This is a genomic window from Nocardia sp. NPDC055050 (assembly GCF_053608345.1).
In genome coordinates this window covers 1-115343 of the sequence record NZ_JBSGVG010000019.1, presented here as the reverse complement: position 1 = coordinate 115343, position 115343 = coordinate 1, and the positions used below count along the sequence as shown (strand labels likewise).

The window sequence follows — 115343 nt, the reverse complement described above, 5'->3', positions numbered from 1 at the left end:
TCGAGGCGTTCGAGCTCGTCCAGCCCACTGAGCAGGTTGAGCTGGAAAACTCCCGCGGCGCCCTCCTCTTCCGGATCGGAGTGGGTCACCCGGCCGTCGGGCGCGACCACGAAACCTTGCCCGACGGCGAGGTTCTTCTGTTCCAGCACATAGGTTTTGGCGTGTTTCAGGCCCTGGTAGGCGTCTTCGGCGTCGTCGGCCACACGGAGCAGCACGGTGCGCACCTCGTAGCCGTGATCGACTTCCTCATCGATGCGCCGCGAGGCCGCGTCTTTGGTCTGTCCGTACCAGCTACCCGCGGCCGAGATCGCGCGCGAGCAGTCGTCGACCGAGGTCGAGAGGATGTCGGCGTTGGCGCGGGCGGCTTCCCCGGCGCGGTGCAGGCCCTCGAGATTCCAGGTGTCGAGTTGGGGGATGGTCGGCCGCATCAGCGGGTACCGAGCTTTCCGATTTCGCCCGCGGTCTCGGCGTCTCTTGCCTGGATGTCGGCGGAGAACTTGTCGACGAGGTCGGCCAGCGTCGTGTACCGGGTCGCGATCGAGTCCATGGCCTGCGAAGCCGGGTCGGACAGCCCGCGTACGGCGGCGAGCACGTCATTGCCGTCGCCGGTCGCCTCGCTCGCGGCCGTCCAGCTCAGCGCGTCGACTTCGGCCGCCTCCCGACGCCAGGTCGTCGCCATCGTCGTCAACTGATCGGGCTCGACGCCCAGGGTCCCGCTCACGATGTCCCCTCCTTCGCTGCCGAGAGGACTGCGCGCCCGTGCGGGCCGGTCCCTTCGTGAAGGTTGGACGGGGCTCGCGAAGCGAAGGTTCCATCATGTGATGTGAGTCACACGGATGCGGGTTCGTCTCTCGCCGCATCGGTTCGGCTGCGCACGCACTCGCGGCAGGTGCCGAAGATCTCGAGTGTGTGGCTCACCTCGGTGAAGCCGTGTTCGCTCGCGATGGTCTCGGCCCATGCCTCGACCGTCGGGCCCTCGACCTCGACGGTGCGCCCGCACTGGCGGCACACCAGGTGGTGATGGTGGCCGCTCGAGCACTGGCGGTAGACAGATTCGCCGGTGTCGGTGCGCAGCACGTCGACCATGCCCGCGTCGGCCAGGGACTGCAGAGTCCGGTAGACGGTGGTCAGGCCGATGCCCTCGCCGCGTTTGCGCAGCTCGTCGTGCAATTCCTGCGCCGAGCGGAACTCGTCGATATTGTCGAGCAGGGCCGAGATGGCACTGCGCTGGCGGGTGCTGCGGACCCCGACCTGCTTCGCGGAGGTGTTGTCTGCCAACGGATTACCCTTCCTCGGCATGGGCGACGGCATCGACCACGATATGCGCCAGATGGTCGTCGACGAGTTCGTAGAGCACCTCGCGGCCCGAGCGTTCGCCGTGCACCACGCCCGCCGATTTGAGAATGCGCAGATGCTGGCTGACCAGCGGCTGGGTGACGCCGAGCGCGTCGACCAGCTCGTGCACGCAGCGCGGCGACTCACGCAACTGCAGCACGATGGCGATGCGTACCGGCGCGGCCAGTGCCCGCAGCAGCTCGCCCGCGTCCTCCAGGACCGTGCGCGACGGCACGGCGGCGGGGGCGGGGGAGTGGTACGGGTTGTGCGGGTGCGCGGGCGCGGCCTCGGTGGTCATCAACCAACTCCTTAATGGAAACAGATTCCATTTTGATATGCATAATTGCGCATGTCAAATGACGCGCCGCGCGGACACCTCGGCTGCTGCAAACCCACTGGACGCGTCCCGATACGCTGGACCCACTTACGTACGGTAGGCCGCATCGAACACCGGTACGGCATGCCGAACAATTCCGACTCGCAGTGGATGGAGAAATCTCGCGTGGCACCCAAGTCGAAGGTGGACACCGTTGCCAACCTCGCCAAGCGCCGGGGTCTGGTCTACCCGTGCGGTGAGATCTACGGAGGCACCAAGTCGGCGTGGGACTACGGTCCGCTCGGCGTCGAGCTGAAGGACAACATCAAGCGGCAGTGGTGGCGGACCATGGTCACCAGCCGCGACGATGTCGTCGGTCTCGACTCCTCGGTGATCCTGCCGCGCCAGGTCTGGGAGGCCTCGGGCCACGTGGCCACCTTCTCCGATCCGCTGGTCGAGTCGCTGCACACGCACAAGCGTTACCGCGCCGACCATCTCATCGAGGCCTACGAGGCCAAGCACGGCCACCCGCCCGCCAACGGCCTGGCCGACATCAACGATCCCGACACCGGCCAGCCCGGCAAGTGGACCGAACCGCGTAACTTCTCCGGCCTGCTCAAGACCTTCCTCGGCCCGGTCGACGACGAAGAGGGCATGCACTATCTGCGTCCCGAGACGGCGCAGGGCATCTTCGTCAACTTCAAGAACGTCCAGGAGACCGCGCGCAAGAAGCCGCCGTTCGGCATCGCCCAGATCGGCAAGAGCTTCCGCAACGAGATCACGCCGGGCAACTTCATCTTCCGCACGCGTGAGTTCGAGCAGATGGAGATGGAGTTCTTCGTCAAGCCGGGCGAGGACGTGGAGTGGCACAAGTACTGGATCGACACCCGCCTGTCCTGGTACACCGACCTCGGCATCGACCCGGAGAACCTGCGCCTGTTCGAGCACCCCAAGGAAAAGCTGTCGCACTACTCGGCCGGCACCACCGACATCGAGTACCGCTTCCGCTTCCAGGGCAGCGAATGGGGCGAGCTCGAGGGCATCGCCAACCGCACCGACTACGACCTCAAGACGCACTCGGAGCACTCGAACGTCGACCTGAGCTACCGCGATCAGGCCAGCGGTGAGCGCTACACGCCGTACGTCATCGAGCCGGCCGCCGGTCTGACCCGTTCGCTGATGGCCTTCCTGGTCGACGCCTACACCGTCGACCAGGTGCCCACCGCGAAGGGCACGACCGAAGAGCGGATCAGCCTGCGTCTGGATCCTCGCCTCGCGCCGGTCAAGGCCGCGGTGCTGCCGCTCTCGCGCAACGCCGACCTGACCCCGAAGGCCAAGGACCTCGCCGCCCAGCTGCGCCGCAACTGGAACGTCGACTTCGACGACGCGGGTGCCATCGGCCGTCGTTACCGTCGTCAGGACGAGATCGGTACCCCGTTCTGCATCACGGTCGACTTCGACACCATCGACGACCACGCGGTGACGATCCGCGAGCGCGACTCGATGGCCCAGGAGCGCATCGCCCTGGACAAGGTCGAGTCCTACCTGGCAGCACGACTGATCGGCGCCTGATCCGTCAGGTCGACGGAGCCCGCACCGCTAGCTCGGTGCGGGCTCTTTCACGTCCGCGCACTGGGCGGTTGATCACACTGCGTAGCTGACGGTTTGCGTTGGGTGGGCGCTTGCCTCACGATCTTCGTTGTGCTGTGGGAACCGGAAGACGTGGTGCGGGCGCTCGACCCGTCGGAACAACGATTCGTGCGGCACGCGACCTTCACCGGACGGTCGGTCACGGTGCTCGGGGAACTGGACGCGGCCGGGCTCGGCGCGGCCTTCGCGGCATTGCAGCGGCGGTTTCCGATTCTGGTGTGCCGGATCGTCGAGGATGCCGACGAGAACGGAATCCTGTTGCGTCCGGGGGATATCGAGGCCGTCGGCGCGTGGGTGAGTTTCGGCGATCCCGACGAGGTGCGGATTCCGGCCGAGTCCATGGATCCCGGGGCCCAATTGGCCTATCTGGATGTGGTTCTCGCCGAAGAGGATCGGGCTCGGGTCACGTTGTTCGTGCACCACAGCGTGGCCGACGCGGGGCATTGTGTCGAACTGTTCGCGCGGCTGTGGGGCTTCTACACCGACTATGTGGAGACCGGGAAGATCGCGGACACGGCAACGGTGGTCGCCGAGTCGGAGACCGCGGCCGGTGCGACGCGGGAGTATCCGGCGTCGCTCGAGGTGCTGCTGGCGCAGCGGGGGATCCGGCGTGGACGGCGGTCGGGACTCGAGACGGTAGCGCGTCCGCTCGTCGTCACAGATTCGGTGAGTGGGATCGAGCGGGCGGAGGCCGCACCGGCCACGTTGGCCCGGCCCGCGCGGATTCAGCTGGATACCGTCGCGACCGCACGAGTGCTCGAGCTCGCTCGCGCGCATGCGGTGAGCGTCAACGGGTTGGTCACCGCCGCGGTGTTGCGGGCATACGGCGATCTCTCGGGCGCGGACCACGTCTCGTGTATGTATCCGGTCGACCTGCGCAGGCGCCTCGACCCTGCGGTCGCCGCGGAAGCCGGCACCAACCTGTCCGGCCTGGCCGCGTTCGCCACCGATGCCGCCGACACCGCGGACCTCGTCGTGCTCGCTCGCCGGATCGGCACCAGCCTGCACAACGACCTGGCCGACGGGGTGATCGAACAGTCCGTTCTGCACTTCCCCGACTTCTTCGGTCCCGATCGAATCCACTCCACCGCAGGGCACATCGCGCTCACCAACACCGGGACGGTGCCCCCGTTCCGCGCCCCCGCCGGGCTGATTCTCGACGACTACGAGATCGTCTACCTCTCCGCACACCCCCGCCCGTCGACGGGGGCGTCCGCGGCGGTCACCTTCCTCGTCTACACCTATCTCGGTCGACTGACCATCGGCCGACTGGGCGGCGGCCCACTCGCCGCCCACCTGCTGGATGCCGTCGCCGCGGAATTGTCCTGGTCATCCGCGGATCAGGAAGCCGCGACCGCCTGAATCCGACAGCACGGCCCGGCTCCGCAGAGCGGCACCCCGCCGCAAGTGGCGCAGTCGACGGGAATTCCGCCGGCCACGACCGCTGGAGGCTGGGCGCACGGATCTCGCCTGCGGATCGCACGGGCCGGCCGCGCCTCAGCGCGGTGCGAGAGGCTCCTGCAGCTCGGTGACCCAGCCATCGGGATCGGGCGTCCACTCCAGGGTGACTTCGCGGACGGGCGCGCCGGTGCGGTGCCCGTTGTCCTCCACCCAGCGACCGAGCGCCTGCCACGCCGCGCCGATCCCGCTCACGTTCCCGCGATGGACGGTGGTCGCGGCGCGTTCGAGCGCGGGCAGATCGACGATCGAGAAGTCCGGTGCCGCAGCGGGATCCACATTCACCGGCACACACGCGTGCACGCCGACCGTCCCGTCGTCACGCGCGTCGTAGTAGGCGATCGCGGGACCGGCGATCGTGATCCCGGCCGCGGCCAGCCGGTCGGACAGTTCGCTGAACAGCGGCCCGATCACCGGGCTGATCGCCTGGGGTTCGAATCCCGAAGCCCAGCTGGACGATTCGGCCACTCTGGCTGCGGGCACCGACTTGATCACCACATCCTGATCGGGCATGACGCCCTCCTTTTCGATGATTCGGAGTCTCGCTTCGACTTCGGTCAACCGCGAACGGTCGGCCGCGATCCGCTGTTCCAACTCGGCTCGGCGCAAGGTGAGCATGCCGCGCAGTTCTGCCGCGTCGGGCCCCGGCTCGAGCATTCTGCCCACCTGTTCCAGCGTGAACCCGAGCTCCTTCAATGCGATGAGCCGATTGAGCCGGGCCAGCTGCGCCGCCGTATAGAAGCGGTACCCGGTGGCCGCGTCGACTCTGGCGGGCGCCAACAAACCCACCGCGTCGTAGTGGCGCAGCATGCGCACCGACACCTGACCGTGCCTGGCGAAATCTCCGATACTGAACATGACGCCTTCCGGTGTACGGCCTCACACGGTGAGAGAGTCAAGGGCGAACCGGTCGACCTCGCCGCGCCGCGATCAGGTGCGTCCGGCACTGCGCCCGGCGCGGTCGACCCTCGCGCTGGCCGGGATCAGAATCTGCCGCCCCGGCTGACTCGACGCGATCCCGACGAGCCGCCGTACGAGCCCGGACGGTAGCCGCCGCCTCCGCCATAGCCGCCGCCTCCGCGCCGCGAACCGCCACTCATCGCGCCCCGCAGCAGCTCGTTGAGCAGGATTCCGCCCAGCACCGCGCCGGTCTGTGAGCCGCCGCCCGACATCGGCTGACGCGTCTCCCACGCCTGCACGCTGGCCTGCGCCTGCTGCATGGCCCGGCCGCCGAGGTCGGCGGCGGTCTGTGCGCTGACGAGTGCGCGTTCGGGGTCAGTGCCCGCGAGTCCGTGTGCCTCGGCGAGGTGACGTTGCGCTTCGGAGAGCCGGGTGCGGGCCTCCGCATCGACGCCGCCACGCCGGGTGGTGATGAACGACGACGCCGCATCGATGCGGGCGGATGCGTCGGTGAGGGTGCGATCGAGCCGGCGTCGCAGATCCTCCACGGCCAGTTTGCGATCCGAGGCCGCCGCGATCGCGCGGTCCAGTTCGGCATCAGCGGTGACCGCGGTGTGGAAGGTACCGAGGGGATCGCTGTCGGCGTTCGGGGCATTCAGGGCCGCGGTGGCGGACGAGACCGCGGCGGCCAGGTCGGCGCCGCCGAACTCGGTGAGGCTCGTGGCCGAGCTCAGGTCGGCGCGCAGTTCGTCGAGGGCGGCCGCAAGACCGTCGCGTGCTTGCTGGATATTCGTCGCGGCCTGGTCTACGGCATCGAGCAGCGTCCTTGCCTGTCCGATCGCGCCTTCGGCCGCTCGGATCGCCGCGACCGCACCACCCTGCTGCCCGACGGGCTGGGTGAGAGCGGTTCGAGCGGAGTCGATGTTGTTCTCGGCGAAGGTGATTCGCTCCTGCGCCATCCGCACGTTGTCGTGGATCGGCGCGATGACCGAGGGTGGATAGGTCGAACCCAAGCGGGTGAGTTCGGCTTCGGAGCCCGGCATGCGCGCGGTCAGCTCGACGATGTCGCGGGTGAGCGTGTCCAGCCGAGCGGGCGCGTCGATGAGCAGATCGCGCATGGCGTCGAAATCGGCGACCTGCGAGTCGAGTTCGCGATCGGCCGTGCCCGCCGTGGCGATCAGCTCGATGAGCATGGCGCGCTGCTGGTCCGGCGTCTCCGGAATCGCGTCGTCGAGTTGCTGACGAATCGTGAACGCCTTCGCGGTGGCGGCGCGGGCGGCATCGAGCGCGGAGCGGAACGGCGTCACCGCGGTGTCACCGAATTCGCTGGTGGCCAAGGTCAATTCCTCGGCGCTGGTCCGCACGGCATCGTCGATCTCGACCAGTCGCTCGCGGGAGAGCGTGTGCAAGGTCGGCAGCGACAATCGCGCCAGCGCCGCGGAATCGGTCGGATCCACCCCGCGCGCGGTGGTCAGCTCGGCACGATCCCGGTCACCTCGACGCTTGCGCGAGAACAACATCAAACCGCCGGCCACCACGATCACAGCCAGCCCGATGAGGATCAGCACACCCCACGGCACCCCGCCGCCCCGCATCGCCGAACCGATTCCCTCGGCGGTGTCGACCGCGGCCTGTGCCCACTTCTGGTCGCGCAGATCGGGTTCCACCGAGCCCGCGAGCAGCGAGTCCAGTTCGGAGTCGCTCACACTCTCGGGAAGGGTGCCGTCGAGCCAGTAGCCGCGGTCGTCGACGGCCACCGCCAGCAGCAGATCATGATCGCTGAAACCGGAGAGGTCGGAAGTGCGGGCAGCCCAGTCGCGGGGCGCCATCGACCCGAAGGTGCGCACATAGTTCACCCACAGCTTCACCTGGTGATCGCGGTAGAGGGCGTCGACCGCGTCGAGCACGCGTGCTTCGTCGCCCGCACTGAGCACATTCGCGGTATCGACCACCTGCGGACCCATGCGCGCGGGCGGTTCGCCGACCGCGCTGGGCGCGCACAGCAGACTCAACACGGCGAACACCGCGCAGAGTGCGGAAACCGATCGTGGGGCCGAACTCGACAGCGGCATGTGTCGAATCTAACGGTCGACACCGACACCGGCACGACAGCGCGGCGCGTGGCTTCTACGATCGGGTGCATGGTCACAGTCGCTCGCCAGTACACAGGTCACGTCACCGCGGGCGGGGACGCCCAGCAGCGCGACGTCCCCGGCGCCCGCATCGTGAAGATGTCCGTCGGCCCGATGGACAACAACACCTACCTGATCCAGAGCGCCACCACCGGCGCCGCCGTGCTGATCGACGCCGCCAACGATGCCGAGCGCATCATCGAACTGACCGCGCTCGAGACACCCGGCCAGATCGAACAGCTCGTCACCACCCACCGCCACCCCGATCACTGGCAGGCCCTGACCGAGGTCACCAAGTCCCTCGACGTCCCCACCGCCGCCCACACCCTCGACGCCGACCACCTCCCGGTCCGCCCCGACCGCCTGCTCGAAGACGGCGACACCATCGAAGTGGGCGACCTCGTCCTCCACGTCATCCACCTGCGCGGCCACACCCCCGGCTCGGTCGCCCTCGCCCTCACCGACAACGCGGGCCACACCCACCTCTTCACCGGGGACTCCCTTTTCCCAGGTGGAGTGGGGAAAACGCACAGCCCCGCCGACTTCGACACCCTCCTCACCGACGTCACCACCAAACTCTTCGACCGCTACCCCGACGACACCGTCGTCTACCCGGGTCACGGCGACGACACCACCCTCGGCGCCGACCGCGCGAATCTGCCCGAATGGCGGGCGCGGGGTTGGTGATCTCCGGTCCGGTCAGCGCAGCGTGAAGGCTGGGGCGGTGAGGGTGAGCCCCAGGTCGGCGGTGTAGGCGAAGACCGCGAAGAACACCAGTGCCGCACCGGCCAGGGCGAGGTCCTTGTTGAAGTGGACCATCTCGTGTTGCTTGGTCTCGGCGTCGGTCTCCTTCCAGAAGGCATGCATCAGGAAGGCCGTCGGCACCAGGAACGCCACCAGGACAAGCGATCCGAGATCGCCCCAGGCGCCGAGCAGCACGCTCGTTCCCGCGACGAGCATGGCGGCACCCGAGGCGTACACCGCGAACAACGGCGACGGCACCCCACGGCTCGCGGCGTAGCGCGCGGTGTCCTTCGCGCCGCTCAGATGGCCGATAGCCGCGCCGATGAACAACGCGGAGAACAGGATTCGTCCGATCAGGACCATGACGCTCATGACTTCCACCTGATCATCGTGAGACCGGTCGCGTCCAAGACCGATCTCTGCGGGCCCGATACCGAGCGGGTATCGTCGCAGCTCATGGACCTCCGTCTGCTGCGATACTTCACGGCGGTGGCCGAGGAACTCCACTTCGGTCGCGCCGCCGCCCGGCTGTACATGACCCAGCCGCCCCTGAGCAGGGCGATCAAACAGCTCGAAGACGACCTCGGCTACGAACTCCTGCGTCGTTCACCGACGGGCGTGACTCTCACGCCTGCCGGGTCTGCCCTCTACGACGAGGCCCTCGAGCTGCTGGCCCAGGCCGATCGGGTGCGCACCAGGGTCGCGGTCGCAGCCGGGGCGTCCGCCGTCACGATCGGCACCTTCGCCGAAGCGGCAGGGAGCCGACTGGCCGCGGCGTACCGGGCCGCGCATCCCGACGTCCAGGTGCACATCAGAGAAGGCGACTTCGCCGACCCGACGGCCGGGTTGCGCGCCGGACGCGTCGACATCGCCCTCACCCGCACGCCCTTCGACGAAACCGGCATCACCACACAGGTTTTGCGCACCGACCCGGTGGGTGTCGTCCTTCGCGTCGACGATCCCCTGGCCGATCGCGCGAGTCTGCACCTGCGCGAACTGGCCGATCGACAGTGGTTCCAGCTGCCCGCCGACACCGATCCGATCTGGCGGAGTTACTGGTCGCACCCGACCGATCCGGACACCGGCCCGGTGGTGCGCACCGTCCACGAATGTCAGCAAACCGTCCTGTGGAACGGCACCGTCGGCCTCACGCCACTGGGCCACCCGGTCCCGGAGGGTCTCGTGGTGGTCCCGCTCGCCGACAAGCCGCCGAGCAGCCTCGTGCTGGCCTGGACCAGCGCGGCACACAGCCCGCTGATCCGCTCGTTCGTCGACATCGCCGCGACGATCCCCTGGGAGTCCGCGGGATCGGCGGTCGGCCGTTCACCGGAACGGAATCCGGTGGTGACCGCTGACCCCGCGGGGCGTCGGAGCGACCTGGCAGACTGACGAAGGTGAAATCGGGTTTCTCGCGAACGGTCACGCCCGCCCCGGATGTCAGGCATCCGCGCGGGCTGGTGTCGACGGTCTCGGTGTGGTTCGTCCGGTTGATCGCCGGCGCGGTGCTGATGGGGTTGGTGCTGGTCGCCGGGACAGCGGTCCGGGTCTGGCAGGTCGCGCGGATCGACGACTACACCCCCGCGAACGCGATCGTGGTGCTCGGCGCGGCCCAGTATTCGGGAACGCCGTCGTCGGTTTTCGAGGCGCGGCTGTATCAGGCGTGGCGACTCTACGAGGCCGGGGTGGCGCCCACCGTGATCACTGTCGGCGGCAAACAGGAGGGCGACCTGTATACCGAAGCCGCCTCGGGCAAACGGTATCTGGAGGACAAGGGCGTCCCCAGCGAGAATATCGTGGCCGTCGAAACCGGTTCCGACACACTGCGCAGCATCGAGGCGGTGGCGTCGGCGATGGGGGAGCGCGATATGTCATCGGCCGTACTCGTGAGCGATCCGTGGCATTCACTGCGAACCAGGACGATGGCTCGCGACGCAGGCCTGGAAGCGTGGACCGCACCCACCCGTACCGGGCCCGCCGTCTACACGAGGGAGTCGCAATTCCACGGCATCGCCCGCGAAACCGGCGCGCTGCTCTGGTACCAGCTCACTCATTTCTCGGCAGATTTTCCTTACGAGGCGGGACAGTGAGATGACAGGGACCTATACCCCGCACGACCAGGAACGCATGGTCCACGAGCCCGGTAAGACCGCGTGGCCCGGCGCCGCGGGCAAGGGGCATCGCAGTGAGTTCTCCCGCGATCGTGCCCGCGTGCTGCACTCCGCCGCGCTGCGTCGCCTCGCCGACAAGACCCAGGTCATGGGCCCGCGCGAGGGCGACACCCCGCGCACCCGGCTGACCCACTCGCTCGAAGTGGCCCAGATCGGGCGCAGTATCGCGGACGGTGTCGGCGCCGACCCCGACCTGGTCGACCTGGCCGGCCTGGCCCACGACATCGGCCACCCGCCCTACGGTCACAACGGTGAACGCGCGCTCGACGAATTCGCCGACCGCTACGGCGGTTTCGAAGGCAACGCGCAGAACCTGCGCATCCTGACCCGCCTCGAACCCAAGGTCCTCGACGCCGACGCAGAGAGCTTTGGGCTCAACCTCACTCGGGCGGCCCTGGACGCGACCCTCAAATACCCTTGGGGCAGAAGCGGTTCCGGCACCAAGTTCGGCGCCTACGACGACGACCTCGAGCGCCTGGCCTGGGTGCGCAAAGACGCGCCCGACCGCAAACAAAGCCTGGAATGCCAGATCATGGACTGGTCCGACGACGTCGCCTACTCGGTGCACGACGTGGAGGATGGTGTGATCGTCGGCCGCATCGACCTGCGCGCCCTCGCCGACCCGGCCGAACAGGCGGCGCTGGCCGAGCAGGGCCACGGCCAGCATCCCGACCAGTCGATCGAGGCACTCGCCGCCGCCGCGCAACGGCTCTCCGAGCTCGACATCGTGGCCGACGCCGTGAACTACGACGGCAGCTTCGGCGCCTCGGTCGCCCTGAAACGGCTCACCAGCGAACTGGTCGGCCGCTTCGCCACCGCCGCGATCTCGGCCACCCACGAGCGCTACGGCGAAGGCCCGCTCAGCCGCTACGAGGCCGACCTGATCGTGCCGCCGATCGTGGCCGCCGAGGTGGCCGTCCTCAAGACCGTCGCCCTGCGCTACGTGCGCTCCGACCCCGGCCACCTCGCCCGCCAGCAGACCCAGCGCGACCGCGTGCAGGCCGTGGCCGACCGCCTGCTCACCACCGCGCCCGCCCACCTCGACGATCAGATGCTGCCCTGGTTCAACGCCGCCACCACCGAGGCCGCCCGCGTGCGCGTGGTGATCGACCAGATCGCGTCCTACACCGAGAGCCGCTTCGAACGCGTCGCCGCCTCGCTGGACTGCCGCTGAGCAGACCCGACTAGACTCGCTCATCGTGGCCGGACGAATCCCAGATCGCGATATCGCGGCGATCCGTGAACGTGTCCGGATCGAAGATGTAGTCGGCGAGTACGTGGCGCTCAAGCGCGCGGGCGCCGACTCGATCAAAGGTCTGTGCCCGTTCCACGACGAGAAGTCGCCGTCGTTCCATGTGCGCCCCAACCACGGGCTTTTCCACTGCTTCGGCTGTGGTGAGGGCGGCGATGTCTACAAGTTCCTGCAGCAGATGGAACACATCGGTTTCGTCGAGGCCGTCGAGCAGATGGCCGATCGCATCGGCTACCAGATCAACTACGAGGGTGGCGGCACCTCGGTGCAGCGCGACCGGGGCACCCGCTCGCGCCTGGTCGCCGCCAATGCCGCCGCGCACGAGTACTACATGGGCCTGCTGCACGAACCCGAAGCCGAGGCCGCGCGCAAGTATCTGACCGACCGCAACTTCGACAAGGCATCCTGGGCGCAGTTCGGCTGCGGTTACGCCCCCGCGGGCTGGGACGGGCTGACCAAGCACCTGCAGCGCTTGGGTTTCGAGTTCAAGGAACTGGAAGCTGCCGGACTGTCCAAGCAGGGCAAGCGCGGTCCGATCGACCGGTTCCATCGTCGCCTGCTGTGGCCGATCCGCAATCTCGGCGGCGAGGTGATCGGTTTCGGCGCGCGCAAGCTGTTCGACGACGACACCATGCCCGGCAAGTACGTGAACACGCCGGAAACGTTGCTGTACAAGAAGTCTCAGGTGCTGTTCGGTCTCGACCACGCCAAGCGCGACATCTCCAAGGGCCATCAGGCCGTGGTCGTCGAGGGCTACACCGACGTCATGGCCATGCATCTGGCCGGGGTGAAAACCGCGGTGGCGTCGTGCGGCACCGCGTTCGGCGAAGAACACCTGCAGGTACTGCGCAGGCTGCTGATGGACGACAACTTCTGGCGCGGCGAGATCATCTACACCTTCGACGGTGACGCGGCCGGGCAGGCCGCGGCGCTGAAGGCGTTCAGCGGTGATCAGCGGCTGGCGGGACAGACCTACATCGCGGTGGCGCCCGACGGGCAGGATCCGTGCGAGTTGCGTCAGCACTCCGGCGACAGCGCCGTGCGTGATCTGGTGGCGCGGCGGACCCCGCTGTACGAGTTCGTGATTCGCGGACTGCTGGCCGAACACAATCTCGACGATGTCGAGGGTCGTGTCGAGGCGCTGCGCCGTACGGTGCCCGTGGTGGCCCAGATCAAGGACAACGCCACCCGCAAGGGGTATGCCACCAAGCTGGCCGGCTGGGTGGGCTGGGACGACATCCAGCTCGTCGTGCGCCGGGTCGGTGAAGAGGCGAAGAAGAACCGGATGGGCGGCACCACGCCCGATCTGAAGTCCGGCGCCGCGGCGATCCCCGCGCCTCGCGTCGAGGAGAGCTCCTCGGTGCGGCCCGCACCGAACGACCCGGTGCTGTACGCGCAGCGCCAAACCCTCAGCGCCGCACTGCAATACCCGGGCATCGCGGGCGTGTCGTTCGACGCCATCGACGCCGCCGCCTTCACCCACCCCGCTTATGTGGCCGTGCGCATCATGATCGCCCAGGCCGGCGGCACGGCTGCCGGGCTCAGCGGTGCGGAATGGGTCGCCGCCGTCGCCGACCACACCGACGACCTGATGATCCGCGCCCTGGTCTCCGAACTGGCCAACGAGCAGCTCCCGGTGCGCACGCAGAACGACACCCCCCGCTTCATCACGGGCATTCTCGCGCGAGTCCAGGAAGCCTGGGTGGGCCGCCAGATCGCCGAGCTCAAGTCGAGGCTGCAGCGGCTGTCGGCCAGCGAGGAGCCCGACACCTACATGACGCTGTTCGGCGACCTGGTGGCGCTGGAGCAGTACCGCAAGAGCCTCGCGGCCCAGGCGATGGGCAACGAGGGCTACGCGGCCGGCGCCTGACACCACCCGGGAGTCACGGTTTGGTGGCTTCGGTGAGAGTACGGCTGGAATACGCCACGAACGGCCCCTCCTGCCGGATTCGATCGTGGAGCCGACGCAGCTGGTCGAGGTAGGCCTCGACGGTGAACCCGGGCACCATCCAGATCACCTTGCGCAGGAAGTACACGACGGCACCGATGTCGTGGAACTCGATGCGTAGCCGCTCGGTCCGCTGGTCGGTGATCGTCAGTCCGGCGGCCCGCGCGGCGGCGGCCTCGTCGTCGGGATGGCGCCCTCGACGGGCTTCCGGTTGCGGACCGAGGAAATACTCCACCAGTTCGAACACGCTCGCCGGTCCGACGTGCTGTGCGAAATACGTTCCCCCCGAACGCAGAACGCGCGCGATCTCCGCCCACCAGATCGTCGCCGGATGTCGGCTGGTGACCAGATCGAACGCCGCGTCGGCGAACGGCAACGGCGGCTCGTCGGGCGCGGCGACGACAACGACGCCGCGAGGATGCAGCAACGCGGTCGCCTTGGCGATGTTCGGCGGCCACGACTCGGTGGCGACCATGGTCTGCGGGAACACCTGCGCCTCGGCCAGAACTTCGCCACCACCGGTCTGAATATCCAGAGCAGCGGAAGCGGTCTTCAGCCGATCACTCATCAGCCGCTGATAACCCCACGAAGGACGCGCTTCACTGGCCCGCCCGTCGAGCCAGGAGAAGTCCCATCCCTCCACCGGCGCCGATGCCGCTTCGGCGATCAAATCCTCGAACGTCCGTCCCATGCGAAATCACTATGCCAGCGACCGCCCGGCGACACCTCTCAGTTTCGCGGCTACCGGCTGAGCTGTTCGCGGACGAACGCCGCGGCCTGGTCGCGGGTGTCGTTGACGAACTACGCGGGCCGGCGACGGGCAGTTCGGCGCAGATGAATTCGGATCGGAGGTTGCATAATGACACGGTGCACTCCGGTGATGGTCTGTTCGATCGACGCCTGTCCGACCGCGCGCGAGAAGTAATCCGCCAAGGTGCCGAGATCGCGCTGAACGCGCCGGAGGAATGGCTCGACGAACTCTATGACGCCACTCTCCTGACAACCAGCCTGCGCGCTGTCGCGGGGGATCCGCTGCTGGCCGAGGCGGTCCGGCGCGTCAACCGTGGCAACCTGCTGCACTGGGCCTCGGCCAACGTGGCCGATCCGGGAATGCCGGTGCCGATCAACCTCGGTGCGGACCAGATCGCCACCGTTCGCGACCTGGTCCGGCGTGGCATGAACGAGGCCGCTTTGCAGGCCTATCGCGTCGGGCAAAATGTCGTCTGGCGACGGTGGATGACCATCATCTTCATTCTCACGCCGGACCCGTTCGAGCTGCAGGAGGTCTTGGAGGTCACCGCCGCCTCGATCGCCGCATTCGTGGACGGCACCATCGAGGCGATCACCGAGGTCATCGGTCAGGAGCGCGACGAACTCGCCCGCGGCTCGTATGCCGAACGCCGCGAAGTCATTTCGCTCATTCTCGAGGGGGAGCCGACCAACATCGAGCGTGCGTCGACCCGCCTCGGCTACCGGCTCGACGCCACCCACACCGCGGCCATCGCCTGGAGTGACATTCCCGGTGCCGAACTCGACGAACCGCATCGGGTGACCAGGGCCCTCACACAGGCCGCCGGGGCGGCCACGGCGTTGAGCGTGCTCGCCAGCGCGGCCACCCTGTGGGTGTGGGTGCCCGGCCCCACCCCTCCCGACACCGCGGCACTGACCGAAGCGCTGGACCATATCCCCGGCGTGCGGATCGCGATCGGCTCGACCGGCCGAGACCTCGCCGGGTTCCGGACCAGTCACCTCGACGCGCAGGCCGCGCACCGAATCCTCGCCCGCCCGCACAGCACCCGACGCCTGGTCACCTTCGGTGAGGTGCAGCTGACCTCGCTGATCACCGAAAACGGCGCTCAGGCCGACCGATTCATCAAGTACACCCTCGGCGATCTGGAACACGCCGACAGCGAACTGCGCGAATCGGTCCTCGTCTACATCAACGAGCAATGCAATGCCACGCGCGCTGCGGCGCGCCTGTTCACCCACCGGAACACGATTTTGCGCAGGATCGCCCGCGCGGACGAGTTGCTGCCACGTCCACTGGCGGAGAACGGCGTGCATGTCGCGGTCGCATTGGACGCGTTGTACTGGCGGCAGAACACTCCCCGGCCCAGTTGATTACCGCCGCGCGCAGACCGGAGTGAGGCGGTGCGTGCCCCGCAGGCCCTTGAGGGTCGCTTCCCGTCCGGTTCCGATCGTGAGATCGGTACTGCTTCCGATCGCCTCCAGCACCGGCTCGCTGAGGAGGACTTCGCCACCCTCTGCCTGCGCGGTGACCCGCGCGGCCATGGCGACGTTGCGTCCGAACAAATCGTCACCCCGGCGGACGGAACTTCCCATGTGGATACCGATCCGGACCCGGAAATCGGCCTCGCCCCGGGATGCTTCGGCGTCCTTGAGCAGTGCCGCCTGGATGGCCAGGCCGCATCGGACCGCCCGGTCGGCAGCGGCGAAGGCGATCATGTACCCGTCGCCCTGGTTCTTGACCACATGGCCGCCGTGGTTGTGCACGCAGCGATCCACCAGGCGGTGGTGGCGGTCGAGCAGCTTGACCCACGCACGGTCGCCCAGCTGTTCGTTGAGAGCGGTCGATTGCTCGATGTCGGAGAACATGATGACGACGTTGCCGTCGGGCGCCAGTCTGGCCAGGTCGGGACGTTCGACCCGTGCCCAGCCCGCGAGGTCTTCGATGGAGGTGAGCACGGCGGCACGAAAACCTTTGGCACGCACCAGATCAGCGGCCTGCCAGGCGGTTCGTACCGCTTCGCGACCGCTCACCACCAACCGCTGCCCCGTCGTCGACCGACGTGGTGCCCGGCGCTTGCGCCGACTCCGGACCAGCAAGATCGACAGGATGAGTATGCCGACGGCTTCACCGGCGGCGACGATCGCGAGCACGGTGATCGTGACTGTGGTCATCGGAGCAACCCTGGCGGAGTAGCGTGGCTGGTCGAACCCTGTAGCGGCTGCGCGCCCGAGCTGTTCACGGCAAAATAGTACACATTCGTTCACTCGAATTCGACCGGCGTAGCGGATGCCTGCCGACGGTGAATCCTGGGACCATCGCGCTCCGCACCGGGTCGGCTCACTCGCCGTCATTGCGGGCACGGGCAGCATTTCTACAGCTGAGAAGGTCCGTACTCGACATCTGGCAAGCACGGAGACCGTGCATTCGCCGGGCGGAACCGTGTCGGACGTAGCCGCGAATCCTGCTTCCGTACCCTGTTTGGGTGTACGGGTGAAGCGTCCTTTGCATGCCCGATGGTGCATAGTGCACAACGATGGTTTCATCGGGGTGCGAAGCACCATTGGAACGCGGGGTGGTGAGGCCGCACGATAAAGCGCAAACAGCGGAAAGTAGGAAATGTGCGCATGCCCGACAGCATCCTGTCGGCCCGGACCGCGACGACGGTAGGTCGGCCGATTCTCGACCGGCTCCCCGCAGCGTCAACGATTTCGGGCAAGATCATGAGTCTGTTCATCGTCGGCAGTGAACTACCCGCCCGAGTGCCCATGGCGGCCCTACGTCGCGATGTCGCCGCACTGGTGAACGCGTGCCTCGAGCTCACCGCCAGAACGTTGACCGGCGGCGACACTGCCGAACCGCTGGCCGAGGTGCGCGCCGACGTCATGGAGTGGGCACGCGAGGGCGTCACGATCGACGCGATGCACAAGGCCGTGCGGGTAGGCACGCAGGCGGTGTTCGACCATCTCACCGCACGCGCGAGGGTCGACGAGGATCACGTGGCACTGATCGAGACAGCGCGCATGTTCGGCCACCTCTCCCGCGAGCTCGCCATGGCGATCTCACAGGCGTACCTGCGTGAAAGGCAGGTAGCGGGTAGTGACGCAGCGGATACCGTGGCCGCCGCGCTGATCGCCGGGAATGCGACACCGGCCCTGGCGCGCGCCTGCGGGGTCCGGTTGGCCGAGAGCTATTTCGTCTTCGCGGTCGGGTTCGTGCCACGCCATGGAGCGGACGAGCCGCGCCCGGATCGTCATATCCTCGCGCACCGGACAATTCGGCGAATCAGGGCCGAGGTGCTGCACCACTGCGATGACAACGCGCTGATGCAGATGGGCACCGACACAGCTACCCTGCTGATTCCGCAAGACCATTTCGATCCCGGCGCCGCCGAACGGTTCGTCGAGCAGATCGCCGGCGCGGCGCAGACGCAGGTTCGCGCCGCGTTCGTGGTGGCAGGGGCAGGCGGCATCTCCGAAGGGGTCGAGCGCGCGCACGCGGTGCTCGACATCATGCGCCGCCTGCGCCGAGTCGGGCTCGAGCGCTTCGACGACCTGTCGCTGGAGTATCAGCTGTCCCGGCCGGGCACAGCAGGAAGGCATCTGGCCGCGCTACTGGACCCGCTCGAGGACCATCCAGTCCTGCTGGAGACGTTGACAGCGCACCTCGCGACCCACTCCACTCGTCTGCACACCGCGCGTGCGCTGCACGTACACCCCAACACTGTCGACTACCGACTGAACAAGATCGCCGAGATCACCGGCCTCGACCCGACGCAGCCGGACGGTATCTGGCGCCTGCGTTCCGCGCTCGTAGCCCGCATGACCGGCGCGGGTGAGAAAGAGTTAGCCGCCGGCGGTGACCCCGACCAGACCGCCCAGGCATGCTGATCGGAGGCGGACCCCAGGTCGGCCACCGAAGTCGTGGAGAGGCAGTGGTGAGACCGAACAAGGCGGCCGGCATCCGATGGCGCATACCGGTCGCCGCGTCGGCCCTTCTCATCGCCTGTACAGCAGGACTTTTCTGGCTACGGTGCGTGTACATCGTGCTCCACTCCAGACTGTCAACCGATCCGCTGACAGATCCCCATGGCTACGAACTCCTCATCGGCACCGTGCTCGCCCTACCCGCCGCGGCGGTCGTCGCGGCCGCCGCGCCATTTGTCGTCGAACCCGGCTCGAGCCGGATTCGACTGGCCAAGATCGTGGCGACACTGCTGGTAGTCCTCGTAGCACTGGCCTTGATAGCGCTGCTCACAGCATGAACCGAAGCCAACGCGCCATAGCCGGTCGGGAAGGCTGTCGGCGCGGCAGTCCGGGCGGACATCAGCGGCGGAGATAGCCTCGTGAAGTTGGTCTTCGGAGTGTTGGGTATGGCCGCTCGCGGGACTTCGAGGATGCGGCTGCTCGACCGAACCCGTCAGCTGATCGGCGAGCGGGGCGAGGAATTTTCCGATAACCGGACGCGCGAGCATTTGGCTGCGATCCATAGACCTGAGATAACGCCTGACTCAGCAGCAACGACTTTCGTCAGCGACTTCGACCGGCTGTCGGTGCGACACCCCTGCGACAACAACCACGCCGCGGGGGTGCAACAACGCGGTCGCCTCAGCGACGTTCGACGCCCATGATTCAGTGGCAACGGACTCAGACTTCAGTTTCGGCCGCTTTCCGAAACCAGGTCTCAGCTTCCGTTGCCTCGCCACGGTTGCGAAGCAAATTCCCCAGGCTGTACATCGCTTTCGCATGGCCCGTCTCGGCGGCGCGCCGCAACCAGGTCTCGGCTGCTCCGGTGTGGCCTCGGTCGAGCAGTAGGATTCCGAGGCTGTACATCGCTGGGAGATGGCCTGTCTCGGCGGCTTTGCGGAACCAACTTTCGGCTTCGCCAGTTCGTTCCTGTTCGTAAAGCAGGACTCCGAGGTTGCCCATCGTTGTGACGTTGCCGGTCTCAGCCGCTTTGCGGTACCAGGTTTCGGCTTCGTCGAGGTCACCGCGATCATGAAGCAACACACCGAGGTTGAGCATCGCTTTCGGATGGCCGCCCTCGGACGCCTTGCGGAACCAGCTCTCGGCTTCATCGGCTTCGCCACGTTCGTCGAACAAGCCCCCGAGGTTGTACATCGCCTGCGTGTAGCCGGTCTCGGCGGATTTGCGGAACCATGACTCGGCCTCGTCGGTCCGGCCGCGCTCATCGAGCAGGACTCCGAGGTTGCCCATCGCTGTGGCGTTGCCGGTGTCAGCAGATTTCCGGTACCAGGTTTCGGCTTGGTCGAGGTAGCCACGATCATGAAGCAACACACCGAGGTGACCCATTGCCATCCCATGACCAGCTTCGGCGGCTTTTCGGTACCAGTTTTCAGCGTCACCTAGCTCACCACGCTCGTCCAACAAGCCACCAAGGCCGTACATCGCTTTCGCATTGCCGACTTCTGCGGCTTTTCGGTACCAGCTCTCGGCTTCACCAGCTCGACCGCGTTTGTCGAGCATGACTCCGAGGCTGCCCATCGCCGCCACATCACCTGTTTCCGCGGCTTTGCGGAACCATGACTCGGCCTCGTCGGTCCGGCCGCGCTCATCGAGCAGGACTCCGAGGTTGCCCATCGCCGTGACGTTGCCGGTGTCAGCAGATTTCCGGTACCAGGTTTCTGCTTCTTCAAGGTCACCGCGATCATGAAGCAACGCACCGAGGTTGAGCATCGCTTTCGCATGGCCGCCTTCGGACGCCTTGCGGAACCAGCTCTCGGCTTCATCGGCTTCGCCACGTTCGTCGAACAAGACCCCGAGGCTGTACATCGCCTTTATATGATCTTTCTCGGCGGCTTTGCGAAACCAAGACTCGGCCTCATCGCTCCGACCCCGCTCGGCGAGCAGGACTCCGAGGTTGCCCATCGCCGTCACATCACCTGTCTCGGCGGCTTTTCGGTACCAAGTTTCAGCTTCGTCGAGGTCGCCACGATCATGAAGCAGCACCCCGAGACTCGACATCGCGGACGAATGACCAGCCTCGGCGGCTTTTCGGTACCAGTTTTCAGCGTCACCTAGCTCACCACGCTCGTCCAACAAGCCACCAAGGCCGTACATCGCTTTCGCATTGCCGACTTCTGCGGCTTTTCGGTACCAGCTCTCGGCTTCACCAGCTCGACCGCGTTTGTCGAGCATGACTCCGAGGCTGCCCATCGCCGCCACATCACCTGTTTCCGCGGCTTTGCGGAACCAGGTCTCGGCTTCGCCAGTTCGTTCCTGTTCGTAAAGCAGGACTCCGAGGTTGCCCATCGTTGTGACGTTGCCGGTCTCAGCCGCTTTGCGGTACCAGGTTTCGGCTTCGTCGAGGTCACCGCGATCATGAAGCAACGCACCGAGGTTGAGCATCGCTTTCGGATGGCCGCCTTCGGACGCCTTGCGGAACCAGCTCTCGGCTTCATCGGCTTCGCCACGTTCGTCGAACAAGACCCCGAGGCTGTACATCGCCTTTATATGATCTTTCTCGGCGGCTTTGCGAAACCAAGACTCGGCCTCATCGCTCCGACCCCGCTCAGCGAGCAGGACTCCGAGGTTTCCCATCGCTGTGGCGTGGCCGGTCTCAACAGACTGCCGGTACCAGGTTTCGGCTTCGTCGAGGTCGCCACGATCGTGGAGTAGTACGCCGAGACTCGACATTGCGGACGAATGGCCAGCTTCGGCGGCTTTTCGGTACCAGGTTTCGGCTTCGTCGAGATTGCCACGATCGTGGAGTAGCACGCCGAGACTCGACATCGCGGGAAGATGACTTGTATCGGCGGAGCGCCGAAACCAGGTTTCTGCCTCGCCGATATCACCACGCTCGTCGAGCAATACCCCGAGACTGAACATCGCCCTCACATGGCCGGTTTCAGCAGACTTCCGAAACCAGGTTTCTGCCTCGCCCGCATCACCACGCTCGTTGAACACGAGCCCCAGACTGAACATTGCGGAAGCATGGCCGGTCTCGGCAGACTTTCGATACCAAGTCTCGGCCTCATCGACCTCAGCACGCTCGTGATGCATGGTCCCGAGACTGACCATCGCGGAAGCATTGCCGGCCTCGGCAGCCTTGCGAAACCAAATCTCTGCTTCACTGGCATCGCCACGCTCATCAAGCATGAAACCGAGACTGGACATCGCAGAAGCATGGCCAGTTCCGGCTGCTTTTCGGTACCAGCACTCGGCTTCACTGGTATTGCCGAGCTCATGAAGCAAGCTTCCTAAGCTGTACATCGCAGGAGAATGGCCGGAATCCGCAGCGCGCCGAAATAGTGTGCTTGCAATAGCAGTGGCCTCGCGCCAAGAGGCGACGTACCCGACAGCTGTCAAGGTCTCGGGTGTGGCGTTGTAGGTCGCGTTGTGCCAGAAGGACTCCGTGATACGACGCGGTACTCGCTGGTTTTGTCCGTCATCGGCGGCGACAAGATAGTCGAAGGCGCGGTAGCTGCGGGTGTCACCATCATCATCGCCATCAAGGTATGTGGTGCGCAGCGCAGCGGCGCGGCCAGCGCCGGGTGGAGGCCGACGTGCTGAAATGATCGCTGTTTGTACGTCTTCGTCGGTGGCGTTGACGTGGGGATAGGTTGTCCGCATGGCGCGCATTGTGAGCCGGGTCAGCGTCGACTCGGGTATAGGTTCGGTGCGGCCGATGCGCGCCCAGTCGACTGCGACCGCGATTACCGTGTGTAGGAGCGGGTCATCTGCGCGAGCATCATCATAGCGATCCAAGAGTTCTGGAGCCCCGGCAAGGACCTCGCCCAACCCATGACCGTCAAAGGCCAACTCCGGGTATGTACGCTCAGCGGCGGCGCGTTCCTCAGGATCATCATCAGTGGAAGCCAACTCGATGAGTAGCGCTTGATCGAGCAACATGCGAGTCTCGCGCCGCATCTCACCGTCGCCCCGCAACTGGGCGCGCATCTCTGAACGGAGCGTTGCCACCACCAACGTCCGGCCACGGCGTCGGGTCAGTGCGTCCAACACCGTAGAAGTCAGGTCACCAGCATTACCGGTTAGATACATGTGTAGGTCGTCGAGCCAGACCACCAACGTGTCATCGCTATCCCTGATTCGGGGGGTCGCGGCCAAATCAGCGATCTGATCGACAACCGGGCATACCAACCGCGCGGTCGAGTCGTAGGCGTGTATTGCCTCGAACAAGGTGCGGGTCTTGCCCGCTTTTGATGGGCCTACGACCACGACCAGCTGATTCCCCCGGAACGCCTTTGCCAGCCGCGCATCGACCCGGTTGGCGGTCCGTGCGACGTACCCGTCCCGAACGCGGAAGTGCCCCGCCCTCCCGAACGGTGAACTGGTGGCACCCAAACGGTAGGGATCGAGCTCAGCGACCGTTGGCAGGTCCTCGTCGCGCCCCATGATCTGGACCAAGTCCCTCAGACGCCTTGTTGGCGCATGGTCGCCGACCAGGACTGGCCCCTCAAATGTGTTCCCGGAGAGAATTGCCCCGATCGAGGGCATGCCGGGCGCAGAACTGTTGGGAGTCAGCTCCGCGCCGTGGAAGGGTCTGTGAATCCTGCCTTCACCCCGGTGATCTCCGCCGCCCCCGCGATCTTGCTGTCGGCAACCCGCACGCCATCACCGGTCGAAGCTATATCAGAGATCTTCAATGCTTCGGCCATCAAACCCTGCACATCCACGCCCACCACTACCTGCGGGTCGTGTCGGCGGACAACCTCCAGCACTGCCGCCGCGGCCGCCGCCAACTCGGCGTCCGCCGTGGCGCCGGCATCGACGAGATCCTCTGCCAGCGAAGCCCTCTTCGATTCTGAATCCGGCTTCCGCTCCAACCCCGACACGTCCACGTCGGCGTACTTGTGCGAAATCAGGTTCTTCAAACCGGCATAGGCGTCACGCACCGCTTGCTTTGCTGTGTCGCCTACGCCGGCCACCGCGCCTGCGGCGATCGCCGAAACAACAAGTGCCATCACAGGATCCATTCCACAATCTTGCCACCCGGTAGGTAGCACTGCTTCTGCTTTTGTTGAGATCTAGACGATCCCAAGCTGGCGTGGAAGCCCTGACGACCTTGTTCGTAGACGCCGCTGGCCCGGACAGCCCGGCTTCATCCGTTAACTACGGCGACACGAAGCTCACCGTCGACCGAGCGATTGCGTCGATCACCCGCGCCAGTGAACTCGGTGCTGTCAGCTTGCGCTACTTCAACGTCGCGAGTGCGCATACCTGTGGCGACGTCCCGATGATCGGCGAACGCCACCCGCCCGAACCGCATCTCATCCCATTGGCGCTTGAAGCCGCCGGAGGTCTGCGTGACAAGTTCTGCCTGTTCGGCGATGACCACCCGACTCCCAACGGCACCTGCGTTCGCGACTACATCCACGTCACCGACCTCGCACATGCGCATTTACCAGCGCATGATGCTGCTGGCTCTTGTGAGCACCGAATCTATAGCCTGGGCAACGGAATCGGCTCTCCAACAAGCAAGTCCTCGACGCTGTCAGCATGTGAAACGGCGAGGGTCGGAACGCCTCTGGAAGCAGACGAGGGAAGACTAGTTCGCCTGGATCACCGCCAAGACCTTCCTCGGGACCGTTGCCACGATGATCGCGACCGCGCACACAGTCCCGAGGACGCAGCCCGCCAACTCGGCCACGCGGGCGATGCGGTGACCCGCCGCCACTACATCGATCAACCGACGCAGGCACCCGACTTCACCGCCACTTTGGAGCGACTGAAACGGTGAAAAGATGTTGTTTTCGTGTAGTGAGGGGTCAGAATAGTCAAAAACCAGGGTCAAACGGTGACGTTTGCCCTGGTAGATGCTCCCCCATCTGGACTCGAACCAGAAACCTGCCGCTCTAGATGCTCTGCTACCCAACAGTTTCCAATATTGCTCAAAACAGCCTATGACCTGTAGCTTTGGTGTTCGCGGTGTTCCCGCTCGATCCCGATAGGTCCTGCTGTTTCCCGTTGAATCCGTGTTGTTTCCGTGTTGTGGGTCGAGTTGGGTCAGGGTAGCGGGCCGCGGCTCCTCCGCCGCCGACAGTGGGCGAAACCCGCCACTTACATGCGCAACAGCGGTCCCGTTTCTGCCTCATCGCGGCCTTCCGGCAGGTGCCCCCTGTCGGTGTGTCGATCAACTCTCCGTCGATTTTGGCCTACCCTACGCGTGGCGCGGCGCCAGCAAGCGGTCGACATGTAGCGTCTGATCGGCGCTGTAGCTGCCTGCCCCTGGAGGTGAGAGCTCCACAGGTGCGGCTTCCGGGCGGGATTGTGTGTCTGGCCAGGCCGCGGACGAACTTCCAAGGCGCGCTGTATGTGTCCATCAGCCAACGCATATGATCTGCAAATGGACGGTCGGCTCACAATCATCTTCGTACATGGTTTGTTCTCATCAGGTGCTACCTGGGACAGGTTAGCCCAGCTTGTACACGATGATGGAGACATGGGCGACGTCGATATTTTGCGCTACGAGTACCCCACTCCAAAGGTATCGTTCAGTCCGGCTCGATCGGTTCCGACGTTCGATGATGCAGCGGACGGGTTCGCTACCTTCATGAAGAATTTTGTCTCTCCGACGGCCAAAATTGTGATCGTTTGCCACAGTCAAGGCGGTCTAATCGTACAAAGATTTCTATCGAGAAGCATCCAGAGAGGGCTGGTGCAGCAGCTTGAGCGAATCGAGCTAATTCTAATGTTCGCCTGTCCAAATGCCGGATCAGAATTCTTCATTACCTTCAGAAAATCGGCCGGATTCTGGAGAAATACGCACGAGCGTTCGCTGCGTCCTCTAAATCGGGAAGTGACCGAAGCGCGTTCGATCGTGTTGCAAAAGATTGTATATGCAGACCCCGAAGACCCTAAGTCTCTACATATCCCTATAGTTTTGTATGCTGGGGATAGCGATGGCATAGTTTCAACTTCATCTGCGCGAGATGGCTTCCCTCCCGATAATACGGGAGTGCTGCCTGGGGATCATTTTTCAATTATCAAGCCCACCTCGAAAAATGATGCCGTATATAAGACTTTATGTCGACACCTCGCCGATGTGCGTGCGCGTACCTCGGCAAAAGGTATAGACTCTAGCGTGCACGATCGCCAGGTAGATTCCGCCGACACTGACGTTAGCGTGCACGTTGAACGTGCGGAACGGTATCTGGCGCAGGGTTTGATCGCACAAGCCAGGGCTGCTTTTCAAAATGCTATCGCCACAGATAATATCGTTGCCTTGGAGAGATATTCAAAATTCCTCAGAAGAATCGGCGAGTCTGACAAATCGATTAATGTCGGATATCAGATAATCGATCTTCTCGCCCAAAAAGAGGACTGTGAAGAATACGCGATCACGCGGTCGCGGGTTATGTCTAGTATTGGCATTACTCTGAGGAAGATGGGAAAATTTCGCGACTCTAGCTATGCTTTGAGAGAAGCAGTAGAAGCGGCGAGTGGTGATTCACGTGGGGAGTTGAAGGCACGGGCGTATGCAATTGACAATTTGGCGCATACTGCCGATCGCCTCGGAGACGTCAAGGGCGCACGTCAGTGGTTTGATGAGGCGCTAACAATCAGAGAGCGGGCGGGCAATCGTCTCGATCGGGTGCATTCATTGCTAAATATTGCCCGCCTTGAAACACGCCTCGGAGAGCTGAATGCGGCGCTTGAAAGGTGCAATGAAGCTCAGTCTCTGCTCAGCTCAGATGACGATCGCTCTGAATCAGCGGCTGTCTATTCTGCATTGGGGGAGATAAAAATAGCGATGGAAGATATACCCGGCGCCGAAGAGAGCTTTCGGCTGGCGCTGAAAATAAACTTGCGAACAGGTCGTCCAGCAAACATTGCGCTCACGCAACATCAGCTTGCAGGCGCGCTACTGGATCAGGGGAACATATTTGAAGCCAGGCTTTACGCCCAACAATCTCTAGAGAACAATACAGCCGCATCGAACGCTGAGGGGGTGAACCGGTCGAGACAACTGATCGCGCGCATAGCCGCTGCTAGTGGAGACCTCGAACTATCTATTGCCATGCTGACAGAATGTGCGGAAGAGTGTTACACATCGGGTCATGTGACCGCTGAAGCATGGGCGAGACTCAGCCTCGCCGACTCGTTGAATAAAGCTGGGTTCAATATTGAAGCGCGAGTCGATCTCGAAAAAGCGCAGCGGCTTGCAGTTGCAATAGGCAGTGCCGCTCTACTCGTAAAAATCGACGAACTACGGCTGGCTATGAAGTAACATTACCTCCGAACGCGTCGACTTGAATTGCCGTCAGCGATGGCCAGAAAAGACAAGTCAAACGACCTGACTTGAGAGTACCGCAGCCCGTGTCAATCCCGGCAGATGTAGCGCCGATCCTAGGTAAAAGGTCAATATTCGGCACGTGACCATAAATATGATATCGAGAATTGGCCGAGCCTGGAAGGTGATCAGCGGGCCCGTGTGTTACTGCAAGTCCGTCGGCACTTATATATGACGCCCGAAGCGAGCTCAGAAACGTCAAGTGGTCGGCTGGGATAGATTCTCGGAGCTGTTGTGCAACATCTATCCCAGGAGTCTCGACGTAGGACTTCACAGTGGGGGCACCGCCCATCCTCAGCAGTACCGATAGTGAGCCAGACCGGATTGCATCGCGAAAAACGATATCGTGGTTGCCAGCAAGGAAGACCGTATCCGGACGATCGTTAGCCAGGTTGACCAGCGTTTGAATAACTTCAAAGCTATCAGGCCCACGATTCACATAGTCACCTGTAAAAATCAAGATTCCACGCCATTCGACAAGTCGGCGAAGCAATCCACGTAGGGCGGAAATGTTTCCGTGAACGTCCCCTATGATGCCATACTCCACTGTCATAGAAGTACCTTGGGTAGGTCTGAATAGTCTATTTCACCATTTTCGATATTGTCATCTAGTGATGCTCGGATTGCGAGCGCAGCGAGATTTCGATCATCGTCCCAGTAAGCGATTGCAAGCGCTTCCAGTGATTGATATCCATGTACGGGCAGTGGTCCAATTATAACCTCCAACCGGCTAACTAACTCGTTTAGCAGATCTACTGACGGACTGCCGGTTATTTCGGGATCCGACGCTAGCAGTGTCGCCAGTTGTGGATCATCAAAACGTTGAGAAAGTTGACGTACCGAAAAGCATGTATCCCCACCCTTCATAGCCAGAGCGTATATACTCGTGCGGAGAAGGTATCTCGCTAAGCGTACCATTCCTGAGTAGTGTAGCGCCTTTTCTGCATGTGGCTGAGAAAGGATTTTTGAATAGATCTTGACGCGGTTCAATAGTTGATCGGGGTCTGCGGTTTCCAGTGCATTTATTATGTCAGTTAGATTCTTATCTAGCTCGACTAAGACTTTTCCATCGCGGCGGACATGAGTACCAAATAGGGTTGTGCTGGCACTCTCCAGCTGTTCGCGGGTGTATGAGCTGACAGATACACGACCAATCTTGAACGTCGGAGTATTCCATGAGTCTGTGTATCTGAGTATATCGAAGTCAGACGAAGGCAAGTAGTCGTGGCGAGCGCGACTTCCGTAGAGGACGAGGCCGAGAGTGCGGCTCTCGATGCGCTGCATGACACCGACAATTTCGGTGGTTGTTAGTTCTAGTCGCTCAAGACTAGATAGAAGTTCACTCTTGTCGAGGGCTTTCTCGAACACGGCGCCTACCTAAGTATAATCCGACAAATTCGCGATCTGCGGAGCCTCGGTGTAGTCAAAACTTGGAACCACTACGGCTACTTGAACATCATACAGCGAGCGGTTTCTGCCGATGAATTCGCTTTCTGTAATCTTAAGTCGCAGAAAGGAATCCGTTACTACCTCCAAATCTGCGGGGGATCTCATGTGTCCCCAACATCGGGAGTTCGTGGGTGGCCATCTTGAACGGGTGCGCGATCTGAACCGCCACGTCATGGCGTAGATCACCTGGCGAATACCCCCGCTGAATCGCCCGGGTTTGATGCGCACCTTCGTTTGAACACTGGAGGCGCAGGAGCAGATCCAGTCAGTACCGGATCCGACCGAGGCTGGCATGCTCGCGGCGAGCCCCATGCCGCCGAGCGGCCGCGAAATCGATCACTGCGCCCGCAGTTTCAGTTGCTTCGTGAGCCCCGCCGCGCGTCCAGCGATGTATCCATGCCGGGGCCAGCCCCAATACGTGTGACGCGCGAGCATTTGGCTGCGATCCGTAGACCTGAGAGAGCGCCTGGCTCACCAACAGTGGTTTTTCGTCTGCGACTTCGACCGGCTCGTCGGTGCGCCACCCCTGCGAAGACAACTGAATAGCCAGACTCCGATAGCGCTGACTGCTGATTACACTGAGGTCGCGAGCGCGGCGGGTGATCGCACCGACAGAAATCCCATAGTCCGCCTTGATCGGCAGGTAACCGTGAAGGTTCAGCGACTCCGATACTCGCCTCCGAACAACCTCCTCCGGCAGCAGAAAGGCCGCCGCGAACTGGAAGGCATGGTGCTCTTCAGGGCTGCGCGTACTCGCAATCGGACTGCACCGGTCGCGATCAGCAATCCAGTGATAGGCCTCGTGTAATATGGTGAGCCGTTTGACCGCGCCCGGCACATCCTCGACAAGAGCGACCAGCGGGCGGTTCGTCAAACGAGACGGACGCGAGATACCGGTATGGCCGCGGCCGCCGTGGCCGTGTTCGTCGAGCCGGTCGATGACACCGAAACCGAACCGCTCGAGGCAGCGAGTGGCATTGAGCACTGGCGCTTCATCATCGAGGCCAGCGCGCCGACGCATCGCTCGGGCGATCGCCTCGGGATCGTGATCGTAATCGGCGGGCTCCGGCAGGCTTGCCTCGATGTAGCCTGACTGCTCCGACACCGTCCTGAAAAGTCGAGCGGCTTCGTTGTACAGCCGCAACAACCGCTGCTCATCCTTCGCGCCCGCGCGCGCAGTCTTGCGGAAAGTGGCCTGGGTCACGTCGAGTGGGGTCGTCGGAACTGAGAAGAAGGACACGGGCAAACCGAACTCACTGGATGCCGCCACCACCAGTGAGTCAGGAACTGGGCGCGCGCCTCGCTCTACCTGCGAAAGGAACGACTGAGAGACCTCGATTCGCTCGGCCAACGCGGTCTGGGTGAGGCCGAAGACCTCCCGCAGCGCCGTCAGCCGCTGACCATGGAACTCACGCGCGTCCTCGTCAGGTGAACCCATTCTCGTCCTTTTGGATGTCGACAGTGAAGAAGTCTTCGTCGGCATCATCGGAGCCGGCGAACTTCAGGTGGCTGAAGATGCTGCCGCTGTCTTGAACTTCCAAGATCAGATCACACGGTACCGCCGACCCGTACTTGCCTGGCGCAAGGGTGTGGACGATACGGAGAACGAACTGGTCGAGCGTCGCGCGAGAAGCAAAGTCCCAGCACAGCAGGAGTTTCATCTCTGGATCCGCAGTGGAAGGCAGCGAGGGCAGACCAAGATCGAGATCGAGCTCGCCCTGGGTCCAGCGGGCGCGACGCGCCGGATTCCTTCCTGCGGTAGGCACGCCACCGGGGTATGTACGACGACGTTCCTTCAAGAACGACATCTCCATGCCGAGTACCGGATTCACCAGCAACAACTGCCCCATAGCCCGCGGATCACCGCCCACAGCCCAGCCGTTCGGCAGAGTCTCGGTCTCCAGGAACTCACGCAACTCGGCTCTCAAGATGAGCGGAAGCAGATGCGGATACTTGGGATGCGAGAGACTGCGGGCCCTGCGGCCAGAACTGACCAAAGACGCCGCCATTCCGGCGAACAAGATCGGCCCTAAAGCCTTCGCCTGAGTCTCAATCGCTGCTGTCACGCTGCTGGTGCTGATCACGACCTAGCCTCCCCTCGATCTACGTATTGCTTCTATTATTAGCACAGATGCAAGACATGGTCCGGCGCGACGACACGGACGATCGTCCAGTACCGCCCGATCGGATCAGAGACGAGGCACCAGGTTCGCCATGGGCGGCACAACCACTGGTTGCGGCCCAAGCAGCACGGCAGAGCCATCATCCGGTCCACAACGACTGAGCGATGGCAAGTCGGCCTTGGTGCATTGGGCAAGCTCAGGGGCCCGCGTTCTGGCTGGATGCGGCCACTCGCGAGGCCCCGCATCCTCCGGCGAACAGCACCAGACCCATTGCCTGCCAGCGCCAGTCCGCCTTGTCCCGATTCGACCTGACTAGAACGGAACCTAGCCATGACCACCACACAATCGCCCGTCATTACCCCGGTCGGCCAGGTTCGTCGGCCACCGTTGGACCGTCAATCCGGTGTGGTCACGACCGTGACTGTGGTGCTGGCCGGGGAACAGCGAATCGCGCTTGACGTCGTCGGGGCCGGGACTAGTGAGGCGCGGATTATGGTCCGATGGGGACGTGTCGCGATGACTTTCACGGCGGCCGAACAGGTTCAGAGGATGTTGGCGCTGTTCGGGTTAGCGCGGCAGGCGATGGTCGGTGTGGTCGAGCGGGTGCCGATGCCTGTGGTGGAGGATCCGGTGTCCGATGTCGCGGTGTTGGCCGCGATCACCTGGACGCATACGCCGACCGGTGCGGCGTCGGCGGAGCGGATGTATCACGTGGGGATGCGGCGCACGATCAGCTTCGTCGCGTTGACCATTGGGCCGGTCGCGTTCCACATCCTTGATCGAGGTGGTCTCGATAGTGCGATCAAGGCGCTTGTGCGCGCGCATCAGCTGTCGGTGACCGTCTACGCCGACGGACACCGCTTCGCTGACGACCCCAACGCCGCTGCGTGGGAACGTGGCAATCGGCGAATTCTGAAGCCCCACGGCAACGGTTGGTCGTACCGATGACGACGTCATTGAATCGCCGATCGCCACGGCGCTAACTGGATTCGGCGCGCTCGGTGGTAAGCGAGGACACGCGGTTCGCTAAGACCAAGGTCGCAGTTCGGAAGGATCCGATGACGGACGCCGGTACACCTGAACGGGTTGATGCCACCGATGCAGAGCCTGATGTGCCCTTGGCTGCTGGCGATGACGTTGTCAGCGCCGCCCAGATCCTCGTGAGTTATCTGTGGAACAGCGAATACGAGGGCAGTGGCGAAACCCAGCGTGGCCATATTTGGCAGCAGTTGCGGACCCTGACGTGCTGGCTGACATCCCCGCCCCGGGACTGACCTCATATCCCGCGCCACCTAGGTGCGTTCGACATCGTCGACGACTCTTCACGCCGCTACGGCCGCACGCTGCCTTCGACCGCTAGCGGCGGATGCGAGCTGGCGCGAATCTCGCACTCGATGACCCCGCGCTGAAAAGCCATGCCCTCGTGTGAATGCCTCGATGCGCTTGTTCACCAACCAATCACTGCTCGTCTCCCGATCCGCACGCGGGCATCTCACAGAGCTGTTCGCGCACAAGACTTTTCGGAGGTTTCTCTCATGACCGACTCGGTGACCCGTCCGGAATTCGATCTGGCCGTCCATCATGGCGTCGCCGGCCCCGCGACCGACCTGACAGCCACCACCGTCGCGCAGTGGCGCGAGGGTGATCCGGGTTGGAAGGCCAAGAACTGGGCCTACACCGACCCCGACAACTACGGCGCCCGCAGGTTACGCCCGATCAACATCACCACGCGTGCCATGACTGCGGACTGACACCTCGACCGGTCCCGCACCGAGACCATGCTCGCCGTCGAAGGCAGGCACCGACACCGTGCAATAGGTGGGTGCCTGCCTTCCTCGCATTCAGGAGGATTTTCGATGACCCCCGACACCACCACCGATCTCACAATCCCTGAACCCGACAACACCGCAGCGCACGGTGCCCGCCCCAGGAACGCAGTCGCGGTCTTCCGTGATCCGCACACTCTCATCACCGACAACAACGTGCGCGAAACGTTCAACCTCGACGACTTTCCCGAGCTCGCCGACTCGATCGCCGAACACGGAGTCCTGACACCGATCACCGCCTACGGTCGCCCCGATGACATCACCGCGACGGTCCGTGACGGACAGCTACGCACTTTGACTGCGATGGCGGTCGGGATCGAGCAGGTCCCGGTCTGGTTGATCGAACCCGACGAGGCCCTCGCCGCGAAAGATGTTGAGATCTCACGGATCCTGACCCAGATCACGGTCAACGATCGCAGGATCGCGCTCACCGACGGTGACCGAGCCGCCGGAATCGCGCTCGCTCTCGAACTCGGAGCATCGGTCACCCGCGTCGGCAAATCACTGCAGACCAAACGCGACGAGATCAAACAGGCCGGCAAGATCGGTGCCTCGGCTACTGCCCGCAAAGCTGTCGACGACGGCCAGCTCGACTTCGAACAGGCGGCGATCTTGGCCGAGTACGAAAATGTGGGCGACATCGACGCGGTGCGGCAGCTGCTCGGCACCGACCGCGGGTACTTCAGCTACGAAGCGCGACTGATCGCCAACGACCGCGCTCAACGGCGGACCTACTTCACCGCGGTGTTGCCATGGGCCGAGGCCGGATTCGGTGTGCTGCACGACTACCCGGAGTGCGGTGGTACCGACCCGGTACTTGTACACGCGAACGATCTGGTCGACGTCAACGGTGACACGATCGACGTCGATCACCTCGCGGCCGACGCGGGCTGGTTGGTGTGGATCGAACAGGCGAGCACCCCATTGACCGTCGAACGCGATACCGGTGCGATCGTCGATGCGGCCACTATCGACTGGAACACCGAACACGATCCCGACCTCGAACCCGCCGACGGGTTACGCCACGCGCGCGAAGTCACTCAACACGATCGCTGGGAAGCCGACTACTTCCTCCCCGCCGACCGACTCGACGCCGCGGGTCTGCGACTGATCAGCGACGTGCCCGACGCCGAACCCACCGACATCGGCATCAGCGATGACCCCGACGGGGCGGCCGACGACGTTCTGTCGCGTGAGGAGCTCGCCGCACGGCGAGCCGAAGCCGAGGCTGAAGCGGCCGCGCGACGCGAGCAGGAGCGGTTGGCGGCACGGCGGGTCCGTGAACTCAACAAGCAGGGGCTCGCCGCGATGGAAGTACGTCGGGAGTTCGTCACCCGGCTCCTCGCTCGTAAAACTCTGCCGCCGGAGGCTTCGAAGTTCATCGCCGAAGCGTTGGTGGCAGAGCCCGCCGTGCTCGGTGAGTACAACGCCTTCGAGACCGCAGCCGAGTTGCTCGGCGGCAAGGGAACGTGGCGCCGCGAGCTCCAACAGGTCGTCGAGACCGCGAAACCGGCGCGCTGTCAGGTCATCGTCCTCGGACTCGTTCTCGGTGCCCACGAAAAGCGAGCCGTCAAAGATTCCTGGCGCTACAGCGACACCGGTGTGAGCCGCTACCTGCGGTTCCTTCAGCAAGTAGGCCACGAACTCGTCCCCGTCGAACTCGCCGCGGTCGGCGACCTCGACTACGAACACATCGACATCGACACCCCCGTCAGCGAGCCCGAAGCGCACGCAGCCTGACCGCACCGCGAGGCGGGCCGAGTCCTCTTGTTGCACCAGGGATCTCGGCTCGCCTTGTTCTGTCCGCCGAAGACGAAAGGAACTCTGTTGTGGAAGCCAGCGACGAAATCAGCAGTCCGGAGTTCGATGAATTCGACGCCAACCCCGCCACCGCCGAGAACAACGTCCCGCGCCTGAGCGTCGGTGACGCTGGCGAGTTGATCGCGGCGATACCCGCGATGCTCGGATTCGTGCCCACCCGATCGTTGGTCATGGCGTTGCTCAGTACCGACGACACACCAGAAGGTGCCCAGTCGATTCGGGCGGTGATGCGGTTCGACATCGACGCCGCCGCCGACCTAGCTGGAGTACGGCACCTGGCGAACGTTGTCGAATCGGTGTGCCTGCGCGAGAACCTGACCTCGACCATGCTGATTGCCGTCGATGACCGGCCGACCAGGTCGACGATCGCCGAGGACGTTCTGCACCACCTCAACCGGGCGGGGATCGAACCCAGTCACGCCTGGTGGGTCGGCGAGATCACGACCGGCGTCGAATACCAGGACCTGTTGACGCTCGGTCGCGCCGGTCGGGTCGATGACCCTCGCGCGTCGACGGTGGCGTTCGCTCATGTCCTCGAAGGCAATCAGATCTACGGTTCCCGCGACGAACTCGCCGACCTACTCACCCCGAACGCAGACCTGGCCGCCCAACTACAGCCCCACATCGGCGCTGCCGCGGCCCACTATCGCGACAACCTTGCCGAGGCTACCGATGCCGAACACGCCAACGCTTTCCGGCGCGAGGCCACCGAGTGGATACTCGCCCAGATCAGCACTGCCGACCAAATGCCGCTCACAGCTGAGGATCTCGTCATGATCGTCGCACTCGTGCGCGACAGGATGATCCGCGACATCATGTTCGGGCTCTCCGCTACCGAACACCGCGCTCCAGCAGCGGCACTGTGGCGCCAGATCGCATCCGCGACCGAGGGCCCGGACCGGGCTGATGCCGCTACCTTCTTCGGCTACAGCGCCTACCACCACGGCGACACCGTCGTGGCCGGCATCGCGATCGCCGCAGCCTTGCACGCCGACCCCGACCACGTGATCGCGAACCTGTTGGATGTCGCATTGCGCGAGTGCATTCGACCAGACCAGATCCGCAGGATGGCCGACACCGGACGTGAGATCGCGGCAGAGCTCGGCATCGACATCACTACCACCGTCTGACCCTGCGGCGGCGAGGGCCGTCTGTCGCGACATCGACACACGACCGGGCGGTCAGCCGGTAGCGGCCGCGGCGATTCCGCACCGACACACCCGCGGGTACGTCGACCACCGCAGGTGCCGGACCCGCGGCCGTCGGATCCGATCCGGCAAACACAGCGGCCGTGCAGTCGCACTGCGCCGGCACGTGCCGCGTTCTCTCGACCTCCCCTCATACCAACGGAAGGCTTTGCCATGCCCGGTGATACGAATCTCCAGATCACAGGAAATCTCTGCTCCGACCTCGAGTTGACCTACACACCAGCAGGGGTGGCGGTAGCGCACTTCACCGTCGCGTCCACACCCCGATACCGCGACTCCAAGACCGGCGAATGGCGTGACAAGGACCCGCTGTTCCTGCGCTGCAACCTCTGGCGCGAGGCCGCGGAAAATGCCGCAGCCTCGTTGTTCAAAGGCTCGAGAGTGATCCTGATGGCCAGGCTTAAACAGCGCAGCTACCAAACCCGCGATGGCGAGCAACGCACCGTGTTCGAACTCGACGTCGACGAGATCGGCCCGAGCCTGCGCTGGGCACGCGCAACCCTGACCCGGACCGCCGGCAACCGCCAAAACAGCAGCAATGGGACAAGTTTAGGGCATCGTGGCGGTGCCCGAACTGGTGCCCAAGACAGCGACGGTGGTGGCGCCGTCATCGACAGTCGCGAACAGGACGATCCGTGGTCGAAGGCCGGTCCGACAGGCACAGGGGACCTCGGTGGCGACGAATCCTGGGCTACCCCGATATTCGCTGGCGCCGCCGCGGGAGTGTTCGGCGGTGAACCCGACTTCTAGCCGTGTCGCCTGTTTATCCGTACCGGCGGACTGTGACCGGGTCGCCGGGACTGGGTCCGGGGTGACGGTCTGGGGCGGACCCAGCCGCTCGAGGGCTACCAGGCCAGCGCACGCCACGGCTACGGGCCCGCGCCCGGCGGAAACGAGCCCCCCGCGCCCGAACCAGCCGCAGCCACCAGTCCGGTCGGTCAGCGCGGGGAACTCGCCCCCGCACGCAGTGGCGCGTTCCCTCCGCCGCGTCGCCCACTGACCTGGTCGGTAGCCCTCGGCTGCGCCCACCCCAGCCCGGCACCCCTCGTTGTGCGAAAAGCGTGGCAGTTCCAGCGCGCCCGGGTGTTGCCGTCATCTCTCGACCACGTCAGGAGTTCCGCTATGTCCACTACCGCTGCCATCGAATCGGTTGTGCCCGATACGAATCTGTTCATCGATGCGATCGCCGACATCAGATCTACGTTCCTCACCCTCGACCGCGACCACCGTGGCGCGCTCGAAGCGCTGCCCGCCGCGCTGGCGTTGGCGACCGAGCACGACTGGAAGCTTCTCGACTACATGGTCGAGGTCTTCACCCTCTTTCCACTCGACGCCGCACTGAGCCGGCTCACCTCTCGGTTCAAGACCGCCGACGACCTCGAGCGGCTCCGGATGCTCGAGTTGGTGCCCAACACCGACCCCGGCCTACACAGCCACGAAACCGCCGACCTGGCCGGAATCCTCGAAGCCCGAGCACGCCGCAACAACTCCACCGTCGCCGACGAGTTCGCCAAAATGCACGCCCAACTCCAGACCGCTGAGATGCCACGCCAGTCGATCCGACTGTGGCGTAACCCGTCCTCGCGCCTGGTCGTACCAGCAACCCGACGCATTGATGCCGCCCGTCTCACTCCGACCCAGGTGCGCGCACGCGTCCTCGCTCGCGGGAAGCGGCGCCCGGCTGAAATCGAACCGTCGCAGGTGTCCGACTACGTCCGCGAGAACCTGTTCGTCGACACCGAAGTGGACGACCAAGGCCGTCTGCGTCGTCGACTCGCCGAACTCGCTGCCCGTGGCATCGTCATCGGTATCCGCGCTCCCCGCGGTTGGACACCGCGCCGCCCCGGCGAGCTGCCGCCACGGTCCGCCGACGTCGCCGCCGCGATCTGGGATCACGAGTACTGCCTCTATGTTGCCGATCAACGCGACCACGACCACGCCGTCGCTGGGGGAGCGGCGACGTCACGTGAAGACTCCGTCGCCTGGGCAGCGCAGCGCACCGGACTACACGGCCGGGCTGACCGCCGCGACACTTTCCTGTTCCAGGGCAACGGACTCGACGACTTCCGCACCGCCATGGCGCCTACCTTGGGGTGGCGGTGCGTGTCCTGCTTCGTCGAACGCTCTCACACCGACCGCCATCCGATTCATGCCCGCGAAAACACCTTCCGCAGCGACGACGGACTGTGCGACTACTGCCGCAGCGACAACCGTCCCGGGCTACCTGCACTGGCGGCCGGGTTCACGTTCACTGATCTGGCGACGGCGTACTGCCGGTTCTTCGCCGAGCACTACCCGGACGCTGCGTGCGGGCTGCTCGCTGAAGTTCGGCGTCGTGCACCCGAGTGGCTCACCGCCGCTATCGATGGGTTCCTGCTCGAACACCCAGAGTTGCCCGGTGCTCCGGAACCGGGCTCCGCCGAACAGCAGTCCGATACTACGACGGCGTCTGCGCGTCCGCGTCGCCGTCGCGAGCGTGCCTTGCCGCCCGGCCTGCGTCAGGCCAGGTGTGAAGGGTGCACCGAATACAAGCCCATTCACGACGACGGCTTCTGCACCGTGTGCCGTGTCTGGCTCGAGCTCGAGGCCCCCGCGCCCCGGGAGCGTCGCGTGCCCGCCTGACCGATCCGGTCGTTGTTCGATGCGCGGCTGGGATACCGCTTGGTGCCCCAGCCGCGCAACTTCACCAGCCAATCTCACCACCGCACGCAACCTCACTGCTCCACAAGCTCCTGCGTTCTTCGCATGCCGCTCCGCCGCAACCTACCGACGCACCATCGCCCTCCACCACGTTCCACACCCGCCTTTCTCACATCCCCAATTCCATGCAAACGTCTGACATTACGGAGTAACAATCCGATTACATACTCCCTCAACGATTCTCAACATTTCCCAATACTTCCCACAGCGAAATTCCACCCTTGCCAGAGCTTATTTTCTCGGCGACAACTGAAGGCATGGTCGCAACAATTCACCGAGTCACCGCAGGCAACGGATACCACTATTACGTACGCAATATCGCCGCCAACGACACCACAGCACGTGGCCGCTCTTCACTAGCCGACTACTACTCAGCCCACGGCGAAGCACCCGGACGATGGCAAGGCGGCGGCCTGACCGCGCTCGGCATCGACCCGGGTGCGGAAGTGACTGAGTCGCAGATGAAGTCGCTGTTCGGTCTGGGCATCCACCCGAACGCCGAACAGATCGAAGACCGGGTCTACGCGCACCAGATCGCCCTCGGTGCCAACGACCGCGAAGCCACCCGAGCCGCGGAGAAAGCATCGAAACTGGGCAACAAGTTCGCCGTCTACGAAGCCCAGTCCCAGTACCGGCAACAGTGCTCCGATGCCTATCGCGCACATAATTCCGAACAGAACCTCCCACCCACTACCGCAATTCCGGAAGACGAGCGCGCACGAATCCGCACACAAGTCGCGACAGAAATGTTCACCTCCGAGTACAAACGTGCACCGTTGAATGCCCGCGAATTGTCAGGGTGGGTCGCGAAGAACTCACGCCCGAAACACTCCGCCGTCGCCGGTTTCGACATCACCTTCAGCCCCGTCAAAAGCGTCTCAGTCCTGTGGGCGCTCGCTTCACCCGAGATTTCGCACCGGATCGAGGCCGCGCACCGGCACGCGATCGAGGATGCATTGACCTGGTTGGAGCACAACGCGATGTTCACTCGCTTGGGCCGCAACGGGATCCGGCAGGTCGACGTCGACGGGATCGTCGCCGCCGGATTCACCCACCGTGACAGCCGCGCAGGCGATCCCGACCTCCACACTCACATCCTGATCGCCAACCGCGTCCGCGCCCTCGACGGCAAATGGCGCACCATCGACTCCAAAACCCTCTACGAAGCCGTCGTCACCGCGTCGGAAATCTTCGACTCCCGTATCGAGCACCACCTCGAAACCGACCTCGATCTGCAGTTCGAAGCCCGGCCCGGCCGCACTTCCGAACAAATCCCGATCCGTGAAATCGTCGGCATACCCCTGGAACTCATCGAAGCATGGTCACAGCGAGGCGCCGCGATCGTCGCCCGCCTCGACCAACTCACCGCAGCATTCCAAACAACCTTCGGGCGTGAACCATCCCCGAAAGAGATCTACGACCTCTCCGACCGCGCGACACTGGAAACCCGCCCGACCAAACACCTCTCGACCTCACTCGCCGAGCAACGCGGCACCTGGGCAGCACATGCCCGTCAACTATTCGGAGGCCGTGACTGCGTCGAAGACATCGTGACCCGCACGATGTCGGTCCCTGCGACACCACGCCCGGACCCCGATGCCGCGTTCATCACCGCGGCTGCCGAACGTGCACTGGTCGGCGTATCGGCCCGGCGTTCGACCTGGGGGATCTTCAACCTCCGCGCCGAGGTCGATCGACAACTCCGCGGCCGAATCGCATCCGCCGACTGGAACTGGATTCCCGACAGAGTTGTGGCCGAGGCACTGTCACCGCCGTCTGCAGTTGCACGCGGTGACCCCGACCTCACTGAACAACCGGCATTGCGGGCCGTACCGATGTGGTTGCGTCGCAGCGACACCACCGCTGTCCATGTTCGTGCGAACTCCCAGATCTACACCACCGAATCCACCTTGGAAGTCGAAGCAGCGTTGATCGAGCTGTCGGTCGAACCCGGCGCCCGCGTCCTGAACGCCGAGCTGGTGGGCAAAGCGGTCGCCCACTACAACACCGAGCACCCGGATCGTCCGCTCAACGCCGGCCAGATCGGTGTCATCTCCTCCTTCGCCACCTCCGGGCTGCGTGTCCACACCGCCAACGCCCCCGCCGGGACCGGCAAGACCACAGCGATGCAAGTCCTCACCACCGCATGGCATTCCGATGGCGGAACCGTGCTCGGCATGGCCCCCACCGCAGCTGCGGCCGCTGTCCTCGGGGAATCGATCGCCACCCGCGCTGAGACCGTCGACAAACTCCTCGACGTCATCCACCGCCACACCCCGAGCCCGAACGGTCCGAACATCGCCGCTGATCATCCGCCGTCACTGCCGCAATGGGTCCTCGACATCGACGACCGAACGCTGGTGATCGTCGACGAACACGTCAAACTCGGCAACACCAAACGCCTACAACTGCTGCAGTTCCTGTCCGGACGAGGGGCTACCGTGCGTTGCATCGGCGACGACAAGCAGCTGCCGGCGATCGAAGCCGGGGGCGCCGACGCCGACATGAACGCCGCCTCGCCCGAACAAACCCTCACCCTGTCCCACGTCGTCCGGTTCTCCTCCACCGCCGAGGCGACCGCCTCGATCGGACTGCGCGAGGGCGACCCCGTCGCGTTGGCCTGGTACCTGGACAACGACCGCATCCACGCCGGGCACACCGGGTCGGTTTACGACGACACCTACCAAGCATGGTCGGCCGATGATCTCGCGGGTCGCGACGCGGTCATGTTGGCGCCCAAGCACGAGGTGGTGACGGCACTCAACGCCCGCGCCCGCGCGGACCGACTCGCTCGAACCGGCACCGAACCGGGTCCAGAAGTGGTGCTTGCCGACGGTCTTCTCGCCTCGGTCGGTGACATAGTGCGCACGCGACGCAACAACCCGAAGCTGCGTTTCGGCGAGCGCGACTGGGTTCGCAACGGCTATTCCTGGACCGTCAACGACGTCCACAACGATGGTTCGCTGACCGTTTCGCACCGCCACCGTGGCACCGACAGCGACAAAACCGTGCGGCTTCCGGTCGAGTATGTGCGCGCACATGTGCGTCTCGGGTACGCGTCGACGATCGATTCCGCGCAAGGAATCACCGCCGATGCCTGCCATGTCGCGTTGTCCGGACGCGAATCACGACAACAGTTGTATGTCGCGATGACCCGCGGGATCCACGCCAACCATGCCTACATCGTCACCGCACTCGACGGCGCCGAGGGCGCGATCTACACCGAACCCGCCACCTACCCGCCCACCGCAGTCGAGGTCCTGCACCGTGTGATGGCTCGCGATGGAGCGCAGAAGTCCGCGCACACCACACTGCGCGATGCCCTCGACCCCGCCTTGCGGATCGGGCGAGCGGTCGATATCTACCTCGACACCCTCGGCCTGACCGCCGAACACGCACTCGGCCCTGCCCGACTCGACGCCCTCGACCACGCCGCCGACACCGTCCACCCGAACCTGACCGACAGTCCGGCCTACCCGATCCTGCGCCAGCACCTCGCTCTGATCGCGCTCACCGGCGCCGATCCCGTCGCCGCGCTCCGCGCCGCAGCTGGCACACGGGAACTCGACACCGCTGATGATCCTGCCGCGGTTCTGGACTGGCGCCTGGACCCGACCGGTGCTCATTCCGCAGGCACCGGTCCGTTGGCGTGGACTCCTGGACTTCCGGACCAGATAGTTGATCGTGTTGTCGCCGAACCCGTCGCGGCACGCGAAAAGATCGTGGTCGATCTCGCCGCGCAGATCCGGGCCACCGCACAACGCTGGACACCGAGCACCGCACCCGTGTGGGTACGACCGCTGCTGGGCACCGACCCAGCGTTGCTCGGCGAGCTTGCGGTGTGGCGAGCCGGACTGCACGTCCCCGACACCGATACCCGACCCACCGGACCACCCCGCGACACCGACCTCGAACGCCACCACCAACAGCGCCTCGAGCACCGCGTCATCGACGCCTACGGCGATCCAACGCTTCCGCGCAACAGGTGGGCCGAGGTCGTCGACCGCATCGATCCCCGCATCACAACCGACTTCTACTGGCCAACGGTGGCCGACAAGATCGACCTCGCAGACCGCGCCGGGCTCGACATCGCCACCTTGCTCACCGATGCCGCCTCACACCACCCGCTGCCCGATGAGATGCCCGCCGCGGCACTGTGGACGCGCTTGGAACTCGAGCCGTCCGCTCTCGACACCACCGGAACCGACCTCCTCCGGCCCGAGTGGCTACCCGACCTCGAAGCAGTCCTCGGCACGGCCATAGCCGAACAGCTCACCACCGAACAGGCATGGCCGCGCGTCGTCGCCGCTGTCGAACGCGCTACCAGCACCTGGTCCTCACACGATCTGCTCAGTACCGCCTACGAACTCCTGCAAGGCGCCCAACCCGACGACGCTGCACCGCTGCGTCCCGACCAGCTCGCCGCCGCGCTGGCCTGGCGCATCGACGCCCTCCACCACCACACTCCGACACCCCAGCCAGCCACACCAACCGTCGCCGAAACAGGCACAACTACCGCCGATTACGAACAGCCACCGGCGACCGACGCCGCCGAGAACCGCCAGCCTCCCAGCACGGACGAGCCCACCGGGTCGGACCACAACGACAAACCCACCCGGAGCGACACGACGTCCGGGATCGAGGACATTGCACGACTGTTCGCAGCGGGGCGGGTCACCGAAGCAGTCGATACCTTCCGCCGCTTCAGTGGCGCATTGTCCGAGGAAGAGCGCGGCGTATTGACCACCGTCGCGGACACCTTGTACCAGTGCAGCTTCCCGGTCGCACAGGCTCGACTTCGCTGGGCCGCAGACCAATTCCCGCACCATCGTGAGCTGATCCGAGCGTGCACACCAACGACCGATCCACACACCTTCCGCCGCGACACCGGCCCGGATCGTGAACGATCCCGCCCCGTCTACGACCATCGCGAGAACACCGACCCCACCCTCACACCAACCGTGTTCGACCCGATCCAGGCCGCCGGCAACGACGCCTTCGACACCTATCTCGCTGACGCGGAATCGTCCGACAGCCCTGAAGGAGGGACGGCCGACCGACTTCGAACAGCGGACGTCGGGTTCCCGATCGACTACGACCTGGCCGCGATGCCCACCGTCGCGGGACTTGCGTGTGTCGACTGCAGCATCGAACGCTCCCGCAACGCGAGTATCCCTGTGCCGCCGCGCCACTCCGACGACGGCCTGTGCCACTCCTGCCGCGATAACGGCAGACCGGGAGTTCCCGACCACGACCCCGCCGACCACTTCACGGCACGATGCACCCACATCACCGAAACACACCCCGCGCCTGCGGCATTAGCGATGCTGCGCCGCGATTGGCGGGCGCTCGATCCCGCCCGGCGCGCCATCGTCGAGCAATGGCTCCTCGACAACCCGCTCACCGAGCAACCACTACCCGTGTTCGACTCGCTGCAGCGACTCACCGATCACGAACTCACCCAGGCGATCGAGGGCCTTCATCAACGACGCGGAAACATCGCCACCGAGGCCGACTTCTTCGCACCGATCCGACACGATGAAGTCGACGTCGAACCCGATCCGGCCGTGGCGGAGCACCGTCTCGCCGCCGAACGCGCACAGCTAGCCGCCCGGCAGTGCGCCGACGAACTCGACACCGCCATCCGTCGACTCCATGCCACGTCGGTCGCGCTTGAGGCCGCGCGCGAGGAAATTGATGTGCTTTCGGTGACGCGGCGCCGCCAGCGCAAGACCCTGCAAGAACACATAAACACCTTGACCGGCGAACATCGCCAGCACACCGAAGCACACCAACACGCCCGCGCCGCCGCGCGCGCCGCCAACCGCACCGCCAACGAACTGGCAGCCCGTGCCGAACACATCGCAATCGAAGACGAACACCGCCGCCTCGCCGATCAGGCTCAAGCCACCGACCACGACGACGTAGCACGCGACGCTGCAGTCGTAGCACTACAGCAGACCATCAGCTCCGAGCTCGCTGACCACCGTGTAGAACACCAGAGAAGACAAGCGCTGACGCACTCGCAACGACATCAGGAGGAGCGTGCACGCCTCGAATTCGCACTGACGGCTGAGGATTTCGGTCGCGAGGAGTATCTCGATCTGGAGAGCAACCAGCAGATTCGCCCACCAGACCTGGGTCTATAGGCGACCGATCTGACAGGACTGGACCTATTGACCTACGTGTGCGCCAATGCCGTAGGGGACTCACCCGCTACGCACACCGGCTGGCCAAGCAGACGACTTTGGTACTCCACAGAGGGAGCGGCGAACACCAGCGACAGGCCGTGAATTCGTTCCTGCAGCCCGGCCAGCGTGGCTCGATCACGCGAACCAACCCTGTCAAGCACAAGTAGCCGATGGTGTCTGAGAAGCTTAGATCAGGTCGAAAGTGGCCCAGTTGCCACCCGCGAAAACCGTCTGCACAGGTCTGACTTGTATGGAGATGCGCTCCTCGGTGCGCGAGGGTGCCGCACACCGAAAAGCCCGAAGAATGGCACGCACGCCACGAATGTGTGTGCGAGGGGGACTCGCAACCTGAACTGACCCCTTATTGGGTAGCGTCAAGGCAGCCGGCCGAGGAACCGGCGGACTTTCGCAGCCTCTTGGCTTCCGGTAGTCGACAGGCGCAGGAGCTGGAAGTTGTAGCGGCGGCAGATCTCGTCTTTCAAAGCGTCACGGGCTAGCTGGGTCGGGTCCGCTTCATGGGTGCTGAAGCCGTCCACTTCGATGGCACCCACGTTCTGGCTGGTGATCCGGTTGTAGAGCACGAAGTCGAACGACGGTCGGCGCCGGATGAATTCGCGATGCTTCACGTCCAGCCGTTCCCGCCCGTCCGAGAACACGTTTCCGAGGCAGACCTGTGGGTGGACGGCGAGGTGCTCGTGCCCGGGTTCGGCGAGAACGCCGTCGATCGTTGTGAGTGCGATGTCCTCGGAATCCCACTGGGTTCGCCCCCACCCGATCTGTGGATTGCGACGCCGCCGTTGGTTGTATTCGGTGTAGAGCAGATCGAAGATCGACACCACGTCACTGTCGACGACCGCGTTGGCAGGGTCCCGGTATCGGATATATCCGATCAGATCGCGCAGATGCCTGCTCGCGGGCAATTCGGAAGGGTGCGTGACCAGGACGAACAAGCGCTTCGCGCGGGACACTGCGACATTGATCAGGTTCGGGTCATCGGCGAATTGCAGAGCCTTCACGCCGCTGTGCGTATCGTCGAGGACCGTTGTCATCACGATCGCGTCCTTCTCCCGACCCTGGAATTTGTGCACGGTGTCGGATTCGATGGACGCGATCAGCGCGTCGGCCACCTTGTTGGCCTGACGGCGGTACGGCGTGGTGACCCCGACGCGGTGCGGCGGGAAGTCGGCGGACACCCAGGGCAGGACCTCGTGCCGGATCACATCGATCTCACGCTCGTTGCTGAGCCCTCGCGACATAGGGTCGTCATCGCGGTAGCTGCGGCGCATGTGGTTGCCGGAGCTGGTGCGGACGACGCGCATCGGAGCAACGCCCGGCGTACTGCTGGTGTAGGGAATCAGCTTGTTGCGGTAGAACTTCCGATTGCAGTACCCGATGATGTCGGGATCGCACCGATAGTGCTCCCGCAACATCTCCCGCGGCACATGCTCGGGATACAGGTCGAGAATTGTGGCCAGAATGCTGCGCCGATAGTCGAAGACCGGCTCGGGTGGCAGGGGTAGGTCGGTGCGGTCGGTCGTTACCGGGGGCAACTGCGCCAGATCACCGACCACGACGACATTGCGCGCGCAGGCCAAGGCCGGAACAACGGTCACCAGGTCGACCTGTGATGCTTCGTCGATGATCAGATAATCCAGCAGCGTCCCGCGCCCGATACTGTTCTGCAGCGAATGGCAGGTGCTCAGGATCAGCGGATAGTCCTGCGCGAAGCGCCCGAACTGGTGTCGATACCGGTTGGTATGGATAGTCCGCGACAAGCCGGCGTAGCGGGCGCGCAACGCGTCCACGAGCAGTTGCTGGGACAGTCGAGTCTGGTCGGCCTGCAGCTCGGCGAAATTCCGGCCCGCCAGCGCTGTGGTCAACTGCCCGACCCGCCGTTCGAGTTCGGCGATCTTCTTCTCGTAATACAGTCGCTGAATACGCAATACGACCTGGGTATCGTCCGCGTCGACCCGACGCAGCGCCCGGTATTTGAAGTACCGGTTCATCGTGTCGACCAATCGCGCCCATCCGCTATCACCGACCCAATTCGGATCGGTGTCCGCGATGAAGTCGAGCAGTTTGCCGGCGCTGTAGCGACGCAACAGGGGCAGCGCGTCGGCGTCCGCTACCGCGTTCCGGTCGAAGAACGACTGGAAGTGTCGCTGTTCGAGCTGGTAGGCGTGCAGTTGCTGGCGCAGCCGGGCGCGCTCACGGTCTTGCTCCTGCAGGGCAACCAGACGTCGGTTCACCACGCCGAGTTCGGCGGCGGCGTCGGTAACACTGCCCGCGACCGCGTCTACCAGCGCGTCGACGGCGATATTGCGGGTGACCTGACTCTGGAAGAACTCCTCCCGCTTCTCCTTCTTCCCGAGATTCGCCGCGACCAGTCCGAAGCCCTCCTCGGTCAGCTTCTCGAAGACATTGTCGACCGCGGAATTGCTGAACGCCACCACCCCTACCGTCGCGCCAGGTCGACAGATGACCGAGGCGATGATGTTGAGGATGGTCTGCGTCTTTCCGGTCCCTGGTGGGCCGTCGATCACCGAGATCGGGGCGCTCAACGCATTGCGCACGGCTGTGCTCTGACTCAGGTTGGTGCGGAACGGATATACCGGCAGCGTCATCTGGTCATCGGGCAGAATGTCGATCGGTGCCCGCGCGAGAATCCTGGCCAACGCGCTGTCCGGGTGGATGAACTCCAGGCTCTGGTGATTCCGAAGTAGCACCCCGGAATCACCCTTCAGCTGTTCCGCCACCGCGCACCAGTAGGCAAGCACATCGCGTGCGCGGGGAAGACTCGCGCCATTCGGCAGCACCTGCACCCGAGTCTCGCTGTAGGCATCCCACCCGCCTTTGCGGTTCGCCACATGCCACCACGAGCCGAATGCGGGCGGGCCAGCGAACAAGTAAGCCCCGACGGCATCGACCGGCGAACCATCGACGAGAATCCGCACGTCAGCCCCCAGTGCGACGTGCGAAGGTCTTTCGAGAATCGCTACTCGATCCCATCCGAACGCGTAGGGCGTCGAACCGCCGAAATGCACTTGGATTCGTTGTGGCCCAGGCTCATACCCTCGGGTCTCCAGCGTCTTGTCCTCAGGGACCCAGTCCCCCTTCCTCCGAATGACAACCGCGACAACCCGTGGATCGACCACCGAACCCCCTCGCCCGAACTCCCCAGCGGACCGTACTCGTTCTCAGCGCCCGCAGCCACGGTTGGCAGCTCGATACCCACGCAGCGCAAATGCTACCGCCTACGACTGAGAATGTCTGGGCAGCAACAGGATTCGTCGAGTCGGCGCAGATCACCAGCAAGGCCGCCCCTGCCAACGATGGCCGGTCGGGCAGGCGGCACGCGCTCCCGCTGAAACGCGACGACAGTGGCCGCGCAACTCGGACTCAGCGGCCAGTCAACGCGAACCGTACGTATCGCGTGTGAGACAACGCTCGCCCGTACCGTCTGGCCTCGGCGATGTCTCGGTCGATCCGCGCCAGCTCCGCCGGTGCGTTCTGGATCCCTACCATGCGTCGAGCGAGATCTTCCCGCGCTGTGGCGGCCGCCGCCGCGGCTACTCTTGCTCGCTCGGTCAGGTCACGCTGTCTGCCTTCCAGGCGCTGCCGCGCCTGCGATCGCTGGGTGTCGGCTGTGTCGAGAGCCTGCTGCTTCTTCACCGCGAGCGGTCTGCGCTTTCTGTCGAACTCGTCGATGATCTCCAGGCGCCGCGTGGGTGCTGCGATGCGGCATCGGGCATTTGCCCGGGCGGCCAGGCCATCGCGCCACTTCATCAGCTCTTTCGCCTTCTTCTCGCCGATCCCGTGGACATTCACCTCGCCTCCGATCGTGAGCTGGAGCCAGGCCTTCTGAGAGTTGTATCCTGCGGGGTTCGCGGTGAACCTGATTCCCCGGAGATCGGCTGCGGTGCGGATCCCTTTGTCGGCCAGGCTGGTTGTCAACGAGATCCCGATCCCGGCGATCGATGCATCGGATACTCGATGACGCGCGAGTTCGGCTCGCACGAACGCCCACCGCTCTGCCGCGAGGGCCTCGTCGAGCTTGCGTTGCTTATCCTGTGCGAGTGCAGCCAACGAACGGTCGACGTCGTGGCATACGGTGTTCTTGTTCTGCTCGATCTGAGCGATGTCTCGATCGTGCTGGATTTTCGAGGAGTCCCGCTGCTCGCCCAGCTGTTGCTGACGTTGCTGCTCGGATAGGTCGAGCTGTGCCCGGTCACGTTGGATCGCCGCAGTGGCGTTGACGACATCAGCTGCCGCCCGACGTCGAATGCTTAAGTCCAACAGCTGTTTTCGAAGAGCTGCGGTTTCGGCGCGCGATCTTCGAGCCGCCCACGTGCCGATAGCCGCAGCCGCGATCGGGATGAGCCCGAGAACGAATGGGACGCCGAAGAGCGCACACATCAGCGGCATCACCAGCGTTATCGCAAGGATGACGACGGCTAGACCGTCGATGACGCGGCGCCCGTGATATCTCAGTGCAGCACCCGATGCGGCCCGGGGCAGGGACTCGGTTGCGGCGGGGTCGAGGTGACTGGAGATCCACGAAGGCAGGCGGCCGGTGGCCATCGGCCTGGGGGTAGTGGCAGTTGTGTTCGCCGTGGCCGCGGCGCCCGTCAAAGCCGGTACGGCGGCGAGCGGTTGGAAGGCCAGCGTCCGAACGACGTCGGCGAGGTCCCGTACCTGCGGGTTCGCGTGCGACAGGAGAAGTGGAAACCTGGATGAGGTGGTCGGGTGTTCAAAATCCTCATCTCGAAGCAGAAGGTACTCCCCGTCCGGCTCGTGCAGGTTCTTCCACAGACCGGGATCAACGGCGACTGCCTTGAGCGCGAGATAGATGAGCCACGCGGAAAAGCGATCGATGTCGGCATCGAAGTCGCCGTTGCCTCGGATCGGCGACTGGTAGTTGCGATGTCCTCGTTCAGTTCCTCCGCTTCCTGCCAAGGCGGGCACAAACATCCCGTCATAGTCGAGCAGACGGAGCGTTCCGTCATCGGCCACCAGAATATTGCCGTGTTGAAGGTCGCCGTGGGCAATGCCGTGGGCGGTCAGGTCCGCGACCATCTCGACGAAACGATCAGCGAGCCTGTCGACGAGGTGCCGGTCGTCATGGTGGCTGTCGAGCCATCTCGACAGCGTGACACCGCGCACCCACTCCATCTTGAGGACCGGGTAGCGGTCGGCACCCACGAGTACCGCATCCGGCAAATACTCGAAACCGACCTTCCAGGGTTGCGACAGATCCTTCAGCGTGGCCAGTTGATCACTGATTGCACTGTATCGAGACTGCTGGTCGGGGATATGCCGGGTGAAGCACTTCACTGCATATTTGTGGCCGGTCACCGTGTGGGTCAGCGGGAAGACGCTGGCGAATGCTCCCGAGATCGCCCGTGGCTGCCGGAGTCTTGTCAGTTCCGGTTCCGACTTCTGCAGATCCACATCGGTGAAGCACAAACGCGGATGCTGCAGCGCTTCTTGATAGTTGCCCGCCGTGGGGAAATCGCGGCCGGTGGTCATGGCCATCCCGCTACTTGCCCTCGAAGTCGATCCGGATCAGGGCAACGTCGTCGTTTCGTAACTCATGTCGAGCACGGAGATCATCCAGCCATCCGGAGAATCTCGTTGCGTCGTGCGGCCCTCCGAATTCCAGCAGTTCCTGCAGTGCGGAGTCCGGACGGGGCGCCGCCATGAACCACGCCGCCAGCGCATCGGACATCAACAGCAGCCGGTCACCCGGCAGGCAACGGCCTTCATCGAATCGGGTCCGCTCTGCTAGCAAAGCAGTGTCGCGGTTTCGGCTGCCGAACAGGTCTGGGCTAGTTCCGAACTCCTCGGAGTGTTGGACGGGGAATGAACGCAACATCCGCTCGTCCCGGATGTGGAACAGGCACGAATCTCCCAACGCCGCCGCGTGCCACAGCCAGCCTGTTCCTGCCGGTCCGGAGTCCGACTGGGCTGTGAGTGGAGTGACCGTCGGCGTCACCCGCACACTCAAGAAGGTGGCGAATGTACTGCCCCTCAGTTTCGACTGCTCGTACCACTTCAAGGGCTTTCCGGATACACCGCGCTGATGAACGTAGTTGTCGAGCCATGGCTCCCAGCTGTCGACCACGTCGCCGGCGAAATCTTCGAAGGCGGCCCTTGACCTGAAGAATCCTGGATGGTGCAGCGCTGCGGCTGCGGACGCCGAGGCCAGTAGCTGCGCCCAATCCTTGGCCAGCACGCTCTCGCTTGCGCCGTCACACACGCTCGCCGCCACCGGGCCATCGACCAACTCATCGAAGGCGAGCGCCGGCAAGACACATACCGCGTCTTCACACTCGTCTGCCGAATGACCGTCTTTGGGACAGACCAGGTGGGTGATGTACAGCCCGGGCGTCGTCACCGCAGTTCGGTCGCACGGGTCCCGATGTCCAGGAATTGGACGACCGAGGTGATGTCGGCGTTGTAGACGAATCCGCGAGTCGTATCGCCGGTCTGATGTCCTTGCGAGGCGGCATATGAACGCATGTGGCTCGGCAGCACGCTGGACATACCGAAAAGCGTTCGCGCGTGGGCATCCGGTAGCTCGGCATCCGAGTTGGGGAAGGTGATCGGGGACCCGCCCGCGGCCGACACGTGCAGGTTGAACAGAAGTACCGCCCCATCGGCGGTGGCCTGTGTGGTGATCGCGGAGGCGGCGTCGACGGGCGAGCCGTCGGTCGACTCGCCGTCTGTCAGATTGATGACGATCGGCGGGAACCCGCCGGGATACCGTTCGATCCACCCACGAACGAGGTTTTCTGCGTATCGCAGCGCGCGATTCATCGGGGTGCCGCCATTCGCGACCGGCTCCATCCACAGCGGGAAAGCGACGCTCGTCTCGACGAGCCCGCCGGCGCCGTCCGGCACCTTCTTGCGGCGCTCGTCCACTCGTGCCGGGTTGTCGGCGACCTCGCTGAGCGGCACCAGATCACGACCGGCGAGTACACCGGAGTATGCGGACCCTACAGCTGACCCATATCCGACTACTGCGACGTGGAAATAGTCTCTGACGCCCTCTTCCTTCGCGCACTTCACGGAGAGCTCGGTCAACAGGCGATTGATGGCATCAGCGACTACCTCTGCCTTCTTCTGTGGCACTTCGCCACCGATCCGATCCTCCATCGACGTCGACTGGTCGACCAGGAATACGAAACAGGTTGGATTGCTACGACTGATCTCTGCCGTGTACGACATACATGCTCCCCCTTGCTCGCGACAACCACAGCAAGACACACCCGTCGAGTGAGCCTCACAACTCAGCAACCGCAATGGGATCGCAAAGGGTGATCGATGTCAACCCCACTGTGCCGCTGAACTTTTCACAGCTGGCAACCCGCAGTTGATCGACGTGCGAACTGCAGGTGCCGTGTCTGGGCGTTGGTGACGATCGGCTGGAAGTCGTCGTTGGAGGCTGGCGGGGTGCCATTGATATCCAGCACGACCTTGGCGACGGACTCCACGAGGCACTTCAGGTCATCGAGAGCATGGCAGGCGTCCTTGGCGTCCAGCCTGATCGGCACCGACTCGCGTGAATCCGAGTCGGTGCCGGGTTTTGCGTGCTACTGCTGTGACCGATGGTCTGTCAAGCAAGTTAACTGGTGTCGGCGAGCAGATGGATCAGCCATCCGGTGACGGCGCGGGCTACGCCGGAACACAAGCCGCCGACGGCTGCGCGGATTAGCGCTGCTCGTGCGGCGCTGGTCCGGTGGTTGGAGGATCTCTGGGCGTCCATGCCATCCCTTTCCGGCCACCTGCTGTGGTGGCACGTACTCAACTGTGCGGGGTGGAGGAAGTCGTTGATCGATCCTTGTCAATCCGTTCCAAGACTTGATGTTTCGTCTTGAGATAGCCTTGCTCAGAGATCGATACCTGACACAACCTGACACGAAAGACGGGACTCGATGGTCGGCATTCGGATGCCTGGTGAGGACCAACTGCCGTGCGGGCCCCGCCGCGACCTGGTTGTTGCCTTGCATGAGCTGTACTCTGCGGCGGGCAAACCTGCGCTTCGCGTCGTCAGTGCCGGGATCCGTGACCGCGACGACTTGCCCGGCACCCTTAGCCACCAGGGAGTCGCGGCCGTGTTGAAGGGCCAGGGCATAGTGCGGTGGGAAAACCTGGAATCGCTTGTGTGCGCGCTCATCGAGCGGCAACGTGTGCGGAAAACGGATGTGCAGGAAACTGTCGAACGTATTCACTCCTTGTGGCAACGGGCCGATGATGACTCGGTGTTCCGCGGTGGTGCCGGAATGGTGTATCCAACGTCCGGAATCGGCGATTCCATGACGAAGACCGTTGCGCCCGAAAGTTCCTGGGGAAAAGACGATTCGTTCGACCTCGTCGGCCGCCCTTCGTCCGAGTTCCCGCGACCCGAAGTGCGTACGGCGACAGAACACCTGTCTGTCGAAGAGTCTAGGCGTGTGCGGAACATCGCGATCGGTGGGACGCTCGAGGCGGTGCGCGCCGAGCTCATGGATCAGCAGATGCGGGAACACACGAATAAGCTGGAAATCTATCGGAGCATCCTGAGCGACTCCACGCGCAGCGTTCTGATTGCTGCGCTCAGGCAGGCAATCGCTGACGAGAGTATCAGCGCACGTGGTGTCCGAGTCCGGGTCTGGGAGACCGATCTGTACTACCGGTTCGTCGTCTCATCGACTGAGGACATTATCGGGGTCCAGCTCGAAACCGTTGCTTGTGAAACGGTCTCGACCCATGTGTGGAAGCCAGACGAAGATGCCGTCGAGTTCTACGGGCAGCTCGCCATGGCAGTGCGCGCGGCGGGAGCGGACCTTGGCGTCCTGCTCAATGATCCCACCGAGTCTGTACAACAGCTGAGCGAGATGCTGATCAAGATCGCCCAACTGCGCTCACAAGCCATGCTTGGCTACCGCTATACGGTATGGAAAGTCGTTCAGAAAGAAGACTATGGCGACAGCCCATGGTATTTCACTGAGACAGCCCTCATTCCAGGCGAGAGCCTTTCATATGAAATCACCTATGACCGACTTGATGAGGATGATTGGGAGGACCACCTACGCAGGAAAGGTTGGTTCGGTGCGGGACAAGCGCTCCGTGCTGCAAAATTGCTCGCCGCCGGAAACGCGATCGCGTGAAATCCACGGTGCGACGACGATCGATTCCGTGCACTACTGTAAGCCCAACACTTTTCGCACGGAACTTGTTTCTCGGCACAGCTGGTGTGCCGAATGTGATGTCCAACGCCTGCGGTAAGGTTTCTGACGACGCCGGACGAAGAGCCGGTACCAGGTGACTACTACAACGAAGGTCGAGGTTTTCCTCGGCGACGACTTTGCTCACGACTCCGAGCGCGCGTTTCTTACGCGATTACGAGCTGATCTTACGCGCCGTGGTTGTGGCGCGCATGTGTTCGCGAACTTCTTCACCAGAAATGGCCAACGGCAGATCGACTTCCTGATCGCCACCGCGCATCGTGTTGTGCACGCCGAACTGAAGACAGTGGATCCGGAGCTTCCGCTCATCGGCGGAATCAACGGACCCTGGGCTCAGCAGATGTCCGCGGGACCTGTTCGGCCATTGGATCGGAACTATTTCGCTCAGGCCAATACCGCCACATTCTCGATCTCCGATGACATGCATGCGCTTGCGCAGAATGGTGCCGTGCCGCATTTGCGGGAAAAGTTCTACACTCGTTTCCAGACGGTAATCTGCCTAAATCCGGGCATTCCGGTGGCGTCGCGGTTGGACACCCATCGACACGTCGAAGTGGTGGGGTACCTGCAGTTGCTCGAACTACTCACAACGGACGGTCCTCGTCCCGACTGGGCGGACGAGCATTGGCTCGCATTTGCAAGGTACCTCCAGTTGGTTCGCGACCAACCCGATCCGCCGGGAAGCGCTGCGCAGCGGGCTCTTGTCGTCGAGGTGGACGACTATAGACGGAGGTTCACCGCCACTCACGGGCGAGACGCGCACGAATATATTCCGGTTTCGGCGGCAGGCCCGCGAGAGATGGTGCAGGATCCGGCGGCCATCCTTGCAGAGGCGATGATGCAGGGGCGCGTTGTCGCGTTCACCGGAGAAAGTGGTGCGGGAAAGTCCCACGCGGCGCGCCACGCCGCCCTGCGCGTGGCCGCAGACGGTGGCGTGCCGATTTGGGTACGCTGCAACGAATATCAACGGGGCCGTTTCAGCCACGCACTCGCTCGCTCGGTCGCACCCTTCACCGAACAGTCGGGACTGCAGCTTCTGCGGTACGCGTCCGATACTGGCAGTCCCGCGGCTGTCATACTCGACGGGCTGAACGAATGCTCTCCCGCCGACCGCGCGGAGTTACTCGAACAGCTCGACGCACTCCGGTTACGGATGCCCGTCGCCGCTATCGTCACCTCGACGACCCCGGTCGGAATTAGCGCCGACCTCACCCTCAACGCCATGACCCCGGACGAGGAAACCCGTGCTTTGTTGCTAGCTTCCTACGGCCACGCGGAGGGTCTGGCCGGTGTCGAAGCGTTCCGCACACCGATGGAACTTGCGCTGGCCGCCGAATGCGGGGCACATCTTCCTCCCGACGCCGCTGTCGCCGAGGTGTTCGACGCCTACATCAGCCACCACTGCCCTGCCGAAACAACGCGCGCCGGGCTTCGCTGGATCGCCGTCGAAATGGACCGCCAACTACGAGGCTCGCTGCGTATCAGCGAGATCCGCGCGCTCCTGCATCGCGCGATCGATGGCGCCGCGCCCGACGCCGCCATCGATCTTGTCCTCGATACACCACTTATGGCACGGACGCAGGGCAGGGCCGCGTTCCGGCACGAACTGTTCGGGCGGTTCCTCACCGCCGAACACATCGTCTTGCAATCCCACACGATCCCGGAACTTGCCGAGCAGCTCCAACTCCCCGTTCACGCCGACCTTGTTCCATATGCGATTGCCCTGCAACACGATCCGAACCGCCGCCACGACCTGCTGTTGACTCTCACCGACCCGGCCCAGCTCGATATCGCCCTGCGTGGTGAGTACGGATCCGAAACGGCACAAGCAATACACGACGACATTGAGGCCGCACTGGTGCAAGCCACGATCGACACCGGCACTGCCCGGATCGTTCGACAAGACGGCGGTCCCAACGATATGTCGGAAGTTCGCTGGACAGTGAGTGCACCCCGAAATGCGCAGCAGCAAGCCCTACTTCACGTAGCGGGATCTCATCTCGCCGAAGGGCGGTTCCTCGAACCGACCACGCGTCTACTCGACGCCACCGACCGTCGATGCGGACAACAGATGCGGCAACTACAGGACGAAGGTCACCGTGCGGCGATCAGTGCCGTCGTTCGAGCCCTGCACAGCGGTTTCTACTACGCCGACGAGCGAGAGCTGTGCAGGCTGCCCGCTTCGGTGGTGATAGCTGCATGCGAGAACTCCCGCACAACCCGCCGCGGTCGAGCACTCACCTCATCGCCGGCCCGAGCACTCTGGGAGAATCCCGCTTTTGTCCGGCCGCTGTGGGCCCGGCTCACCGTCATACTCCGATTGATCGACCGCGACGACCCCGACGCCCAGACGCTGCTGCCGGACGTTTTCACCGCTGCCTCGGCCGCCGGTGGATACCATCTGCGTCTCGCCGCGCTGGATGTAGCGTTATGCAATGCCGCCACGGTCGACAGTACGACTCGCGACCGGATGCGAACAGCACTCGATGAATGCGACACCGACCACATCTTTCTGAACGGAACCCTGTTCGAAGCGCTAGCCGCATACGGCGGTCTCGAACCACTGAACACCGAAGACGGCATTCGTACCCAGATCGAGGCGATCCTGGCTGAGCCTGAAAACCCCGACGCCTGGGGATTCGCGCGAGGCGTAGTGGGGATGATCTTCGAGGACCAGAACTTGCACGGTCCCTACGACCAAGTCCTCGATGGTCTCGAGCCCCGAGACTGCCTGCGCCTGCACGTCATGGCCGCCCGCGCCGAGGGTATTCCTATGCACCGCGATTGGATCATGAGAGTTATCGTCGACAACATCGACCACGCAGACGTCGTAACCCAATCGGTACTGCGACGTGCTGCTACGAGCATCGATCGCGACGACCCGTTCCCGCAGGAGGCCATTGGTACGCACCTGACCGCACTACGAGGGTGGGCCGAGCTGTCGGAGGTACTACCGGTCGCCGACGATGTCGGTGACGCACTTGAGTTGCGCGCATGGCGCATCGTTGATGAACTTCTGTTCGCGGCCATACGCGGCGGCGATCCGATGTCCGGCGAGCTGCTCGCCTTGTGGACCGAGCTTTTAGGCAGCTGTGCACCGGCTGCAGCCGATGTGGTCACTCACGTCAAAGCTGCACGAATGTTCGAATTCACCCGAGACCGACCCGCCATGTACGAGCGTCTTCTCACGCTATGGCCGCACCAGATGCGACAACTCATCGAATGGGCTATCCGCAACACAGACCTCCTGGTCGGTACCCTTAGACACCCCGCACATGACTGCCCCGCACAACTCATCGAAGATTTAGGCATCATCGGAACAACCGAAACCGCAACGCTACTCAAACACTATATTGGCGACCCCAAGATCGGGACTACCGCTGTCGCCGTAATCCGCGCAATCGAGCAACGCATGAACTCCATTTTGAACGGGGATGCGTAGCCAGCGAACACCTCGTGCACTGGTCGCCAGCGCGAGCTGTTGAACCCGATCACCACCAGGGGGTCCTGGGCTCGGGCGACGGTGTGGGGTCCTGTCTCAATGCTCCAGCCAGCTCTTCCGGTTGTAGTACCGGTCCATCTCTTCTTCTTCCTCCTGCGTCGGCTGACGACTTCGGGTCCGAGGCTGTTCGGCAGCACGTGGAGGGGATGGTGGAGCGCTGTCGAATCGGGCAGTTGGTGCGGAAGCACTTGGGGCGACGGGGCGGGCGTAAGGCGATGGCGCCGGTGGCACGGCTGGTCGAGATAATGTCGGGGTGGGCCGTGGCAGGGCTGGGGGAGGGGCCGGTGCGGGGGTGTGAGTCGGTGTGGACGGTACTGACCGGACTTCGGGGACGGGTTGGTTGAGCGCGTCGGCCTTGCGTTCGGTGAGCGAAGCGAGGCGCGGGTCGGCCTCCAGTGCGGCGATGGCGGCCGAGATCGCCTTCTGGGACGCTTCGATGGCCGCTGTGTGAACTCGGATGATCTCGGTAACGAGTGCATCGGGTGCTAGGGCCTTGGCGGCGGCAGATAGTTGGACGTCGCGGATAGTTCCGTCCTGGCCCACCTCAAGTCGGACGAGGTGGCTGTCGGGGCTTGCCGCGGACGGCGTGCCCAGCGAATTCTGCAGGTGGTTGACGTTTCCTGCCAGCGGATCGATGTCGCTCACGATGTGTCTCCCCTCGACGTCGCGTTGACCCAGAGTATAAGGTGGCGGCGGAATGATCACGATTGAGTGACGGCACCTGGGGGGCGCTTTCCAGGGGTTTTGCCGAGAAGGTGGGGACTGCTGTGGGCGCTTACGATGATCTTGACCTAGACCCGGCTGCCGCGCGGGTGCTGGCTGATGGGTTGGGGACCGCAGGCCAGGACAGTCAGGTGATCGGCAAAGGCGGTGCACTGCCGGACGGGGTGCTGGATGCGTTTCCTGGCGGCGAGATCGCCGAGGCGTGCAAGAACGCGGCGCGTGCCGCTGATAAGTCCATGCAGTCCGCAGGCACCGCGTTGGCCGAGTTGGGTGGTTTGACGGTTGCCGCGATAGTCGCCTTCCAACAACGCGATCAAGCTAACGCCGACGGCATAACCAAGGTGGGCGGCGGGATCAAATGACCAAGGCTTTGACCGTTGCGCAGGTGTTGAGCTGGCGACCTGAGTCGCTCACCGCGCTTGCGAACGAGTGGAACCGGCAAGCCACCGAGCTCCGCACCGAGATGGACGAACAGTCGCGAGCGGTCGACAGTTCGCGCGAGTCCTGGAAGGGCGCCGCCGGCGAAGCGATGCGCACCCGATTCGAGACCGTGCGCACCCAGTCGATGGTCGTGCTGACCGCGCTGGACAAAGGTAAGACGACTGCCACGTTCAGCGCTTCGAACTATCAGGTCGCCAAGACGCTGGTAGTGAATGCGAAGACCAATGCCGAGTCGGCGCCCAAAAATTTCGAGGTCAAGCCTGACGGCACCTGCGAGATCACCGAGATCACGAAGCGTGCGGTCTACTCCGCTGTTGGTGGTGACGCGGACCGGTACAGCACTGCGATCGCGGCGCTGACGACGGATGCGGATGCGTGTACTGCGGTGTTGAAGCGGGCATTGGCGAACGCCGCGGATGTAGACACAGTGGCGACTAACGCGATCAAGGCCGCGTTCACCGGTCTGCCCGACGATGCCAAGTTCGAGAACAGCAGCACGCCGAAGGCTACCGTCTCCGTTCCGCAACCGCCGAAAGGTGGTACGGCCGAAGAGAATCGGAAGTACTGGGACTCGCTGACACCCGAGCAACAGACGGAGGCGGTCAAGACCATGCCCTCGGCGATCGGCAGCCTGGACGGACTGCCAGCCGCCGCGCGCGATACCGCCAACCGGAACTACCTGGCTACCGAAACCGTTCGCCTCGAGCGGGAGTATCAAAGCCTGGTCGCACAGGCAGCCGCGAAACCCGAATCGTTCACAACCGGACAGAAACTCGAAGAAGCGAAAAACAGGCTGGCCGACGTCAAGGCTGTCACGAAGACGCTCGACGGCGGCACGGAACAGCAACCACGCAAGCTCCTGATGCTCGACACCACGAGCGGAGATCAGGTTCGCGCGGCGGTTGCCGTCGGCGATCCGGACACCGCTGACCACATCTCGGTGACTACTCCAGGTCTGACTTCCAATGTGCGTGAATCCCTGGGGTCGATGGTTGGCGAAGCGGGCGCACTTCAGGACCAAGCGCAGTCGCAACTCATCGGAGCGGGTGAACCCGGTTCCAAGGTCTCGACGATCGCTTGGGTGGGATACGACCCGCCGCAGAAGGACTCAACTTATCCGGAAGTTGCGCTCCAGAATCGAGCACAAGAGGCGGCGGTGCCGTTGTCGAACTTCTATGAGGGCCTGAACGAAGCCAACCAGAACAGTGACCCACACATCACCGCGCTTGGCCATTCATACGGATCATTGGCCACGAGCCTTGCCTTGCAAGAAAAGGCTGGTGTTGTCGATGACGTAGTGTTCTACGGCTCACCTGGTCTCGGAGGTGACTGGCAGCTGGCCAACGGTCCCAGCCTCGCCAACGTGACTGGGTTGAACGATGCGGTGGAGTCCGCGCAGGATCTTGGGGTGAAGCCGGGTCACGTTTATGAGATGACCGAAAGAGGCGAGAAGGTGGGCAACCTCAACACCTTTGGGCGAAGCCCTAATCAGATGCCATGGGTAACTCACCTCAGCACCGAAGAGATCAATATCAATGGCACCACATACACCGGTGCCGAAGGCCACTCGGAATACGGCAGAGTTGACGGCGACACGAAGCAATTGCATCGTAGCGGCTACAACTTGGCCGCTGTGGTGGCTGGGCTGCCTCAGAATGCGATCAGTCCGAATGGGGGCGGACGGTGAGCCCGGAACGAAACAGCCGAATGGGTCGGCAGGCTCTGTCGGGGGTAGGGGTTGTTCTAGGGTCCTGTGCACTCTTCGTCGCGCTGATATCCGGTGTGTGGATCTGGGCAACATGGGGCGAAGACACCTACCGTGCAGATCAAACCAGCCAAGACGATACGGCTGCCGCGGCCACCGTTCTGCAGCAACGCGCGACAGTCGAGGAGAGGTCTGCAGAAGTAGTCGCGATTTCGAAGACAATCCAGGATGTGGCCTCCACCGTGGCGCCATCGACGGTATGGACAACCCGCACGGTTTATCACGCATCCTCGCAATGCGAGGCTCCGTTTGATCGGACCTATGGGGTTCTCGGCGGGTTGACGTATTCGACCAGTCAGCCACCTATGCCGGAGAAGGTATGGCCCGAGTTCTACGATCGAGTCCGTTCCGCATTGGAACCGCTTCACCTCGAATCGAACTTTGCAGATCGGACATCCCAATCGGACCGCAACCCGAATGTTCCGGCAATAACTCTGATTGACCCGGATGACGGCACAAGAATTTCGGTATTCAATTCGGAGTCTACGGCGGAAAAGCCTGCAGTGACCACTATTTCGGCGAGCCTCGGGTGTCATCTGCCTGCCAGACAGGTCGGTTCGCCAGTTCGACCGACCTCATGACCAGCCCAGCGATTGGACATTGTGATGAGCACTGACCCGGCTTACGCCAACCAACTCTTCGCCGCCGCAGAATCGGGAACATTCGTCCTGACCGAAGAAGCTGCGCGTGAGTGTGCTGCTCACTTCGACTGGTACGCAAGTCGGCTCACTGATTTTCAAAACCAAATAATGGATCAGGCGCGGCAATCGGGATTCGGGGGATTCGAATCGGCGAAGGAGTTGCAGTCAGGCTTCGAAAACAAGGCGCTACAGGGGTACGAAGCGCTTGTCCGAGCGGAGCAAGTCGCACACCAGATGTCTGCGGCGGTATATCGCGCTGCGGGCCTGCTGGAGGATGTGGATGCCGCAAACGCGGCTGCGCTGCGCGTATCCACACGACAGGTTGGTGAACAGTGAGAATGTTCGATATCCGGCGATTCGCTCCGGTCTCGATGGTCTTGATCGCAGCAACGTTGAGTGGATGTGCTGGTGAAAATGAGCCCGATGTCGATAAGTCGGCATCGGCATCTGCGCCGGTAACCACGATCACGGCCCCGCCGCGACCAACTCTGACAGCGGCAAACTTGCAGCCACCATCGCAAGACAATAGCTACACTCGTTCAAGCAACCGACCAAAGGTTGTGGTCGACCCGTGCACCTGGGTCGACGATGCGGCAATTCAAAAGACAGGATTCGATTCTCAATCGCGACGTCGCGGAAAAGACATGATTGCGGAATATTCCTTCCTTGCTTGCAACTTCAAGAAGGGAACTGACGCAACGCTGGTGTTGGAGTCCAGCAACGTCTCCCTGGATGAGGTCCGCACCAAGTATGTCGGTGACACCGAGGACTTGATCGTCAACGGTCGCCCCGCGGTCAAGTCCACAAAGGGCGACCCAGACGGCTGCTCGATCGATATCCAAACTGCGGTCGGATACTTCGGTATAACCGTGCGGGTAAACACCTCCGGGCGCACACAGGGTATACGACCGTGTGACGGAATCCTTGACGTCGCTGCCGAATTGGAGCCATCCATAGGTACGGGGAACTGACGTGACGGGCGAGGGACTGACAACCGACGGCATTATCGCGGGTCTGACAGGCCAGACCCCGGAGGTTCTCGCGGCGAACCAAGGCGCAGCGACCACAAGGCAACGGGCTGGGGAACTCGCACAATCAGCAGCGAACGCCGCGCATGATCCCGAGTACATCCGCAACATGGAGGACTTCAAGAACCGTCCGCATCAAGAGATCTACGACCACGCCCAGCAGATGCAGCCCGGCGTGATACATGCTTCGGCAGAGACGTGGAAGCTGATCGGGTCCGGGATGCAGTTCGCAACGATAGCCCTGAGCAGCAAGGTCCGTAAGTCCGCAGCCAGTGGGTGGGAGGGTGCGTCGGCCGATGCGATGTTGACGGCCCTCGACCGCTACGTCGGGGAGATGACGGGGATGCAGGAGATCGCGAACGGTGTCGGGTGGCGGCTAGAGTCGGCCGCTCTCGCGGCGCAGGCGGTGAAGGCATCGGTGCCCGTGCCGCCGTCCGGTACCAGCTCGTCCTCGCCGACTATTCCCGGTTTGGAGAATCCCGCGGTCCTCGTCGGATCGGAGCAGGCCGCCAGTGACAGTCACCAAGAAGCTGTTTGGGCGATGACAAATCACTATGTTCCGAACTACCAACCAGCGGGGCAGGGCGTACCGACCTTCGGCGCACCCACCGAACCCGGCGACAGCGCGAATGTGCCAGGAAGCCTGGGAAATTCGGGACCTTCTTCGGGTTCACCGCAAAGCGCCGGAGACCAGTCGCCTGTGGGTGCACCCGAACAAGCGGATCAGGCTGATGAACCGAGCGGTGAGAACGCGGGGGTCAATGCCGGCGAAGGCTCTTCAAACGGTGACGCAAACGGTGGCGGTACCGATGGGACGGAGGAATCCGCGTCGAGCACCGACGAAGGCAGCACGACCGCGGCAGGTGCTGACACCGGCGCCGTGGCTGGCACGCCCAGTGCGGGTTCGCCGAACAGTGCTGGGGGAGTGCCAGGTTCGGGCAATCCTGGCTCGTCGGGCGGCTCTGGAGCTCCAGGCAGCCAGGCGGGGTCCAGAGTACCAGGTGGTCAATCGGGAGCCGGCGTGCCGATTGCAGGCCGCGCCGTTGCGGGCAGCCCAGCGGTGCCCGGTGCAGTTGGTGTCAGCGGCGGGTCTGCCGGTGGTGCGGGCGCGCGGGCAACTCCGGGCATGGGCGGGATGCCGGGGGGTGCAGGCGCTGGTCGACGGCAGGGCGATCAGGACGGTGAGCACAAGGGTATCCCGGAGTGGATGATTAACCAGCGCAACACCGACGAGTTGTTGGGTCCGCGGGAGCCAGCAACGCCAGCGGTATTCGGCATCGATGCGGGTCCGACCCGGGAAGGCGAATGGGAAACCGTGCGTCGCGACGAGGTGGTGGAGTCGTCCGGTCCAGCAGCATTCGCTACCGATCGACCCGCGCAAGATGACTGGAGTGCCACACCAAGAGAACGGGGCGAGCAGCCTCGATGAAGTGGCGTTTCACGGCAGACGAGTTCATCTATGTGGCACAGGAATTCGGGGCTGACAGGTACCCGGCGCCGCTGCGCTTGTTGAGCTCGACCCAGTATCAGTCAGAGTGGGAGGCGCTGGAGGCATCGTTTCGGACGCGGATACCAGTGCGTGGTGATGCGGACCTTTTCCCAGTGCTGCGCACGATCTTCGAACCGGACACCAAAGTTGAGGTGATCGGTCTCCGTCGTTCCCCGATCCGCGCTTACGGTGCGATCGTGTCCGACATCGGGGTCGCGGTCGTGCAGCATCCCGGCGCGACTGCCGAGCGGGGAGGGGATGTGTCGATTCACGTCGGGTCGGTCAACATCGTTGCTCGGATGGTGGCCTCGTTGGCGGGTAGTTGTGGGGCCGGCACTGCTGGTCGAATGGTGGAAAGCCTGGTGCGCTTGCATGGTCGGGATCCGAATGACTCGTGGACCTCGGGCCGGAGTCGGGAGTCGATCCGTATGCGCGAGTTGTTGGCCGCGGCCCGAACCAGCAGTGGGCATGCCAAGATCAGCTACGGTTGTCAGGCTTCGCGGCCATCACCGCCGAGGTTCGTGAGCTGGTTCGATGTCCGTGACGACGGCAGGTATCTCTACTCCCGCCGCGGCGATGACATCTACGTCGATCCGTGTGGTGATCAGCAGTTCGCCGACGGCCTTCGTCAGCTGGTCGGATGATTGGCGTGCGTAGTTCGATGCCATAGCTGTTCTGGCATTTGACCGTGCAGGGGTTCGCCGGGGCGACATCGACAAAATTGCTCAATCGCCATCGAGGCAGACCGCATAGATCGGCGGGTGAAATCTGTCAGGCCGCTCACGCGAAAGTAGTTCGCGCAGCGACTCGGATGCGGGTAAGTCGGTCGCTTCAGCGAGCTCGATTACCCTGCGGACGGTTAGAGCATCGATGCCGCGATGTGCCGCATCTATTGCATATCGGTCGACTTCGGCAAGTACTTCTGGGCGGGGTGTCCGCGCCGCGAAGCGGTTCGTCAGACGGTTGCGTTCGATGTCTATGTCGCTGTAGCCGCGGTGGTTTCGTAGCAACTCCTCGACCTCCACCAGTGTGGTAGAGGACATGACAAGTGCTGCCAGCGAGTTCTCCGCGAGAGTTTCGGCGCTGACCTGATAGACGTGTGTGACGGCGTCTACGAGTTGAACGACGCTGTTCCGTTGGGTTTCTACTGTGCCGCGCCAGCCGTTGGCGGCTGCGGTGAGCAGTCCGTTCGCTTCTGACGGGTGCCAGGACCAGATGGGTTCGAACCCAATGACGTCCGTGGGCGTCAGGACCGCGACGTCTTGTGCGCCGAGGTGTGTGAGTCGGGCACTGACCTCACTGATGGAAAGCTCACCGTCAAGTCCGACACCCGCGACCAGGACCTGGGAAGGGAGACCGGACCTCACCACTGCGGCCAGCGCAACCGAGTCTGCCAACGGACTCCGTAGGCCCCGCTCGTCGCCGACCGCCACGATATCGCCGCCAACATCGACGACGATCAGGTCCGTGGCATCGAACGCGTCGGCAGCGTTCCTGATTTGGAGGGCGAGTCCTGTTGTGCCTGCGCTGATGTCCATGAGGAGAATCGGCAGGTCGATATGTTGGGTGAGTCGGGGGAGCGTGGACTGCCCACCCGTGAGTAGACCTGCGGTGTGAGTGACTTCGTGGACTCCGCCGTGATCGACCAGTCCGTCGAAGTCTGCGGAGTTTCGGGGGCCCGGTGTCGGATCGATGATCAGCCGGTCCCAGGAGTAGCTCATGATCGCCGCGATGTGCAGGTGCGGCATCTTCTGGGCGAGCACGGCCGCGGTGACCGCGTCGCCGCCTCCGCCTGCGGCGATCGCGATTGCCGTCATTGTTGCGTGGTCGACCTATCTGTAACCCGTACACTGGCTAGTGGCATATGGTACTCAACGAAGGATGCGGGTTGCCCGAAATCGAAGAGGTCTTGCCTAAGTACCTGCAGATCGCTGGGTACCTGCGCGATCAGATCGTACGTGGCGACCTCCCACCCGGGACCGAGGTTCCTTCCGAGCGTGAGTTGGCTGCGACGTGGCGGGTGGCTCGGCCGACCGCGACGAAAGCGTTGCAGGCATTGCGACAGCAGGGTTTTGTTGAGGCTCGTCGGGGTGCTGGCACATTCGTTCGAGATGTGAATCCTGCGGCTCCGCGGGCGCGCGAGCGGTATGAGCGGGCTGCGGCGATGGGGACGATGTACTCCGATGCCGAGAGCGTCGCGTTCCCGTTCGTCGGCGTAGTTGAGTCGTCCGCCTACGTTGCCACCCAATTGGGCGTCGGCGCGGGTGAGCTCGTTGTGAAGCGTCAACGCGTGATCAGCAACGAAGCTACCGGCCCAACTGAGCTCTCGACGAGTTGGTTCCCGGCGGCCACGGCTGAGGTTGCGCCGAAACTGCTGGTGACCGAGCGGCTTCGCGGGGGCACCGTCCCCCATCTAGTGGAGGTGCTAGGCCTGCGCGGCGCCTTCGCTCGCGACCAGGTGTCTGCGCGATTGGCTGACGACGAAGAGCGGCTGGCGCTCGGCCTGCCGAATCCGTCTGCTGTGCTGGTCTATTGGCTCGTCGTCTTCGACTCCGACGGCACTCCGGTGGAGTTCGACGAGGCCGTCTATCCGCAAGACCGTTGGGCGTTCCGTCAGGACTACCCGATCACCGTCTAACTCTCGGCCGGTCTACCGGAAATTTTCCATGTTCGCTCAACTGGACTATGCCACTAGCTAATTTAGTGGCATAGTCCAGTTGAGCAATCTTTCTGTACGCCGGTGGGAGAGAAGAGGAGTCAGGTAGCAACGCGCATGCCTGACGCGAACCGGCTGTCGGACGGGTGGCTCGACGAAACGTCCAGTAGACGACACCAGGGGTGATGGGCATGCAGCTCGCATCACGTCGAGGGCCGCAACTGCGGGTCCTGACAATCGAAACAACAGTGGACCGCTGCTTGCGCTACCGGCAGGATCTAGGGCTCCCGGCGGTGATCGCGCCCGGAACCGAACGGATCATCGTGCACTGCCTCGACGGTCGAATCGGGGCGGTCATCGCCCCGGCGCCGATGTGCAGGTCCGCGACCGCACAGCTGGGCGACGGCCTGGTCATCGCCCATCCTCGTTCGTCGAGAATGACTTTCCTGACTAAGCCCGGCTGTCACTGCGACATCGAACCTCTCAGTCGAACGCTGCTGCTCAACAACATTGCCGTCGATACGACCTGGGCGGTCTTGCCCTCGCCGAGCGACGAGCAGTCCGGCTACCGGCGATGGGAATCGCCACCCCGCAGCGGGGCCCTGCCCCCGATGTTGACAGTGCTCGGGGCGATCCTCGGAGCCAAACGATGAACGGACCCGTATTCGCCTATTACCGACGCCCATTGGTGCGGAACAGGATTCGGGTTGTCGAAACCTGGATCGCCGAGATCGCGTCGCGGTATGGGTGCGATGACCTCGCCGGTCGGATGTTCGTCGAGTTCGAGTCACCGGTTCGCCTGCTGTGGTCGCTGGGCGAGTTTCTGGACCAGCGGATCGACGCGAATATTGCCGAACAGGTGCGTGACCTGGCGCGAGAGCACGGCTACGAGTATGACCGAATGCATACCTACCCGACCCCCGCGCCCGCGCTGTGGCAACTGATCGGAGCGCTCGAAGCAGCCGGTGGTGGAATCGTGTTGGTCCCGTCACTGCATCACCTCGCCGACCTTGAGATACCGGAAACTGCGATCCTGCAACATTTTTCGGCGAACCTGAATGCGCGAGTGGTCTGGATTGATCCTGCGGTTGGGACTGCGCGGCAGACGTGCGTAGGGAGTCGGCCTGGTCCTGGTGGTTCACCGACTGGAGTGCTCAGTGAATTCCGGGTCAGCCCGTTCTGTGCTGCCGTGAAGATGGCGCGCTTCTACTGCGAGGAGTGCTTGACCCGATCTGGGCTCGCGGTTCTGGCAGACACGATCGACGAGCTGATGCTGGCGATCGTCGGCCCGGCCGAGCGACGGTGGAGCGGCAATCTCGACATGCTCGGTGAGCAGTTGGTGGTGCGGTTGATCCGACCAGCGGAGTCGCGCATGTTGGTTGTCGAAGTGGCCGAGACTCGTGAGCACGGAGACGCGCCCTTGGACTCCACGCTACGGCGAATCTGTGCCGCAGGAGTCGGAGTGCGCCGCGAAATCCCTTCGGGTGGCGGGACGTTGACGCGGTACGAGGTGCCGATTCCGGGCTCGGTGAGGCGCTGATGTGGGAACTGGCCCTGCCTGTTGCGCCCTGCATGGCTGTACTCGTTTGGTGCGTCAGGGGTCCGCGTTGGATGTCCGTTTTCCCCCGCCCGCATGGACTGGACACAAGCCAGGTGCGGGCGGGTACCGACGATAGCGAGATTGGTCGCAGGTGAAGACTGCCCGTCAGCGCGGGATGGCGAACACGAAACCCCTCACGGGACCGACGCTTCCATTGCACATCAGACGGACGCCGACTTGATTGCGATCGCCGGGTATCCGGCCATCGCTCGTCTGGCTTACGCAGATGCTGCGTCATAGGCCGCGATGACTTCGGCGGAGATCCTGCCGCGGCTGGACACGGCGTGGCCGTTTTCGCCTGCCCACGCCCGGATGGCGGGGAGATCGTCGCGACGAACCGACGTGCCCGTGGTCGGCGTCGCGGACGATCGACGACTAGAGGTCTTGGCGCGACCGACCCGGCGAGCGTAGGGCAGCCACTGGTCGAAGGAATCGCGCAGCTTGGCCGCGTTGGTATCGGACAGGTCGATTTCGTAAGCAGCGCCGTCGATTTCGAAGTTGACGGTATCTTCGGCGACCGAGGTGCCGTCGAAATCGTCGATAAGGGTGACAACAACCTTGCGTGCCATGATCATGGGTCCTATTCGTTTGTGCTTGGGAATGCCTGTTAGCAATCGTAATTGCTCTTCGGCCCCGATGTGAAATGGTCGACTTCTCATCGTTCCCGTTGCGGGGTGGCTCAAACCCGCGCGGCTCGCCTTTCTGTGTGGTTTCCGAATCGAGGCGACCGGCGTGGATCGGCTGGCGCAGATGTCGGGGGAGGTCGACGTTCCGACAGGCGGTTGACCACCACCTTTCTTGGATCGAAACTATCGATGCTCGTCTGGAATACCCTCGCCGTGAGCAGCGAGCAGGCGGGCCGTCGTGACACTCGCGGACCATGCCGTCGATATTGACAGGACCGGACACGGTCGTCAGGGAATCACCCAGTTTCGTTCGCATGGAAGGCGTGGCAGCAACAGCGCGGCGGTATCGGCGCACATCGTGGCGATGGCATTGGTGTGAGAGGCGTTGAAAGCGGCCACAAACCGGCTCGCGGCGCTCACGCAGGCCTCGTAGAACAGATCCAAGCAGTCGCCCCCGACATCTGACCAGTGGATCTGGACGATGACATCCGGCTCCGTCAATTGTGGTGTGAAATGCTCGAACATGGTGTGGCCAATGGAAGTAGTTATTGGGCATTTTCGTGGATGGAGGTGGTCGCCGCCGCCGAGTCGGTATCCTCGGCGTCAGCGCGTCGTTCTTCGCACCGCCCCTTATGGCACGAACATGGTGACAGCTTCGACTACGCAGGCAGGCTTGCTGCTGTCCGCACGTTCGACGGTGACCCGTGTGACCACCTGGTATCCGGAATCTGCCTGAGATACGGAGACCAACTCGATGCCTGCCCGTACTGCCGAACCGACCGGCACCGGAGACGGGAACCGAATCTTGTTGGCACCGTAGTTGACACCCATCTGCATGCCCTCGACGGTGTAGACCTGCCAGGTCAGCATCGGAACAAGCGACAGGGTCAAGTAGCCGTGTGCGATCGTGCCGCCGAACGGACCGGCCTTGGCGCGCTCAGCGTCCACGTGAATCCACTGGTGGTCGCCGGTCGCGTCAGCAAAACTGTCGATCTGCTCCTGGGTGATGGTATGCCAATCGGAATACCCCAGATGGGTACCCTCGGCCTGCTGCAGCCCATTGAGGCCATCGAGAAACCTCATCCCCGTGGGCCTCCTGCCACGTACAGCACCTGTCCTGAAACGAATCCCGCGCCTTCGCTCGCGAGGAACGAAACGGCGTGCGCGATATCGTCGGGTGTGCCGGTACGGCCTACTGGGATCTCCGCGGCGGCAGCGCTTTTGAACTCATCGAACGACATCCCGATGCGCGCCGCAGTCGCCGCGGCCATCTCGGTCTCGATGAAACCCGGTGCGATCGCGTTTGCGGTGACACCGAACTTGCCCAGCTCCAGCGCAAGCGTCTTGGTGAAACCCTGCAGGCCTGCCTTCGCTGCGGAATAGTTCGCTTGTCCGCGATTGCCCAGCGCAGAAGTGCTGGACAAGTTCACGATCCGACCCCAGCGTGCTGTGGTCATGTGGGCCTGTACCGCACGGGTCATGAGGAATGAGCCGCGCAGATGCACGCTCAGCACGACGTCCCAATCGTCAGTGGTCATCTTGTACAGCAGGTTGTCCCGGAGGACACCGGCGTTGTTCACCAAGATGGTCGGCTGGCCCAGTTCGCCGGCAACCTTCTCGACAGCCGATTGGACGCCGGCTTCATCGGAAACGTCGACGCCGACAGCGATTGCCGTGCCTCCGGCTCGCTCGATCGTTTCGACGATGGGTTTGCAGGCTGCCTCATCGAGATCGACGATGGCAACCGCGTGGCCGTCGCCGGCCAGCCTGACGGCTACTGCCGCCCCGATGCCGCGCGCGGCGCCTGTGACAATGGCGGTGCGAGTTGTAGTCAACAGTTCACTCCTGTTCGGATTAGGGGAAAAGGAAGGTCGGAAGAGGTCGAATGCCAAGGATCAGCCAGGTAGATGACCTCGAATCAGCAGGTAAGCGAGTGCTGTCACGAGCTGTTGAATCGGATCTACCAAGTCGATATTCATCGTCTACTCCCATTTAGGCCGGGTCGAATTTCGAAACCAGCCACGCGTTGCCGTGGCGTTCCACCTCCATGCGGACCGTCGTACTCGTAGTGATCGGCTCTGTGGAGTCGGCTGTTGTCGTGGACTGGTTCAGGAAGACCATGACGTCGGCGCGGTCTTCGGTGAACTCTGTGATCGCCTTCCCCACCACAGTCGCCGAGGTGTCGATCCTTTTCTCCTTCGCCGCGGGGATAACGACGTCGCGTGTGAAGGTGCCGTAGTACCCGGCGAACGCTCCGGTCAGCAGGTCGTTGGCGTGTTCGAGGTCGGAGTCGACGGTGTCCGATCCGTAGCTGAGAATCGCCACCGCGGCATGGGTGGCTGCGTCGACGGCGGACTGCTGCTGCGTCGATCCCGTAGCCACGTCATGCGGAGTAACCACGAATGCCAGATAGGCCCAGCCGGATACCGCGACGAGGGCAGCGCTCGCACACAGCACGAGTACAGCTCGCGGCCGTGTTCGAAGATGTTTCAGCGCAGGTATTTTCATGCCACGAACTCCACTTTCGACATCTTGTAGCGGTTGTGATCGTCGGTCATCGTCACGCGGAGACGCCAGCTTCTGGTCTCGTTCTCGGCGCCGGCGGCGTTGGTGACCGACGAGGTCGCGTACACCAGCACGGTCGCTGTTTCGTCGTCCCTGGATTCGATGCCCTGAGCGACTACGTCACCGGTAGTGACCACTTTCGCTTGCTGAACAACCGACACGAATGCTGCCGACCGTGCCTCGAAGTCCGTTTTGAATGCGCCGGTGGATTGGTCGAGGACCTTCTTGACATCGTCTGGCGCCGAGGCGTCACGGATCGAGATCATCGCGAGTATTCCCGACCTGGCGGCATCGAGAATCTCGGCGTTCTCGACACGCTCCCGCTCTATGGCGCGGTGGTCTCGCAGCGACGTTGCCGCGAGGCCGGTGAATACCGCCGCGACGATCGCGAATCCGATGGTCGCGGCAATCAGCCGGTCGGTGCGGCGCAAGGCATGCAGCAAGGCGGTCAAACGGTCAGCCATCTCATTTCTCTCCCGTCTCGAGTGGGGTGTTCTCGCCGAGCGGGACGTAGCCGGCGGGGTCTTTGCATTGCTCGACTGTCGGTGCACGCCGCCCTGGGTTTTCGGTGCAGGGCAGATTTCGTGCGCCGCGAGCGACTGTCGGATCATCCTGCGGGACAGCGCAGAACGCGGGTGTTTGCAGCGGAAGGGGTGCGGAGTCCACAGGTGAACGCCGTTGATCGGGCGGAAGGAAACCCGTGGTGCATGGTGGCGGCACGTTGAGGTTGAGGTTGAAGTCGAGGTTGCCCATCGACGGCTCCGAGCCGGCGGCCACACTCTGGATCGCTGCTGCGACCGCCGGGTAGATGACGAGGATCTGTTCGACACTGAGGTTGTAGATCCGCAGGACGTCGGCGATGGAATGGAGGTTGGCGAGGGCCCGGGGAAGCGTTGGCGCGATCTCGGTGAACAGGGCAGCGCCCGCCTCTCCCGCCGGGCCACCGTTGTCGATCAGGCTGCGCAACGAGCCGTCTCGGTCGGCAACCGTTCGGGTGATGGAACCGAGGTAGCCAGACCATGCGCGAATAGACTCTGTGCTCGCTACTTGGGTGTCGAGCAGTGGTCCGGCTCCGTCGATCAGCGCCCGCGTCGGGCCGATGTTCGCCAATCCTTCATCGATGAATGCGCCTGTCCCATCGATGATCTGCTGCAGATCGTTGCCCTTGTTGCGGAACGCCGTACCGCTCTCGTCGATGAGAGCACGCAGATCATCACGCGGAACATCGGCCAACGCGAGATCCAGCGTGTCGATCAGTTCCGCTGTAGGGGTGGGCAACCGGCCGCCGACGATCGTGTCGCCGTCCTGTAGATAGGGGCCGGAGTCGGTTTGCGGCAGCAGTTCGATGTACTGCTCGCCGATGGCCGATCGACTGTGGACTTCGGCGACGATGTCGTTCTTGGGGATGTCGACAGCACCGTCGAGGAACATCGTGACGACGACGGAACCGTCGTCGACACGGAGGTTGTCGACAACGCCGACCTGGATGCCACGGTAGGTGACGTTCGATTTCTCGTAGAGTCCGCCGCCCGAAGGGAGCACGAGTTCTACTGTGTGGCGGCCGATTCCGAGCATGGCGGGGACACGCAGGTATTTCATGCCGATCCAGGCGACGGCTACGACAGTGATCACGGCGAAGGCGATCAACTGGTATCTGACGAGTCGCGAGAGCAGCATCAGTTACCGCCTTGTTCGGTGGGACGGGTTTGCCCCAGGTTCAGCGGCGTGATGAGCGGATTGCCCTGGATCGGCGGGAAGGGCGGAAGCTGGCCGATGATGCCGCCGAGCGAGGCGAGCTGCCCCATCGCGGGTGTCCCGGTCAGCAATGCCCGGTCGAGCCGGGCGGTCGTCAAATCCAGATTCAAGAACAGATTCGCGAAGTCGCCTTGCACGGCGTTGCGATAGGAGTTCATCGGGAACGGCAGGGTCGCGAGCAGTGAGAGCGAGGACGTCAGGGACGGTCCGGAGTCTGCCAGCGCACGTAATGCCGGCTCCAGTGCCCGGAGGTCGGCATCGAGGTCCGCGCGGCTCGCGGTGATGAGCGCGTCGGCCGAACGGGCGAATCGTCCGATGGCATCGACTGCGCCGATCAGATCCTCACGCTGCGCGTCCAGCGTGGTCAACGCGGGATCCAGCGTCAGCAGTGCCTGATCGAGGGTTTCGCGATCGCCGGCGACGATGTTCGAGAAGCGGTCGAGTCCGTCGAGCGCCGCCACGATATCGGCGTGCTGCTGGTTGAGCCGACCGGTGAAATCGCGCAGATTGTCGAGCAGGCTGCGCACGGTGTCCTCGCGACCGGACAAGGCTTCGCCGACTTCGCGGTTGATCTCGGCGAGTTTGCCGACCCCGCCACCGGTGAGCAGGAACGACAGCGTCGACAGTGTTTGCTCGGTCGTGGGATATGCGTCGGCGTTATCGAGCGAGATGCGATCACCGTCATGCAACAGCACTGCGACTGGACTCGATTTGGGTGGCAGCAGTTCCAGGTGAGCCGAGCCGAGCAAGCTCGTGGCACCGATCTTGGCTGTTGTGCCATTGGGTAATTCGATATCGGGCTCGAGGGAGACCGTCACGAGAGCGTGTGTGTCTTCGACCCTGATCGATCGCACGGTCCCCACCGTCACATCACTCACGCGTACTCGCGCGTTTTCGGTGAGGGTGGCAACGTCAGGCATCTCGATATCGATCGACCACGAACCATCCCCGGTGCCGACAGAGCCAGGTAGAGGAAACTGGTTGATCCCGGTCCACCCGCACCCTGCGAGAACCGAAGCCGAACAAAGGACGCACACCAGGCGGGCAACTGCGCTCATCGTGGTCCTCCTGGCAGCGGAAGCGTGGGCAGCATGAGACCGGGGAAACCAGGAAGCGACGGTGGCAGTGCGGGAACCTGGACAGGCGCGGGGGAGGGGCGCGGCGCATGCGGAGCCTGTTCGAGAGCCGGATCGCTGTATTCGATCTGGTCCGGAAGCGCGCCGACCGAGTTCCCGACAACGGCGCCGATCGGGGCATAGTTGAACGCGAGCGACTTCAGCAATGGTCCGAGGTAGTGGATGCACAGCTTCGTCGATTCCTCGGCGCCTTGCTCACCGGCGGCAGCGATGGCCGAGCAGATGAACTGGACCGGGTTGGCGAAGTTCGTCATCGCCAATGCTCCTGTCAGGGAGTTCTGAGCGGGTTGATAAATGTTCTCGAGGTTCGCGAGCACGGTCGGCGACGCGTGCAGGACCTGTTCGAGGTCGCGTCGCCGGTCCACCAGGACTTGCGTGGCGCCGCCCAGTTTGTCGACGGTGTCGCTGATTCCCGCTCTGTTCTCCCCCACGAAGGCCCGCAGGTCGGCGACCGCGAGATCGAGGTCGGCGAGGGTATCTCCCAACGACGTCTCGCTTGTCGCGACCAGCTCTGATACTGACGCAAGCCGATCTCCGAATGCGACGATCTGCGCGTGACTCTGTGAGAGCGCGTCCACCAGCACTGACAGATTCCTTACGGCGGCGAAGAGATCGGTCCGTCCGTCGGACAATGTGGTGGTTGCCCGGGCGAGGTTCGCCAGGGTCGAATTGAACGTGGCGCCGTTTCCGCGCATGGTGCCCGCGGCGTCGGTGACGAATTCACCAAGACTTCCCGGCTCACCGGACTGTGGACCCAATCGCTTCGCGAGGCGGGTGAGCTGTTCTTTGATCTTGTCCCACTCGACCGGCACGGCTGTTCGTTCTTCGGGAATCGAACCGCCGTCGGGCAGCTCGGGTCCACCGGCGTAGGCCGGGGTGAGCTGCACGAATCGGGCGGTGACAAGTGTCGGCGATACGACGACGGCTTGCGCGTCAGCTGGCAGCTTCCACCGCTGGTCCAGGGTCAAATGCACTGCGACACGGGAACCTTCAGGCTCGATCCGGTCCACGACACCCACCGTCACGCCGAGTATGCGTACGTCATCACCCGGGTACAGTCCGACGGCCGCGGGAAAGTACGCGACGATCGCCTTGTCCGTGATCCGCGGAACGATCACATAACTCACAACCGCCAGCGCGACGAGAATGCCCGCGATGGCACTGCTCACCAACATCTTTCGCTTCTGTCTCATCGCGGCCCCTCCGGTTGCGGCACACGACCGTCGCCCAGAGCGGCATCGACGAACGGCTGAATGAATTGGCCGGGTAGCAGATTTCCGACATAGGCGCTGAAAAACGGTCCACTGCCGACAGATTCGCCGAGTGTCCCCATATATTTGACGAGACCGGGCAGTGCGGCGTCGATGGAACTCTTGTTCCGCTCGAGCAGGTCGAGCACGCTGTTCAACCGCGTGAGTGTCGGTGCGAGTTGTTCGCGGTTCTCGGCGATGAGGCTACTGATCTGCTGTGCGACCGCCGACAGAGAGTTCGACAGCTTCCCGATCGCAGTGCGCCGCGCATCGAGCTCGGCGAGGATGCGGTTGCCGTCGACGACAAGGGTGTTGATCTGTCGGCTGCGCTCCGCCAGCACGCCGGTCACTTTCGACCCGTCGGCGAACAACTGCCGCAGTGCCTGATCCCGAGAGCCCAGGCTTTCCGACAAACGCGCGACGCCGTCGAGTGCGGCCTCGAGTTCTGGCGAGGATTGCTCGAGCACACCCGATGTCGTGTGCAAGGCGTCCGATAGTTGCTCGGTGTCGATCCCGGCGACGTTGTCGGTGAGTTTACCGAGTTCGGTGGGCAGGTCGTAGGGTGACCGGGTTCGCTCGAGAGGGATCGCTGAGGCATAGTCGAATCGCCGATCGTCAGAGCTGGGGGTGAGCACAACGGCTTTGCTGCCGAGTGCAGTCCGAGTCCTTGCCTGTGCGCTGGGGGTGGCGCCGAGTGCGAGATCGGGGCGGACACCCATCGTCACTTCGACGTCGGTGCCGCGCAGCGTGATGTCGCGCACGGTGCCCACATTCACGCCGGAAAATTCGACGCGATCGCCTGTTTTCAGGCCGCCGGCATCGGCGAATATTGCCCGGATCTCGCTGTCGGAGTCGAACACAGGTAGTCGGTCGTAGTTCGAGACAGTCGCGACAGTCGCCAGAATCAATATTCCGCCGACGACGCCTGTCCGCACTGCGTTTCGGTTCTCGTATCGCCTCATTGCGGTGTCACACACCTGCCTTGTTTCTGTTGCACGAGTTTCGTGACAATCGGTGCGCCGGCGGGACCGTCGATCTTCAACGTCACCGCGCAGAGGTAGAAATTGAAGAAGCTGCCATAGGCGCCGAGCCGAGTCAGCCGCTGGTAGGCCTCCGGCAAGGCGGTCAGTACGGCCTCGATCTGTGCGCTGCCGTCATCGAGAAGTGTTGCTGTGCGGTTTGCCTGGGCGATGTCATCTCGGATGGGCTGGCGGTCGGCAATGAGTAGATCGGCCAGTGTCGTGGAAGCTGACTCGACCTGCACGAGCGCATCCGCGATCGGGGTGCCCCGTTCGGCCAGGGCCGACACCAGTTGCTGCATATGGTCGATCACCCGGGACAGCGCGCCGCTGTCGTTCCCGACGGTGCCGAGTACCGCACCCAGGTTGGTGATAACGGATCCGATCAGCGCGTCACGATCGGCGAGGGTGCTGGTGAGAATCGCGATCTCCTGCAGAATGCCGGTGATCGTCCCGCCTTGTCCCTGCAGGACACGGATCAATTCACCGGTCAAGCGATCGATCTGTTCGGGTTCCAGCGAACGCGTCAGTGGTGCCAGCCCACCGAGCAGGGAATCGATATCGAGGGCAGGGTTTGTCTGTGCGAACGGAAAGGTGCCGCCCTCCTGCATCGGCTCGTCGAGGTGGTCGCCGTTGACGAGCTCGAGGTAGCGGTCTCCGAGCAGGTTCGAGTAGCGCACGGTCAGGCGCGCATCACTCGTGACCCGGATATCGCGAGCGATGTCGAACACGACGTCCACGTCCCTGCCGCGCAAGTCAACGGCACCCACTCGTCCTACGTCGACACCGGCTACCCGGACGACATCGCCCTCGGCGAGCCCGGACACGTCGGCGAACTCGGCGCGATAGTCGATCCTGCTGTCGAGACGAATTCGCCCGAGCACCAACACGAGAAGCCCGAGAACCATGACCATGACGAGCGTGAAGCTGCCGAATTTCACAGCGTTCTTCATCGTCTACCCCCTGGGATGCCGTAGAGCATGAAGTCCAGGACGTTGAGCTGCGCCGGCCGATCCGTGGGGAGGTACGGATTCACTCCGGTGTCGGTCGCGAGGTATTTCGCCGGTCCGTTCGCGATGTCGAGAACGGGCAGTTCGCCACACCGCGGACCGCCGCTGGCAGCGACCTTCGGTAGGTCCTGGGGGTAGCGGTACGGCATCTCGCCGGCTAGCAGCGTGGCACTGATGTTGACTCCCGGCACCGCGCCACCGACGAAGGACTCGATGTCGGCGCGTGCTTTGTCCAGCCCCTGGAAGAAGCAGGGCAGCCCTGGCGAGTACTCGTCGAGCAGTTCGGTAGTCGGTCGGATCGACCGCAACAGCGCTTCGGTGGCTTGTCCGTTCGCCTCGAGCAACTCGCCGCCGGCCCGTCCCACTCCGATGGCTGCCAGGAAGAATCTGTCGAGCCCAGCTACGTTGTCCACCACAGTGTCTCCCGTTGTCGACAACGACCGCAGAGTCTCGAGGATGTCCGGTGCCGCGTCCGCGTAGACGGTGGCTACGTCGGCCGTTGCCGCCAGATCGCGCTGCAGATTGTCCAAGCTCGGACGCAACTGGGTGAGATAGGCGTCGGCCTGATCGATGGTGTGACCGAATTGCTTGCCTCGGCCGCGCAGGGCGTCGGAGATCGCCGTGAGCGTCGCGTTGAGGTTTTCCGGCGCGACGGCCTTCAATACTGTGGTCAGCCGTTCGAACAGGGTGTTGATCTCAGGGGTGACATCTCGGTTGTCGATCGTTGCCCCGCTCGTAATCGCTTGTGCTGCTGGAGATTGCGGTAAAACCAGTGCAACGTACTTTGCGCCGAAGACAGTCGTGCTTTCGATCGAAGCACCGACGTTGACCGGAATCGAATGTGCGTGCTCGGGGAGGAGATCGAGCTCGATCGATACGTATCCCGCTTCTTCTCTGATCTTGCCGACGCGGCCTACCTGTACATCGAGGAGCTTCACCCTGGCTCCCGTGTCGAGGTTCAACCCGGATCGTTGCGCAAGCAGCTCGACCTTCACGCTGTCGATGAACTCACCGCGGAATTGGGCTACGACGAGCGCGGCGATGACAATGACGCAGCCGGTGAAGAGGATTCCTGCCGTGGTGACGTGGGGGTCGCGCGGCGGCCCCGTCCGCAGTCGCCTGATCATCCGGCGAAGTTGACCTTGCCGGAGGTGCCGTACACGGCCAGCGACACCGCCAGCGTCACGAACACCACTGCAGCGAGTGACGAACGAACCGCTCGGCCGACGGCCTCGCCCACGCCCGCGGGCCCACCGCTGGCGGTGTAGCCGAAATAGGTGTGAATGAGCATCACGACGAGTCCCATCAAAATCGCCTGCAAGAAGGACCACAGCAGGTCCGTGGGTACGAGGAACGTGTAGAAGTAGTGGTCGTATACCCCGCCCGATTGGCCGTATACGACGACCGTCGCCGTTCGGCTCGCCAGGAACGAGGCGATGAGCGCCACTCCGTACACCGGGACGATCGCCACCATGCCGGCGAGAATCCGCGATGACGCCAGGTACGGAACCGATCGCACGCCGATCACCTCCAGCGCGTCGATCTCCTCCGAAATGCGCATAGCGCCGATCTGTGCTGTCGCGCCGGCACCGATGGTCGCCGCTAGGCCGACACCGGCGATCACCGGTGCCGCGACGCGCACATTCACATACGCCGCGATGAAGCCGGTCAAGGCCTCGACGCCGATGTCGCCCAGTGTTGTATAGCCCTGCAGCGCAACGACAGCCCCGGCTGACATCGTCAAGAATCCGACGATGACGATGGTGCCGCCGATCACCGCCAAGGCGCCGGAACCGAGTGCGACTTCGGCGACCAACCGTAGTGTTTCCCGGCGATAGTGGACCAGCGCGAGTGGGATTTCGACTATCGCTTTCCGATAGAAGACCGCTTGCCTGCCGATCTCGTCGACTGCCCGTTTCAGCCACTTCGCGCGGAGAAACACGAAGCGAGCCGGTCGCGACGTGAACCTAGGTACTGCCAACGTCATTCAGCTACCCGCCGTCATCTTGATACCGATCGCCGTGAGGGCGATATTTACGAAGAACAAGGCCATGAATGCGTAGACAACCGTCTCGTTCACGGCCTGGCCGACGCCCTTTGGGCCACCCCTCACGGTGAGACCGCGTGAGCACGCGACGAGCGCGGCGATGAGTCCGAACATCCCGGCTTTGATTTCGGAGATCACAAGCTCCGGTAGTCCGGTCAACAGCGGTATGCCATCGACGAACGCTCCGGGTGTGACGTTCTGGAAGTACACCGAGAAGAAGAAGCTTCCCGCGATCCCGATCGCGCACACGAGCGCATTCAGCAGCAGCGCAACCACAGTCGAGGCGAGCACACGCGGCGCAACGAGCCGCACAATCGGGTCGATGCCGAGCACCTCGAGCGCATCGATTTCCTCGCGAATCGTCCGCGACCCGAGGTCGGCACAGATTGCGGTCGCACCTGCCCCGGCTACGACCAGCACGGTGACGACGGGTCCCACCTGGGTCACCGCCCCTAGCGTGGCACCGGCACCTGCGATATCCGATGACCCGAATTCCGCGGCAAGGATATTGAAGGTGAAACTGATCAATGCGGTGAAGGGAAGCGCGACGAACAGCGTCGGCAACAACGACACTCGCACGATGAACCAGCACTGTTCGAGGAATTCCCGGCCTTGAAAGGGCCATGTCACCATGCCACGGAAAGTGTCGAGCGACAGATAGAAGAACTCGCCGAGGGAGCGTAACGGTCCCTGGACCAGATCTCGCATTGTTCTCTCCCACTGTCGAATCGAATCAAAGTTGCGGAGTCGTCTACGAAACAACGAGCAACTCGCGGAACCGCTGGGCGTCAGCCGGTTCGGTTGCCGTGCCAAGCCATGGCAAGGCGCGCCCGGATTTGAACCGGGCGTTGTATGCGCGCCGATCAGGCGTCGATTACTTGATAGACCGCGCGCAGGTACGCCTCGCTCCGCGGCGAACCGAGGAGACCGAGACCCATCTTGTTCATCATGTAGGTGATGGTCATTCGGCGGTCCAAGTCCATGACGACCATGGATCCGCCCCACCCACCCCAGAAGCAGATTCGCCCGTCAGGAATCGCGGGAACGGTTTGAGGTTCGGGGAGGCCGTAGCCGATGCCGAAGCGCAGCGGGACGCCGAGCACGCGGTCTCTGCCGTTGCTCTGTTCCTCGAAGATCAGCTCAATCGTGGCCGGAGACAGCAACTTGACACCGTCAACGCTCCCACCGCACGGGATCACGGACATGATGCGAGCGAGCGAGCGAGCATTGCCGTGGCCGTTGTAGGCGCCGAGATCTGCGCGCCGCCAGGACGCGGTGTTCGCCGCGGCAGCATCGAGTGGCGGGGACCCGAGTGCCTTGCGCATGAGGTTGCCCTCGGGAAGCGCGGTGAGGTCGAACGGAAGTGGTGGCGGCGGAACCACATCGGCGATGCGCGGCCAATCCAGTTCGTGTGCACCGATCTGGAAGTCGGCGTCCAGCGGCCCGGCGATTTCGTCGGCGACGAACTGTGCCAGGGACTTCCCAGAGACTCGGCGAACAACTTCGCCGAGCAGTTGGCCGTAGTTCTGGGCGTGGTAGCCCGAGGACCTCCCCGGCTCCCACCACGGCTTCTGTGCAGCCAGGTGCGAACTCGCCGAATCCCAATCGTAAAGATTGTCCAGGGCGAACGGCGGTTCCCAGCCGGCGACACCGGAAGTATGGGACAGCAGGTGGCGAACCTCGATACGGTCCTTGCCGTTGGCGCCGAATTCGGGCCAGTACTCCGCGACCGGGGCGCGGACATCGACCTGATGCCGGTCGACCAGCATCAGTACTGCCAGGCTCGTCACTGTCTTCGTCGACGACCACACGTTGGTGATGGTGTCGGCTTCCCATGGCCGGGTCCGCTCGATGTCGCTGAACCCTCCCCATAGGTCGACAACGACCTCGCCGTCGATGTCGACGACTACTGAAGCGCCCAGCTCCTCACCTGAGGCGATGTTCTTCTCGAACTCCGTTCGGAGATCATCGAATTCGGGGCTACATTGCCCGCTTACGGTCATGACTACGTTCCCTTCGGGATATATGTGGGGTCGCCGAGCAACGCTGCTACCGCGATGGCTGCCTTCGTTGCGTCGGGGTCTTCTCCGGTGATGAGATCTGCGTAGATGAAGGATTCGGTGATCCGCGCGATGAGATAGGCCAGATCGTGCGCCGACATCGGGTGAACGAGATGGCCACGGTCCAACTCCTGTTGCACCACGCGCTCCACGGCGTCGACGATTTCGTTCAACACGGGGCTTTCCTTGGTCGTGAGCAGGCGCAGAGCGCGTTCGGGTTCGCTGCGGAGAAACCTGCGGAAATACGGTGCGTCGATGAGTGCCTGACCGAACGTGCCCGTCGCGTCCGCGATCCGGGCCGCACCGGTGCGTGTGGTCGCTGCCACCGCCGCGCGGTGAGTCGGTTCCGCGAGCGACCACAGCACGGTCGCGAGCAGATGGTCGCGATTGCCGACCCAACGGAACAGTGTTGTTCGGTCGACCCCGAGTTCAGCAGCGAGTTTCTGCATATCCAAACGGTCGCCCTCGAGGAACTTGCGCCTGGCGACGGCGATCGCCTGCTCGGCTGACACTTTGCTGTGACCCGGACCACTCATGAATGCAACATACTCACAAATGTAGCAACGAATCAAGTAGATGTTGCAAATTCGCCCGCACTCCAGGTGGAGGGCTCGTCGCGGACGCAGCGAATCTGTCGGATGAAGTCAAATTGTTGTCGCGCAAAGGCAAGTTCTCGCCGCCGAGGCTGCACAGACTTACAGCTTGTCGAGTGCTGCTGGCAAAGACGCCCAGCAGGACCGATTTCCTTCATCGACGCCGTCTCGTGGGACGGGGATGGCATAGCGAACACGATCTGGTTCGGTCGCGCGATATCCACGTCGGCCGATCACACCCCAGTCAGGAGCAACCCGGTGACCTTCCAGACCCTGCGCTACGAGGTACACGACGCGATCTTGACCATCACGCTGGACCGCCCTGAGCAACTCAACGCGTTCACCGTGAGCATGGCCGACGAGCTGGTGCACGCGTTCGAGCAAGCCAGCCGTGATGACGCAGTCGCTGCGATCGTGGTGACCGGCGCCGGGCGTGCCTTCTGCGCGGGCATGGACCTGTCGGTCGGCGGCAACGTGTTCGGTCTGGATGAAACAGCCCGGCCCACACCAACAGACATGCACCACCGGCTGACCGATCCGCCGATCCATCAGGGTGTGCGTGATGCGGGCGGGCGCGTGGCGCTAGCCATCTTCGCGTGCACCAAACCGGTGATCGCCGCCATCAACGGCGCCGCAATAGGAGTCGGAGCGACGATGACCCTGCCCATGGACATTCGAATAGCCAGCGATGATGCCCGCATCGGGTTCGTCTTCGGCAAGCTCGGCATCGTTCCCGAAGCGTGCAGCACGTGGTTCTTGCCGCGCATCGTCGGAATCAGTCGTGCATTGGAATGGACCTATGCGGCCGAAATCCTCACCGCCGATGCCGCTTTCGAAAGCGGGCTGGTTCGTACGGTCGTGGCGGCGGCTGATCTGCTGGATACCGCGTATGCGCTGGCGAAGACGTTCACCACCGACCGCTCACCGGTCGCTACCGCACTGGCCCGGCACATGATGTACCGCAACAGCGCACAACCGCACCCGCTCGATGCCCACCGGGTCGACTCGCTGGCGATGTTCTACACCAGCATCGCCGACGGCAAAGAAGGCGTCGACGCGTTCCTCGGCAAGAGGCGACCACAGTTCACCAGTCGAACCAGCCATCAATTACCGCAGGTATTCGGCTGATCAACCCCACCGCACCGAGGACAACGAAATGCGATCAATAGCTAGAGGAGACACCGCACCGATGTTGAGCACCATGCAGGACGAGCCGCTTTCGCTGGCGACGCTACTGAAGTACGCCTCGACCTTCCAAGGCGACAGCACAGTGTCCACTTGGACCGGCAGCGGCGTGCGCACCATGACCTACCGTGAAATGGGTTCTGAGGCAGCGAAACTGGCGAACGCGCTGCGCGGGTTCGGAATCGGAATCGGCGACCGGGTCGCGACCTTCATGTGGAACAACAACGAGCACATGGTCAGCTACATCGCCGTGCCCGCGATGGGCGCGGTGCTCCACGCTCTCAACATCCGATTGTTTCCAGAGCAGCTGGTGTTCGTGGCCAATCATGCCCAAGACCAGGTCGTCATCGTTGACGGCTCGCTGGTGCCGATGTTCGCCCAGTATCTGCCGAACCTGAAGACGGTCCGTCACGTCATCGTTGCCAACGGCGACGCCGAGGCGTTGCAGGCACCTGCCGGCGTGCAGGTGCACTCCTACGCCGAACTGCTCGCAACCCAGCCCGACACCTTCGACTACCCGCTGATCGATGAGCGCTCTGCCGCCGCAATGTGTTACACCTCCGGCACGACCGGCGATCCGAAAGGGGTGGTGTACTCGCACCGCTCCAACTGGCTGCACGCGATGCAGGTCGCCTCGCCGATGGGTATGGGCTGCACCGGGTCCGACAACGTGCTGGCGATCGTGCCCCTGTTCCATGCGAACGCCTGGGGCCTGCCCTATGCCGCGCTGATGGCGGGCACGAACCTGCTCATGCCCGACCGCTTCCTGCAGCCGGGACCGCTGCTGGAGATGATGGCAGACCAGAAGCCGACCTTCGCCGCGGCCGTGCCAACCATCTGGGGCGGGGTCCTTGCCGGGCTGGCTGCCAGGCCACAGGACATCTCGCACCTGCGCGCCGCGGTGGTGGGCGGGTCGGCGGTGCCGCCTTCGATGATGCGCGCCTTCCAAGAGCAGCACAGCTTGCGAATTGTGCAGGCTTGGGGCATGACCGAGACTTCACCGCTGGGCAGCGTCGCTCATCCGCCTGCGGGTGTCACCGGCGAGCAGGAGTGGGAGTTTCGTTATACCCAAGGTCGTTTCCCCGCCGGTGTGCAGGCACGGCTGGTCGGCGACGATGGCAACGTCGTGCCCAACGACGGCGATTCACTAGGCGAGCTGGAAGTTCGCGGACCCTGGATCACCGCCTCTTACTATTCCCCCGACGGCGTCGCGATCGACTCCGACAAGTTCGACGACGGCTGGCTGCGTACCGGCGACATCGGCAAGATCAGCCCCAACGGTTATCTCACCCTGGTCGACCGCTCCAAGGATGTCATCAAGTCCGGTGGCGAGTGGATCTCTTCGGTGGATCTGGAGAACGCGGTGATGGGCCACCCGGCCGTCGCTGAGGCCGCGGTCATCGGAGTGCCGGACGAGAAGTGGGACGAGCGGCCGCTGGTCGTCATCGTGCTGACCGAGGCCGGCGCCGCCGAGGCCGCCGAGCTGCGCGACTTCCTGGCCGACAAAGTCGCCAAATGGCAACTGCCCGAACGCTGGACCTTCATCACCGAGGTGCCCAAGACCAGCGTCGGCAAGTTCGACAAGAAACGGCTGCGCGCCCAGTACGCCGACGGCGACCTGACCGTCACCTCGCTGCCCTGACCTAGATCTCCACCAGCCCCCGACATCCTCGGGAGCCGAGCCGAGCTCAGCTCGCGAGGATGCGATTTCTGGCCGAGACAGCTCGCCCGCCACCGTGACGTTCAACATCAGCGGTGAACGACCGACTGCTCGAAACACTGCGCGCGAATTGGAGTTCCGATGCCACGTGCACGCCGTAGTCCTCACGGCGATAAGGTTCGATACCGCCGCGATGCTGAGATCGTCGCGCAATTCAGCAATCGCTCATTGCGTCGTCTCGTCCAGACCGTCGATGGTCTGCCCTCCTCGACACTTGGACAGATCATCGCGGTCGTTGACATCATCCGGGTAGTCGAAGACATCCATACGGCTGTCACCGACATCTGACGATCAGAAATGCGTAGTCCAGCGGCCCGGCGTGGCCGGACAGTCGCGCTATTCGCTCGACCACAGGCCGGGCATCTGCACAGGAATATTCGCGGCCAGGGGTGCGCCAAGTTCATCTGCGCCGGACCACGCACGCGATCACCCCTGCAGTCACGTGACGATGCGATAGCCATGTCGAAGCCAGGTCGCGTCAGCACGCCAGATCCTTGACCGCGTGAAAAGTGCACGCGGTCAAGGATCTCTCTCAGGCGTAGGGGTCGCTCACTGCGGTGTACCTGATTTCCAGATATTCCTCGATGCCTTCGAATCCGCCCTCGCGGCCCAAACCAGATTGTTTAACCCCTCCGAACGGTGCCGCGGGATTGGACACCACACCGACGTTGAGCCCGAGCATGCCGGTTTCGAGCTCTTCCATCAGACGTAGGCCACGGGCGGTGTCGCGAGTGTAGGCGTAGGCGGCCAGTCCGTACTCGGTGCTGTTCGCTGCTGCTATGGCCTCGTCTTCGGTGCCGAATCGGATGATCGGTGCGACAGGTCCGAAGATTTCTTCGCGCAGCAGGCGGGAACCGGGATCCACGTCGGTTAGGACGGTCGGCGGATAGAAGTGCCCGGGTCCAGGAAGTGGCGCACCGCCGACGCGAACGACGGCACCACGCTCGACAGCGTCGAGCACGAGGTCGTGCACCTTGCGGCGGGAAGCCTCATCGATCAGTGGTCCGATCTGGGTGGTGGGGTCGGAGCCCGACCCGACGACAAAGGCGGCCACGCGTTCGGTGAGTTTGTCGGTGAACTCCGCGGCCACCGATTCGTGCACCAGAAAGCGGTTGGCTGCGGTGCATGCCTGCCCCATGTTGCGTAGTTTCGCGACGATCGCGCCCTCGACGGCGGCATCGATGTCGGCGTCGTCGAACACAAGGAACGGTGCGTTGCCGCCGAGCTCCATCGAGGTCCGCAGTACTTGTGTTGACGACTCGGCGAGAAGACGGCGACCGACCTGAGTGGAACCCGTGAACGACAGTTTCCGCAGCCGAGGGTCGGTAATGATCGCCGAAACAGCTTCTGCCGCCGATGATGTCGGAATCACGTTGAGCACGCCTGGAGGAAGGCCGGCCTCGGCGAGGACTCGGGTCAGCAAGAGTGAAGTCAGCGGTGTGAGCGCGGCGGGTTTGAGTATTATGGTGCAGCCGGCCGCGACGGCGGGTGCGATCTTGCGGGTGGCCATCGCCAGTGGGAAGTTCCATGGGGTGATCAACAGCGTTGGCCCGACAGGGTATTTGTTGACGAGTAGTCGGGTCTTGCCGTCAGGTGCGGTGCCGAATCGTCCATTTGCCCGCACGGCTTCTTCGGCAAACCAGCGCAGGAATTCTGCGCTGTAGGTGACCTCGGCTCGCGCCTCGGCCAACGGTTTGCCCATCTCGAGAGTGATGAGTGCGGCGAATTCCTCCGCGCGGGCGGTTACGGCTTCGAAAGCTCTTCGCAGAATCTCTGATCGCGTGCGAGGTGCGGTGCGAGCCCAGTGTCGTTGGGCGACGACAGCGGAGTTCAGAGCGGCGCGCGCGTCGGCGGGCGTTGCGTCGGCCACGGAGGCCAGGGGCAGCTCAGTGGCAGGGTCGAAGACCTGAAAGGTTCTGGCGCCCTGTGCGTCTCGCCACTGCCCGCCGTAGTACATCTGCGCCTCGACGTCACGAATGGTGGATGCTGTTATGCTCAATTGCTGGGCCTCAATCTTGATCGAAGACAATGATTTGTCGAACGGCTTTGCCGTCGGCCAATTCGTCCATGGCTGAATTGATTTCGGACAGTCGAATACGTGAGGTGATCAGCTGCTCGACCGGGAGTACACCGTCGCGCCACATCTGCGCGAAGATCGGGATGTCACGTTCGGGCACCGCCGAACCGAGATAGCTTCCGGTGATCGTGCGTGCTCCCGAGACCAGACCCAACGGCGCGATGGTGGCGCGGATCTCGGGTCCAGGCAGCCCGACTGTCACGGTTGTCCCGCCTGGAGCGGTTGCCGCCACGGCGGTCTCGAATGCGCGGGCACTGCCTGCTGCCTCCACGACGACGGCGGCGGTGATCCCGGATTCGATCACCTCTTGCGGTGTGCAAGCGGCGGCACCTGCTGCGCGTGCGTGGCTGAGCTTGTCGGGCAGCGGATCCACGCCCATGACCTCGCCGTGGCCCAACGCGACTGCGGTGAGCAGGGCCGCCATTCCCACTCCGCCCAGCCCGACGACCATGACCGCATCGCCCGGCTGCGGGCGGCCTGCATTGATCACCGCGCCGCCGCCGGTCAGTACCGCGCAGCCGAGTACCGCAGCGATGTCAGGCGGTATGTCGTCGCCGATGGGAACTACTGAGCGCCGGTCGACCACTGTGTGGGTGGCGAATCCCGATATCCCGAGATGATGGTTGATCGCCTTCCCGCCGCGACGCAGGCGTACTCCACCTCCGAGGAGGATGGCGTCGTTGTTGGCTGCGCTACCCGCGGAGCAGGGCAATCGCCCGTTGGTGCCACAGGCAGAACAATATCCACATCGCGGGAGAAAGGTCATGACCACCCGCTGTCCGATCGCGATGTCGTCGACGTCGGATCCGAGGAGCTCGACTCGCCCGGCTGCTTCGTGCCCGAGCAGCATCGGAAGGGGGCGGCGACGATTGCCGTCGACGACTGACAGGTCGGAGTGGCAGATACCGGCGGCCTCGATACGAACAAGGACCTCGCCCGGCCCGGGTGGGTCGAGGTCGAGTTCGTCGATGACGAGCGGCCGGGACCGTGCGTATGGTCGAGCCTGCCCACTGTGTTCGAGTACCGCGCCCCGAATCCTCATTCCGTGTCCGTCCTTGTGGATTCCCCGTTCCGGTGGAGTTCGGCGAGCCAACTCATCGCAGAGCCGCCGCTCGGCGTTTGCGCGTACCACGGGGACTCAGTCGCTGCATCACCGTCAGGTACGAGGCCGGAAACAGGCGGGCTATCAGATCGGCCGTGACGGCGGACGATGCGATCAATACGCGTGGTTTGCGTCGGGCGATACCGTCGAGGATCTGCTCGGCGGCTTTGTCCGCCGGATAGGTGAGGAGTTTGGCGAATGCCGCTTTGCTCACTCGTGTCTGTTCTTCGGAAGCCGAGTCGGCGATCCGGACGCTCTCCGCGATCCTGGTGCGGATCCCCCCGGGATGCACCGTGGTGACTCCGACTCCTTGGTCGGCGAGTTCGTGGCGCAGCGCTTCACTGAAGCCACGCAGCGCGAATTTGCTGGCGGCGTACGCGGTTTGGCCAGGTGGTGCGATGAGGCCGAACAGGCTCGAAACATTGACGATGTGGCTTCCCGGTGTGGCGAGCAAGGTCGGGAGCAGCAAGCGTGCCAAGGCGACCGGGGCGCGGAAGTTGATGTCTTGAACCCACTGGAATTCCTCAGCCGTGAGGTCTCGGAAATTTCCGCCCAGGGCGACACCGGCATTGTTGATCAACAGTGTGATGCTCGGATGCCGGGCGAGGATCGCCGAGGCCTTGGCCTCCAGGCTGTCGAGGTCGGCAAGGTCCACGACATAGGTATCCACCGCTAGATCGGGGCGGGCCAACCGCACCACTTCGGCGACTGTAGCCAGGCGGTCGGCGTCCCTATCGACCAGCACCAGGTTGCAGCCGCGTGCAGCAAGCCCATATGCCATCTGCTCGCCCATACCGCTCGCAGCACCGGTGAGTAACGCGGTGGCCCCCGTAAACCTGTAAGAGGACAGTGACATCGGATCTCCTTCAACAGTGGCGCGACAATTGGCTCGACCGCCAGTCTGTTGGGCAACATCCGTGCGAACTTGATGTGAGACGACAACAATTTAGCTTTGCGCGACATCGGTCTGGGTTCTGATCAGCGGCCCGCTGGTTTCACCCGGTTACGATGCCGCAGCACCGCCGCGGCGGATTGCGCGCGGCGTGGCACCCCACCAGCGTCTACAGCATCGGGTCAGGGTGGATTGTTCGCTCAACCCGACCAGCGCCGCGATCTGACTCATCGGCATGTCGGTGGTGGTCAGGTAGCGGTGGGTTTGGTTGCGACGAACCTCGTCGAGAATGGCGGCAAACGACGTGCCCTCAGCCGCGAGGCGGCGTTGCAGCGTGCGGGGATGCACGGCGAGAAGCCTGGCGACGACACCGATCTCCGCAGGTGCGGTGCCGAGCGACTGTTGCAACGCCGCATGCACCTGAGTCCCGGTCGGCAGCGCGGGATGCGACGGCGCCTGCTCAGCCAGGAAGGTCATTGCCAACCGCATCAGACTCTCGTCCGCACCAGAGAGGGGAAGGGTTGTGATGCTGCGCGGTACCCGTAAATTCGCGGCCGGACGCGCAACGCGCACCGGCGCTCCGAAGAACCGCTCGTAAAGGGCTATCGGGGCGACGGGTCGATATGGCAGATCCACCGACCGCAGACCGTACCGGCCGCCGACCAGCAGCTCGATGGTTCGGTGGAGGAAACCGAGTCCAAGATCCACGCCTTGCACGGAGATGACCCGTCCGCCGGCCGAGACCCCGTATCTCAGGGCGAGTACACCGCGCGCCCCGTCCGGGTCCTCCTCCATCGCGATGCTCATTCCCTGGGCATGCAGAAATAGGTATCGAGAAGCACATTCGAGCGCATCAGCGACGGTGGGGGCGTTGCGGATCGCCAAAGACAGCGGTCCCAGCATTCCCAGGTCCTGGCGGCCAGCAACCCGCAATCCCAGATCTGGACAGTCCAGCAGGCGCGCTGCCGACTCGAGTATCCGGGCGGCCACGAGATCGGAGATGAGAATGTCGTCGCTGTCGAGTGCGACCGGCGGTAGCCCTGCCCGCTCGGCCAGCTCGTCGGCGTTGCCGCCGAGCTCGGCTACGGTGGCACGGAACCCGCGCAGCGCTGCGGAACGAATCATCGGCATGTCGCCCAGTATCAAATTTTTGTCGTCTCAGATCAAGAACTGCGAGCAGTGAACGGCAAATACTGGTTGCTATGACAGACGACCCGCGTTCCGCCACCAGCTCCGAGCATGTCGATGTGGTGATCGTCGGCGCAGGCTTGTCCGGTGTGGGTGCCGCATACCGGCTGCAAACCGAGTGCCCGACCAAGTCCTATGCCGTGCTCGAGGCCCGTAGCGCGCTGGGCGGAACGTGGGATCTGTTTCGATACCCCGGGATTCGCTCCGATTCGGACATGTTCACCCTCGGATACCCGTTCCGGCCATGGCGCGAGGCCAAGTCCATCGCGGACGGCCCCGATATTCTGCGCTACATCGAGGAAACCGCGACCGAGTTCGGCATCGACCGACACGTCCGCTACAACACCAAGGTCGTCGCCGCGGACTACTCCACCGCCGATGCCCTATGGACATTGACCGTCGAACGGCGCAGCGAGGACGGAACAACAACCACCTCTGCGCTGACCTGTACCTTCCTGTACTCGTGTGCGGGCTACTACGACTACGACCGAGGCCACGCCCCGCAATTTTCGGATAGCGATGCCTTCACCGGCACGATCGTGCACCCCCAGTTCTGGCCCGAGCATCTGGACTACACCGGCAAGCGGGTAGTCGTAATCGGCAGCGGCGCGACCGCCGTGACCCTCGTGCCATCCATGGCGGCAGACGCCGCCCATGTGACAATGCTGCAGCGCTCACCGACCTGGATCAGCGCAGTCCCCAGCCGGGACAAGATCGCTGATCGATTGCGCGCGATGTTGCCCGCCGGTGTGGCGCATCGCATCATCCGTACCAAGAACATCCTTTTCAGCACCGCCTTCTATCAGTACTGCCGTCGGCGGCCCGAGGGAGCACGCGAACTGCTCATCAAGATGAACACCCGCATTCTCGGCGATGCGCAGCTGGTCGAGGACCACTTCACTCCCAGCTATAACCCGTGGGACCAACGGCTTTGCGCCATCCCGAGCGCAGACCTGTTCAAAACTATCAAGAGCGGAGCGGCCGAGGTCGTCACCGACCACATCGATGCTTTCGTTCCCGAAGGTATCCGCCTTCGATCCGGCCGTGTGCTCGAAGCCGATATCGTGATCACCGCAACAGGTCTGCAGCTCAAGGCATTCGGCGGAGTCCAGCTGAAAGTCGACGGCCGAGCTGTTGACCTGCAGTCACAATTCGTATGGCAGGGTGCGATGATCAGCGAAGTGCCGAACTTCGCCATGTGCATCGGCTACACCAACGCCTCGTGGACCCTGCGCGGCGACCTCACCTCGCGCTTGGTCTGCAAGGTCCTCAACCACATGGACCGGCACGAGCTGGCCGCCATCGCACCCAAGGCAGATCCTGGCCTTCATGAGCGCCCACTGCTCGATTTGGCGGCAGGCTACGTCCAACGCTCGATCAACGAGTTCCCCCGCCAGGGCGACCGGCGGCCGTGGAAAGTCCGACAGAACTACATCCTCGACTGGCTGACCACGATGCGCACCGATCCCACCGCGACGCTCGACGCGACACCTCGTGTCGCAATCCGCACCAGACACACCTCGGCCCACGAGGTCGCCTCTTCCGCTTGATTTCCATCGGCACGAAGAAGCTGAGCTGACCGCTGACCGGGGGATGTCCCGGTCAGCGATTATGCGTCCCGAATTCCCCCATCACCCACACCGATCGTGGTAGGCCTATATCGATACGTAAATAGATCGCAGTACAACGAGGTGGTGCGAGATGGATTTACGGTGCCGATCGAGGTTTCGCCAGGTCGCGATCACCTTGCTGAGCATTGTCACGCTGTTCGGATTCGGAATGATCGGCACCCCACCAGCTAGCGCTGAGCCTCGAATATGCGCACTGCCGGAAGGGGATGCCGCCGCCGAGTCCGCCGCACCCGCGGATGTCGATATCGACCAGCGAGCAATGGACGAGGCGATCGCGTTCGCGTCGTCGCGAATGCGGACCAACATCCAGATCTTCCGCAACAACTGTCTCGTAGGTACCGGACCACTGAACTCTGCTACCGGCAATGTCGCATGGCACCTGTGGAGTTCGACCAAAGCGGTGACAGCGTTGGTCGTCGGTGTCGCCGTCACACAAGGCCTGCTACGCCTGGACGCACCGATCGGTGATTACCTACCAGAAGGCGAAGGAGACGCCGCGCATCGCGCGATCACCATCCGCGACTTGTTGACGCAATCATCGGGTTTGAAGCAGTCACTTTTCGCCGAGGCTTTCACCGGCCTGATTCCCGATCTGAACACCGCCCAACAAGCTTTAGCCTTGCCGGTTGAGCACCCTCCGGGCACATTTTTCGAGTACTCCCAGCGCGGACCCGACCTCCTTGTCTACGTTGTGCAGCACGCGATCGGACGAGATTTTCAGGGGTTCGCACAGCAGTACCTGTTCGACCCGCTGGGCATCGATGCCGAGGACTACTACTGGAAGCGCGACCGTGCGGGCAATATCTACGGGTTCGCGTATCTGTTCCTGCCGCCGAACGACTTCTCCCGGATCGGGTTGCTTCTACTCAACAACGGTGAGTGGAACGGGAAACGAGTCATCGACGCCGCCTACATGGACCAATACCGGCAGCCGTCGAAGTCCAACGCCTGCTACGGCTTCCTTGTCTGGCTCAACCAAACTCCTTGTACGGGCGTCACATTGCCGTCGCGAAAGACGATCGATGTTGCGGCGTTCGACCCGATGCCGCCCGACACCTATGCAACCGTAGGTTTCTTGCACCAAACAAATTTCGTTGTGCCGAGTCTGAACTTGCTGATCACCTGGAACGGTGTCCTCGGCGATGTATCACCCGACCCGAGCACGCTGCTTTCCGTCAACACCAACAGTGAACTCTACCGGGAGTTCCTTCGACTCTTTGCCCGCGCGATCACCGACGTCGACCTGCCCGACCCGGGCCCCTACGTCCCCAGCATGAACCTCGAGCTCGACCCGCTCGGTGTCTTCGATCCCAATGTCCTGCTGGCATCGTTCGGCGTAGGACCATATGCCCCGGCCGGATGCACGCTGCTCTCATGTGGCGGCGTACCGCTGACACCGCCCTTCGACAGCCCAGAACCGGCATGTCAAAGCGGAGTCTTCTGCCTGCCTGTCCCCGGGGCGCCCAAACGCGAGGGACAGTAGACGACCAAATGCGAGGGACCACAGCCTCGGTCGGAACGCGCACACTGAGCCATTGCCAGGGCTCGCCAACTTGACCGGAAGCTGGCCGCACGTGGTCAGGATTTAAGTTCGACGACCGCGACCCGGTGACCGGTGGCCTCGATGCCGGACAGCATGCCAGCGACTGACAATTCGAGATGCCCGGACCATATCGAGGATCGTCAATGGGTTGTTCTGAGGAGAGCCGCTGAAAGCGCGCTCGCGGTTACTTCTTTCGGTCATGGTGAACATCGAGAGGCGAGTTGACGCCATCACTTTGGGTGGCGAAATCTCACCTTTTGAGGTTTCATGGAGGTGGAAGAGCCGCTGATCGGGCCCAACTGAAAGTTGCCCGATGAACAACGATCAACAGCAAGGCTCGCTCAAGCCTGCCCGCCCTCTGTACTCTGCGGGCTACCCACCTGATAGGCCGTGTCGATCCCGGCTGCGCTGTGTAAGTCCGAACGGACAGGCGCGAGGTGCGATCCAATGACCAGCGAAGAGGTATGGCTGACCACTGATGAGGTCGCTGCGAGACTCAAGATTCCGCTAAAGACGTTGGCTACGTGGGCATCTGCCAATCGCGGACCACGGTTCGCCAAGATCGGCCGGTACCGCCGCTACCTACTCCGTGATGTCCAGCGATGGGAGCAGGCGCAGCTCGACGCTAACCGGCCTGAGTTACCGCCCGGCGTCGGCCACTGACTGCACGCACCACGTCGGCGACAACCCCGTTGCGCCTGTCTGTGGGTGACGCATGCCCAGTCAGGGGCGCTGTCACGGCAATTGGTCAGCGCTCGCCCCTTCCCATGCCCCGAATAACAGGAGGCTTAGACCTCGATGCCTCGCCACGCCCTGCCGATCGGTACATACGGCAAGATCAGCTCCAAGCGGCAACCCAACGGCAGCTGGCGGTCAGCGACCCGCTACCGCGATGAGGATGGGACGACTCGCGTTGTTCACCGATTCGGCTCGACGAAAGGCCTCGCCGAGGATGCGCTCCGCCGCGCGCTGGCAGAACGCACCGGCGCGCGCGGCACGCTGATAACCCGAGATACGAAGCTCGCCGAACTCGCCGACCTCTGGCTCGCAGAGAAGGCCCTCCAGGAGGGTGTGACGCCACAGACCCTGGATCTCTACCGCCGAGAAATCGATGTCTCGACCGACAAACGTGCCAGCCCTGCCGCGATCAAGATCAAATCATCGCTAGGTGGTCTGTGTATTTGGGAAGCCTCGACCTCGCGCCTGGACGCCCATATCAAGCGCATCGCGCTCAACGGCCACCGCGAGAAGGCGCGTCGTCAGCGAGTCATCCTGTCAGAAATGATGGGGATGGCCGTTCGTCATGACGCGATAGATCGCAACCCCGTCCGTGAGGTCGCCGATCTGCCGCGCAAACACAGCAAGCCCCGTTCTGCCGATATGGCGACCCTTGCGCAGTTGCGGGCTCAACTCACCGATTGGGTCAATGGCGCTCCACTCGACGGATCGGCGGGCTATACGTACGGTCCCAAGCGCAACCAGCGAGTCCTCGATGTCGTCGACGTCGAACTCGGTACCGGCCCACGCCCAGGCGAAACCCTGGCGCTCCGCTGGTCCGACGTCGACCTCGAATCACAGCCTCCGCGAATCACCTTCGCCGGCACCATCGTTCGCCTCAAAGGCAAGGGCCTGATCCGCCAGCCACGAACCAAGACCGATTCGGGCTATCGGACCGTATTGATCCCACCGTTCGTCGTCGACACCCTGCGCCGTGTTCAATCCGAAGCGGTTCCCAACGATCTCGACTTGGTCTTCCCCAACCGCGACGGCGGCATCTGGAGCCCCAACAACTTCAACCGTCTGTGGAAGCAGGCGCGAGGCGAGAAGTTCGCGTGGATCACCGCAAAAACTTTCCGCAAGACCGTAGCCACGATGATCGCGTCGGCGCACAGCCCTGAGGACGCGGCCCGACAACTCGGCCACGCAGGCGACGCGGTAACCCGCCGCCACTACATCGATCAACCGACTCAAGCCCCCGACTTCACGGAGACTTTGGAGCAGCTGAAACGATGAAAGCGTGACGTTTCCGTGACGCGGCGCCCCCAAAAGCAGAAAACCAGGGTCAAACGATGACGTTTGCCCTGGTAGATGCTCCCCCATCTGGACTCGAACCAGAAACCTGCCGATTAACAGTCGGCTGCTCTGCCAATTGAGCTATAGGGGATTGTCCTGGGTGGTTAGACTCAGGTGGTCTGCCTTGGCGGGCTGACCGAGATGAAACTTTAGCGCATCGTGTCGCGGGAACCCAAATCGGGGCGCTACCTGCGGACATGCGGCGTATAACGATGTGCTGTCGAACGGTGGCCGGATCGACAGGGGTGGGGCGGCTGGGGCAGGATGGAGCCCGCACACAGACGTGGGAGGAGCTCCAGGAGATGCTGCGGTTGATCATCGGCGTGGCGGCCGGTTATGTGCTGGGCACGAAGGCCGGTCGGGCACGCTACGAACAGATCACTGCGGCCTCGCGAGCGGTCGCGGGTAGTCCGGTGACGAGGAAGCTGGTGTCGGTGAGCCGGCAGAAGCTGTCGGACAAGTTGAGTACGCAGCCGAAGCTCGAGCCGATGGAGCCGATCGACGAGCGCACCACGGTCTTGATTCCACACAACCAGCTGCGTCGCTGAACCGAGTTCTGTCGGCGCGCGCGGACGAGCGTCCAACCGTCGAATCCTCCTGACGCGCAGGCTCCGCGAAATTCCACCTCAGTCACACCGATATACGGGGGACCCCCATGACCGATCCGCACCTGAACGCCGCCGGCGCCGCACCGGTGTCGTTGTTCAGCGCCCAGTATCTCGGCGACGCGAGTGCGGAGCCCGCCGAGCCGGTCCCCGGCAACCATCTGCCGACCTTCCTGGCCGCGGTCGAGGACCCGGACCAGAGCTAGCGGTGCTCGCTCTCGCTCCTCGGTAGTTCGGCGCGGGTAGTACCTGCGTGGAAATTGGGGTAGCCGGGTACTCGTGTGGGTTCGGACACATCCTCGTACGTTCAGATCAGCCTGAAAATCTGCGGCTGACGTCGGTGTTTGGGACATCTGCGCCGCGCGAGTGTCGAGGAGTACGGATGTCTACCGCAATCACCACGCTGACATCGCCCCAAGGCCGTCCACTGACTCTGATCGGCGACGCGAAGGTCTCACCGAACTCGGTGTACCCCGCGCCGACCACTTCGTTCGTCGAGCTGCTCCGGGCGGAGGTGAACGGCGCACATCGTCCTACACCGCGCTGTCTCTACGTGTACGGCACCGACGGATGGCCCTGTGTCGTGGGCGTGCTGCGCGGTGCCGCCGGCGCGATCGGCGACAACAGCAAGCCCAGCTTCGGACGGCGGATGACCCGCGACGTCTGCGACTTCATCGTCGCGTACTCGGCTCTGTAGGAAAGGAATCATCATGTCCGACACCATCTCTGCCGAATCGGTAGCCGACGTCGCCTACGAGTTCGTTGTCCCCGTGGAGAAGCCGTTGCAGACCGACCTGACGGTGATGCCCGAACTGCTCGAGGTGGATCTGCTGGTGCGCGCGGCGGAGGCGCGCGCCAAGTTCAACGTCGACGGATCCGGCATGACGGTCGCCGTCCTCGATACCGGGCTCCGCACCACGCACGTCGATTTCGCGGGCCGGGTTCGGGCAGGCCGGAACTTCACGGCCGACAACAACGGTTCGCCCACCGATCCGAGCGACGGACAGGGTCACGGCACCAACGTCGCGGGGATCATCTGTGCCGGCGGGGTGCACACCGGGATGGCGCCGCGCGCGAATATCGTGCCCGTCAAGGTCCTCGGCAACTCCGGCGGCGGGAGCTTCGAGGCGATCCGTGACGCACTGCACTGGGTGCTGGCCAATCGGGCATCGCTGAGTATCTCCGCCGTGTGTATGTCGCTCGGCGCATCGGACAACAACACCTCGGACGCGGATTTCGCGGGCGACGGCATCGGCGAGGTGATGCGGAAACTCACCGACGCCGGCGTCGCCTGCTGTGTCGCGGCGGGTAACGACTACTTCGCCCACAACAGTGGCCAAGGCATGAGCTACCCGGCGATCTTCCGCCAGACGATCAGTGTCGGCGCGGTCTACGACGCCGACGAGGGCTCGTTCAGCTACGGCTCCGGGGCGACCGCCCTCTCGACGGCTCCGGATCGGATCACACCGTTCTCGCAGCGCCTGCACTCGAGTGTGGGTGGCGCCTGCGCGACCGACATCTTCGCGCCCGGCGCCCCGACGACCTCGTCGGGGATCCGCAACGACAGCGGCGAGTCGATCCAGCACGGCACCAGTCAGGCCACGCCCGTGGTCGCCGGCATCGTGCTGCTGATTCAGCAATTCCATCTGCGGGTGGCCGGGACGATGCCGTCGGTCGCCGATGTTCGCACATGGCTGCTGGCGGGTGCTGTGCCGATCGTGGACGGCGACGACGAAAACGACAACGTCGTCCACACCGGACAGACGTTCAGCCGGATCAGCGCGTTCGGCGCGCTCACCGCCTGCGCGAAGGACGTGGCGCGCTCGGCGCTGGTCGAAGCGGGTATAGACCGTTCGCGGGTGTAACTGCCATGAAGGCCAGGCTGTTCCTCAGCCATTCGAGCCGGGACAGCCGCGAAGCGGTCGCACTGCGGGTCTGGCTGATCGAGGCGGAACCCGGTCTGGCGGGTGAGATCTTCCTCGATCTCGACCCGGACACCGGGATTCCGGCAGGCGTGCGCTGGAAGGACGCGTTGCGCCGGGCAGGCGACCGCTGCGAGGCGGTCATCTGTCTGCTGTCGGACAACTGGGACAGTTCTCATGAGTGCAAGGTCGAATACCGCCATGCCGAGTCCCTGAACAAGCCGATCTTCACGGTCCGGCTCGAACCGCTGACCGGGCGCGACATGACCAGCGAGTGGCAGCGCTGCGACCTGTTCGGGGACGGACCGAAGACCACGATCCTGGTGGACGGGGAAAAGGTCGAGTTCCTGACAGAGGGGTTGCAGCGACTACGTCACGGTCTGCGGGCGGCCGGTATCGGCGCCGACACCTTCGGCTGGCCACCGCCCGGCGACCCGGGACGCGCACCGTACCGCGGGTGGGAGCCGCTCGAATCTGTCGATGCCGCAGTATATTTCGGTCGCGACGCGCAGATCGGGCGAGCGATGGACACCGTGCGCGGCCTGCGTGGCCTCGGTGGTGGCCACCTGTTCGTCGTCCTCGGTCCCTCCGGCGTCGGCAAGTCGTCGTTCGTGCGCGCCGGGTTGCTGCCTCGGCTGGCCCGCGACGACCGCCACTTCCGCACCATGGACATCGTGCGGCCGCACCGCAGGGCGCTCACCGGCGATGCCGGATTCGCGCGGTCGATTCACGCGTTGCGTGTCGGCGTCGGGCTGCGCCGGCCCTGCCTCACCGAGATCGAGGACGGTGTCCGCGACATCGAACAGGTGCGGGCCTGGCTGATCGAAGCACAGCAGGCCGCGCGCGATCGCGTTGTGGACTCCGGCGACGACCCGGCGCCGACGCTGATTCTGCCGATCGACCAGGCCGAGGAGCTGTTCGGCCCCGAGGCGGGGGAGCAGGCAGGCGTGCTGCTCACTCTCCTCGGCGGGCTGCTCGACCGCGAGCGTGGGATCGCGATGATCGCGGTCGCCACTATCCGTTCGGACCGCTACGAACCGCTCCAGACCGCACCCATGCTGGCGTCGGTCGCGGTGCGCCCGTTCGACGATCTGAAACCGATGCCGCAGGCCCAGTTCAAGGAGGTGATCGTCGGGCCCGCGCGGCGGGCGAGAGAAGCCGGCGCGGAGTTGTCGTTCGCCCCGGACCTGGTGGAACGTCTGCTCGACGACTGGTCCCGCGGCGCCGACACCCTGCCGCTGCTCTCGCTCACCCTCGCCCGGCTGTACCGGGACTACGGGGACGGGGAGATCACCCTCGCGCACTACGAATCCCTCGGTGGATTGCGGCGGGTGGTACAGCGGGAGGTCGACGAGCTCCTCGACGCCGATCCCGAGGTCCGGGCCGGGCAGTTGGCCATCCTGCGGCGGGCCTTCGTGCCGTGGCTGGCGACGATCAATTCCGGCAACGACCAGCCGATGCGCCGCCCGGCCCGCTGGTTCGATCTGCCGCCGGAGAGCCATCCGCTGCTCGAGGAGTTCGTCGCACGCAGGCTGTTGGTCAAAGACGAGCGAGACGGCGCCGTTGTCGTCGAGGTCGCGTTGGAAAGCCTGCTGCGCCAATGGGATACCCTCGCCGACTGGCTGCGGGTGCAGGCCGGCGAGCTGGAGGCCGCCGACAACCTCGAGCGGGCCGCGCAGGCGTGGGAGCAGAACGGACGGCGCGAGGAATGGCTGCTGTCGGGGTCACGGCTCACCGATGCCGAATCACTGGCCACCGCACCAGGATTCCGCGAGCGGCTCAACCCTGTCCGGGGATTGCTGCTGGCCTCACGGCAGGCCGAGGACGAGCGCATCGCCGAGGAACGTCGGCACCGGGAGGACGAGCTGCGGGCCGCCAGGGAACGCCAGCAGGCGGCGGAAACGTTGGCGGCCACGGAGAGCCGGGCGAAGGAGGACGCGCAGCGCAGCGCCAGGGCGTTGCACCGGCGGTCGCGGATTCTGCGGGCGGCGCTGGCGGTGACCATGGTGGCCGCGCTGGTCGCGGGTTTGCTGTGGGTGCGCGCGGATCGGGCGCAAGAACGTGCCGTCGCCGAGAGCCGTCGCGCGACAGCACTGGCATTGTCGGCGAACTCGCAGCTCATGCTCTCGGGCCGGTGGCCGGGAAAGAGCGACGACATCCTGGGTATGCAGATGGCTATCGCCGCGTACCGTCTCGGCGAGGGGACCGGGCGGGAGTTCGCCCTGCTCAACGCGATCCACCAGCAGGGCAAAATCCGCAAGATCGCCGACATGGACGAGGCCGACGTCTCCAGCGTCGCCTATAGCCCGAATGGGAAACAGATCGCTGCCACGCGTGGGAACGCGATCCAGCTCCTCGATGCCGCAACCTGGACCCCGATCGGCGCTCTGCTGTCAGGTCACGCGTCCGAAGTCACTCGCATCGCGTTCAGTCCGGACGGTGCCCGGCTGGTGTCCGTCGGCCGAGATCGAACTGTGCGGCTATGGGATGTCCAGTCCCAGAAGCAGATCGGGGCAGAAATGCGCGGCCACACCGGTGTGGTCGTCGGCGTCGCGTTCAGCCCGGACGGCCACCACATCGTGTCGGCGAGCTTGGATGAATCCGTCCGGCTCTGGGATGCCGAGACGCATCAGCAGATCGGCGAGATGACCGGGCACACCACGCCGGTGACCTCGGTGGCGTTCGGCGAGAACGGGTTGATCGCCTCGGGTGACGTCGGCGGCACCGTCCAACTGTGGGACGCTCGGTCCCAGCGGCCCTCGGGTGAACCGCTGACCGCGCATACCGGCAGCGCCGTGAACAGCCTTGCCTTCGACCGCGACGGTGACCGGCTGGTGGTCGCGGGATTCGATCTCCAGCAATGGGATACCAGGACCCGCCGCCCGATCGGGGAGCCGCTTCGCGGGCACACCGCCGCGGTAGAACAAGTCGTCTACAGCGGCGACAGCACGCAGATCGCTTCGGCAGGCGATGACAAGACGATCCGGCTGTGGGATGCCGCGACGGGCAGGCCCATCGGAGAGCCACTGGAGGGACACGAGCTGGTGGTGTCCAGTGTCGCCTTCCATCCCGACTCCGGTCGAATCCTCTCCGGCAGTATGGATTCCACCGTCCGCGAGTGGGATGTGGGTGGCGGGCGAACCATCCACCACGGCGCGAGAGTGCTGGGCGCGGACGTGAGCCCGGACGGCAGGCATATCGTCTCCGGCGGTGCGAACGGCACCATTCGGCAGTGGGATACCGGCACCGGTGCGCAGGTCGGTCCCTCGATCCGCGGCGACGAAGGCCTTTTCCAGCTCGCGGAGTACACAGCAGAAGGCACACAGCTGGAGGCCGCCGGGTTCAGCCCCGAATCCCTCACCTGGACCGAAATTCGGTTCTGGGATGCCGCATCGGGCGCTGCGGTCGGGCCGCCGATCCCGCTGCCGCCCGAAACGGCTGTTTTCGCACACGATCCTGGTCGGCGCAGGATCGTGATCGCCGGCGACGGAAAGGCCCAGATTCGAGACATGGCGAGTATGCGGCCGGTCGGACCGGAACTGCGCCACGACGACGGTTTCGTGCAGATGGTGTCGATCGACGACGCCGGAAGGCGTGTCGCCACCGGCGCCACCGACTACGCGGTCCGGTTGTGGGACGCCGACACCGGCAATCCGGTCGGCGACCCGATGGTCGGGGACGGGTGGGTCAAGAGCACCAGCTTCAGCCCGGACGGCCGCCTGCTCGCCGTCGGTTACGAAGACAAGACGATTCGCATCTGGAACACCGATACCGGCCAGGAAATCGGCGAACCCATGGTGCAGGACGGCCCCGCCACCAGAGTCCAATTCTCTCGGGACGGCCGCACACTGGTCACCGTCGGTACCGACAACGTGTTGCGGCTGTGGGATGTGGGAACGCACCGCCAGATCGGACCCGCCCTGGTCGGTCACGGCGCTCTCGTCACCGCTGTCGATTTCCTGCCCGACGGTTCGGGGATCATCTCGGCGAGCATCGACGAGACCATCCGGATGTGGCCCGTGCCGACCGCCTCGCCCGAGCAACTGTGCGCCAAGATGACGCACAACATGAGCCGGGAGATGTGGCGGGGCCGGGTCTCCTCGGAGATCGGCTACATCGAGCTCTGCCCGGGACTTCCGATCGCCGGCGAGGAGGAGTAGCCGATGTCCGACGACGATCTCCTGAACACTCTCTGGCAGCGCCGAACTCGCTGGTCGGCCACCGCTACCCGGATGAAGCGCCGGTTGGATCGAGTGCGGCTCACCGTCCTGTTCCTCGGCAGCTGGGGTGCGATCGCCACGGCCTCGACCACGACGATCCTGCGCTCGGCCGGCACCACGACCCGCGTCGTGGCGCTGTCGGGTGCGGTGGCGCTGGCGGTGGCGACGTTCCTCACCGCCCAGTACCTCACCGCGGAATCGACCCGCCGCTGGACCCGGGCACGGGCCGTCTCCGAAGGCATCAAGCAGAGAATTCTCACCTTCCGCGCCATCGGCGACACACAACAGACCGAGCGATTACAGGCCGAGATCGAAGGCATCGAACAGGCCGCAGAGGACCTGCTGCCGCTGCTCGCGCCCGGCGACGATGCCGTCCAGGCGCCGCGATCGATGCGGCCCGACGAGTACGTCCGTGACCGGGTACGGGCCCAGATCGACGGCTACTACCTGCCGACGGCCCGCTGCTACGGCGCCCGCGCGACCAGGTTGCGCCGCGCGGCCGTCGGACTCGGCCTCGCGGCCACGATCGTCGCCGCGATCAACACCGGCGTCGGCGCGGAATCGTCGGGCCGGATCGCTCCGTGGGTCGCGGTCATGACCACGCTGAGCGGATCGTTGCTGGCCTACCTCGCGGGCAAGCGGTACGACTTCCTGGTGATGACCTATCTCGCCACCGCGGATCGCCTGCGACGGCGGCTCGATCGGTGGCGCGCCGACGGATCACCCACCGATCGGGTGCGGTGGGCGGAATTCGTCACGGACTGCGAGAACACCATCTCGCTGGAGAACGCGAGCTGGATGGCGAAATGGAGCGAGCGCGCGGAGACCTGAACCCGTGCAGCCGAATCCGAGTTGCGGCAGGGGTGGCCCGTGCCGGATAACCTGAGCGCAGTCACGTGGGTGGTCGTGCGAAGGAGTGGTGATGGAGTTCGGGCCGGAGGCGATCCTTGCGGGATACCGCATCGAGCGCAGGCTCGGTGGCGGGGGAATGGGGACGGTGTATCTGGCCCAGCATCCTCGGCTGCCGCGCCGCGACGCCGTGAAGGTGCTCGATGGGCGGCTCGCGGTGGAGCCGACGTTTCGGGCCCGATTCGAGCGTGAGGCCGATCTGGCCGCGCGGCTGCGTCATCCGAATGTCGTGCAGATCTTCGATCGGGGCGTCGACGGCGATCGGTTGTGGATCGCGATGCAGTTCGTGGACGGGCTCGACGCGGCACAGCTGCTGCGCCAGGGGCTGTCGGTGCTCACGCCCCAGCGGGCGGTACGCATTGTCGCCGAGGCGGCGAAGGGACTGGACTACGCGCATCGGCAAGGCTTGCTGCATCGCGACATCAAACCGGCGAACCTGCTGATCGCCCGTGCCGACGACGGCACCGACGAGGTGATGGTCACCGACTTCGGGATCGCTCGGAGCATGGGGGAGACGACGAGTCTCACCTCCGCGGGATCGGTGCTCGGCACGCTCGCGTACGCGGCGCCCGAACAGCTCGAGGGGCAACCGCTGGACGTGCGCACCGACGTGTACGCCCTCGGCGGCACCCTCTACGAGCTGCTCACCGGGTTCGTGCCGTTCCAGCGGGAGAGTCCGGCCGCGTTGATCAGCGCGCATCTGATCGAGCCGCCGCCGCGTCCGTCGGCCGGACATCCGGGGCTGCCGCCTGCCCTGGACGGGGTGATCGCGCGGGCGATGGCGAAGAATCCGGACGACCGATACGCCAGCTGCGGTGAGCTCGCCGACGCGGCGATCTCCGCTCTCACCGGCGCGCCGGTGGTGGGGGAGACCGCTGTGCTGCAGCGGGATACGCCGCAGGCTCCTGGCAGGTCGCTGACCAGGAAAGTCCTGCTCGGTGTCGGTGGCGCGGCGGTGGTGGCCGCGGTGACCGCGTTCGCCGTGCTGACCGCCGCGAACAGGGGCGCTTCGGACGCGCCTGCCACGACGCAGACCGCGCGGATCGGCGCCGTCCCGAACAGCCCGAAGGCGGCGGCGGTCCTGCGCCCCTGGCTCGACGATGTCCTCGCCGGTGACATGAGTGCCCTGATCCGCAAGTGCTGGACCCAGTCGCCCGCCGAGATCCCCGGGATGTACGGCGATGTCGAGCAGATCGCCGATGCGGTGCGCCGACCCGGCAGCCTGGGCCAGTTCGGACCGTATTGGCAGAACGACGCGCTACAGGTCAGCCTGCGCCCCAGCGAGTTACGGTCCGTGTACGGCTGTCCGATCGTCAGTGACCGATCGTCGACCGGGCTCACCGAGGAGCAGGCTCGCTACACCGTCGAGCGCTATCTGAGCCGGGTGGTCGGCGACCCCGTGAACCCGGCCGACGTGGAACCGGACTACCCACTGCTGTGCAACGGCACCCAGCCGGGCACCGCCCTGTCCGGGGTGCGGCGATTCGAGGACAAGGCACTCACGGTCCGTAGCTCGACGGGCACCGTCGTCACCATCAACGCGCCGGTGAGCAGTGCGGACGGTGCGACATCAGCGGTCGCGCTCACCCTCGAGCACGCCGCGAACGGCTACTGCATCTCCCGCCTGGACCGTGCAGGCTGAGCTGGGGTTTCGAAAGCCCGGCGGCAGGTGCAGCTCATCCGAAAAGGGTGATCCGTCCAGCTCGCCGCGGTGGCTACGGTGGAGGAACGTCCACGCTGAATCCAGTCAGGAGTTGCCGTGCCGAAGTTGGAGATCAAGAGGAAAACAGAGCTCTCCCGCACAGAGGTAGGCGAGCGGCTCATCATGATCGGACGGGCCCTCGCCCACGGCTCCGAAGTGGAACTGAAGACCGGTGACGACTCGATCGAGATCGTCGTCGCCGACCGCCTCCAGTGGGAATTCGAGATCGAAGTCGACGGCGACGAGACCGAAATCGAAATCGAGATCAAGTGGCACGACGATCCCGCCGCCGAGACGAGGTCCGACGCGAAACCGGCCCCGGCCCCGGCTCCGAAACCGGCGCCGAAACCGAGACCGGCCACGAAATCGGCGTCGAAACCGGCACCGGCCAAGGCGGTGCGCCGTCCCCGGTCGCGCAAGACCACCGCCAAGTGAACCGCCTCCATGAACTCGCCGGACACTGCCGGTAGCCACGCTCGACGCTGGTGGGCGCGACTGGCGTTCGTCGCCGCTGCCGCCGCTGTGGTGGTGCCCGTGCTCGCCGCAGGGGTGTTCGGCGCGTTGGCGTTGCTGATCGTCGGCACCGGCGGCGTCGTGGTCGCTGTGGCGGCGCTCTACTCGTTCATCACCCGGTTCGGCATCCTGCGGTGGATCGCACTGGGGGTGGCGCTGCTCGCGCCGGTCGTCGTGGTGGTGTCATTCGTGCGGGCGAATCTGCTGTGGGTGGTCCTGGTGTGGGGTGCGCTCGCGCTGGTGACCCTCGGCGCCGCCCGCGCCGCCCTGCGCGGCAGCGGTTCGGACGCGAAGATGCCGGAATTTCCGGTCCCACCTCCGCAGCGCCCCTTCCTGATCATGAATCCGCGCTCCGGTGGCGGGAAGGTGACGAAGTTCGACCTGGTGCGCAAAGCCGAAGAACTCGGTGCCCGCGTGGCGTTGCTCGAAGGACCCGAGGAAATCGACGTCACCGCACTGGCTCACCAGGCAGTCGCGGAGGGCGCCGATCTGCTCGGGGTCGCCGGCGGCGACGGGACCCAGGCCCTCGTCGCGGCTGTGGCGGTCGAACACGATCTGCCGTTCCTGGTGATCAGCGCCGGCACCCGCAATCACTTCGCCATGGATCTCGGGCTCGATCGCGCGGATCCCACCCGGTCACTCGACGCCCTGCGCGACGGTGTGGAGTTGCGCGTCGATCTGGGCACCGTGAACGGACGGCCCTTCGTCAACAACGCCTCGTTCGGGGTCTACGCGGAGATAGTGCGCAGTCCGGAATATCGCGACGACAAGACCGCGACGGTGCTGGCGCTGCTTCCCGACCTGCTCACTGGACACAGCGGCCCGAAACTGGTCGCCCGGATCGGTGCGATGGCGGTGGAGGGACCACAGGCGATCCTGGTGAGCAACAACCCGTACGGCAGCAATGATCTAGCGGGCCTGAGCCGTCGTATTCGCCTCGATCGCGGTGTTCTCGGCGCGGTCACGCTGTCGGTCACCAGCACCAGGGAAGCGGTCGGTCTGCTGCGCCGAACCCGACTTCGCGGCCTGTCGCAGGAGACAGCGATCGAGCTGATCGTCGACGCCGACGCCCCCGAGATCCCGGCAGGCATAGACGGCGAATCCCTGTTGCTCGCTACACCCGTCCGGTGCACCATCCAGCCGGGGGCTCTGCGCGTGCTGGTACCCAGAACCAGACCGGGAGTGCGTCCCGCCGCCGCGGCCTTCGACTGGGCACGACTGTGGCAGACGGCGCGCTGGGCTCGTCCGAGCTCATAGCTGGGCCAGCTGGTCGTCGAGCCGGGCCAGCCATCTGTCGAGCAGTTCGACATGCTCGGGGGTCGCCCGGTCGCGTACTCGACGCAGGGAGTCTCGCAGACCTGTGACGACCATCGGGGAGCGGGCGGCGAAGGCGATGTCGTCGACCCCGGTCCGGACGAATTCCTCCCATCCCGGCAGATGAACGACCAGCCTGTCGACACCGGCGTTGTCGGTGACCCGCAGCGGTTCGAGACGTGCCTCGGCCACCCATCCGAGAAGATCCTCCAACTCGTCGATGGCCTGTACGGCAGTCGCCGGATCGTTCACGGCGCTGGACAACGCGCGCAGCGCGATATCGGCCAGCAGCCGAAGCGCGAGCAGCGGGTCCTGCTCGAAGGTTCGTTCGGTGCCGACGACGAGACCGCCCAGCACAGCGTCTTCCGGCAGTTCGCCGCCGTGCACATCTGCCACGTGACAGCCGTGATGCAGTGTGGCGCCAGGATTCTCACGTAAGACGATGGTCACGTTCGCGGCCGTCGCGGCGTCGATCAGGTCGGCCGTCTCGACCCGTTGCAGCACTGCGGGCGGCTGCTTCCAGACAACCGTCGTCCGCACGGGCGGCAGCTGTGGCGAGTCGAGGCGGGGTGCGGGGTACAGGGCGGTGAGCACCGTCCGCCCGTGATCGGCGATCGTACTGAGCGCGGGCACCAACTGAATGGCGGCGAAGGCCCGCAACAGCAATGCCCGCAACAGCACGAGCAGCACGAACAGCGCCAGCATCGCGAGGACCGGCACGACCGCCGAAACCTCGGGACTTCTGCCGATGGCGAGGGCCGCGGTCACACAGAACACGACCAACCCGAGGGCGAACCCGAAGGTCCGCCAGATGAAGGGGTCGTCGCGGAACAGCATCAACCGTGGCGTGAACGTGGACATCACCCACTGCACCACCAGGAAAAGCAGCGAGAAGATCAAGGCCACCGCACCGAGCAGGCCGATTCCGATCGAGAGCAGCGCGTCGGTCACCGGGGCGCTCGGCGCGCGTGGTCCCCAGGCGATCCTCGGGGCGGCCAGGCCCGCGCCGAGCCCGGCGAGCATGAAGGCGAGCTGGGCCAGACCGGCTCGCAGGCGGCGTGGGCGTGCTGTCCGGGCGGGCATTCGCCGATGGTCACACATCGGCCGTGAGCTCGGCTCACCCGAAAAGGATGACTCCTCGCGACAGTGGCCCGGTGCGTCGGTGGCGGGGCGAGAGGGGGTCGACTGGGCCGGCTGACCGCCAGGGCTAGTGGTCGACGAGGTCGTCGGCGGAAATCCGGGCGAGTTCTTCGGCGAGGGCGGCGACGGTGTCGCGGATCTGGTCTTCGGTGTGGCAGGAGGTGACGAAGAAGCGGAGCCGGGCCAGGTCTTCCGGCACGGCGGGATAGATGATCGGGTTGACGTTGATCGCGCGATGCAGCAGCGCGGTGGATAGTTTCAGCGTCTTCATCGAGTCGCCGACGATGCACGGGATGATCGGAGTGTTGTGGCTGTCGCCGGTGTTGATGCCCGCCTCGCGGGCGAGGCGAAGGAACAGTTCGGCATTGTGTCGAAGGCGGTCGAGCGGCGTGTGGTCGGTCCGTAGCAACCGCATCGCGGCCAAGGACGCGGCCGCGTTCATCGGTGTCATGCCGACGCTGTAGACGAAGCCCGGAGTGGTGTATTTCAGGAATTGGACCAGCTCCGCGCTGCCTGCCACATAGCCACCGCAGCCCGCGAGCGCCTTCGACATCGTGCCGGACCACAGCTCGACATCACGGCGGTCGACATCGAAGTATTCGCCGATGCCGCCGCCGTTCTCGCCGAGTACGCCGACGCTGTGCGCCTCGTCGATCATCAGCAGGGCCCGGTGCTTCTTCTTGATCTCGATGATCGCGGGCAGATCGGGGATGTCACCGTCCTGGCTGTAGACGCCTTCGATGAGGATGAGGACCCGGCGGTACTGGTGCCGGATCTCGGTCAGCAACGCGTCGAGGGCGGCGTGGTCGTTGTGCGGGAACGGTCTGCGGGTGGCACCGGAGAGTCGGCAGCCCTGCAGGATGGAGTCGTGCGCCAGGCTGTCGTGGATCACCAGATCCTCGGGGCCGACCAGATGGCCGATGATCGTCACGTTCGTCGAATGACCGCCCACCAGTGCGATCGCGCCCTCGGTACCGAGCAGGGCGGCCAGTTCGGTCTCGAGTTCACGATGGATCGGCTTCTCGCCGGAGAGCAGCCGGCTGGCCGAGACCGAACTGCCGTAGCGGGCCACGGCGTCTTGCACGGCGGCGACGACGGCGGGGTGACCCGACATCCCCAGATAGTTGTAGCTGGAGAAGTTGACCACCTGGGTGCCACCGATGAACGAGGTGTCTCGGGTGACGCCGTCGTTGATCAGGAAGTAGGGGTTGGCCAGGCCCAGTGCTTCGCCGCCCGCGAGCCGATCGGTGATGGCTCGCACCTCGGCGAAGTCGGAGATCCGGTACTCGGGGGCGACGCCTGCCTGCCTGGCTTCGGCTGCGGTGGAGGTGGTTTCGGATGTCTCGACCGACGTGTTCGGCGCGGCAGGGGAATCGGTGCGTCGACCGGTGAAGTGGGCGATGACATCGCCGAGCGTCGTTGTCCCCGTGACCAGGGCCGGGTCGACGGTCGTGCCGGGGATCTTGCGGGTCAGACCGGTGAACAGGTCGGTGAGCATGAGCGAGTCGAAGCCCAGGCTGTCGCCGAGTGTTCGGCTGTCCGCCAGCCGGTCGGCGGGAAATCCGCTCACCCTGGCCACCTCCGCGCGGACGATCGCGGCGGCGTCCGGGGCGTGATCGTGGCGCACGGAGCCGGAGCCGGTGTCGAGGGGTGTGCCGGGTGCCTGGCCGGGCGCCGCCAGCAGGCCCGCCAGTACCGCGTTCTGTTCACGGAAGAGCGCGATCAGTGAGTCCATCGTCGTTTCCTCGGTAGGTGCGGAGTGGGGTGTGGGTGCCGATGCGCCGACGTCGTCGACGGTGGGTGGCTCCACCCAGAACCGGTGCGCGCCAGAGAACTCGTACACCGGCAGGCGGTGACGGACGCGCTGCGCGGGTTCGTAGAGTTCGTTCCACACGGGGTCGAGACCGTCGCGGTAGAGCGCGGCGACGGTGGCGGCGAGGTCGTCGCCGGTCGCGCCGGGGCCGGGACTCGGGGACAGGCAGCGTGCACCGAGCCCGGGATCGATCCTGCGCACCGCCGCGGCGAGTACGCGCCGGGGGCCGACCTCGATGAGGTGCGTCGGGTCGGTGCCGAGCGCGGCGTGGACGGCGTCGCCGAAACGGACTGTGGCGCGGACGTGTTCGGTCCAGTACTCGGCGTCCATCACCTCCTCGGGATCGAGCAGCCTGCCGTGCACGGTCGAGTAGATCGGCAGTGCGGCGGCGCGGTAGGCGCAGGTACTGGCGATGGTGTCGAACTCGGCGAGCATCGGCGCCATCAGCGGACTGTGGAACGCGTGCGACACGGTGAGTGGTTTCGCGATCACCGACCGGGTGCGCAGCGCCGAGGCGATACGGTGCAGCGCCTCGGCGTCGCCGGAGAGGACGAGATCCTCCGGGCCGTTGACGGCGGCGACCACCACGGCGGGTTCGTCGGTGAGCAGGTCGGCGATCCGCTCGGTGGCGGCGCGTACGGCCAGCATCGCGCCACCGGCCGGCAGTCGTTGCATCAGCCGTCCCCGTGCGGTGACCAGCTTGCAGGCGTCGTCGAGATCGAAGACACCCGCCACCGCCGCGGCCGCGAATTCGCCGATGCTGTGCCCGATCAGCCAGACCGGTCGGATGCCGAGGTCGGCGAGCGTCTTGGCGATGGCGTATTCCATGGCGAAGATCGCCGGTTGCGCGAGGGCGGTGGGATCGAGGTCGGCGTGTTCGTCGAGCAGCAGGTCTCGGATCGATCGGCCGAGGTGGGCGGCCATGGCGGTATCGACGAGTTCGAGCGCGCGCCGGAACCCCGGGCTCGTCTCGTGCAGAGCTCGCCCCATACCGGGGAATTGCGAGCCCTGACCGGTGAACATCCAGCCGGCGCGCACCGGCTGCGCGAGACCGTGCCGCCGGCTCACGTCTTCGCCTGTGCCGTCAACGGGGTGCAACTGCGCGATTGCCTCGTCGCGGTGGTGGGCGACGACGGCGAGCCGGTGCCGACCCGACGACTTGACCTGATTGCTCGTCCAGCAGAACTGGGCGAAGTGGTCCTCCGTGACCGATGTCAACGCCTCCGACATCCGGATCGCGTTGCGCCGCAGTCCATCCTCGCTGTCCGACGAGAGGGTGATCACCCTCGCTCCGGCTGCTCCAGGTGCCCCGGACACTGCCGACGTGGCGGGAACCTCGGATGGTGCGGGCGATGCGGTGGCGCTCGCCAACACCATGTGCACATTCGTACCGCCGAGCCCGAAGCTGCTCACCCCACCGTGCGCGGGTCCGTCGAGCGGCATCGGATCGTCGAGCAGGCGCAGGCCGTGCCGGGCCATCTGCAGGCGCGGATTCTCCTGGTCGGCGAACCTGGACGGCGGGACCACCCCGTGGTGCAGGCTGAGGACGGCTTTGATGAGCCCGGCCACGCCCGCGGCCCCCTCGGTGTGGCCGAGGTTGCCCTTGATCGACCCGATCCCGCAGGGCCGCGCCCGGTTGCTCCCGTGCAGCTTGCCGAGCGCCTTGACCTCGATCATGTCGCCGAGAACCGTTCCGGTGCCGTGTGCCTCGATGAAGTCGATGTCGTCGGGCCGTACGCCCGCTCGCCGGTAGGCTTCGCCGATCACCTTCTGTTGCGCCCATCGGTTCGGCGCGGTGATGCCGTTGCTGCGCCCGTCGGAGTTGACGGCGCTGCCTTTGATCACCGCGTAGATCGGCAGCCCCGCGGCCTCGGCATCCGCCAGGCGGCGCAGGACGAGCACTGCCACGCCTTCACCGCGCACGATCCCGTCGGCGTTGCCGCTGAACGGTTTACACCGCGCGTCCGGCGCCGACAGACCCGCCTGGGTGTAGAACACGCCGACGGCCGGGGTCAGCACGAGATTGACGCCCCCCGCGACGGCTTGGTCGCAATCGCCCGCTGCCAGGGCATTGCACGCGAGGTGGACCGCGACCAGCGACGACGAGCATGCCGTGTCGACCGCGATGCTCGGCCCTTCGAGGTCGAACTGGTAGGACAGCCGGTTCGCGGTCATGAAGTATCCGTTGCCGGATCCGTGCTGCGGCGTGATCGCGGCGTAGTCGCTCATCTGCAGATTGGCCCACTCGTTGGCCATCACGCCGACATAGACCCCGGTCCGTGAGCCTGCCTGCGCCCGGGGGTCGAGCGCGGCGTCCTCGAAGGCTCGCCAGGTGGCCTGCAACAGCAGTCGTTGTTGCGGGTCCATCGATTCGGCCTCGTGTGCGGTGATGCCGAAGAATTCGGCGTCGAACGCGTCGGCGTCGTCGATGAATCCGCCGCTGCGGGTGTTGATGGTGCCGGGTGCGCCGGCCGGGTCGTGGAAGTCGTCGGCGTTCCAGCGGCTCGACGGGACGTCGGAGATCGCGTCGCGGCCGTCGATCAGCAACTGCCACAACCGCGCCGGGTCGGCGGCGTGCGGGAAACGGCAGTCGAGGCCGACGACAGCGATATCGGTCATGCCGCGACGGCGATTTCGGCGGTGAGGTAGGTGGCGATGGCCGCGATGGTGGGGTATTCGAAGACCAGGGTCGGGTCGATGTCGAGCATCCACCGGTCTTCGATCTCGCCGCACAGGGCCACTGCCGACACCGAGTCCATGCCGAGTTCGGCGAGCGGGATCGTCGGGTCCACCTGGTGCGGTGCGCGTTCGGTGTAGTCGGCGACGCGCTCGATGAGCCAGTCCTGGGTTGTCGTGGAGTGAGTGGTGATGGTGGCGAACATGTTTCGGCTCCTCAGTGGGTCGCGGTCGAGGATCGGCTCAGGGCCGGTTCGAGGTCTTCGTGCAGGACGGTCGAGATGCTGTTGTCGACGAAGGCCTCGCGCATCGAGGCCCGTTGGACTTTGCCGCTGGTGGTGCGGTGCACGGAGCGGCTCTCGATGAGGACGACGCTCGGTGCGGGGACATCGAAACCGCGGGCGACCGCGATCTTGATCGTCGAGGTCAGCTCGGCGAGGGTGGTACCGCGCAGCAGCGCTGTCTTGATGCCCTGCACGACGACGAGTCGTTCCCGGCCACCTGCTTCGACGGAGACGGCCACGCCGGTGGTGAGCGCGGGATGCAACTCCTCCACCAGTTCCTCGACATCCTGCGGGTAGAGGTTGCGGCCGTTGATGATGAGCAGGTCCTTGAGCCGCCCGGTGACGAACAGTTCGCCGTCGCGCAGCATTCCGAGGTCGCCGGTGCGCAGGAAGGGTCCTTCGTCGCCGAGATACGCGTCGAAGGTGTGCCTGGTCTCCTCGGGCCGATTCCAATAGCCGGCTGCCACGCTGTCGCTGCGAACCCAGATCTCGCCGACGGTGTCGTCGACGGACTGCTGCCCGGTGTGCGGGTCGACGACGCGGACGGTGAGACCGCGCGCCGGTTGTCCGCAACCGACCAGCAGGCTGTCGGGTCCGTCGGTGACGACTGGCGGTGCGTCGACCGGGCCGGCCGTGACGAGCAGCGTCGCCTCGGCCAGACCGTAGGCGGGCAGCAGCGCGGTCGGTCGCCACCCCGCCGGTGCGAACCGTTCGCGCATCGCGGTGATGGTGCGTTCGCGGACCGGCTCGGCGCCGCACAACGCCACCTCGAGGGTGGACAGGTCGAGGGTGGCCAATTGCTCGTCGGTGACGCGCTTGGTGATCAGTTCATAGGCGAAGTTCGGGGCGGCGGTGCAGGTGGCGCGGTACTTGTCGATCGCCTGTAGCCAGCGCACGGGGCGTTTGAGGAAGGTGGTGGGCGACATGAACACCAGGTTCGCGCCGGCGTAGATCGAGGCGAGCAGCGAGCCGATCAGGCCCATGTCGTGGAATTGCGGGATCCAGGTGACGCCGGTCGAGGTGTCGTCGCTCCCGATCGCGGCGGCGATCGCGGCTTCGTTGTGCAGGAGGTTGCCGTGGGTGACGACGACACCCTTCGGGGTGCCGGTCGAGCCGGACGTGTACTGCAGGAACGCGATGGTCCCGGTGTCGATGTCGGGCAGGCGCCACGCGTCGGGGTCACCGAGCTGTTCGTCGGTGGCCATCACGGCCGCGGTGGTGGCCGCGGCGACCATCGGCTGGAAGTTGGCGGTGGTCAGAACCAGGCGGGCGCCGGAGTCGGCGATGATGCCCGCTACGCGCCGCGTGCTGCGCTCGTCGTGCGGCAGGGGCGCGGGCACCGCGATGACGCCCGCGTAGAGGCAGCCGAGGAAGGCCCGCAGGAAAGCCATGCCGTCGTGGTAGAGCAGAACGACGGGTTCGGTCGATTCCGGGCGATCGGCCAGCCACGCGGCGAGCGCCCTGGCATCGCGATCGAGATCGCGGTAGGTGACGACCTCCTCGACGAGCTCGCGCCCCGCCTCACGCAGGTAGATGTAGGAGCGGGTCTCGCCGTAGACGCGAACCTGCTGCCTGACGTGGTGCACGTAGCTGGGCTGCATGTGGCCTTTCCTTCACCGGGGAGAAAGTCATAGGGACTGACTATGACTATCCGCTCTCTGTGCCGGTCCGGATAGTGCCCGCAGGTATCACCCGGCGAACCCGGGGGTGGCCGCTGTCCACCCCTGGGTGTGGGCCGCCGTGGCCTCGCCGCGATCGCGCGCACGACTCAGATGACGATGACCCGGCGTCCGCGTGAGTGACCGGCCTGGCTGTCGACGTGCGCCGCGGCGGCGTCGGACAGCGAGTACGACTTCTCGACCGGGATACGCAGTGTGCCCTGCGAGATGAGGGCGGCGGCCTCGGCGAGCGCATCCGGCACGCTCCCCGCCACGCCGGAGAATCGGACCCCGAGGGAGGGTGCACCGAGATCGGCGATGGTGAGCACCCGCTGTGGATCCCCGGTCAGCTCGACGAGCTCGCCGATCACCCCCGAGCCCGCCAGATCGAGGGCCGCGTCGACCGGCCCGAACCGGCGCACCCGCTCGACCCAACCCTCGCCGTACGTCGTGGGGAGGGCGCCGAGGCTCCGGAGATAGTCCTGGTTCGCGGCCCCCGCGGTGCCGATCACCGTGATGCCACGCTCGCGCGCGATCTGCAGCACCGCCGATCCGACACCCCCCGACGCGCCGCTGACCAGCAGTGTCTGCCCGGCCCGCACACCGACCTCGCCGATGACGCGCAGCGCGGTCTCCACCACGGAGGGGTACCCAGCGGCTTCCTCGAACGTCAGGCCCGCCGGCATGCGGGCCCAGGCCGTCAGCACGGCGAACTCGGCATAGGTGCTCGAGCCTTCGCCGAACACCGGGTCGCCGACCTCGACTCCGTCGACGCCCGCGCCGACCTCGTCCACCACCCCGGCCGCGTCCAGCCCGACACCGGCGGGCAAGGCGATCGGATGCGCCCCGAGGATCTGGCCTTCGCGCAGCCGCCAGTCGACAGGGTTGACGCCCGCCGCGCGCACCGCGATGCGAATCCGGCCGGGTCCCGCGTGGGGCTCCTCGGCATCGATGAGTTGCAGGACGTCGGGACCGCCGAACTCGGCGAAGCTCACTTTCCTCATGCCTCGAACGTAACACTAACGGTTAGTGTTTTGAAACAGGTATGAATTCATAACTGATACAGATTCCTAACTGGTAGCCTCCTGGCATGACCGTGCCGACCGGACGTCGTGAGCGCAAAAAGGCCGCGACCCGCCAGAAGATCGCCGATACCGCCCTGCGGCTCTTCCTGGAACGCGGGTACGACGAGGTGGGCATCCGCGAAGTCGCCGCTGAGGCCGACGTTGCCGTCACGACACTGTTCGCCCACTTCGCCGCCAAAGAGGCCCTGGTGTTCGAGCGGGACGAGGACTTCGAACAGGGACTCGTGCGGGCGGTCACCGACCGGGCGGCCGACGAACCGCTCATCCCCGCGCTGCGGCGCGAAATCCATGCCATGGTGCGACATTGCTCGGCGGACGGCGCCGCCCCGATCTGGCACATGATCGACGAATCCCCCGCGTTGCGCAGGTACGGGGAGTCGATGCGGGTGCGCCATGCGCAGGTGCTGGCAGCGGCCGTCGCCGCCGATCCCGCGTTGGCGCGGACCACGACGGAGAGCGCGGCGATCGCGAGGTTCGTGATCGACGCCTACTCGCTGGGCCGGGAGGCCGCCGATCCGGAAGCCGCGGTGGACGAGATCTTCCGGATGATCGAGGCGGCCTGGGAGTGCACCGGCCCCGGGGCTTCGGTATAGCCGGCGGGACGAACCGGAACGGGCGGCCGCAGGTGCCTGCGGCCCCCCCGCAGCACCCCATAACCCACCCCCGCCCGGGCGGAACGCCAGCGGTGGAAACGGCCCCCCGGGGCGGACAAC

The 115343-nt window shown here is 64.4% G+C and carries 96 protein-coding genes and 1 tRNA gene (1 of these 97 running past the window's edge); 49 read left to right on the top strand and 48 right to left on the bottom strand.

All coding sequences use genetic code 11. The annotated features are described in order from the left end of the window. From ACWGCN_RS20845 to ACWGCN_RS20830, 4 genes are all read right to left on the bottom strand, one after another. On the bottom strand, window positions 1–428 hold the beginning of the coding sequence (locus ACWGCN_RS20845; protein WP_452458250.1) for an alpha/beta hydrolase. The gene continues 1432 nt to the left of window position 1, outside the view; 428 of the gene's 1860 nt are visible here — the first part of the coding sequence; it begins with the start codon at window positions 426–428; its stop codon lies off the left edge, out of view. Continuing rightward, window positions 428–721 carry a hypothetical protein gene (locus ACWGCN_RS20840; protein ID WP_378993902.1) on the bottom strand — a complete coding sequence of 98 codons (294 nt, stop codon included), beginning with the start codon at window positions 719–721 and terminating at the stop codon, window positions 428–430. Before ACWGCN_RS20840 ends, ACWGCN_RS20845 begins: the two co-directional genes overlap by 1 nt. A 107-nt stretch (window positions 722–828) precedes the next feature. Beyond that, window positions 829–1299, bottom strand: coding sequence for a Fur family transcriptional regulator (locus tag ACWGCN_RS20835; protein WP_449968955.1), 471 nt, complete (start codon window positions 1297–1299; stop codon window positions 829–831). Next, on the bottom strand, window positions 1283–1633 hold the full coding sequence (locus ACWGCN_RS20830) for an ArsR/SmtB family transcription factor (protein WP_067456316.1): 351 nt from the start codon (window positions 1631–1633) through the stop codon (window positions 1283–1285). Before ACWGCN_RS20830 ends, ACWGCN_RS20835 begins: the two co-directional genes overlap by 17 nt. A gap of 189 nt (window positions 1634–1822) precedes the next feature. Between ACWGCN_RS20830 and ACWGCN_RS20825 the strand changes: the two genes are divergently transcribed. Continuing rightward, window positions 1823–3223, top strand: coding sequence for a glycine--tRNA ligase (locus ACWGCN_RS20825; RefSeq protein WP_378637754.1), 1401 nt, complete (start codon window positions 1823–1825; stop codon window positions 3221–3223). Between the two features lie 129 nt (window positions 3224–3352). After that, a complete protein-coding gene (locus ACWGCN_RS20820; RefSeq protein WP_452458251.1) occupies window positions 3353–4663 on the top strand; it encodes a phthiocerol/phthiodiolone dimycocerosyl transferase family protein in 1311 nt (436 codons plus the stop codon). A gap of 135 nt (window positions 4664–4798) precedes the next feature. Here ACWGCN_RS20820 and ACWGCN_RS20815 read toward each other — a convergent pair whose 3' ends face one another. Next, entirely contained in the window at window positions 4799–5617 is an 819-nt protein-coding gene (locus ACWGCN_RS20815) for a MerR family transcriptional regulator (protein WP_452458252.1), read from the bottom strand. A 125-nt stretch (window positions 5618–5742) separates the two neighbouring features. Continuing rightward, on the bottom strand, window positions 5743–7731 hold the full coding sequence (locus tag ACWGCN_RS20810) for a TPM domain-containing protein (protein WP_452458253.1): 1989 nt from the start codon (window positions 7729–7731) through the stop codon (window positions 5743–5745). Between the two features lie 69 nt (window positions 7732–7800). On the opposite strand from ACWGCN_RS20810, the gene ACWGCN_RS20805 reads away from it, so the two are divergent. After that, window positions 7801–8478, top strand: coding sequence for an MBL fold metallo-hydrolase (locus tag ACWGCN_RS20805; protein ID WP_452458254.1), 678 nt, complete (start codon window positions 7801–7803; stop codon window positions 8476–8478). A 12-nt stretch (window positions 8479–8490) separates the two neighbouring features. On the opposite strand, the gene ACWGCN_RS20800 is transcribed toward ACWGCN_RS20805, so the two are convergent. Continuing rightward, window positions 8491–8907 carry a DoxX family protein gene (locus ACWGCN_RS20800; RefSeq protein ID WP_452458255.1) on the bottom strand — a complete coding sequence of 139 codons (417 nt, stop codon included), beginning with the start codon at window positions 8905–8907 and terminating at the stop codon, window positions 8491–8493. An 84-nt stretch (window positions 8908–8991) separates the two neighbouring features. On the opposite strand from ACWGCN_RS20800, the gene ACWGCN_RS20795 reads away from it, so the two are divergent. The 4 genes from ACWGCN_RS20795 to dnaG all read left to right on the top strand — a co-directional run bounded on the left by ACWGCN_RS20795 (window position 8992) and on the right by dnaG (window position 13825). Continuing rightward, window positions 8992–9924, top strand: a complete 933-nt coding sequence (locus ACWGCN_RS20795) for a LysR family transcriptional regulator (RefSeq protein ID WP_452458256.1) — start codon at window positions 8992–8994, stop codon at window positions 9922–9924. A gap of 119 nt (window positions 9925–10043) precedes the next feature. Beyond that, the gene (locus ACWGCN_RS20790) at window positions 10044–10622 is read left to right on the top strand and encodes a YdcF family protein (protein ID WP_378637756.1); all 579 of its coding nucleotides are present in this window, start codon (window positions 10044–10046) and stop codon (window positions 10620–10622) included. A gap of 1 nt (window position 10623) precedes the next feature. After that, the gene (locus ACWGCN_RS20785; RefSeq protein WP_387447805.1) at window positions 10624–11877 is read left to right on the top strand and encodes a deoxyguanosinetriphosphate triphosphohydrolase; all 1254 of its coding nucleotides are present in this window, start codon (window positions 10624–10626) and stop codon (window positions 11875–11877) included. Window positions 11878–11902: 25 nt separating this feature from the next. Further along, window positions 11903–13825 (top strand): DNA primase, encoded by a 1923-nt coding sequence (gene dnaG / locus ACWGCN_RS20780; RefSeq protein WP_378637593.1) that lies wholly within the window; start codon window positions 11903–11905, stop codon window positions 13823–13825. 13 nt (window positions 13826–13838) lie between these two features. Here dnaG and ACWGCN_RS20775 read toward each other — a convergent pair whose 3' ends face one another. Further along, complete coding sequence (locus ACWGCN_RS20775; RefSeq protein WP_452458257.1) at window positions 13839–14594, bottom strand: class I SAM-dependent methyltransferase; 756 nt, start codon at window positions 14592–14594, stop codon at window positions 13839–13841. 176 nt (window positions 14595–14770) lie between these two features. On the opposite strand from ACWGCN_RS20775, the gene ACWGCN_RS20770 reads away from it, so the two are divergent. Beyond that, on the top strand, window positions 14771–16024 hold the full coding sequence (locus tag ACWGCN_RS20770; protein WP_387447810.1) for a PucR family transcriptional regulator: 1254 nt from the start codon (window positions 14771–14773) through the stop codon (window positions 16022–16024). On the opposite strand, the gene ACWGCN_RS20765 is transcribed toward ACWGCN_RS20770, so the two are convergent. Then, complete coding sequence (locus tag ACWGCN_RS20765) at window positions 16025–16825, bottom strand: adenylate/guanylate cyclase domain-containing protein (protein WP_452458258.1); 801 nt, start codon at window positions 16823–16825, stop codon at window positions 16025–16027. It abuts the gene before it with no gap. 453 nt (window positions 16826–17278) lie between these two features. Between ACWGCN_RS20765 and ACWGCN_RS20760 the strand changes: the two genes are divergently transcribed. Continuing rightward, a complete protein-coding gene (locus ACWGCN_RS20760; protein WP_452458259.1) occupies window positions 17279–18541 on the top strand; it encodes a PucR family transcriptional regulator in 1263 nt (420 codons plus the stop codon). 155 nt (window positions 18542–18696) lie between these two features. Continuing rightward, window positions 18697–18915 (top strand): hypothetical protein, encoded by a 219-nt coding sequence (locus ACWGCN_RS20755; protein WP_452458260.1) that lies wholly within the window; start codon window positions 18697–18699, stop codon window positions 18913–18915. A gap of 382 nt (window positions 18916–19297) precedes the next feature. Here ACWGCN_RS20755 and ACWGCN_RS20750 read toward each other — a convergent pair whose 3' ends face one another. Beyond that, window positions 19298–23038 carry a tetratricopeptide repeat protein gene (locus ACWGCN_RS20750; RefSeq protein WP_452529074.1) on the bottom strand — a complete coding sequence of 1247 codons (3741 nt, stop codon included), beginning with the start codon at window positions 23036–23038 and terminating at the stop codon, window positions 19298–19300. A 113-nt stretch (window positions 23039–23151) separates the two neighbouring features. Beyond that, window positions 23152–23607, bottom strand: a complete 456-nt coding sequence (locus ACWGCN_RS20745; protein WP_452457753.1) for a hypothetical protein — start codon at window positions 23605–23607, stop codon at window positions 23152–23154. 71 nt (window positions 23608–23678) lie between these two features. On the opposite strand from ACWGCN_RS20745, the gene ACWGCN_RS20740 reads away from it, so the two are divergent. Both ACWGCN_RS20740 and ACWGCN_RS20735 read left to right on the top strand, forming a co-directional pair. Continuing rightward, entirely contained in the window at window positions 23679–24371 is a 693-nt protein-coding gene (locus ACWGCN_RS20740) for an NAD-dependent epimerase/dehydratase family protein (protein ID WP_452457754.1), read from the top strand. A 573-nt stretch (window positions 24372–24944) separates the two neighbouring features. Continuing rightward, the gene (locus tag ACWGCN_RS20735; protein ID WP_452529073.1) at window positions 24945–26861 is read left to right on the top strand and encodes an alpha/beta fold hydrolase; all 1917 of its coding nucleotides are present in this window, start codon (window positions 24945–24947) and stop codon (window positions 26859–26861) included. Here ACWGCN_RS20735 and ACWGCN_RS20730 read toward each other — a convergent pair. From ACWGCN_RS20730 to ACWGCN_RS20715, 4 genes are all read right to left on the bottom strand, one after another. Next, the gene (locus ACWGCN_RS20730) at window positions 26851–27477 is read right to left on the bottom strand and encodes a metallophosphoesterase (protein ID WP_452457756.1); all 627 of its coding nucleotides are present in this window, start codon (window positions 27475–27477) and stop codon (window positions 26851–26853) included. The genes ACWGCN_RS20735 and ACWGCN_RS20730 overlap by 11 nt on opposite strands. Further along, window positions 27474–28292, bottom strand: a complete 819-nt coding sequence (locus ACWGCN_RS20725; RefSeq protein ID WP_452457757.1) for a nucleotidyltransferase domain-containing protein — start codon at window positions 28290–28292, stop codon at window positions 27474–27476. The genes ACWGCN_RS20730 and ACWGCN_RS20725 overlap by 4 nt, the downstream gene beginning before the upstream one ends. A 346-nt stretch (window positions 28293–28638) precedes the next feature. Continuing rightward, window positions 28639–29811, bottom strand: coding sequence for a helix-turn-helix domain-containing protein (locus tag ACWGCN_RS20720; protein WP_452457758.1), 1173 nt, complete (start codon window positions 29809–29811; stop codon window positions 28639–28641). After that, a complete protein-coding gene (locus ACWGCN_RS20715; RefSeq protein WP_452457759.1) occupies window positions 29798–30457 on the bottom strand; it encodes a hypothetical protein in 660 nt (219 codons plus the stop codon). The genes ACWGCN_RS20720 and ACWGCN_RS20715 overlap by 14 nt, the downstream gene beginning before the upstream one ends. 369 nt (window positions 30458–30826) lie before the next feature. Between ACWGCN_RS20715 and ACWGCN_RS20710 the strand changes: the two genes are divergently transcribed. The 8 genes from ACWGCN_RS20710 (at window position 30827) to mobF (ending at window position 44200) form a co-directional block, all read left to right on the top strand. Continuing rightward, the gene (locus ACWGCN_RS20710; protein ID WP_452457760.1) at window positions 30827–31444 is read left to right on the top strand and encodes a hypothetical protein; all 618 of its coding nucleotides are present in this window, start codon (window positions 30827–30829) and stop codon (window positions 31442–31444) included. Window positions 31445–31554: 110 nt separating this feature from the next. Then, window positions 31555–31770 carry a hypothetical protein gene (locus tag ACWGCN_RS20705; protein ID WP_452457761.1) on the top strand — a complete coding sequence of 72 codons (216 nt, stop codon included), beginning with the start codon at window positions 31555–31557 and terminating at the stop codon, window positions 31768–31770. Window positions 31771–32031: 261 nt separating this feature from the next. Continuing rightward, complete coding sequence (locus tag ACWGCN_RS20700; RefSeq protein WP_452457762.1) at window positions 32032–32247, top strand: hypothetical protein; 216 nt, start codon at window positions 32032–32034, stop codon at window positions 32245–32247. A gap of 105 nt (window positions 32248–32352) precedes the next feature. Then, a complete protein-coding gene (locus ACWGCN_RS20695) occupies window positions 32353–34062 on the top strand; it encodes a ParB/RepB/Spo0J family partition protein (RefSeq protein ID WP_452457763.1) in 1710 nt (569 codons plus the stop codon). 89 nt (window positions 34063–34151) lie between these two features. Next, the gene (locus ACWGCN_RS20690; protein ID WP_452457764.1) at window positions 34152–35273 is read left to right on the top strand and encodes a DUF4192 domain-containing protein; all 1122 of its coding nucleotides are present in this window, start codon (window positions 34152–34154) and stop codon (window positions 35271–35273) included. A 231-nt stretch (window positions 35274–35504) separates the two neighbouring features. After that, on the top strand, window positions 35505–36101 hold the full coding sequence (locus tag ACWGCN_RS20685) for a single-stranded DNA-binding protein (protein ID WP_452457765.1): 597 nt from the start codon (window positions 35505–35507) through the stop codon (window positions 36099–36101). 372 nt (window positions 36102–36473) lie between these two features. Next, window positions 36474–37973 (top strand): hypothetical protein, encoded by a 1500-nt coding sequence (locus tag ACWGCN_RS20680; protein ID WP_452457766.1) that lies wholly within the window; start codon window positions 36474–36476, stop codon window positions 37971–37973. A 335-nt stretch (window positions 37974–38308) separates the two neighbouring features. Beyond that, window positions 38309–44200: a MobF family relaxase gene (gene mobF, locus ACWGCN_RS20675; protein ID WP_452457767.1), complete on the top strand. Its 5892-nt coding sequence runs from the start codon at window positions 38309–38311 to the stop codon at window positions 44198–44200. Between the two features lie 416 nt (window positions 44201–44616). Here the strand turns inward: mobF and ACWGCN_RS20670 are convergent, their stop codons facing one another. From ACWGCN_RS20670 to ACWGCN_RS20650, 5 genes are all read right to left on the bottom strand, one after another. Then, the gene (locus ACWGCN_RS20670; protein ID WP_452457768.1) at window positions 44617–47109 is read right to left on the bottom strand and encodes an AAA domain-containing protein; all 2493 of its coding nucleotides are present in this window, start codon (window positions 47107–47109) and stop codon (window positions 44617–44619) included. Window positions 47110–47641: 532 nt separating this feature from the next. Continuing rightward, complete coding sequence (locus ACWGCN_RS20665; protein WP_452457769.1) at window positions 47642–49777, bottom strand: protein kinase domain-containing protein; 2136 nt, start codon at window positions 49775–49777, stop codon at window positions 47642–47644. Between the two features lie 4 nt (window positions 49778–49781). Next, the gene (locus tag ACWGCN_RS20660) at window positions 49782–50639 is read right to left on the bottom strand and encodes a hypothetical protein (RefSeq protein WP_452457770.1); all 858 of its coding nucleotides are present in this window, start codon (window positions 50637–50639) and stop codon (window positions 49782–49784) included. Then, window positions 50636–51472 carry a vWA domain-containing protein gene (locus ACWGCN_RS20655; protein ID WP_452457771.1) on the bottom strand — a complete coding sequence of 279 codons (837 nt, stop codon included), beginning with the start codon at window positions 51470–51472 and terminating at the stop codon, window positions 50636–50638. The genes ACWGCN_RS20660 and ACWGCN_RS20655 overlap by 4 nt, the downstream gene beginning before the upstream one ends. Window positions 51473–51597: 125 nt before the next feature. Continuing rightward, the gene (locus ACWGCN_RS20650; RefSeq protein WP_452457772.1) at window positions 51598–51798 is read right to left on the bottom strand and encodes a hypothetical protein; all 201 of its coding nucleotides are present in this window, start codon (window positions 51796–51798) and stop codon (window positions 51598–51600) included. A gap of 381 nt (window positions 51799–52179) precedes the next feature. On the opposite strand from ACWGCN_RS20650, the gene ACWGCN_RS20645 reads away from it, so the two are divergent. Next, window positions 52180–53394 (top strand): hypothetical protein, encoded by a 1215-nt coding sequence (locus ACWGCN_RS20645; protein WP_452457773.1) that lies wholly within the window; start codon window positions 52180–52182, stop codon window positions 53392–53394. A 154-nt stretch (window positions 53395–53548) separates the two neighbouring features. Continuing rightward, entirely contained in the window at window positions 53549–56914 is a 3366-nt protein-coding gene (locus ACWGCN_RS20640) for a hypothetical protein (protein ID WP_452457774.1), read from the top strand. Window positions 56915–57010: 96 nt separating this feature from the next. Here the strand turns inward: ACWGCN_RS20640 and ACWGCN_RS20635 are convergent, their stop codons facing one another. Next, window positions 57011–57619 carry a hypothetical protein gene (locus tag ACWGCN_RS20635; RefSeq protein ID WP_452457775.1) on the bottom strand — a complete coding sequence of 203 codons (609 nt, stop codon included), beginning with the start codon at window positions 57617–57619 and terminating at the stop codon, window positions 57011–57013. A 62-nt stretch (window positions 57620–57681) separates the two neighbouring features. Between ACWGCN_RS20635 and ACWGCN_RS20630 the strand changes: the two genes are divergently transcribed. The 7 genes from ACWGCN_RS20630 to ACWGCN_RS20600 are packed head-to-tail and all read left to right on the top strand — an operon-like array spanning window position 57682 to window position 63705. Then, window positions 57682–58059, top strand: coding sequence for a hypothetical protein (locus ACWGCN_RS20630; RefSeq protein WP_452457776.1), 378 nt, complete (start codon window positions 57682–57684; stop codon window positions 58057–58059). Further along, window positions 58056–59825 (top strand): alpha/beta hydrolase, encoded by a 1770-nt coding sequence (locus ACWGCN_RS20625; protein ID WP_452457777.1) that lies wholly within the window; start codon window positions 58056–58058, stop codon window positions 59823–59825. Before ACWGCN_RS20630 ends, ACWGCN_RS20625 begins: the two co-directional genes overlap by 4 nt. Before the next feature lie 20 nt (window positions 59826–59845). After that, window positions 59846–60484, top strand: a complete 639-nt coding sequence (locus ACWGCN_RS20620) for an LppA family lipoprotein (protein WP_452457811.1) — start codon at window positions 59846–59848, stop codon at window positions 60482–60484. Window positions 60485–60508: 24 nt separating this feature from the next. Then, entirely contained in the window at window positions 60509–60880 is a 372-nt protein-coding gene (locus tag ACWGCN_RS20615; protein ID WP_452457778.1) for a hypothetical protein, read from the top strand. Between the two features lie 2 nt (window positions 60881–60882). Continuing rightward, window positions 60883–61515 (top strand): DUF3558 domain-containing protein, encoded by a 633-nt coding sequence (locus tag ACWGCN_RS20610; RefSeq protein WP_452457812.1) that lies wholly within the window; start codon window positions 60883–60885, stop codon window positions 61513–61515. Window position 61516: 1 nt separating this feature from the next. Then, on the top strand, window positions 61517–63001 hold the full coding sequence (locus tag ACWGCN_RS20605; protein WP_452457779.1) for a hypothetical protein: 1485 nt from the start codon (window positions 61517–61519) through the stop codon (window positions 62999–63001). Next, the gene (locus ACWGCN_RS20600; RefSeq protein WP_452457780.1) at window positions 62998–63705 is read left to right on the top strand and encodes an ESX secretion-associated protein EspG; all 708 of its coding nucleotides are present in this window, start codon (window positions 62998–63000) and stop codon (window positions 63703–63705) included. The genes ACWGCN_RS20605 and ACWGCN_RS20600 overlap by 4 nt, the downstream gene beginning before the upstream one ends. A gap of 81 nt (window positions 63706–63786) precedes the next feature. Here the strand turns inward: ACWGCN_RS20600 and ACWGCN_RS20595 are convergent, their stop codons facing one another. Next, window positions 63787–64878 (bottom strand): DUF1152 domain-containing protein, encoded by a 1092-nt coding sequence (locus ACWGCN_RS20595; RefSeq protein WP_452457781.1) that lies wholly within the window; start codon window positions 64876–64878, stop codon window positions 63787–63789. 71 nt (window positions 64879–64949) lie between these two features. On the opposite strand from ACWGCN_RS20595, the gene ACWGCN_RS20590 reads away from it, so the two are divergent. The 3 genes from ACWGCN_RS20590 (at window position 64950) to ACWGCN_RS20580 (ending at window position 67257) form a co-directional block, all read left to right on the top strand. Then, complete coding sequence (locus tag ACWGCN_RS20590) at window positions 64950–65699, top strand: GntR family transcriptional regulator (RefSeq protein WP_379318768.1); 750 nt, start codon at window positions 64950–64952, stop codon at window positions 65697–65699. Window positions 65700–65908: 209 nt separating this feature from the next. After that, entirely contained in the window at window positions 65909–66370 is a 462-nt protein-coding gene (locus ACWGCN_RS20585; RefSeq protein ID WP_452457782.1) for a hypothetical protein, read from the top strand. Next, complete coding sequence (locus ACWGCN_RS20580; RefSeq protein WP_452457783.1) at window positions 66367–67257, top strand: hypothetical protein; 891 nt, start codon at window positions 66367–66369, stop codon at window positions 67255–67257. Before ACWGCN_RS20585 ends, ACWGCN_RS20580 begins: the two co-directional genes overlap by 4 nt. A 278-nt stretch (window positions 67258–67535) precedes the next feature. Here the strand turns inward: ACWGCN_RS20580 and ACWGCN_RS20575 are convergent, their stop codons facing one another. From ACWGCN_RS20575 to ACWGCN_RS20500, 16 genes are all read right to left on the bottom strand, one after another. Continuing rightward, window positions 67536–67976, bottom strand: coding sequence for a histone-like nucleoid-structuring protein Lsr2 (locus tag ACWGCN_RS20575; RefSeq protein WP_452457784.1), 441 nt, complete (start codon window positions 67974–67976; stop codon window positions 67536–67538). Window positions 67977–68231: 255 nt separating this feature from the next. Next, complete coding sequence (locus tag ACWGCN_RS20570) at window positions 68232–68468, bottom strand: hypothetical protein (RefSeq protein WP_378657478.1); 237 nt, start codon at window positions 68466–68468, stop codon at window positions 68232–68234. Between the two features lie 105 nt (window positions 68469–68573). Next, window positions 68574–69026, bottom strand: coding sequence for a MaoC family dehydratase (locus tag ACWGCN_RS20565; protein ID WP_452457785.1), 453 nt, complete (start codon window positions 69024–69026; stop codon window positions 68574–68576). Beyond that, a complete protein-coding gene (gene fabG, locus ACWGCN_RS20560; RefSeq protein ID WP_452457813.1) occupies window positions 69023–69781 on the bottom strand; it encodes a 3-oxoacyl-ACP reductase FabG in 759 nt (252 codons plus the stop codon). Before fabG ends, ACWGCN_RS20565 begins: the two co-directional genes overlap by 4 nt. A gap of 154 nt (window positions 69782–69935) precedes the next feature. After that, window positions 69936–70325 (bottom strand): hypothetical protein, encoded by a 390-nt coding sequence (locus ACWGCN_RS20555; protein ID WP_452457786.1) that lies wholly within the window; start codon window positions 70323–70325, stop codon window positions 69936–69938. A gap of 122 nt (window positions 70326–70447) precedes the next feature. Then, a complete protein-coding gene (locus ACWGCN_RS20550) occupies window positions 70448–70972 on the bottom strand; it encodes a hypothetical protein (RefSeq protein ID WP_452457787.1) in 525 nt (174 codons plus the stop codon). A gap of 1 nt (window position 70973) precedes the next feature. Beyond that, entirely contained in the window at window positions 70974–72185 is a 1212-nt protein-coding gene (locus tag ACWGCN_RS20545; protein ID WP_452457788.1) for an MCE family protein, read from the bottom strand. Then, window positions 72185–73321 (bottom strand): MCE family protein, encoded by a 1137-nt coding sequence (locus tag ACWGCN_RS20540; RefSeq protein WP_452457789.1) that lies wholly within the window; start codon window positions 73319–73321, stop codon window positions 72185–72187. The genes ACWGCN_RS20545 and ACWGCN_RS20540 overlap by 1 nt, the downstream gene beginning before the upstream one ends. Next, a complete protein-coding gene (locus ACWGCN_RS20535; RefSeq protein ID WP_452457790.1) occupies window positions 73318–74592 on the bottom strand; it encodes an MCE family protein in 1275 nt (424 codons plus the stop codon). Before ACWGCN_RS20535 ends, ACWGCN_RS20540 begins: the two co-directional genes overlap by 4 nt. Beyond that, window positions 74589–75611, bottom strand: a complete 1023-nt coding sequence (locus tag ACWGCN_RS20530; protein WP_452457791.1) for an MCE family protein — start codon at window positions 75609–75611, stop codon at window positions 74589–74591. The genes ACWGCN_RS20535 and ACWGCN_RS20530 overlap by 4 nt, the downstream gene beginning before the upstream one ends. Further along, complete coding sequence (locus ACWGCN_RS20525) at window positions 75608–76621, bottom strand: MCE family protein (protein ID WP_379313386.1); 1014 nt, start codon at window positions 76619–76621, stop codon at window positions 75608–75610. The genes ACWGCN_RS20530 and ACWGCN_RS20525 overlap by 4 nt, the downstream gene beginning before the upstream one ends. Then, window positions 76618–77805 (bottom strand): MCE family protein, encoded by a 1188-nt coding sequence (locus ACWGCN_RS20520; RefSeq protein WP_452457792.1) that lies wholly within the window; start codon window positions 77803–77805, stop codon window positions 76618–76620. Before ACWGCN_RS20520 ends, ACWGCN_RS20525 begins: the two co-directional genes overlap by 4 nt. Continuing rightward, window positions 77802–78620, bottom strand: a complete 819-nt coding sequence (locus tag ACWGCN_RS20515) for an MlaE family ABC transporter permease (RefSeq protein WP_452457793.1) — start codon at window positions 78618–78620, stop codon at window positions 77802–77804. The genes ACWGCN_RS20520 and ACWGCN_RS20515 overlap by 4 nt, the downstream gene beginning before the upstream one ends. A 45-nt stretch (window positions 78621–78665) precedes the next feature. Beyond that, window positions 78666–79433, bottom strand: coding sequence for an MlaE family ABC transporter permease (locus ACWGCN_RS20510; protein ID WP_379313394.1), 768 nt, complete (start codon window positions 79431–79433; stop codon window positions 78666–78668). Window positions 79434–79588: 155 nt separating this feature from the next. Further along, window positions 79589–80728: a serine hydrolase domain-containing protein gene (locus tag ACWGCN_RS20505; RefSeq protein WP_387447836.1), complete on the bottom strand. Its 1140-nt coding sequence runs from the start codon at window positions 80726–80728 to the stop codon at window positions 79589–79591. A 2-nt stretch (window positions 80729–80730) separates the two neighbouring features. Next, on the bottom strand, window positions 80731–81321 hold the full coding sequence (locus tag ACWGCN_RS20500) for a QsdR family transcriptional regulator (protein ID WP_387447838.1): 591 nt from the start codon (window positions 81319–81321) through the stop codon (window positions 80731–80733). Window positions 81322–81636: 315 nt separating this feature from the next. On the opposite strand from ACWGCN_RS20500, the gene ACWGCN_RS20495 reads away from it, so the two are divergent. The 3 genes from ACWGCN_RS20495 to ACWGCN_RS20485 all read left to right on the top strand — a co-directional run bounded on the left by ACWGCN_RS20495 (window position 81637) and on the right by ACWGCN_RS20485 (window position 84571). Next, complete coding sequence (locus ACWGCN_RS20495) at window positions 81637–82506, top strand: crotonase/enoyl-CoA hydratase family protein (protein ID WP_387447840.1); 870 nt, start codon at window positions 81637–81639, stop codon at window positions 82504–82506. A 61-nt stretch (window positions 82507–82567) separates the two neighbouring features. Next, window positions 82568–84205: a long-chain fatty acid--CoA ligase gene (locus ACWGCN_RS20490; protein ID WP_387447938.1), complete on the top strand. Its 1638-nt coding sequence runs from the start codon at window positions 82568–82570 to the stop codon at window positions 84203–84205. 159 nt (window positions 84206–84364) lie between these two features. Next, window positions 84365–84571 (top strand): hypothetical protein, encoded by a 207-nt coding sequence (locus tag ACWGCN_RS20485; protein WP_387447842.1) that lies wholly within the window; start codon window positions 84365–84367, stop codon window positions 84569–84571. A 244-nt stretch (window positions 84572–84815) separates the two neighbouring features. Here the strand turns inward: ACWGCN_RS20485 and ACWGCN_RS20480 are convergent, their stop codons facing one another. From ACWGCN_RS20480 to ACWGCN_RS20465, 4 genes are all read right to left on the bottom strand, one after another. Next, window positions 84816–86240: an NAD-dependent succinate-semialdehyde dehydrogenase gene (locus ACWGCN_RS20480; protein ID WP_452457815.1), complete on the bottom strand. Its 1425-nt coding sequence runs from the start codon at window positions 86238–86240 to the stop codon at window positions 84816–84818. A gap of 52 nt (window positions 86241–86292) precedes the next feature. Beyond that, window positions 86293–87402, bottom strand: coding sequence for an alcohol dehydrogenase catalytic domain-containing protein (locus tag ACWGCN_RS20475; RefSeq protein ID WP_452457794.1), 1110 nt, complete (start codon window positions 87400–87402; stop codon window positions 86293–86295). Between the two features lie 52 nt (window positions 87403–87454). Continuing rightward, window positions 87455–88318 carry an SDR family NAD(P)-dependent oxidoreductase gene (locus tag ACWGCN_RS20470; RefSeq protein WP_452457795.1) on the bottom strand — a complete coding sequence of 288 codons (864 nt, stop codon included), beginning with the start codon at window positions 88316–88318 and terminating at the stop codon, window positions 87455–87457. A gap of 147 nt (window positions 88319–88465) precedes the next feature. Then, window positions 88466–89485 carry an AraC family transcriptional regulator gene (locus ACWGCN_RS20465; RefSeq protein WP_452457796.1) on the bottom strand — a complete coding sequence of 340 codons (1020 nt, stop codon included), beginning with the start codon at window positions 89483–89485 and terminating at the stop codon, window positions 88466–88468. A gap of 71 nt (window positions 89486–89556) precedes the next feature. Here ACWGCN_RS20465 and ACWGCN_RS20460 point away from each other — a divergent pair, with 71 nt between their 5' ends. The 4 genes from ACWGCN_RS20460 (at window position 89557) to ACWGCN_RS20445 (ending at window position 94729) form a co-directional block, all read left to right on the top strand. Next, on the top strand, window positions 89557–91092 hold the full coding sequence (locus tag ACWGCN_RS20460) for a flavin-containing monooxygenase (RefSeq protein WP_452457797.1): 1536 nt from the start codon (window positions 89557–89559) through the stop codon (window positions 91090–91092). A gap of 151 nt (window positions 91093–91243) precedes the next feature. Continuing rightward, window positions 91244–92656 carry a serine hydrolase domain-containing protein gene (locus ACWGCN_RS20455; RefSeq protein WP_452457798.1) on the top strand — a complete coding sequence of 471 codons (1413 nt, stop codon included), beginning with the start codon at window positions 91244–91246 and terminating at the stop codon, window positions 92654–92656. 507 nt (window positions 92657–93163) lie between these two features. After that, window positions 93164–93379, top strand: coding sequence for a helix-turn-helix domain-containing protein (locus tag ACWGCN_RS20450; RefSeq protein WP_452457799.1), 216 nt, complete (start codon window positions 93164–93166; stop codon window positions 93377–93379). Between the two features lie 135 nt (window positions 93380–93514). Beyond that, window positions 93515–94729 (top strand): tyrosine-type recombinase/integrase, encoded by a 1215-nt coding sequence (locus ACWGCN_RS20445; protein ID WP_378657535.1) that lies wholly within the window; start codon window positions 93515–93517, stop codon window positions 94727–94729. Between the two features lie 78 nt (window positions 94730–94807). Here ACWGCN_RS20445 and ACWGCN_RS20440 read toward each other — a convergent pair. Then, window positions 94808–94880: transfer RNA gene (locus tag ACWGCN_RS20440), tRNA-Asn, on the bottom strand. Window positions 94881–95091: 211 nt separating this feature from the next. Between ACWGCN_RS20440 and ACWGCN_RS20435 the strand changes: the two genes are divergently transcribed. From ACWGCN_RS20435 to ACWGCN_RS20395, 9 genes are all read left to right on the top strand, one after another. Beyond that, a complete protein-coding gene (locus ACWGCN_RS20435) occupies window positions 95092–95337 on the top strand; it encodes a hypothetical protein (RefSeq protein ID WP_056821808.1) in 246 nt (81 codons plus the stop codon). Between the two features lie 107 nt (window positions 95338–95444). Next, window positions 95445–95600, top strand: coding sequence for a hypothetical protein (locus ACWGCN_RS20430; protein ID WP_387447854.1), 156 nt, complete (start codon window positions 95445–95447; stop codon window positions 95598–95600). 176 nt (window positions 95601–95776) lie between these two features. Continuing rightward, the gene (locus ACWGCN_RS20425) at window positions 95777–96091 is read left to right on the top strand and encodes a hypothetical protein (RefSeq protein WP_452457800.1); all 315 of its coding nucleotides are present in this window, start codon (window positions 95777–95779) and stop codon (window positions 96089–96091) included. 13 nt (window positions 96092–96104) lie between these two features. Continuing rightward, on the top strand, window positions 96105–97259 hold the full coding sequence (locus ACWGCN_RS20420; RefSeq protein WP_452457801.1) for a S8 family peptidase: 1155 nt from the start codon (window positions 96105–96107) through the stop codon (window positions 97257–97259). A gap of 5 nt (window positions 97260–97264) precedes the next feature. Next, window positions 97265–101476: an nSTAND1 domain-containing NTPase gene (locus ACWGCN_RS20415; protein WP_452457802.1), complete on the top strand. Its 4212-nt coding sequence runs from the start codon at window positions 97265–97267 to the stop codon at window positions 101474–101476. Between the two features lie 3 nt (window positions 101477–101479). Beyond that, entirely contained in the window at window positions 101480–102367 is an 888-nt protein-coding gene (locus ACWGCN_RS20410) for a DUF4231 domain-containing protein (protein WP_452457803.1), read from the top strand. A gap of 91 nt (window positions 102368–102458) precedes the next feature. After that, window positions 102459–104087 carry a serine/threonine-protein kinase gene (locus ACWGCN_RS20405; RefSeq protein WP_452457804.1) on the top strand — a complete coding sequence of 543 codons (1629 nt, stop codon included), beginning with the start codon at window positions 102459–102461 and terminating at the stop codon, window positions 104085–104087. A 117-nt stretch (window positions 104088–104204) separates the two neighbouring features. Beyond that, complete coding sequence (locus ACWGCN_RS20400; protein ID WP_378993956.1) at window positions 104205–104582, top strand: amphi-Trp domain-containing protein; 378 nt, start codon at window positions 104205–104207, stop codon at window positions 104580–104582. A gap of 9 nt (window positions 104583–104591) precedes the next feature. Then, window positions 104592–105917: a diacylglycerol/lipid kinase family protein gene (locus ACWGCN_RS20395; protein WP_452457805.1), complete on the top strand. Its 1326-nt coding sequence runs from the start codon at window positions 104592–104594 to the stop codon at window positions 105915–105917. On the opposite strand, the gene ACWGCN_RS20390 is transcribed toward ACWGCN_RS20395, so the two are convergent. The 5 genes from ACWGCN_RS20390 to ACWGCN_RS20370 form a co-directional block, all read right to left on the bottom strand. Then, window positions 105912–107057, bottom strand: coding sequence for a DUF2254 family protein (locus tag ACWGCN_RS20390; protein ID WP_452457806.1), 1146 nt, complete (start codon window positions 107055–107057; stop codon window positions 105912–105914). The genes ACWGCN_RS20395 and ACWGCN_RS20390 overlap by 6 nt on opposite strands. A gap of 124 nt (window positions 107058–107181) precedes the next feature. After that, on the bottom strand, window positions 107182–111546 hold the full coding sequence (locus ACWGCN_RS20385) for a type I polyketide synthase (protein WP_452457807.1): 4365 nt from the start codon (window positions 111544–111546) through the stop codon (window positions 107182–107184). Continuing rightward, window positions 111543–111809: an acyl carrier protein gene (locus tag ACWGCN_RS20380; protein WP_378993964.1), complete on the bottom strand. Its 267-nt coding sequence runs from the start codon at window positions 111807–111809 to the stop codon at window positions 111543–111545. Before ACWGCN_RS20380 ends, ACWGCN_RS20385 begins: the two co-directional genes overlap by 4 nt. A gap of 11 nt (window positions 111810–111820) precedes the next feature. Continuing rightward, window positions 111821–113488 carry a fatty acyl-AMP ligase gene (locus ACWGCN_RS20375; protein ID WP_452457808.1) on the bottom strand — a complete coding sequence of 556 codons (1668 nt, stop codon included), beginning with the start codon at window positions 113486–113488 and terminating at the stop codon, window positions 111821–111823. A gap of 167 nt (window positions 113489–113655) precedes the next feature. Continuing rightward, complete coding sequence (locus tag ACWGCN_RS20370) at window positions 113656–114549, bottom strand: NADP-dependent oxidoreductase (protein WP_452457809.1); 894 nt, start codon at window positions 114547–114549, stop codon at window positions 113656–113658. 86 nt (window positions 114550–114635) lie between these two features. Here ACWGCN_RS20370 and ACWGCN_RS20365 point away from each other — a divergent pair, with 86 nt between their 5' ends. Continuing rightward, window positions 114636–115223 carry a TetR/AcrR family transcriptional regulator gene (locus tag ACWGCN_RS20365; protein ID WP_452457810.1) on the top strand — a complete coding sequence of 196 codons (588 nt, stop codon included), beginning with the start codon at window positions 114636–114638 and terminating at the stop codon, window positions 115221–115223. The last annotated feature ends 120 nt before the right edge of the window (window positions 115224–115343 follow it).

What these genes read in the sequence shown, in the direction of transcription:
- ACWGCN_RS20505 (WP_387447836.1), bottom strand. Translation starts at nt 80,728, where the DNA reads ATGACCGTAAGCGGGCAATGTAGCCCCGAATTCGATGATCTCCGAACG.
- ACWGCN_RS20575 (WP_452457784.1), bottom strand. Translation starts at nt 67,976, where the DNA reads ATGAGAAGTCGACCATTTCACATCGGGGCCGAAGAGCAATTACGATTG.
- ACWGCN_RS20705 (WP_452457761.1), top strand. Translation starts at nt 31,555, where the DNA reads ATGACGGACGCCGGTACACCTGAACGGGTTGATGCCACCGATGCAGAG.
- ACWGCN_RS20470 (WP_452457795.1), bottom strand. Translation starts at nt 88,318, where the DNA reads ATGTCACTGTCCTCTTACAGGTTTACGGGGGCCACCGCGTTACTCACC.
- ACWGCN_RS20805 (WP_452458254.1), top strand. Translation starts at nt 7,801, where the DNA reads ATGGTCACAGTCGCTCGCCAGTACACAGGTCACGTCACCGCGGGCGGG.
- ACWGCN_RS20530 (WP_452457791.1), bottom strand. Translation starts at nt 75,611, where the DNA reads ATGAGGCGATACGAGAACCGAAACGCAGTGCGGACAGGCGTCGTCGGC.
- ACWGCN_RS20815 (WP_452458252.1), bottom strand. Translation starts at nt 5,617, where the DNA reads ATGTTCAGTATCGGAGATTTCGCCAGGCACGGTCAGGTGTCGGTGCGC.
- ACWGCN_RS20620 (WP_452457811.1), top strand. Translation starts at nt 59,846, where the DNA reads ATGGGTCGGCAGGCTCTGTCGGGGGTAGGGGTTGTTCTAGGGTCCTGT.
- ACWGCN_RS20595 (WP_452457781.1), bottom strand. Translation starts at nt 64,878, where the DNA reads ATGACGGCAATCGCGATCGCCGCAGGCGGAGGCGGCGACGCGGTCACC.
- ACWGCN_RS20600 (WP_452457780.1), top strand. Translation starts at nt 62,998, where the DNA reads ATGAAGTGGCGTTTCACGGCAGACGAGTTCATCTATGTGGCACAGGAA.
- ACWGCN_RS20485 (WP_387447842.1), top strand. Translation starts at nt 84,365, where the DNA reads ATGCCACGTGCACGCCGTAGTCCTCACGGCGATAAGGTTCGATACCGC.
- ACWGCN_RS20375 (WP_452457808.1), bottom strand. Translation starts at nt 113,488, where the DNA reads ATGCAGCCCAGCTACGTGCACCACGTCAGGCAGCAGGTTCGCGTCTAC.
- ACWGCN_RS20665 (WP_452457769.1), bottom strand. Translation starts at nt 49,777, where the DNA reads ATGGCCATGACCACCGGCCGCGATTTCCCCACGGCGGGCAACTATCAA.
- ACWGCN_RS20585 (WP_452457782.1), top strand. Translation starts at nt 65,909, where the DNA reads ATGCAGCTCGCATCACGTCGAGGGCCGCAACTGCGGGTCCTGACAATC.
- ACWGCN_RS20710 (WP_452457760.1), top strand. Translation starts at nt 30,827, where the DNA reads ATGACCACCACACAATCGCCCGTCATTACCCCGGTCGGCCAGGTTCGT.
- ACWGCN_RS20700 (WP_452457762.1), top strand. Translation starts at nt 32,032, where the DNA reads ATGACCGACTCGGTGACCCGTCCGGAATTCGATCTGGCCGTCCATCAT.
- ACWGCN_RS20415 (WP_452457802.1), top strand. Translation starts at nt 97,265, where the DNA reads ATGAAGGCCAGGCTGTTCCTCAGCCATTCGAGCCGGGACAGCCGCGAA.
- ACWGCN_RS20450 (WP_452457799.1), top strand. Translation starts at nt 93,164, where the DNA reads ATGACCAGCGAAGAGGTATGGCTGACCACTGATGAGGTCGCTGCGAGA.
- ACWGCN_RS20445 (WP_378657535.1), top strand. Translation starts at nt 93,515, where the DNA reads ATGCCTCGCCACGCCCTGCCGATCGGTACATACGGCAAGATCAGCTCC.
- ACWGCN_RS20370 (WP_452457809.1), bottom strand. Translation starts at nt 114,549, where the DNA reads ATGAGGAAAGTGAGCTTCGCCGAGTTCGGCGGTCCCGACGTCCTGCAA.
- ACWGCN_RS20520 (WP_452457792.1), bottom strand. Translation starts at nt 77,805, where the DNA reads ATGATCAGGCGACTGCGGACGGGGCCGCCGCGCGACCCCCACGTCACC.
- ACWGCN_RS20380 (WP_378993964.1), bottom strand. Translation starts at nt 111,809, where the DNA reads ATGTTCGCCACCATCACCACTCACTCCACGACAACCCAGGACTGGCTC.
- ACWGCN_RS20625 (WP_452457777.1), top strand. Translation starts at nt 58,056, where the DNA reads ATGACCAAGGCTTTGACCGTTGCGCAGGTGTTGAGCTGGCGACCTGAG.
- ACWGCN_RS20785 (WP_387447805.1), top strand. Translation starts at nt 10,624, where the DNA reads ATGACAGGGACCTATACCCCGCACGACCAGGAACGCATGGTCCACGAG.
- ACWGCN_RS20655 (WP_452457771.1), bottom strand. Translation starts at nt 51,472, where the DNA reads ATGTCGTACACGGCAGAGATCAGTCGTAGCAATCCAACCTGTTTCGTA.
- ACWGCN_RS20430 (WP_387447854.1), top strand. Translation starts at nt 95,445, where the DNA reads ATGACCGATCCGCACCTGAACGCCGCCGGCGCCGCACCGGTGTCGTTG.
- ACWGCN_RS20765 (WP_452458258.1), bottom strand. Translation starts at nt 16,825, where the DNA reads ATGACCACAGTCACGATCACCGTGCTCGCGATCGTCGCCGCCGGTGAA.
- ACWGCN_RS20460 (WP_452457797.1), top strand. Translation starts at nt 89,557, where the DNA reads ATGACAGACGACCCGCGTTCCGCCACCAGCTCCGAGCATGTCGATGTG.
- ACWGCN_RS20795 (WP_452458256.1), top strand. Translation starts at nt 8,992, where the DNA reads ATGGACCTCCGTCTGCTGCGATACTTCACGGCGGTGGCCGAGGAACTC.
- ACWGCN_RS20410 (WP_452457803.1), top strand. Translation starts at nt 101,480, where the DNA reads ATGTCCGACGACGATCTCCTGAACACTCTCTGGCAGCGCCGAACTCGC.
- ACWGCN_RS20610 (WP_452457812.1), top strand. Translation starts at nt 60,883, where the DNA reads ATGTTCGATATCCGGCGATTCGCTCCGGTCTCGATGGTCTTGATCGCA.
- ACWGCN_RS20790 (WP_378637756.1), top strand. Translation starts at nt 10,044, where the DNA reads ATGGGGTTGGTGCTGGTCGCCGGGACAGCGGTCCGGGTCTGGCAGGTC.
- ACWGCN_RS20685 (WP_452457765.1), top strand. Translation starts at nt 35,505, where the DNA reads ATGCCCGGTGATACGAATCTCCAGATCACAGGAAATCTCTGCTCCGAC.
- ACWGCN_RS20475 (WP_452457794.1), bottom strand. Translation starts at nt 87,402, where the DNA reads ATGAGGATTCGGGGCGCGGTACTCGAACACAGTGGGCAGGCTCGACCA.
- ACWGCN_RS20580 (WP_452457783.1), top strand. Translation starts at nt 66,367, where the DNA reads ATGAACGGACCCGTATTCGCCTATTACCGACGCCCATTGGTGCGGAAC.
- ACWGCN_RS20390 (WP_452457806.1), bottom strand. Translation starts at nt 107,057, where the DNA reads ATGCCCGCCCGGACAGCACGCCCACGCCGCCTGCGAGCCGGTCTGGCC.
- ACWGCN_RS20420 (WP_452457801.1), top strand. Translation starts at nt 96,105, where the DNA reads ATGTCCGACACCATCTCTGCCGAATCGGTAGCCGACGTCGCCTACGAG.
- mobF (WP_452457767.1), top strand. Translation starts at nt 38,309, where the DNA reads ATGGTCGCAACAATTCACCGAGTCACCGCAGGCAACGGATACCACTAT.
- ACWGCN_RS20810 (WP_452458253.1), bottom strand. Translation starts at nt 7,731, where the DNA reads ATGCCGCTGTCGAGTTCGGCCCCACGATCGGTTTCCGCACTCTGCGCG.
- ACWGCN_RS20540 (WP_452457789.1), bottom strand. Translation starts at nt 73,321, where the DNA reads ATGAGCGCAGTTGCCCGCCTGGTGTGCGTCCTTTGTTCGGCTTCGGTT.
- ACWGCN_RS20720 (WP_452457758.1), bottom strand. Translation starts at nt 29,811, where the DNA reads ATGGGTTCACCTGACGAGGACGCGCGTGAGTTCCATGGTCAGCGGCTG.
- ACWGCN_RS20570 (WP_378657478.1), bottom strand. Translation starts at nt 68,468, where the DNA reads ATGTTCGAGCATTTCACACCACAATTGACGGAGCCGGATGTCATCGTC.
- ACWGCN_RS20550 (WP_452457787.1), bottom strand. Translation starts at nt 70,972, where the DNA reads ATGGCTGACCGTTTGACCGCCTTGCTGCATGCCTTGCGCCGCACCGAC.
- ACWGCN_RS20465 (WP_452457796.1), bottom strand. Translation starts at nt 89,485, where the DNA reads ATGCCGATGATTCGTTCCGCAGCGCTGCGCGGGTTCCGTGCCACCGTA.
- ACWGCN_RS20800 (WP_452458255.1), bottom strand. Translation starts at nt 8,907, where the DNA reads ATGAGCGTCATGGTCCTGATCGGACGAATCCTGTTCTCCGCGTTGTTC.
- ACWGCN_RS20745 (WP_452457753.1), bottom strand. Translation starts at nt 23,607, where the DNA reads ATGGATCCTGTGATGGCACTTGTTGTTTCGGCGATCGCCGCAGGCGCG.
- ACWGCN_RS20830 (WP_067456316.1), bottom strand. Translation starts at nt 1,633, where the DNA reads ATGACCACCGAGGCCGCGCCCGCGCACCCGCACAACCCGTACCACTCC.
- ACWGCN_RS20545 (WP_452457788.1), bottom strand. Translation starts at nt 72,185, where the DNA reads ATGCTGCTCTCGCGACTCGTCAGATACCAGTTGATCGCCTTCGCCGTG.
- ACWGCN_RS20835 (WP_449968955.1), bottom strand. Translation starts at nt 1,299, where the DNA reads ATGCCGAGGAAGGGTAATCCGTTGGCAGACAACACCTCCGCGAAGCAG.
- ACWGCN_RS20695 (WP_452457763.1), top strand. Translation starts at nt 32,353, where the DNA reads ATGACCCCCGACACCACCACCGATCTCACAATCCCTGAACCCGACAAC.
- ACWGCN_RS20385 (WP_452457807.1), bottom strand. Translation starts at nt 111,546, where the DNA reads ATGACCGATATCGCTGTCGTCGGCCTCGACTGCCGTTTCCCGCACGCC.
- ACWGCN_RS20455 (WP_452457798.1), top strand. Translation starts at nt 91,244, where the DNA reads ATGGATTTACGGTGCCGATCGAGGTTTCGCCAGGTCGCGATCACCTTG.
- ACWGCN_RS20680 (WP_452457766.1), top strand. Translation starts at nt 36,474, where the DNA reads ATGTCCACTACCGCTGCCATCGAATCGGTTGTGCCCGATACGAATCTG.
- ACWGCN_RS20395 (WP_452457805.1), top strand. Translation starts at nt 104,592, where the DNA reads ATGAACTCGCCGGACACTGCCGGTAGCCACGCTCGACGCTGGTGGGCG.
- ACWGCN_RS20435 (WP_056821808.1), top strand. Translation starts at nt 95,092, where the DNA reads ATGCTGCGGTTGATCATCGGCGTGGCGGCCGGTTATGTGCTGGGCACG.
- ACWGCN_RS20730 (WP_452457756.1), bottom strand. Translation starts at nt 27,477, where the DNA reads ATGACAGTGGAGTATGGCATCATAGGGGACGTTCACGGAAACATTTCC.
- ACWGCN_RS20535 (WP_452457790.1), bottom strand. Translation starts at nt 74,592, where the DNA reads ATGAGACAGAAGCGAAAGATGTTGGTGAGCAGTGCCATCGCGGGCATT.
- ACWGCN_RS20480 (WP_452457815.1), bottom strand. Translation starts at nt 86,240, where the DNA reads ATGTACTACGGCGGGCAGTGGCGAGACGCACAGGGCGCCAGAACCTTT.
- ACWGCN_RS20500 (WP_387447838.1), bottom strand. Translation starts at nt 81,321, where the DNA reads ATGAGTGGTCCGGGTCACAGCAAAGTGTCAGCCGAGCAGGCGATCGCC.
- ACWGCN_RS20490 (WP_387447938.1), top strand. Translation starts at nt 82,568, where the DNA reads ATGTTGAGCACCATGCAGGACGAGCCGCTTTCGCTGGCGACGCTACTG.
- ACWGCN_RS20735 (WP_452529073.1), top strand. Translation starts at nt 24,945, where the DNA reads ATGTGTCCATCAGCCAACGCATATGATCTGCAAATGGACGGTCGGCTC.
- ACWGCN_RS20425 (WP_452457800.1), top strand. Translation starts at nt 95,777, where the DNA reads ATGTCTACCGCAATCACCACGCTGACATCGCCCCAAGGCCGTCCACTG.
- ACWGCN_RS20510 (WP_379313394.1), bottom strand. Translation starts at nt 79,433, where the DNA reads ATGCGAGATCTGGTCCAGGGACCGTTACGCTCCCTCGGCGAGTTCTTC.
- ACWGCN_RS20405 (WP_452457804.1), top strand. Translation starts at nt 102,459, where the DNA reads ATGGAGTTCGGGCCGGAGGCGATCCTTGCGGGATACCGCATCGAGCGC.
- ACWGCN_RS20615 (WP_452457778.1), top strand. Translation starts at nt 60,509, where the DNA reads ATGAGCACTGACCCGGCTTACGCCAACCAACTCTTCGCCGCCGCAGAA.
- ACWGCN_RS20760 (WP_452458259.1), top strand. Translation starts at nt 17,279, where the DNA reads ATGCCCGACAGCATCCTGTCGGCCCGGACCGCGACGACGGTAGGTCGG.
- ACWGCN_RS20525 (WP_379313386.1), bottom strand. Translation starts at nt 76,621, where the DNA reads ATGAAGAACGCTGTGAAATTCGGCAGCTTCACGCTCGTCATGGTCATG.
- ACWGCN_RS20565 (WP_452457785.1), bottom strand. Translation starts at nt 69,026, where the DNA reads ATGAGGTTTCTCGATGGCCTCAATGGGCTGCAGCAGGCCGAGGGTACC.
- ACWGCN_RS20825 (WP_378637754.1), top strand. Translation starts at nt 1,823, where the DNA reads ATGGAGAAATCTCGCGTGGCACCCAAGTCGAAGGTGGACACCGTTGCC.
- ACWGCN_RS20775 (WP_452458257.1), bottom strand. Translation starts at nt 14,594, where the DNA reads ATGGGACGGACGTTCGAGGATTTGATCGCCGAAGCGGCATCGGCGCCG.
- ACWGCN_RS20365 (WP_452457810.1), top strand. Translation starts at nt 114,636, where the DNA reads ATGACCGTGCCGACCGGACGTCGTGAGCGCAAAAAGGCCGCGACCCGC.
- ACWGCN_RS20645 (WP_452457773.1), top strand. Translation starts at nt 52,180, where the DNA reads ATGGTCGGCATTCGGATGCCTGGTGAGGACCAACTGCCGTGCGGGCCC.